At 55.9% G+C, this 94,418-nt stretch carries 90 protein-coding genes, 8 tRNA genes and 2 rRNA genes (2 of these 100 cut by a window edge); 38 read left to right on the forward strand and 62 right to left on the reverse strand.

Annotated elements, in window-relative coordinates; translation table 11 throughout:
• Positions 1 to 27: the 5' portion of a GlxA family transcriptional regulator gene (locus JYB84_RS12735; protein ID WP_207320430.1), read on the reverse strand. The gene continues 978 nt to the left of window position 1, outside the view; 27 of the gene's 1,005 nt are visible here — the first part of the coding sequence; the start codon lies at positions 25 to 27; its stop codon lies beyond the left edge, outside the window.
• Between the two features lie 108 nt (positions 28 to 135).
• Between JYB84_RS12735 and JYB84_RS12740 the strand changes: the two genes are divergently transcribed.
• On the forward strand, positions 136 to 771 hold the full coding sequence (locus tag JYB84_RS12740; protein WP_207320431.1) for a glutathione S-transferase family protein: 636 nt from the start codon (positions 136 to 138) through the stop codon (positions 769 to 771).
• Positions 772 to 821: 50 nt separating this feature from the next.
• Here JYB84_RS12740 and dnaJ read toward each other — a convergent pair whose 3' ends face one another.
• Both dnaJ and dnaK read right to left on the reverse strand, forming a co-directional pair.
• Positions 822 to 1,952 (reverse strand): molecular chaperone DnaJ, encoded by a 1,131-nt coding sequence (dnaJ, locus tag JYB84_RS12745; protein ID WP_207320432.1) that lies wholly within the window; start codon positions 1,950 to 1,952, stop codon positions 822 to 824.
• Positions 1,953 to 2,040: 88 nt separating this feature from the next.
• On the reverse strand, positions 2,041 to 3,954 hold the full coding sequence (dnaK, locus tag JYB84_RS12750) for a molecular chaperone DnaK (protein WP_207320433.1): 1,914 nt from the start codon (positions 3,952 to 3,954) through the stop codon (positions 2,041 to 2,043).
• Between the two features lie 259 nt (positions 3,955 to 4,213).
• Between dnaK and JYB84_RS12755 the strand changes: the two genes are divergently transcribed.
• Complete coding sequence (locus JYB84_RS12755) at positions 4,214 to 5,134, forward strand: DMT family transporter (protein ID WP_207320434.1); 921 nt, start codon at positions 4,214 to 4,216, stop codon at positions 5,132 to 5,134.
• Between the two features lie 126 nt (positions 5,135 to 5,260).
• Here the strand turns inward: JYB84_RS12755 and JYB84_RS12760 are convergent, their stop codons facing one another.
• The gene (locus tag JYB84_RS12760) at positions 5,261 to 5,890 is read right to left on the reverse strand and encodes a hypothetical protein (protein ID WP_207320435.1); all 630 of its coding nucleotides are present in this window, start codon (positions 5,888 to 5,890) and stop codon (positions 5,261 to 5,263) included.
• A 312-nt stretch (positions 5,891 to 6,202) separates the two neighbouring features.
• Between JYB84_RS12760 and JYB84_RS12765 the strand changes: the two genes are divergently transcribed.
• Positions 6,203 to 6,535, forward strand: a complete 333-nt coding sequence (locus JYB84_RS12765) for a hypothetical protein (protein WP_207320436.1) — start codon at positions 6,203 to 6,205, stop codon at positions 6,533 to 6,535.
• A 40-nt stretch (positions 6,536 to 6,575) separates the two neighbouring features.
• Here the strand turns inward: JYB84_RS12765 and JYB84_RS12770 are convergent, their stop codons facing one another.
• From JYB84_RS12770 to JYB84_RS12785, 4 genes are all read right to left on the reverse strand, one after another.
• Positions 6,576 to 7,841 carry a glutamate-5-semialdehyde dehydrogenase gene (locus JYB84_RS12770; RefSeq protein WP_207320437.1) on the reverse strand — a complete coding sequence of 422 codons (1,266 nt, stop codon included), beginning with the start codon at positions 7,839 to 7,841 and terminating at the stop codon, positions 6,576 to 6,578.
• Positions 7,838 to 8,962, reverse strand: coding sequence for a glutamate 5-kinase (gene proB, locus JYB84_RS12775; RefSeq protein ID WP_207320438.1), 1,125 nt, complete (start codon positions 8,960 to 8,962; stop codon positions 7,838 to 7,840). The genes JYB84_RS12770 and proB overlap by 4 nt, the downstream gene beginning before the upstream one ends.
• 196 nt (positions 8,963 to 9,158) lie before the next feature.
• Positions 9,159 to 10,448, reverse strand: a complete 1,290-nt coding sequence (locus JYB84_RS12780) for an NCS2 family permease (protein ID WP_207320439.1) — start codon at positions 10,446 to 10,448, stop codon at positions 9,159 to 9,161.
• Positions 10,449 to 11,337: 889 nt separating this feature from the next.
• Complete coding sequence (locus JYB84_RS12785; protein WP_207320440.1) at positions 11,338 to 12,858, reverse strand: M17 family metallopeptidase; 1,521 nt, start codon at positions 12,856 to 12,858, stop codon at positions 11,338 to 11,340.
• A 301-nt stretch (positions 12,859 to 13,159) separates the two neighbouring features.
• Between JYB84_RS12785 and JYB84_RS12790 the strand changes: the two genes are divergently transcribed.
• Entirely contained in the window at positions 13,160 to 14,620 is a 1,461-nt protein-coding gene (locus tag JYB84_RS12790; RefSeq protein WP_207320441.1) for an aminoacyl-histidine dipeptidase, read from the forward strand.
• A gap of 94 nt (positions 14,621 to 14,714) precedes the next feature.
• Here JYB84_RS12790 and JYB84_RS12795 read toward each other — a convergent pair whose 3' ends face one another.
• Entirely contained in the window at positions 14,715 to 15,407 is a 693-nt protein-coding gene (locus JYB84_RS12795) for an aspartate/glutamate racemase family protein (RefSeq protein ID WP_207323221.1), read from the reverse strand.
• Between the two features lie 134 nt (positions 15,408 to 15,541).
• A complete protein-coding gene (locus JYB84_RS12800) occupies positions 15,542 to 16,387 on the reverse strand; it encodes an alpha/beta hydrolase (RefSeq protein ID WP_207320442.1) in 846 nt (281 codons plus the stop codon).
• Between the two features lie 608 nt (positions 16,388 to 16,995).
• Here JYB84_RS12800 and JYB84_RS12805 point away from each other — a divergent pair.
• On the forward strand, positions 16,996 to 17,271 hold the full coding sequence (locus JYB84_RS12805; protein ID WP_207320443.1) for a hypothetical protein: 276 nt from the start codon (positions 16,996 to 16,998) through the stop codon (positions 17,269 to 17,271).
• 54 nt (positions 17,272 to 17,325) lie between these two features.
• Here JYB84_RS12805 and dinB read toward each other — a convergent pair whose 3' ends face one another.
• The 19 genes from dinB to JYB84_RS12900 all read right to left on the reverse strand — a co-directional run bounded on the left by dinB (position 17,326) and on the right by JYB84_RS12900 (position 36,473).
• Positions 17,326 to 18,390: a DNA polymerase IV gene (dinB, locus tag JYB84_RS12810; RefSeq protein WP_207320444.1), complete on the reverse strand. Its 1,065-nt coding sequence runs from the start codon at positions 18,388 to 18,390 to the stop codon at positions 17,326 to 17,328.
• A 100-nt stretch (positions 18,391 to 18,490) separates the two neighbouring features.
• Positions 18,491 to 20,494 carry a methyl-accepting chemotaxis protein gene (locus JYB84_RS12815; RefSeq protein WP_207320445.1) on the reverse strand — a complete coding sequence of 668 codons (2,004 nt, stop codon included), beginning with the start codon at positions 20,492 to 20,494 and terminating at the stop codon, positions 18,491 to 18,493.
• Between the two features lie 312 nt (positions 20,495 to 20,806).
• On the reverse strand, positions 20,807 to 21,274 hold the full coding sequence (gene bfr / locus JYB84_RS12820; protein ID WP_207320446.1) for a bacterioferritin: 468 nt from the start codon (positions 21,272 to 21,274) through the stop codon (positions 20,807 to 20,809).
• A gap of 11 nt (positions 21,275 to 21,285) precedes the next feature.
• Positions 21,286 to 21,756, reverse strand: a complete 471-nt coding sequence (gene bfr / locus JYB84_RS12825; protein ID WP_207320447.1) for a bacterioferritin — start codon at positions 21,754 to 21,756, stop codon at positions 21,286 to 21,288.
• A 180-nt stretch (positions 21,757 to 21,936) separates the two neighbouring features.
• Entirely contained in the window at positions 21,937 to 22,161 is a 225-nt protein-coding gene (gene nqrM / locus JYB84_RS12830; protein WP_207320448.1) for a (Na+)-NQR maturation NqrM, read from the reverse strand.
• 3 nt (positions 22,162 to 22,164) lie between these two features.
• Entirely contained in the window at positions 22,165 to 23,190 is a 1,026-nt protein-coding gene (locus JYB84_RS12835) for an FAD:protein FMN transferase (RefSeq protein WP_207320449.1), read from the reverse strand.
• Positions 23,191 to 23,244: 54 nt separating this feature from the next.
• A complete protein-coding gene (gene nqrF / locus JYB84_RS12840) occupies positions 23,245 to 24,477 on the reverse strand; it encodes an NADH:ubiquinone reductase (Na(+)-transporting) subunit F (protein ID WP_207320450.1) in 1,233 nt (410 codons plus the stop codon).
• A gap of 66 nt (positions 24,478 to 24,543) precedes the next feature.
• Positions 24,544 to 25,152, reverse strand: a complete 609-nt coding sequence (gene nqrE, locus JYB84_RS12845) for an NADH:ubiquinone reductase (Na(+)-transporting) subunit E (RefSeq protein WP_207320451.1) — start codon at positions 25,150 to 25,152, stop codon at positions 24,544 to 24,546.
• Positions 25,153 to 25,157: 5 nt separating this feature from the next.
• Positions 25,158 to 25,790, reverse strand: coding sequence for an NADH:ubiquinone reductase (Na(+)-transporting) subunit D (locus tag JYB84_RS12850; protein WP_207320452.1), 633 nt, complete (start codon positions 25,788 to 25,790; stop codon positions 25,158 to 25,160).
• Positions 25,790 to 26,575, reverse strand: coding sequence for a Na(+)-translocating NADH-quinone reductase subunit C (locus JYB84_RS12855; RefSeq protein ID WP_207320453.1), 786 nt, complete (start codon positions 26,573 to 26,575; stop codon positions 25,790 to 25,792). Before JYB84_RS12855 ends, JYB84_RS12850 begins: the two co-directional genes overlap by 1 nt.
• Entirely contained in the window at positions 26,568 to 27,767 is a 1,200-nt protein-coding gene (locus JYB84_RS12860) for an NADH:ubiquinone reductase (Na(+)-transporting) subunit B (protein ID WP_207320454.1), read from the reverse strand. The genes JYB84_RS12855 and JYB84_RS12860 overlap by 8 nt, the downstream gene beginning before the upstream one ends.
• A complete protein-coding gene (locus JYB84_RS12865; RefSeq protein ID WP_207320455.1) occupies positions 27,767 to 29,101 on the reverse strand; it encodes a Na(+)-translocating NADH-quinone reductase subunit A in 1,335 nt (444 codons plus the stop codon). Before JYB84_RS12865 ends, JYB84_RS12860 begins: the two co-directional genes overlap by 1 nt.
• 386 nt (positions 29,102 to 29,487) lie before the next feature.
• On the reverse strand, positions 29,488 to 31,506 hold the full coding sequence (locus JYB84_RS12870; protein ID WP_207320456.1) for a TonB-dependent receptor domain-containing protein: 2,019 nt from the start codon (positions 31,504 to 31,506) through the stop codon (positions 29,488 to 29,490).
• Between the two features lie 148 nt (positions 31,507 to 31,654).
• Positions 31,655 to 32,164, reverse strand: coding sequence for an S-ribosylhomocysteine lyase (gene luxS / locus JYB84_RS12875; RefSeq protein ID WP_207320457.1), 510 nt, complete (start codon positions 32,162 to 32,164; stop codon positions 31,655 to 31,657).
• 122 nt (positions 32,165 to 32,286) lie between these two features.
• A complete protein-coding gene (locus JYB84_RS12880; RefSeq protein ID WP_207320458.1) occupies positions 32,287 to 33,375 on the reverse strand; it encodes a TRAP transporter substrate-binding protein in 1,089 nt (362 codons plus the stop codon).
• Positions 33,376 to 33,408: 33 nt separating this feature from the next.
• Positions 33,409 to 34,779, reverse strand: coding sequence for a TRAP transporter large permease (locus JYB84_RS12885; RefSeq protein ID WP_207320459.1), 1,371 nt, complete (start codon positions 34,777 to 34,779; stop codon positions 33,409 to 33,411).
• Position 34,780: 1 nt separating this feature from the next.
• Complete coding sequence (locus JYB84_RS12890; RefSeq protein WP_207320460.1) at positions 34,781 to 35,284, reverse strand: TRAP transporter small permease subunit; 504 nt, start codon at positions 35,282 to 35,284, stop codon at positions 34,781 to 34,783.
• A gap of 141 nt (positions 35,285 to 35,425) precedes the next feature.
• Positions 35,426 to 35,728, reverse strand: a complete 303-nt coding sequence (locus tag JYB84_RS12895; protein WP_207320461.1) for a BolA family protein — start codon at positions 35,726 to 35,728, stop codon at positions 35,426 to 35,428.
• Between the two features lie 79 nt (positions 35,729 to 35,807).
• Positions 35,808 to 36,473, reverse strand: a complete 666-nt coding sequence (locus JYB84_RS12900) for an alpha-ketoglutarate-dependent dioxygenase AlkB family protein (protein WP_207320462.1) — start codon at positions 36,471 to 36,473, stop codon at positions 35,808 to 35,810.
• A 65-nt stretch (positions 36,474 to 36,538) separates the two neighbouring features.
• On the opposite strand from JYB84_RS12900, the gene JYB84_RS12905 reads away from it, so the two are divergent.
• Positions 36,539 to 37,675, forward strand: coding sequence for a methyltransferase (locus JYB84_RS12905; protein WP_207323222.1), 1,137 nt, complete (start codon positions 36,539 to 36,541; stop codon positions 37,673 to 37,675).
• A gap of 75 nt (positions 37,676 to 37,750) precedes the next feature.
• Here the strand turns inward: JYB84_RS12905 and grxB are convergent, their stop codons facing one another.
• Positions 37,751 to 38,401 carry a glutaredoxin 2 gene (gene grxB / locus JYB84_RS12910; RefSeq protein WP_207320463.1) on the reverse strand — a complete coding sequence of 217 codons (651 nt, stop codon included), beginning with the start codon at positions 38,399 to 38,401 and terminating at the stop codon, positions 37,751 to 37,753.
• A 141-nt stretch (positions 38,402 to 38,542) separates the two neighbouring features.
• Between grxB and JYB84_RS12915 the strand changes: the two genes are divergently transcribed.
• Entirely contained in the window at positions 38,543 to 38,977 is a 435-nt protein-coding gene (locus tag JYB84_RS12915; protein ID WP_207320464.1) for an ATP-dependent zinc protease family protein, read from the forward strand.
• Positions 38,977 to 39,882, forward strand: coding sequence for a 30S ribosomal protein S6--L-glutamate ligase (gene rimK, locus JYB84_RS12920; protein WP_207320465.1), 906 nt, complete (start codon positions 38,977 to 38,979; stop codon positions 39,880 to 39,882). The genes JYB84_RS12915 and rimK overlap by 1 nt, the downstream gene beginning before the upstream one ends.
• Positions 39,883 to 39,885: 3 nt before the next feature.
• On the opposite strand, the gene JYB84_RS12925 is transcribed toward rimK, so the two are convergent.
• Together JYB84_RS12925 and JYB84_RS12930 are read right to left on the reverse strand one after the other, a co-directional pair.
• On the reverse strand, positions 39,886 to 40,809 hold the full coding sequence (locus JYB84_RS12925) for a sterol desaturase family protein (protein ID WP_207320466.1): 924 nt from the start codon (positions 40,807 to 40,809) through the stop codon (positions 39,886 to 39,888).
• A 23-nt stretch (positions 40,810 to 40,832) separates the two neighbouring features.
• Positions 40,833 to 41,870 carry a DUF2804 domain-containing protein gene (locus JYB84_RS12930; RefSeq protein WP_228290772.1) on the reverse strand — a complete coding sequence of 346 codons (1,038 nt, stop codon included), beginning with the start codon at positions 41,868 to 41,870 and terminating at the stop codon, positions 40,833 to 40,835.
• 192 nt (positions 41,871 to 42,062) lie between these two features.
• Here JYB84_RS12930 and JYB84_RS12935 point away from each other — a divergent pair, with 192 nt between their 5' ends.
• From JYB84_RS12935 to JYB84_RS12950, 4 genes are all read left to right on the forward strand, one after another.
• On the forward strand, positions 42,063 to 42,641 hold the full coding sequence (locus JYB84_RS12935; RefSeq protein ID WP_207320467.1) for a YajG family lipoprotein: 579 nt from the start codon (positions 42,063 to 42,065) through the stop codon (positions 42,639 to 42,641).
• A gap of 17 nt (positions 42,642 to 42,658) precedes the next feature.
• A complete protein-coding gene (locus JYB84_RS12940; protein ID WP_207320468.1) occupies positions 42,659 to 43,240 on the forward strand; it encodes a peptidylprolyl isomerase in 582 nt (193 codons plus the stop codon).
• A gap of 90 nt (positions 43,241 to 43,330) precedes the next feature.
• Positions 43,331 to 43,657 carry a hypothetical protein gene (locus tag JYB84_RS12945; RefSeq protein WP_207320469.1) on the forward strand — a complete coding sequence of 109 codons (327 nt, stop codon included), beginning with the start codon at positions 43,331 to 43,333 and terminating at the stop codon, positions 43,655 to 43,657.
• 123 nt (positions 43,658 to 43,780) lie between these two features.
• The gene (locus tag JYB84_RS12950) at positions 43,781 to 45,190 is read left to right on the forward strand and encodes an AmpG family muropeptide MFS transporter (RefSeq protein WP_207320470.1); all 1,410 of its coding nucleotides are present in this window, start codon (positions 43,781 to 43,783) and stop codon (positions 45,188 to 45,190) included.
• Here the strand turns inward: JYB84_RS12950 and JYB84_RS12955 are convergent.
• Entirely contained in the window at positions 45,187 to 45,672 is a 486-nt protein-coding gene (locus tag JYB84_RS12955) for a YajQ family cyclic di-GMP-binding protein (protein WP_207320471.1), read from the reverse strand. The genes JYB84_RS12950 and JYB84_RS12955 overlap by 4 nt on opposite strands.
• A 157-nt stretch (positions 45,673 to 45,829) precedes the next feature.
• Between JYB84_RS12955 and JYB84_RS12960 the strand changes: the two genes are divergently transcribed.
• Positions 45,830 to 46,189: a VanZ family protein gene (locus JYB84_RS12960; RefSeq protein ID WP_207320472.1), complete on the forward strand. Its 360-nt coding sequence runs from the start codon at positions 45,830 to 45,832 to the stop codon at positions 46,187 to 46,189.
• Position 46,190: 1 nt separating this feature from the next.
• Complete coding sequence (locus tag JYB84_RS12965) at positions 46,191 to 47,117, forward strand: 2-dehydropantoate 2-reductase (RefSeq protein ID WP_228290773.1); 927 nt, start codon at positions 46,191 to 46,193, stop codon at positions 47,115 to 47,117.
• Here the strand turns inward: JYB84_RS12965 and JYB84_RS12970 are convergent.
• From JYB84_RS12970 to hemA, 9 genes are all read right to left on the reverse strand, one after another.
• Positions 47,086 to 47,331, reverse strand: coding sequence for a DUF2164 domain-containing protein (locus tag JYB84_RS12970; protein ID WP_207320473.1), 246 nt, complete (start codon positions 47,329 to 47,331; stop codon positions 47,086 to 47,088). The two genes, JYB84_RS12965 and JYB84_RS12970, sit on opposite strands and share 32 nt — an antisense overlap.
• A 91-nt stretch (positions 47,332 to 47,422) precedes the next feature.
• Positions 47,423 to 48,292, reverse strand: a complete 870-nt coding sequence (locus tag JYB84_RS12975; protein ID WP_207320474.1) for a DMT family transporter — start codon at positions 48,290 to 48,292, stop codon at positions 47,423 to 47,425.
• A gap of 86 nt (positions 48,293 to 48,378) precedes the next feature.
• The gene (gene kdsA / locus JYB84_RS12980) at positions 48,379 to 49,227 is read right to left on the reverse strand and encodes a 3-deoxy-8-phosphooctulonate synthase (RefSeq protein WP_207320475.1); all 849 of its coding nucleotides are present in this window, start codon (positions 49,225 to 49,227) and stop codon (positions 48,379 to 48,381) included.
• A gap of 161 nt (positions 49,228 to 49,388) precedes the next feature.
• Complete coding sequence (locus JYB84_RS12985) at positions 49,389 to 50,633, reverse strand: DUF819 family protein (protein ID WP_207320476.1); 1,245 nt, start codon at positions 50,631 to 50,633, stop codon at positions 49,389 to 49,391.
• 159 nt (positions 50,634 to 50,792) lie between these two features.
• Positions 50,793 to 51,581, reverse strand: coding sequence for a transglutaminase family protein (locus tag JYB84_RS12990; protein WP_207320477.1), 789 nt, complete (start codon positions 51,579 to 51,581; stop codon positions 50,793 to 50,795).
• Positions 51,578 to 51,976 carry a SirB2 family protein gene (locus JYB84_RS12995; protein WP_207320478.1) on the reverse strand — a complete coding sequence of 133 codons (399 nt, stop codon included), beginning with the start codon at positions 51,974 to 51,976 and terminating at the stop codon, positions 51,578 to 51,580. Before JYB84_RS12995 ends, JYB84_RS12990 begins: the two co-directional genes overlap by 4 nt.
• Positions 51,977 to 52,041: 65 nt before the next feature.
• Positions 52,042 to 52,893, reverse strand: a complete 852-nt coding sequence (gene prmC, locus JYB84_RS13000) for a peptide chain release factor N(5)-glutamine methyltransferase (RefSeq protein WP_207320479.1) — start codon at positions 52,891 to 52,893, stop codon at positions 52,042 to 52,044.
• 2 nt (positions 52,894 to 52,895) lie between these two features.
• Positions 52,896 to 53,987, reverse strand: coding sequence for a peptide chain release factor 1 (gene prfA / locus JYB84_RS13005; protein ID WP_207320480.1), 1,092 nt, complete (start codon positions 53,985 to 53,987; stop codon positions 52,896 to 52,898).
• A gap of 14 nt (positions 53,988 to 54,001) precedes the next feature.
• The gene (gene hemA / locus JYB84_RS13010) at positions 54,002 to 55,252 is read right to left on the reverse strand and encodes a glutamyl-tRNA reductase (RefSeq protein WP_207320481.1); all 1,251 of its coding nucleotides are present in this window, start codon (positions 55,250 to 55,252) and stop codon (positions 54,002 to 54,004) included.
• A gap of 225 nt (positions 55,253 to 55,477) precedes the next feature.
• On the opposite strand from hemA, the gene lolB reads away from it, so the two are divergent.
• The 3 genes from lolB (at position 55,478) to JYB84_RS13025 (ending at position 57,982) form a co-directional block, all read left to right on the forward strand.
• Positions 55,478 to 56,119: a lipoprotein insertase outer membrane protein LolB gene (gene lolB / locus JYB84_RS13015; RefSeq protein WP_228290774.1), complete on the forward strand. Its 642-nt coding sequence runs from the start codon at positions 55,478 to 55,480 to the stop codon at positions 56,117 to 56,119.
• Positions 56,112 to 56,966: a 4-(cytidine 5'-diphospho)-2-C-methyl-D-erythritol kinase gene (gene ispE, locus JYB84_RS13020; RefSeq protein ID WP_207320483.1), complete on the forward strand. Its 855-nt coding sequence runs from the start codon at positions 56,112 to 56,114 to the stop codon at positions 56,964 to 56,966. The genes lolB and ispE overlap by 8 nt, the downstream gene beginning before the upstream one ends.
• A 68-nt stretch (positions 56,967 to 57,034) precedes the next feature.
• Positions 57,035 to 57,982, forward strand: coding sequence for a ribose-phosphate pyrophosphokinase (locus JYB84_RS13025; protein ID WP_207320484.1), 948 nt, complete (start codon positions 57,035 to 57,037; stop codon positions 57,980 to 57,982).
• Between the two features lie 267 nt (positions 57,983 to 58,249).
• Here the strand turns inward: JYB84_RS13025 and JYB84_RS13030 are convergent.
• From JYB84_RS13030 to JYB84_RS13070, 9 genes are all read right to left on the reverse strand, one after another.
• Positions 58,250 to 58,324: transfer RNA gene (locus JYB84_RS13030), tRNA-Gln, on the reverse strand.
• Between the two features lie 45 nt (positions 58,325 to 58,369).
• Positions 58,370 to 58,446, reverse strand: a tRNA-Met gene (locus JYB84_RS13035).
• Between the two features lies 1 nt (position 58,447).
• Positions 58,448 to 58,522, reverse strand: a tRNA-Gln gene (locus tag JYB84_RS13040).
• A gap of 23 nt (positions 58,523 to 58,545) precedes the next feature.
• Positions 58,546 to 58,620 (reverse strand) — tRNA-Gln (locus JYB84_RS13045).
• 41 nt (positions 58,621 to 58,661) lie between these two features.
• Positions 58,662 to 58,746, reverse strand: a tRNA-Leu gene (locus JYB84_RS13050).
• Between the two features lie 28 nt (positions 58,747 to 58,774).
• Positions 58,775 to 58,851 (reverse strand) — tRNA-Met (locus JYB84_RS13055).
• Between the two features lie 187 nt (positions 58,852 to 59,038).
• A complete protein-coding gene (gene ychF, locus JYB84_RS13060; RefSeq protein WP_207320485.1) occupies positions 59,039 to 60,130 on the reverse strand; it encodes a redox-regulated ATPase YchF in 1,092 nt (363 codons plus the stop codon).
• Positions 60,131 to 60,189: 59 nt separating this feature from the next.
• On the reverse strand, positions 60,190 to 60,777 hold the full coding sequence (gene pth, locus JYB84_RS13065; protein ID WP_207320486.1) for an aminoacyl-tRNA hydrolase: 588 nt from the start codon (positions 60,775 to 60,777) through the stop codon (positions 60,190 to 60,192).
• A 337-nt stretch (positions 60,778 to 61,114) separates the two neighbouring features.
• A complete protein-coding gene (locus JYB84_RS13070) occupies positions 61,115 to 62,254 on the reverse strand; it encodes an FAD-dependent monooxygenase (protein WP_407696037.1) in 1,140 nt (379 codons plus the stop codon).
• 305 nt (positions 62,255 to 62,559) lie between these two features.
• On the opposite strand from JYB84_RS13070, the gene JYB84_RS13075 reads away from it, so the two are divergent.
• From JYB84_RS13075 to lnt, 6 genes are all read left to right on the forward strand, one after another.
• Positions 62,560 to 62,850 (forward strand): hypothetical protein, encoded by a 291-nt coding sequence (locus JYB84_RS13075; RefSeq protein ID WP_207320488.1) that lies wholly within the window; start codon positions 62,560 to 62,562, stop codon positions 62,848 to 62,850.
• A gap of 183 nt (positions 62,851 to 63,033) precedes the next feature.
• On the forward strand, positions 63,034 to 64,458 hold the full coding sequence (miaB, locus tag JYB84_RS13080) for a tRNA (N6-isopentenyl adenosine(37)-C2)-methylthiotransferase MiaB (RefSeq protein WP_207320489.1): 1,425 nt from the start codon (positions 63,034 to 63,036) through the stop codon (positions 64,456 to 64,458).
• Positions 64,459 to 64,646: 188 nt separating this feature from the next.
• A complete protein-coding gene (locus JYB84_RS13085) occupies positions 64,647 to 65,687 on the forward strand; it encodes a PhoH family protein (protein WP_207320490.1) in 1,041 nt (346 codons plus the stop codon).
• Positions 65,677 to 66,138 (forward strand): rRNA maturation RNase YbeY, encoded by a 462-nt coding sequence (gene ybeY, locus JYB84_RS13090; protein WP_207320491.1) that lies wholly within the window; start codon positions 65,677 to 65,679, stop codon positions 66,136 to 66,138. Before JYB84_RS13085 ends, ybeY begins: the two co-directional genes overlap by 11 nt.
• 26 nt (positions 66,139 to 66,164) lie before the next feature.
• Positions 66,165 to 67,043 carry a CNNM family magnesium/cobalt transport protein CorC gene (gene corC / locus JYB84_RS13095; protein ID WP_207320492.1) on the forward strand — a complete coding sequence of 293 codons (879 nt, stop codon included), beginning with the start codon at positions 66,165 to 66,167 and terminating at the stop codon, positions 67,041 to 67,043.
• A gap of 6 nt (positions 67,044 to 67,049) precedes the next feature.
• Positions 67,050 to 68,585 (forward strand): apolipoprotein N-acyltransferase, encoded by a 1,536-nt coding sequence (lnt, locus tag JYB84_RS13100; RefSeq protein WP_207320493.1) that lies wholly within the window; start codon positions 67,050 to 67,052, stop codon positions 68,583 to 68,585.
• Between the two features lie 77 nt (positions 68,586 to 68,662).
• Here lnt and JYB84_RS13105 read toward each other — a convergent pair whose 3' ends face one another.
• Positions 68,663 to 69,166, reverse strand: a complete 504-nt coding sequence (locus JYB84_RS13105; protein ID WP_228290776.1) for a carboxymuconolactone decarboxylase family protein — start codon at positions 69,164 to 69,166, stop codon at positions 68,663 to 68,665.
• Positions 69,167 to 69,289: 123 nt separating this feature from the next.
• Positions 69,290 to 69,790 (reverse strand): zinc ribbon-containing protein, encoded by a 501-nt coding sequence (locus JYB84_RS13110; protein WP_207320494.1) that lies wholly within the window; start codon positions 69,788 to 69,790, stop codon positions 69,290 to 69,292.
• A 119-nt stretch (positions 69,791 to 69,909) separates the two neighbouring features.
• Between JYB84_RS13110 and leuS the strand changes: the two genes are divergently transcribed.
• From leuS to lipA, 14 genes are all read left to right on the forward strand, one after another.
• A complete protein-coding gene (gene leuS, locus JYB84_RS13115) occupies positions 69,910 to 72,501 on the forward strand; it encodes a leucine--tRNA ligase (RefSeq protein ID WP_207320495.1) in 2,592 nt (863 codons plus the stop codon).
• A 58-nt stretch (positions 72,502 to 72,559) separates the two neighbouring features.
• On the forward strand, positions 72,560 to 73,048 hold the full coding sequence (locus tag JYB84_RS13120) for an LPS-assembly lipoprotein LptE (RefSeq protein WP_207320496.1): 489 nt from the start codon (positions 72,560 to 72,562) through the stop codon (positions 73,046 to 73,048).
• On the forward strand, positions 73,048 to 74,076 hold the full coding sequence (holA, locus tag JYB84_RS13125) for a DNA polymerase III subunit delta (RefSeq protein WP_207320497.1): 1,029 nt from the start codon (positions 73,048 to 73,050) through the stop codon (positions 74,074 to 74,076). Before JYB84_RS13120 ends, holA begins: the two co-directional genes overlap by 1 nt.
• A complete protein-coding gene (gene nadD, locus JYB84_RS13130; protein WP_207320498.1) occupies positions 74,073 to 74,756 on the forward strand; it encodes a nicotinate-nucleotide adenylyltransferase in 684 nt (227 codons plus the stop codon). Before holA ends, nadD begins: the two co-directional genes overlap by 4 nt.
• 81 nt (positions 74,757 to 74,837) lie before the next feature.
• Entirely contained in the window at positions 74,838 to 75,164 is a 327-nt protein-coding gene (gene rsfS, locus JYB84_RS13135; RefSeq protein ID WP_207320499.1) for a ribosome silencing factor, read from the forward strand.
• On the forward strand, positions 75,164 to 75,634 hold the full coding sequence (rlmH, locus tag JYB84_RS13140) for a 23S rRNA (pseudouridine(1915)-N(3))-methyltransferase RlmH (RefSeq protein ID WP_207320500.1): 471 nt from the start codon (positions 75,164 to 75,166) through the stop codon (positions 75,632 to 75,634). The genes rsfS and rlmH overlap by 1 nt, the downstream gene beginning before the upstream one ends.
• Before the next feature lie 23 nt (positions 75,635 to 75,657).
• Positions 75,658 to 77,535: a penicillin-binding protein 2 gene (gene mrdA, locus JYB84_RS13145; protein WP_207320501.1), complete on the forward strand. Its 1,878-nt coding sequence runs from the start codon at positions 75,658 to 75,660 to the stop codon at positions 77,533 to 77,535.
• A complete protein-coding gene (gene rodA / locus JYB84_RS13150) occupies positions 77,528 to 78,634 on the forward strand; it encodes a rod shape-determining protein RodA (RefSeq protein ID WP_207320502.1) in 1,107 nt (368 codons plus the stop codon). Before mrdA ends, rodA begins: the two co-directional genes overlap by 8 nt.
• A gap of 39 nt (positions 78,635 to 78,673) precedes the next feature.
• On the forward strand, positions 78,674 to 79,627 hold the full coding sequence (gene mltB / locus JYB84_RS13155; protein WP_207323226.1) for a lytic murein transglycosylase B: 954 nt from the start codon (positions 78,674 to 78,676) through the stop codon (positions 79,625 to 79,627).
• Positions 79,608 to 80,405 carry a septal ring lytic transglycosylase RlpA family protein gene (locus tag JYB84_RS13160; protein WP_207320503.1) on the forward strand — a complete coding sequence of 266 codons (798 nt, stop codon included), beginning with the start codon at positions 79,608 to 79,610 and terminating at the stop codon, positions 80,403 to 80,405. Before mltB ends, JYB84_RS13160 begins: the two co-directional genes overlap by 20 nt.
• 101 nt (positions 80,406 to 80,506) lie before the next feature.
• Positions 80,507 to 81,682, forward strand: a complete 1,176-nt coding sequence (locus tag JYB84_RS13165) for a serine hydrolase (protein WP_207320504.1) — start codon at positions 80,507 to 80,509, stop codon at positions 81,680 to 81,682.
• 116 nt (positions 81,683 to 81,798) lie between these two features.
• Positions 81,799 to 82,065 carry a DUF493 family protein YbeD gene (gene ybeD / locus JYB84_RS13170; protein ID WP_207320505.1) on the forward strand — a complete coding sequence of 89 codons (267 nt, stop codon included), beginning with the start codon at positions 81,799 to 81,801 and terminating at the stop codon, positions 82,063 to 82,065.
• Positions 82,066 to 82,160: 95 nt separating this feature from the next.
• Positions 82,161 to 82,811: a lipoyl(octanoyl) transferase LipB gene (gene lipB / locus JYB84_RS13175; protein ID WP_207320506.1), complete on the forward strand. Its 651-nt coding sequence runs from the start codon at positions 82,161 to 82,163 to the stop codon at positions 82,809 to 82,811.
• A gap of 1 nt (position 82,812) precedes the next feature.
• Entirely contained in the window at positions 82,813 to 83,778 is a 966-nt protein-coding gene (lipA, locus tag JYB84_RS13180; protein WP_207320507.1) for a lipoyl synthase, read from the forward strand.
• A gap of 77 nt (positions 83,779 to 83,855) precedes the next feature.
• On the opposite strand, the gene rimI is transcribed toward lipA, so the two are convergent.
• From rimI to JYB84_RS13210, 6 genes are all read right to left on the reverse strand, one after another.
• Complete coding sequence (gene rimI / locus JYB84_RS13185; protein WP_207320508.1) at positions 83,856 to 84,299, reverse strand: ribosomal protein S18-alanine N-acetyltransferase; 444 nt, start codon at positions 84,297 to 84,299, stop codon at positions 83,856 to 83,858.
• Positions 84,296 to 84,592, reverse strand: a complete 297-nt coding sequence (locus tag JYB84_RS13190) for a hypothetical protein (RefSeq protein ID WP_207320509.1) — start codon at positions 84,590 to 84,592, stop codon at positions 84,296 to 84,298. The genes rimI and JYB84_RS13190 overlap by 4 nt, the downstream gene beginning before the upstream one ends.
• Before the next feature lie 158 nt (positions 84,593 to 84,750).
• Positions 84,751 to 84,827 (reverse strand) — tRNA-Trp (locus JYB84_RS13195).
• Positions 84,828 to 85,083: 256 nt separating this feature from the next.
• The gene (gene iadA, locus JYB84_RS13200; protein ID WP_207320510.1) at positions 85,084 to 86,262 is read right to left on the reverse strand and encodes a beta-aspartyl-peptidase; all 1,179 of its coding nucleotides are present in this window, start codon (positions 86,260 to 86,262) and stop codon (positions 85,084 to 85,086) included.
• The gene (yfcC, locus tag JYB84_RS13205) at positions 86,262 to 87,713 is read right to left on the reverse strand and encodes a putative basic amino acid antiporter YfcC (RefSeq protein ID WP_207320511.1); all 1,452 of its coding nucleotides are present in this window, start codon (positions 87,711 to 87,713) and stop codon (positions 86,262 to 86,264) included. The genes iadA and yfcC overlap by 1 nt, the downstream gene beginning before the upstream one ends.
• Before the next feature lie 51 nt (positions 87,714 to 87,764).
• A complete protein-coding gene (locus JYB84_RS13210; RefSeq protein WP_207320512.1) occupies positions 87,765 to 90,362 on the reverse strand; it encodes a TonB-dependent receptor in 2,598 nt (865 codons plus the stop codon).
• A gap of 364 nt (positions 90,363 to 90,726) precedes the next feature.
• Here JYB84_RS13210 and JYB84_RS13215 point away from each other — a divergent pair, with 364 nt between their 5' ends.
• Entirely contained in the window at positions 90,727 to 92,304 is a 1,578-nt protein-coding gene (locus tag JYB84_RS13215; RefSeq protein WP_207320513.1) for a cyanophycinase, read from the forward strand.
• A 693-nt stretch (positions 92,305 to 92,997) separates the two neighbouring features.
• On the opposite strand, the gene JYB84_RS13220 is transcribed toward JYB84_RS13215, so the two are convergent.
• The 3 genes from JYB84_RS13220 to JYB84_RS13230 all read right to left on the reverse strand — a co-directional run.
• Positions 92,998 to 93,074 (reverse strand) — tRNA-Asp (locus JYB84_RS13220).
• A 23-nt stretch (positions 93,075 to 93,097) separates the two neighbouring features.
• A 5S ribosomal RNA gene (gene rrf / locus JYB84_RS13225) occupies positions 93,098 to 93,213 on the reverse strand.
• A gap of 226 nt (positions 93,214 to 93,439) precedes the next feature.
• A 23S ribosomal RNA gene (locus JYB84_RS13230) occupies positions 93,440 to 94,418 on the reverse strand; it runs 1,914 nt beyond the window's last position.

Below are 94,418 nucleotides of genomic sequence, written 5' to 3' on the forward strand. Positions count from 1 at the left end.
CATCGCCAGCAGCACTATTTTCGGCATAGGACTCTTGTCTCATTTCGCACATTTATGGGCAAATATGCCCATTATTTCCATCGACCACAAGCCTTAAGCTGGACGGCGTAAACCTCACAGCAATAAGGAGATCCCATGCTGAAACTCTACGGCAGCCCCAATACCCGTACCATTCGCGCCCTTTGGACCCTGGAAGAAACCGGTCTTTCCTATGATTATGTGCGGCTTGATTTTGAAGGCGGTGAACAGCAAAGGCCGCCGTATCTGAAGATCAATCCCAACGCCAAGGTGCCCAGCCTGGAAGTGGACGGCCAGGTGCTGCTGGAAACCAATGCCATTTGCCGCTATATCGCCGAACAGGCACCCGACGCCGGACTTATCCCGGATTCAGCCCTGGAGCGGGCGCAAATGAACCAGTGGTGTGATTTTCAGTTGTCGGAATTGGAACCGCCACCTTGGATGATAATCAAGAATCTGCGGGTCTATCCCGACGCGGTTAAGCTGGATAATCAGGCGCTGCAGGCCGCCATGAACTATGAGGCCGATCGCGCCATGGGCATACTCGCCAAGGGCATCAAGGCCAGCGGCTATGTGCTCGAAAGTGGTTTTTCACTGGCGGATATTCAGCTGGCGGTGACCCTGATGACTTATCTAAAAGCCAAGATGAGCATCAAGGAACCCAAGGTGCTGGATTATTTGAAACGTTGCTGCGATCGCCCGGCCATCGCCAAGCTGCAGGCCATGGGCGACCTGTCCCGATTCAACCTCTGATCTTCGGCATAAAAAAGCCTGGCATTGCCAGGCTTTTTTATTGGGGTTTATCAGCTGTTGAGGTCCTGGAAGAACTTCTTCACGCCATCGAAAAAGCCTTCAGCCTTTGGGCTGTGCTTTTTTGACTCCCCCGACAGTGTCGCCTCGAATTCACGCAGCAGTTCTTTCTGACGCTCGGACAGGTTCACCGGCGTTTCCATCACTACCTTGCACAGCAGATCGCCCACCGCATGGCTGCGCACCGACTTGACGCCCTTGCCACGCAGACGGAACATGCGTCCGGTTTGGGTTTCCGGCGGGATCTTCAGACTGACCTTGCCATCCAGGGTCGGCACTTCAATCTCACCGCCCAGGGCAGCCTTGGCAAAGGAAATCGGCACTTCACAGTACAGATTGTTGCCATCGCGGACGAATATCGCGTGCTCGCGCACTGTCACCTGCACGTAGAGATCCCCCGGAGGCGCACCGAATTCCCCGGCTTCACCCTCGCCGGCCAAACGGATGCGATCACCGGTATCAACACCGGCCGGGATCTTGACCGACAGTGTCTTGGTGCGCTCCATGCGGCCGTCACCGTGACACTTGCTGCAGGGATCCTTGATGATCTTGCCGCGGCCGTGACAGGTAGGACAGGGTTGCTGCACCGCAAAGAAGCCCTGGCGCATCTGCACCTGACCGGCACCGTGACAGGTGCTACAGGTGGTGGCCGAGGTGCCCTTCTTGGCACCCGAGCCGTCACAGGCGTCACAGCTGGCCAGAGTGGGGATCTTCAGCTCTTTGGTCAGACCGCGGACGGCCTCTTCCAGGGACAACTCCAGGTTGTAGCGCAGATCCGAACCACGGGCTGCCTGGCGGGCGCCACCACGACGACCACCGCCAAAGATGTCACCGAATACATCGCCGAAGATATCACCGAAATCGGCACCACCACCGAAACCACCACCGCCGCGGTTGGGATCGACACCGGCATGGCCGAATTGATCATAGGCGGCCTTCTTGTCGGCATCGGTGAGGATTTCGTAAGCTTCCTTGACCTCTTTGAAGCTGGCCTCGGCGGCCTTGTCTCCCGGGTTGCGATCCGGGTGATACTTCATCGCCAGGCGCTTGTAGGCCTTCTTGATGTCCCGTTCGCTGGCGTCACGACCGACGCCCAATACTTCGTAATAATCTCGCTTTGACATATTTCCACGCTTTCTTAACTGGCGTTGAACGAACGGGCGTTAGGGTTTCCCCGTAACGCCCGCCGGAAAGAATCAAGCTTGCGCCCGATTACTTCTTGTCGTCTTTAACCTCTTCGAACTCGGCATCGACAACATCATCGGCACCGGCAGAGCTGCCGCCCTGACCTGCGTCAGCACCTTGGTTCTGAGCCTTGGCCTGGGCAATTTCCACCAGCTTGGCTGAGGCTTCGATCAGCTCCTGGCTTGCCTTTTCGATGGCTTCCTTGTCGTTACCGCGGGTGGCGGTTTCTACTGCGGCCATGGCGGTTTCGATCTTGGCCTTGTCGTCGGCACCCAGGGCGTCACCGGCCTCGGTCACTTGCTTCCTGGTTGCGTGCACCAGACCATCGGCCTGGTTGCGGGCCTGGGCCAGCTCTTCAAACTTCTTGTCTTCGTCGGCGTGGGCTTCGGCGTCGCGCACCATTCTTTCCACTTCATCCTCGGACAGACCGGAAGAGGCCTTGATGGTGATGTTTTGTGACTTGCCGGTCTTCTTGTCCTTGGCAGACACGTGCAAGATACCATCGGCGTCGATGTCGAAGGTCACTTCAATCTGTGGCATGCCGCGCGGTGCCGGTTCAATACCGTCGAGGTTGAATTGACCCAGTGACTTGTTGGCGCTGGCCTGCTTACGCTCACCCTGCAGCACGTGAATGGTCACGGCGCTCTGGTTGTCGTCGGCAGTGGAGAACACCTGCTGAGCCTTGGTAGGAATAGTGGTGTTCTTCTCGATGAGCTTGGTCATCACGCTGCCCATGGTTTCGATACCCAGAGACAGCGGGGTTACGTCCAGCAGCAGTACGTCTTTCACGTCACCGGCCAGTACACCGGCCTGGATGGCAGCACCCACGGCCACGGCTTCATCGGGGTTCACGTCCTTGCGTGGTTCCTTACCGAAGAAGTTGGCCACGGCTTCCTGAACCTTGGGCATACGGGTTTGACCGCCCACCAGGATCACTTCGTTGATCTCTGACACCGACAGGTCGGCGTCGGCCAGGGCCACTTTCAGCGGCTCAAGCGAGCGCTGGATCAGATCTTCCACCAGGGACTCCAGCTTGGCGCGGGTCACCTTGACCACCAAGTGTTTTGGACCTGATGCATCGGCAGTGATGTACGGCAGGTTCACTTCGGTCTGGTTGGTGCTGGACAGCTCAATCTTGGCCTTTTCGGCAGCTTCTTTCAGACGCTGCATCGCCAGAGGATCCTTGCGCAGATCCATGCCCTGCTCTTTCTTGAACTCATCGGCCAGGTAGTTGATCAGACGGTTGTCGAAGTCTTCACCACCCAGATGGGTGTCACCGTTGGTGGCCAGTACTTCGAAGGTCTGGTCGCCATCGTTGTTGTCGATTTCGATGATGGAGATATCGAAGGTACCACCACCCAGGTCATACACGGCAACAATGTTGTCACCTTGCTTCTTGTCGATACCATAGGCCAGCGCCGCAGCGGTTGGCTCGTTGATGATACGCTTAACGTCCAGACCGGCGATGCGACCGGCATCCTTGGTGGCCTGACGCTGAGAGTCGTTAAAGTACGCAGGTACAGTGATAACGGCCTCGGTCACTTCCTCGCCGAGGAAGTCTTCGGCGGTTTTCTTCATCTTCTTCAGCACTTCGGCAGACACCTGTGGAGGCGCCATCTTGTTGCCGCGGCTTTCCACCCAGGCATCACCGTTGTCGGCCTGGATGATCTTGAATGGCATGATGTTCACATCGCGCTGAACTTCATCGTCCTTGTAACGACGACCGATCAGACGCTTGATGGCAAAGAAGGTGTTGGTGGGGTTAGTGATGGCCTGACGCTTGGCAGGCTGGCCAACCAGGGTTTCTTCACCGGTGTAGGCGATGATGGAGGGCGTAGTGCGATCGCCTTCGGCGTTTTCAATTACGCGCGCCTTGCCGCCATCGAGAACTGCTACACAAGAGTTGGTTGTGCCTAAGTCGATACCGATAATTTTACCCATGGGGTCCTCCGAAAAAATTTCTTACGCTAATTCGTTATCTGGTGTGGATATGGGGACGGTGTTTGGACTTTTCAAGTCCGGGGGTTTCGTCACCTGCATTTCATCCTTAACCCCTATATTGGGTCAGGAGAATGGATTACAAGGGCTGAGTGAAAAAATTTGCCTTGGCATCGAGATTAGCCAGTGTCGGCGGCGTATAATATGCGCCGCGAAGTTCTGCCGCCGCGGCAGATGCAGTCTTACCCCAGGAAATCCATCCGTGAAAAACTCCCACAAGGCCTATGGCTTTGGGCTTGGAGCCGTGTTGCTCTGGTCCACGGTCGCCACAGCGTTCAAACTGGCGCTGGCTCACTATTCTCCTTTGGAATTGCTGCTGGTTGCCAGTGTGAGTTCCATTCTGGCCCTGGGCATTATTCTCATCTGCCAGGGCAAGTTGGCATTGCTTGGTCGCCAGCTGCGTTCAAGCCCGTTTTTATACCTGCAAACCGGACTGCTCAATCCCTTTCTCTATTATCTGGTGCTGTTCAAGGCCTATGAATTGCTGCCGGCCCAGCAGGCGCTGTCGCTCAATTACACCTGGGCTGTGCTGCTGCCGTTGCTCTCGGTACCACTGCTGGGGCAAAGGCTGCGTAAATCGGATCTGAGTGCGGCGCTGCTGGCCTATGTGGGAGTCTTTATCATCGCCTGTGGCGGTAAACCTATGGCGATGGAATTTGCCGCCCCGGAAGGCGTCGCCCTGGCGCTGCTGAGTACCCTGCTCTGGTGTCTCTACTGGATAATCAATACCAAAGACCAGGGCGATCCCGTGGTCAGTCTGATGCTGAGCTTCCTGCTGGGCTTACCCTTTATTCTGCTGGGGCTTGCATATCAGGGTACGGTGCCGAGTCTGGCGCTCGATGCCCTGCTGCCGGGGGTCTATGTGGGACTGTTTGAGATGGGGGTGACCTTCGTGCTCTGGTTGCTGGCGCTGAAAAACGCTGAGCGCACCGCATCCATCAGTACCCTGGTGTTCCTGTCACCCGTGCTGTCCATGGGCGTTATCACCCTGGTGCTCGGGGAACCCATAGCGCCAGCCACTGTGTTGGGACTGGGGCTGATATTACTGGCCCTGGCGATGCAGCAATTGTGGCCAAAAGTAAAAGCAAGATTCAGTCCCAAACCCATGGCAGAGCAGATCTGAGTTCTCTGTTCATAAGCTTGGCTCAGGCGGGGCCGAGCCCAAAATGCAAAGTGGGCCCATTGGCCCACTTTCACTCAACAACCACAGGGGCAAAGGCCCGGGTTAATCAGAGCTCGCGAACTTGAATCAGAGTTCACGAACTTCCACTTCCCCCACACCCACGTTGACCTTGAGATCCCCCTCACCATCCAGCAGGGATTCAAAGTTCTGGCTCACCAAATTACGTTCCACCTGTTGCTCGCGGCCCTGGCGGGAATAGTTGACCTCACCCACACCCGAGTGCAGTTCAATCCGGCGATAGGCATGGCCATGTTCTATGCTGACCTGTCCCACTCCCACTTCCACGTCCAGATCGGCCACCAGACCTGTGATTTCCACCTGACCTACCCCCACTTCCAAACTGACTGGCGCTTGCTTGGGCAGGTATACACGCCAATGCTGTTTGATATCGTCCTGGTCATTGATGGACAACCGCAGCTGATTGCCCTTTTGCTTTACGGTCAATTCGCGGTCTTCCAGATCCACATGTTTCCAAAAGCTCAACCAGTTACCACCAGCCGCTTCGATTTGCACTTCAATGCGAATTTCATTGTCGTCGGAAGCCAGCAGCTCGGCTTCGCCAACGCCCACATCGAATACCAGGGTCTCGCCTTGATAATCATAACGCTGGGACAGCTGACGGCTGTCATCGGCCAGGGCTGAACCGGCGAAGGCTGTGGTCAATACTAAAGCAGCGGCAATCTTGGTGTGTTTCATAGTGCATTCCCTCGGAATTTGAGTCTCGGTGATTTCCTCCAACAATGCAGAAAGCGGGCCAAATCCAATAACCATTTATTTTTAAAGAATTAAACTTAAAAAAACGCACTCTAATGATGAGCAGGCTCACCAAAGTGTGGTGAATCTCACCAGAGTTTGAATGAAGGGTTCAAAGGAAGTTTGAAAATATTTGTTAACAAGTTTATAACTGGAGCAGGGTCTGAAAATAATCACCGAACCAGGGTCCCAGAGGTCAAGGGAGTGCAGATCCCACCATTCACCAGAATGGCTCACACACAAGGGAGCACGGCAATGGATAAGCCGCTTTTCTTTCTGTCGCGGGAGGCAGAAAAAAAATTCAGATTGACCGCAATGCTGATCTGCGTCTTTATCATGGTTGTGGATTATTACTTCGGCAACCTGTTCACCAACACCGCCGTGCTGCTGTATGCGGTATTCATGGTACCGGCATTACTGCTGACCCGGGCTGTGCAGGTCAGATACTTCTTCCACACCCAATCACCTATCATAGCGTTCAGGATTTTCAGTTGCATGCTGATGCTGCTGCTGTTGATCATCTGGGGTTACTCGATTCTGGATTACAACTTCAACCCACCGGTCTTCCCGGGGGACATGGTAAAGTGACCGACATAAAAAAGGCCGCTTTGCGGCCTTTTTTATCAGCTTATCCCCGACTGGTATAGTCACCGATCCCCAACCATTTATAGGTGGTCAGCGCCTCCAACCCCATGGGCCCGCGGGCATGCAGCTTCTGGGTACTGACCGCCACTTCCGCCCCCAGGCCAAACTGGCCGCCATCGGTAAAGCGGGTGCTGGCATTGACATACACGGCAGCGGAATTCACCTCATTCAGGAAATGACCTGCGGTGTGCACATTGTCTGTGAGTATGGCTTCCGAGTGACCACTGGAATAACGGCGGATATGCTCAATGGCCTCGTCCACGTCTGACACCAGTTTGATGCCAAGCGTGAGTGACAGCCATTCGGTGGCAAAACTGTCGTCATCGGCAAGCTCAGCCCCTATGCCGGCATCGCTCAGCAGGGCCCGGCTGTCCGCACAGGCCACCAATTTTACCCCCAGGGCCGCAAACTCTCGACCGATGCGCGGCAGACTCACCGCCTGTTTGCGATGCACCAGCAAGGTATCGAGGGCATTGCATACGGTCGGGCGCTGCACCTTGGCATTGATGATCACCGGCAAGGCCCGGCCCACATCCGCCTGGCTGTCGAGATACATATGGCAGATGCCAATTCCGCCCAGGATCACCGGAATGGTGGCCTGCTCGGCACACAGGCGCTGTAAGCCCTGGCCGCCACGGGGGACTATCATGTCCACGTAGCGGTCGAGCCGCAGCAAACCGTTGACCAGGGCCCGGTCGGGATTGTCGATAAGCTGCACCGCATCGGCCGGCAGGCCCTCACTTTGAAGTGCACGGCGAATGGCCCCGGCCAGCAGCAGATTGGTCTCTATGGTTTCCTTGCCGCCACGCAGGATCACCGCATTGCCGGTTTTCAGCGCCAGCACGGCAATTTCCACTGTCACATTGGGTCTGGCTTCGTAGATAACCCCTATGACGCCCAAGGGCACCCGACGTCTGGACAGTCGCAGACCGTTGTCGAGCAAACGGTTGTCCATTTCCTCGCCTATGGGGTCGGGCAGCGCCACCACTGTGGCTATGTCGGCAATGATGCCATCGAGGCGCGCTTCGTTCAGCAGCAATCTGTCTATCATGGCATCATTCAAACCGGCGGCACGGGCTGCGGTCACATCACGGCCGTTGGCGGCAAGAATATCGCTGCGGCTCACAGTCAACTCGGCGGCAATGGCCTGCAGCAGCGCCCTTTTTGCCGGAGCGCCCAGATTCGCCAGGCTGAAACTGGCGGCCCTGGCCTGCTGGCCCAGGCCCTTGAGGTATTCGGAAATCATCATATTGCCCCCGTTTCCAGTACCACCATATCGTTGCGATGGACCACGGCATCGCCATAGTCATAACCCAGAATGGCTTCTATTTCGTCAGAGTGTTTTCCGGCAATGGCCGCCAATGCTTCGGCACCGTAGCGGCACATGCCCCGCGCTATCACCCGACCACTGCTGTTGCACAGCTCCAGGGTGGCACCGCGTTCGAATTTGCCTTCCACGGCAATGATCCCCTTGGACAATAAACTGCGACCCTTGTCGCAGACGGCACTGACGGCGCCATCATCCAGCAGGATCCGACCGTGTGCCTTGGGTCCGGCGAGTATCCACTGCTTGCGGCTTTCAAGTGGACTCTCCAGCGCCAGGAAACGGGTTCCCACCGCCTCACCGCCAATCGCACCGCTGATCACGTCCTTGTGGTGACCCGAGGCAATCACCACTTCCACGCCGGCGCGCCGGGCAATGTCCGCCGCCTGCAGCTTGGTGGCCATACCGCCGGTACCCAGGCCGGAGACCGAGCCGCCCGCCAGTAAGCGCAGGCTGTCATCTATGTGCTGCACCTCGGGGATCAGCCGGGCCTCGGGGTTGTTGCGTGGATCTGCGTCGAACAGGCCCTTTTGGTCCGTCAGCAGCAGCAACAGGTCCGCATCGCACAGCAGCGCCGCCCGGGCAGACAAATTGTCGTTATCGCCCACCTTAATTTCTGCGGTGGCCACCGCATCATTTTCATTGATTATGGGCACTATTCCCTGCGCCAGCAGGGCATTGAGGGTATCGCGGGCATTGAGATAACGTTCACGGTCGTGCAGATCGGCACGGGTCAGCAGCAGCTGGCCCACGTGCAAACCATAGATGCTGAACAGCTGTGACCAGGCGAGGATCAACTGGCTCTGCCCCACTGCCGCCAATAATTGCTTATTGGCCATGGTATCCGGGAGACTCGGGTAATTGAGATGTTCGCGACCGGCGGCAATGGCACCGGATGTCACCAGTACCACTTCCACTCCGGCCTTCATCATGGCGGCCATCTGCCGCGCCAACTCCACCATGTGCGCCTTGTCGAGGCATTTGCTGCCCGAGGTCAACACGCTGGTGCCCAATTTAACCACTACCCTGCGATAACCACTTTGCATCGAATTTATCTTTTCCCAGGAGCCCTTTTCGAATATTGCACGTCCAGGGCTGATTTTTGCCGAACTTTCCTTATACCCAATCCAGTCGGGGATTAACATAGCCGCGGCGGGCTCTCATCGATTAATTCAATATCATTTGGTTATTCCATAAAAAAAGGCCACTTAATGTGGCCTTTTTCAATACCTGAGCCTTGGCTTAGCCGTAGATAAACTTCGCCAGGAACAGTGCCGCCAGCACCAGGATGCCGGCGTTGAGGTCACGGAAGCGACCACACATCAGCTTGATGGCAGCATAGGAAATAAAGCCGAAGGCAATGCCAGTGGCGATGGAGAAGGTCAGCGGCATCAGCAAACAGACCACCACCACGGGTGCGGTTTCGGTCAGGTCTTCCCATTCCACATGCACCAAGCCTGACATCATCAGGATTGCCACATAAAACAAGGTTCCTGCGGTGGCATAGGCCGGGATCATGCCCGCCAGCGGCGAGATAAACAGTGACAGCAGGAACAGAATGCCCACCACCACAGCGGTCAAACCGGTGCGGCCGCCGGCGCTGACGCCCGAGGTGCTCTCGATGTAACTGGTGGTGGTGGAGGTCCCGAGAGCAGCTCCGGCTATGGTGGCCAGGCTGTCGGCGGACAGGGCACGGTTCAGCCTTGGCAAACGGCCCTTGTCATCCAGGAAACCACCGCGATGGGCCACGGCTATCAGGGTACCCGAAGTGTCAAACAGGTCGACGAACAGGAAGGCAAACACCACCGTCAGCATGCTCACTTCCAGCACGGCCGAGAGGTCCATCTTCATAAAGGTGGGGGCAATCGAAGGTGGCGCCGACACCAGACCATGATACTGCACATCACCGAACAACAACCCCAGACCGGTAATGGCAAGTATGCTCAGGATCACCGCAGACTTCATGCCGCGGTTAACAAAAGCAATGATCAGGAAAAAGCCCAGCACAGCCATGACCGCGGGAAAAGCGGTCACATCGCCCATGGTCACCAGGGTCGCAGGGCTGGCCACCACGATACCGGCGCTCTTGAGGCCGATAAGTGCCAGAAACAGGCCAATACCCGCGGCAATCCCCAGACGCAGCGACATGGGGATGGAATTGACTATCCACTCACGAATACGCACCAGCGACAGGATAAGGAAACAGATACCGGACATGAACACGGCACCAAGGGCCGTTTCCCAGCTGTAGCCCATCTCACCCACCACCGTATAGGTGAAGAAAGCGTTGAGACCCATACCGGGCGCCAGCGCAATGGGATAATTGGCCATCAGGCCCATGACCAGACAGCCCACGGCGGCGGCCAGACAGGTGGCCACGAACACGGCGCCCTGATCCATGCCGGCACCGGCGAGGATCATGGGATTCACGAAAATAATGTAGGCCATGGTCAGGAAGGTGGTGACCCCAGCAATGACTTCCTGCTTAAGCGTGGTGTGGTTTTGTTTGAGTTTGAACAGTTTTTCTAACATGGAACCGGGTTCCTTGGTGTTTTTATGTATTTGGGTAGGGTGGCAGAAAATGGGGCGGGCGCCGATTTCACAAGCAGTTCCACAAGCTGTGTCAAAAACAGCTTTCGCCGGCAATATTCACCAGCGGCCGATTATAGGGATTTTCCCCATGGCAGGCCAGAGTAAATGCACCAGTTGAAATCACAGCAGAGGCAAGGAGTTGCTAAATTTCAGGTAAAAAAAAGCCTGCTCAGAGAGCAGGCAAAGACATGTTTCAAGCGTCCCATATGGGAAAGATAATACCGCGTGAGCGGAAAACACCTCGGTGTGTCAAAGGGGATCAACACACAACTTGAGTCTAAACACACCCAAAATGGGCGAACAAAGGTTGATGGATGATGGAACTGTTTGGGAAGGGGACAGTCCGCCCCTGGATCCTGTTAAAGGTAAGATCAGCCCTTGAAATTCATCGCGAACAAACCACCACGCAGGGTTTCGGCCTTGAACCAGGTGTTTTGCCATACAAATGTGTAGTTGCCTGAATAAGACATGGTCATACTCCAAATTAACAAAGTTGTGATACATCATTGCCCGGTTAAGTGTGGCTCGGTTCCATGGAACTGGGCGTTCTCAAATCCATTGAGACAACTTGTCACTCGATTCCCTGGAGAAGTATCCATCCTGGATAGACGGGGCAGGAAAATCGCTCTCCCCTGCCGACGAAATGCAGTATAGCAAAGTGTAGTTTTATTACAACTATTTTTGTGAAAAATTTCTTTTTGGCGTATTTTGGTAATTTAATTACACATTTTAATTGCGGGATAATTTGCAGCCTGTCACATAACTCCTGTCACAAAAAGCTAACCATCCTTTGCATTTCAGGTGGTTAGCTTGATTTGCGTGATTGTGATCACATTGTAATATAATGACACAAAGTTACCAAAGGCGCTGCCGTGGGCTTACCGTAGAGAGGATCCCCCTCGGTAGCACTGCCGGCAATGTCCAGATGTACATAGGGCAAGGGCTTGCTGGAAGACAAATCATGCTCCGCCAGACCCGAGGCCTTGAGCAAAAACGCCGCCGGGTATTGATGACCACGGGCGGTCACGGACGAAGGTGCATTATTGGAGGACAGCACATCGGCCGCGCCGGACACCTCACGTATTTTGCCAAAGTCTTCCCGCCGCAAGCGCGATACCTCCAGCGCCTCGCCATGCTCTTCGGCAATGGCCGACAATTCCTGATCCACGCCGGCCTTGTGGGCCACGGCATTGGCCACGGCCGCGGTGTAACCACCGTAAACCCGCACCACATGCCCCGTCAGGGTCGCCACGGAAAACAGTTCCGGCGCCACCGCCGTCAACGCTTTGAGCCGCAGATGGCTGAGCAAATCCGCCAGCACCAGACGCCCTTCGGCGTCGGTGTTGCCAATACGCACCCGCACACCGGCATGGCTCTGGATTATCTCATCTGTGACAAAGGCTTCTGAGCCTATGCTGTTGCGCACCAGCCCCAGCTCGGCCATGACCCGGATCCCCTTGGGCTTGAGCAATGACAAGGTCTTGAACAGACCAGCCACAGCCGCAGCACCGCCCTTGTCGCGGCTCATGCCCGCCATGGCACCGGCGATTTTCAAGTCGGCACCGCCGGTGTCATAGACCACACCCTTGCCGGCAAACAGCAGGGTACGCTGGGTGTCACCCTCGCCCAGGTATTCCAGTTTCACCACCCGGGGCTGATGACGGGCAACGGCAAACGAAGCGCGGCCCACGGCACACAGCAGCGGATAATCCCGCTCCAGCTCGTCCCTGTGCTCCACAACCTTCACTTGGATACCACTGCCCTTGAAGGCGTTGAGGCAATAATCGGCAAAGGCCGGTGCCGCCATGCGCTCGGGTTCGGTGCCACAGAGATCCCTTGCCAGGTTACGACCGGCCTCAAGGGCGTTGAGCAGCGCCGCGGTATCCGATTGCAGCAAACCTATGGCCTCGATAGCACAGGGCTCACCGCCGGCTTCGCGGGATTCAAGCGGTTGCCACAGCTCCTGACCGCAGCCGAGGGCCGCCACCTCCAGCGCTTTGGCGTAGGCGGAATTGGCCACCAGCAACAGCGGCCGTTTGGCGCCGGCATCCCGGGCGATGGCGATAGCGGTACGGGCGGCTTCGGCCACGCTGCGCACATCCTCATAGTCACCGGCTACGGCCTTGATGGGCGATATAATCAACCGACCACCGGCCAACCCGGGGGCAAACAGCAGGGTCGCGCTCTTACCGACCCGCCTGTCCACTGTGGCACCGTGACTGGCCAGCAGGGCTATCTCTTCTATCTCTATCTCCGCCAGGGATTGGCTGAGCACCAGCACCGCATCCCAGTTGGCGTCGTCAAAAATCGCTTCTTTATCTGATACATCCACAAAATTCGCCGCAAACATGACCCATCCTTTTTTTAATTTTTTCTTTGCCGCCAGCCCGGCAACGCCGGGCGAAACATGTCTGTGGCATTATTCCCTGTCGGCGCCGCAATTGCTATCCCAAGGAATTGCTATCCCAAGGAGTTGCCATCCCACAGGGACAGAGCGAAGTGGAAACCCTCGCTGCCACTCGTCCCACCAGTTGGAATATGAAACCCTTGGACGGCTTATGGTAAACTGCCGCCAAGTAAGCGGTCAGAGCCGCTTTACCAGTGCCATAACATATGTGCCGTAACATCTATGCCGTAATCGGGAGTTTTCAGTGACAACACTCAATCAGCTCTATCCCCAGCCCCTGTGGCAATGGTTCGAACAGATCTGCGCCATTCCTCACCCGTCCAAACACGAAGCCGCCCTGAGTCAGCATATTCAGACCTGGGCCAAGGACAAGGGCCTGGCCATAACAGTAGACAAGGTCGGCAACCTTATCATCCGCAAGGGTGCCACCGCCGGCATGGAAAACCGCAAGACTGTGGTGATCCAGGCGCACATCGACATGGTGCCGCAAAAGAACAACGACAAGGTGCACGACTTTACCAAGGATCCCATTGAAGCCTGGGTTGACGGTGACTGGGTCAAGGCCCGTGGTACCACGCTGGGCGCCGACAACGGTATTGGTATGGCCTCTGCCCTGGCCATCCTTGGCAGCGACGATATCCCCCACGGCCCGCTGGAAGTCTTGCTGACAGTGGACGAAGAAGCCGGTATGACAGGTGCCTTTGGTTTGGAAGCGGGACTGCTGAATGCCGAGATATTGATCAACACAGACTCTGAGCAGGAAGGTGAAATCTACATGGGCTGCGCCGGTGGCGTGGATGCCCAGCTAAGCCTGCCCATGGTGTGGGAAGCCCCCGCCGACGGTTACAGCGCCTTCAAACTGACCCTCTCGGGTCTCAAGGGCGGCCACTCCGGTGTCAACATCCATCTGGGCCGCGGCAATGCCAACAAGCTGCTGGGCCGTTTCCTGTTCGAACAGGCCGACGGTCTGCAACTGGAACTGGCGGAGTTCAACGGCGGCTCCCTGCGCAACGCCATTCCCCGCGAGGCCGGGATCAGCTTTATGCTGCCTGCCGAGCAGGTTGCCGAACTGCAATCCAAGGTCACGGCGTTTGAGGCCATGGTCAGGGCCGAGCTGGCGGTGGCCGATCCGGGCATCAGCCTGACCCTGAGCGAAATCCCCACGCCCTCCAAGGTGATGAGCGAGCAAAGCCAGAACAGCCTTATCGACCTGCTGCACGCCTGCCCCAATGGCGTCATGCGCATGAGCGATGAAGTCGAAGGCGTGACCGAGACCTCTCTCAACGTCGGCGTGATCACCACAGGCGAAGAGACCGTCGATATCCTCTGCCTTATCCGCTCCCTTATCGATTCAGGCCGCAGCCAGATTGAGGGCATGCTGATCGCCCTGTCCAACCTGGCCGGTGCAGAAATCGAAATTTCCGGCGCCTACCCCGGCTGGAAACCGGACAACAGCTCGCCGGTAATGGCCATAGTCCGCGACACCTATCAGGACATCTACCACAAGGAGCCGGTGATCATGGTGATCCACGCAGGTCTCGAGTGTGGCCTGTTCAAGCAACCTTATCCTGATATGGACATGGTCTCCATCGGCCCCACCATCCGCTTCCCACACAGCCCCGATGAAATGGTCAATGTCACCACGGTTGGCCAATACTGGGAACTGCTGCTGGCGGTTCTGAAGCGTATACCAGAAAAGGCTTAACCAATTATCTGGAAAGCGCCGATAGTCAGGTTATCGCGCAGAATAACAGACAAGAAAGCCACCCTCAGGGTGGCTTTCTTATTGGCGCCAAAAACTACGAGACAGCAAACTCCACCGCCTTGGCGGCATGGATGGCGGTGGTATCAAACAGCCTGATCTCGGTATCTGCCTGTTCCACCAAAAGACCAATCTCGGTACAGCCCAGGATAACCGCCTCGGCCCCAGCCTCTGCCAGTGACGCTATGATGCGCAGATATTCGGCCTTTGAGTCGGGCATTATCTTACCGAGGCACAACTCCCGGTAAATCACCTCATGGACCCGTTTTCTGTCTGCAGCATCAGGCACCAGCACCTCAAGGCCGAAACGCTCGCTCAATCGTCCCTTATAAAATTCCTGTTCCATGGTGAAGGCGGTACCCAACAAGCCCACTTTGTTGATGCCTTGATTCACCAGCAACTCTGCCGTGGCATCGGCAATGTGCAGCAAGGGTATAGTGATTGCTTGCTCTATCTCCGGCGCCACCTTGTGCATGGTGTTGGTGCAGATAAGCAGGCAATCGGCCCCTGCGGCTTCGACCCTTTTGGCAGCATCTGCGAGAAGCCTGGCCGTTTCCTGCCAGTCACCTGCATGTTGCAGCTTTTCAATCGGCTCGAAATCGACGCTGTAGAGGGCAATTTGCGCCGAATGCAGGCCCCCGAGGGCTTGCCTGACGCCTTGGTTAATGGCCCTGTAATACCCTTGGGTACTCTCCCAACTCATACCGCCCAACAAGCCGATTGTTTTCATCATTTCATCCTGCTATGAGTCATGCTTACTGATTGACATGCCTCGAAATCCAGTGGCATAAGTCATCCCAATTCAGCGGCTGTTTTACCATTAGGAATAGCAGACTAATCCTATTCCATGGCCAACACCATTGGCTAGAGATCCTGATAAATCCATCTAAGCCCCTTTGCCAAGCCGACCGGGAAGGTGGAGTAATGGTCGGTCCCGTCAATGACCTCGTCAATGAGCTGTAGTCCTTGATAATGCCTTGAGCGCAGACGTTGCAAAAATCTCTGATGACCATCCACCATATCGTTTCGTGAGCCGAATTCGGGGATTTCCATAGCCCCGGTCGCAATAAATACCTTTGCATTTATTGAGTTATGTTGGCTGAAATACTTTTCTTCCATCGCAAAAATCAAGTCATCCTTAAACCACAACGACGGGCTGGTTAATACATAAGCGGAGAAAAGTTCCGGTTTTGTCAGCAGCACCCAGGCACCAAAAGATCCCCCCAAAGATTGCCCGGACAATATTCGCTTATTGACATTGATACGGTATTTGTTTTCCACAAAGGTGAAAACCTCTTGCTCAATAAACTTCAAGTATTCCGGCGCCCCACCGGTTTCATACTTTACCCAACTCTTATCCTTTTCAGGTGTCAGATCCCGGACCCGGCTGAATTGTCCATCATCACCATCAGCAAAAGATATTCCGACAACTATGGCTTTATCCATAGCAGTAAAATGTGTCACGCCCGCCGCGACCTTGAAGGTATAAGGTCCGTCGTTGAGATAAAGCACGGGGTAGCGCTTCGACTCATTGGCCTTATCAAAATAATCATTGGGAAGTTTTATATAGAGATCATATTTGCGGCCTAGTACCTTGGAGTCTATGGTGTGAATTTCCGAATTTTTAATTTCAAATGTTCCAGTCGCATAAACTGCCGGGGTCAATACCGATATCAAAACGATAAAAATTAATAAAAGAATTTTGTTCATGAGTTACTCAATAAAATACACATGGTTGACTGTAGCGTTTGATTGGCTTTGGCTATTCAAACAGCAAGCTCAGTGTGTCTGGTCTACACCTCGCTGACGTCAAGCAATATTCTTTGGCCATGTACATGCACCCAGAAAGCATAAAGTGCCTGATGAATTATCTATGCCATGCCGCTGTCGGCTATGAAGTGCTCAGTGCATAGGTCGGTGCAGAGCTCGGTGCATAGGTCGGAGCAGAGCAAATGTTCAGTTATACAGACCTCCGGCCCGCAATGAAAAGTGTTTCCTCAGAATATCGCAAATAGCCAGTATATTGATCATGGACTCCCTCCTCTCTTATCCAAAATCCTTATGTAGCTTTGCATCTTATGCGGACTATTCAGCGAAGTTCAATCGTCAAGCCGATTTCCAAACTTCCCATTGATGGGAGGCATTCTCCCAATTTACCTCTTGCCCAGGATTGACTGAAGTCTTGGCTGATAGTTCGGCGCCTTATGAACTTTCGCTTTAATTTCTGTGTCATAAGACCGTCATATCTGTTATTTTTCGTGCCTGTTGCCCAGTTTCAACAGCAATGTCGGGGCAAATGTCGGATTCAAGGAGGAAATGTGAACCCAAATCGTCTGAAAGTTTTAATTGCGGCACTGCTTGGCGTCAGTTCGATATGTGCCGGTTGCAGTTCAACGGCCGTCACCCATGCCAGTTGCGATTTTGTGGTCGGCGCGGCCAGCAATGACAGAAATGTCCGCTTAAACACCAGTTCCGACAGCACACCAAGTGCCGAAGACAATCTGATTGTTGGGATTTTTAGCGTGATCACCGGTGCGATAAACCGGGCCCTGTTTGAAGACAAAGAGCGCGACGGCTGCAATACGCCACTCTAATCTCTCTATAAACCAATCTCTATAAGCCAATTTCTATAAGCCAAGAGCTGAGTCTTAAAGCGCCAAATCCAACTGGGTCAGGCGCTCACTGCACGCTTCGCTGGCCGACAGACCCACGGCTATCCCAACCAGGCGTATCCCCCGCCCTTCGGCGCGGGTCAGCGCCTGGGACAGCAGGGCCTGGTACAGCTTCACCGAGGGCTCGTCGGCACGCTGCTCTATGGTGGTCTGGCGAAAATCGCTGAACTTGAGTTTGACCACCAGCTTGTGAATACGCCGGGCACTGCCGCTGCGACCTATACGGCGATTGAGTTCGGGGATCAGTGAAGCCATTACCTGCAAGCAATCGGCTTCGCTGTGAATGTCCTTCGCCAGCGTGGTCTCTACCCCAACGGATTTCCGCTCCCTGTGGGGCGAGATGCCGCGCTCATCGCGGCCGTGGGCCCGCTCCCACAGCACAGCGCCGAATTTGCCAAAGTGTTGTGCCAGCATGGCCGGTGAACAGGCCTGCACCTGGGCACAGGTTTCCAACCCCAGGGTTTTGAGTTTTTCCTGGGTCACCTTGCCGACACCCGGGATCTTGCCAAGGGACAGGCCACTGACAAACCCGGCCACCGCCGCCGGTGTTATCACGTATTGACCGTTGGGTTTGTTGAGATCCGAGGCCACCTTGGCGAGAAACTTCACCGGTGCCACCCCGGCCGAGGCGGTTAACCCGGTTTCCGCCAGTATATCGGCCCGAATGGCCTCGGCTATCAGGGTGGCCGAGCCCTGGTGCAACTGGCAGTCGCTGACATCCAGATAGGCTTCATCCAGCGACAGGGGCTCAATAAGGTCGCTGTATCGGTCAAAGATGGCACGGATCTGCTGCGACACCTGCTTGTAGACCTCCATCCGTCCCGGCACCAGGATAAGGTCGGGACACAGGCGCATGGCGTAAGCTGTGGCCATGGCCGAACGCACACCAAAGCGGCGCGCCTCGTAATTGCAGGTACTGATCACCCCGCGGCGTTCGCTGGCACCGCCGACGGCCAGGGGCTTGTCGCGATACTCGGGAAAGTCGCGCATCTCCACCGCCGCAAAAAAGCAGTCCATGTCGATATGAATGATTTTTTTCACCAAACACCTCCATCCATCAATATACTGTATAGATAAACAGTGGTAAACAGGATGAAGGCAATAAAAAAGGCGCCCGCAGGCGCCTTTTAAATTCGGAGGCTCAGATCTTGAACTGACCTATGTTCTTGGTCAGGGCCTGGGTCAATTGCTCAAAGGCCCTCAGGGTGCCGGCCAGATCCTCACTGGCACTGTGGGAATCGTTCGACAGGGAGCGGACATTCTCCACGTTCTGGGCCACCTCTTCGGCAACCACGGCCTGCTGGCCTATGGCCACGGTAATGTCTGTGGTTTGCTGTTGCACCGACTCAATGGCCGAGGTGATGTCAAACAGGGCCTGCTCCACTTTCCTGGTCAGGTTCTCACCCACGCTCGCCTGCTCCACTCCGGCTTCCATGGCAGATTCGGCCTGCAGGGCGCCCTGTTGCAGGCTTTGGATGATGCCCTGAATATTGGCGGTAGAATCCTGGGTGCGGGATGCCAGGGTGCGCACTTCGTCCGCCACCACGGCAAAGCCGCGGCCCTGCTCACCGGCACGGGCCGCCTCAATGGCGGCATTGAGCGCCAACAGGTTGGTTTGCTCGGCGATGCCGCGGATCACGCTGAGCACCTCACCGATTTGCTCGGAACTGGCGCGCAGGGCCTTGATAACACTGGCGGCTTCGGTGACCCGGATCGACAGGGTCTGAATACCTGCGGTGGCTTCGGTCACTATCTTACGGCCATCGCGGGCCTGCTGCTGGGCCTGCTCGGCAAAGTCGCTGGTGCGCTGGGCCGTGGCCGCCATTTCCTGACTGGTGTGGGCCATTTCCGTGGCTGCCGTGGCCACCGAATCAATCTGGTGTTTCTGGGTCGAGACAGCGCCCACCGCCAGATCGCAAATCTTGCGTGCCTCTATGATGCCATCACCCACATCCCGGGTCAGGGCGCGGGTATCTATCAGCATCCGCTGCACCTTCTCGGCAAAACGGTTAAAGGCGGTGGCCATTTGCCCCAGTTCATCCTCACGCTCTATCTCGATGCGTTTGGCGAGATCGCCATCACCGCGGGCGATATCCTCCATGGCTACCAACAGCGCGCTGAGCTGGCGACGCAGGGGAATGAGCAGCAACCACACGGTCACACCCACCAGCAACATGATACCAATGGCCATCAGGCAGGCATCCCAAAAGGCGGCCCGCACCGGCGCTTCAATGGCAGAAGTGGGCAACATAAAGGCCAAATGCCATTGCTGCTGGGGATAGTCACCACCGACGGCGGTATATACCACCCGCTGCGGCTCCCCCTGATAGTCCACTTCGGCAAAGCCCTGTTTGTTTTGGCGCATCAGGCGTCCCAGAGCAGCAAAGCCCTGGTTGTCGCCGGCCAGGCCATCGATCTTGTCAATCTGCGACCCCGGAGGGAAGGCACTGTTGAAGCCGGGGAAATACACCAGCTTGCCATCGTCTGTCATCAGGAAGGCCTGGCCTTCGCCCTGATACTTGATGGGGCCCAGCAGATGCTTGCCTATGGTATCGATAAGAATGTCCATGCCACCTATACCGAGCAAATTACCCTTGTCGTCATAAACGGGGGTTTTCACCGTGGCAGAAATGGAACCGTCGTTGGCATCCACAGCCGGATCGCCCACAAACAAACCGCCCTTGTCTATGGCTTCCTGCCACCAGGGGCGCTTGTTGGTGTAATAGTTGGGATCACCGCTATAGCGGCCATTGAGATCAAAATATTCGAAGGTGTTGGCGGAGCCGAAGAACACCGATTTTATGTCGCTGTCCTTATCGGAGAAAAAGCGGAAATACTGGACTATGTCGCGATATTGGCGGTCCATATCCAGGTTGCTGCCCCGGTCCCTGTAGTTGGCAAACCAGTTGCGCAGCCCGGGTTCGGCGAAAATCGAATGGATCACCTGTCCCTTGGCGATGAAATAACTGCGGATCTCGTTGCCTTTCAGCTGCACCAGACCACTGATATCCGTGTCCACTTCCTGACGGGTGGAATCGCTGGCGCGGTTAACCAGCAAGGCGGCGACCAAAGTAAGCAGCACGGCCAGGGCCCCCACCAGGGTCAGCACCAACTGCAGGCTCAGTGAACGCTTGATATATCCCATGTTCTTATCCTATCTATTATTGTTGTCATTTCCGGCGGCGTTCCACACTGGCTACTGCCATTGCCATCCAGGGCAAATCAAAATGCCAAAGTGTGAGCCGGATCCGGAATATTCCAATCTACCAAGAAAGACGGGACCTTAACACTGGGAAATGACAGGGATTTTGCGACACGCAGATATTTACACCAAGAAACAGCAACAAGAAAACACATTCGATTACCATATCAGCACTAAATAGTGATTCACTTGCAATTGATGCACAAAAAAGCAACAAAAAGGCCAGCGAGCGCTGGCCATCGGGAACAATCAGGATCACATCTTGGACTGCAGGTAATTGTGCAGACCGACTTTGTCTATCAATCCCAGCTGTTTCTCCAACCAGTAGAGATGATCGTCTTCGGTTTCATCCAACAGCAACTCCAATAATTCGCGGCTGACATAATCCCCTTTCTGCTCGCACAGGGCGATTACCTCACGCAGGTGGGCGACCACCTTCTTCTCGTAGGCCAGATCGTTTTCCAGCATCTCTTTGACATTGGAACCTATGTGCAACTTATCGCGACTGGCGACATCCGGGGTGCCCTCCAAAAACAGGATCCGCGATACCAATTTCGCCGCGTGTTCCCGCTCATCATCGGATTCATGCTTGATACGTTCATAGAGCTCATTCAGGCCCCAATCCTCGTACATGCGGGCGTGAACAAAATACTGGTCCATGGCGGACAGCTCACCCGTGAGCAAGGCATTGAGCGCGGCAATCACTTCGGGTTGACCTTTCATCTGTTGCCTCCTTAGTCATCCATCTGGCTTTGCAGATAGTTCTGCAGGCCTGTCATGCGGATGAGATCAAACTGGGATTCCAGCCAATCCAGGTGCTCCTCCTCATCCTCGAGAATGTCCTCCAGAATGTCGCGACTGACATAATCCCGCTCCTGCTCGCAAAGGGCGATGGCCGCGCGCAGCAGGGGCAACTCCTGCTCCAGCTGATCCTTGTCGCAGGAGAGCATTTCCTGGGCATGCTCGCCGATCAGCAGCTTATCCAGCTGCTGCAGGTTTGGCAGTCCTTCGAGAAACAGAATACGTTCGATAAGCTTGTCGGCATGTTTCATGTCCTGAATCGACTTTTTGTAATCCTTGCCGTTGAGCTTTTCCAGCCCCCAGTTGCCGAACATGCGTGCGTGCAGAAAATATTGATTGATTGCGGTCAGTTCGGCGGTAAGTACCTTATTTAACTGAGCCACAACATTGGCTTGGCCTTTCATGGTGAGTGTCCCTTGGCTGAAATTTGATCCAGATCAACTATTTCAAGCTAGTACACAAGTGCCGATTTCTCAAATTTATCGTTTTATTTCAAAATTATATAGAACAAGAATAATTATTGTTCAGAATTGAATTTCGCTCCAAGCAGAAACAAAAACGGCTCCCGTGGGAGCCGTTTCAGATCAGATGATCCTGTGCTTGTTCAGCTTTTCTTCGCGTTCGGCCTTGGCGGCCTCACGGGCCTTGCGTCTGTCGCAGGGCTCATCACAATCACAGGCTTTTTCAATCCCGAGGGCGCCCAGTCCGCCGCAACTTCCCTGCACTACTTTTTTCCGGATCAGATATCCCACGGACATCAACAGGAAAAACAGCATCAACACGGCAAATGCCGCAATAAAGGTGCTCATATACTACTCCTGCTCGCCTATCAGATAGGGTTTGAAGGCATCACTGTAGAAGACCTTGAAACCCTCACCCTGCTTTTCAATCAGCATTATCGCCAGCTGCTCGCGTTTGGCAAGCTCAAGTGACGCTTCAGTACCAAGAACCATCATGGCCGTGGCGAAACCATCGGCGGTCATGCAGTCTTTGTGCATCACGGTTACCGACGCCAACTTGTGCTTGATGGGATAACCGCTGCGGGGATCGATAAGGTGCGTAAAGCGCTGGCCTTCTTCCTCATAGTAATTGCGATAGTCACCGGAGGTGGCCATGGCCATGGTACCGGGCGCTATCACCTGGGATATGGCCCTGCCCTCGCTGGTGGGCTTTTCTACCGCCACCCGCCAGGCACTGCCGTCGGCCTTGGTGCCCTTTACCGATAATTCTCCGCCTATTTCCACCAGATAGCCACTGACTCCGTAACCGTCGAGCACATGGGCAATCTTGTCGACCCCAAAGCCCTTAGCGATGGAAGACAGGTCCACATAGAGCATGGCATTGTGCTTGGACAGCCTGTTGCCTTCAATGGACAGCTGATCTATGCCAGTGCGGGCCTTGGCGGCCTCAATTTCGGCCGGAGTCGGCACATGGGTCGGGCGCTTGTCGGGACCAAAGCCCCACAGGTTCACCAGTGGCCCCAGGGTGATATCCAGGGCGCCGCCCGTTACCTGATACAGGCGCATGCCTTCGCGCACCACCTTGATGGTGTCGTCTGACACCTCTATGCTCTGCTCCAGCGGCAACTGGTTGAATTGACTGAGTTCGGACTTAGGCCTGTAGGTGGACATCTGATCGTTGACCAACTCCAGCGCGGTATCGATCTCGGCCTGCAGCTTGTCGGCCTTCGGCACCTTGGCATTGGGCACCAGCTTAATATGGTAGGTGGTTCCCATTGTGTTGCCGGCGAGTGAAATCAGCTCGGGCTCTTTGGCACAAGCTGAAATAAAAAAGGCCAGCCCGACGAGGGCCAGCCAGTTTAATAAGGTCTTTTTCATTGGGACCTGCATCTCTTTGCGATTTGTCCCCCGGCAAGCCGGGGGACACTGGCATTAACCGCCGAAGTCATCCAGCAGGATGTTTTCATCTTCGACACCGAGATCTTTGAGCATGGCGATCACGGCCGCGTTCATCATTGGAGGACCACACATGTAGAACTCACAATCTTCCGGGGCTTCGTGGTCACGCAGGTAGTTCTCGTACAATACGTTGTGGATGAAGCCGGTGTAACCGGTCCAGTTATCCTCGGGTTGAGGATCGGACAGGGCCACATGCCATACGAAGTTGTCGTTCTCGGCCGCCAGACCGTCGAAATCTTCCACGTAGAACATTTCGCGCTTGGAGCGGGCACCGTACCAGAAGCTCATCTTGCGCTTGCTCTTCAGACGCTTGAGTTGGTCGAAGATGTGCGAACGCATTGGGGCCATACCGGCACCACCACCGATGAATACCATTTCTGCATCGGTATCCTTGGCAAAGAACTCACCGAATGGACCGGAGATGGTCACCTTGTCACCGGCCTTCAGGCTCCAGATGTAAGACGACATCTTACCGCAAGGCAGACTCAGGTTACGTGGTGGTGGCGTGGCAATACGCACGTTCAGCATGATGATGCCGAATTCTTCAGGGTAGTTGGCCATGGAGTAAGCACGGATCACCGGCTCATCAACCTTGGACTCCAGCTTGAAGAAACCAAAGTGTTCCCAGTCGCCACGGTATTTCTCAGGTACGTCGAAATCGGCGTACTTGACGTGGTGAGCAGGGGCTTCAATCTGGATATAACCACCGGCACGGAAAGGCACAGACTCACCATCAGGGATGGCCAGCTTGAGTTCCTTGATGAAGGTTGCCTTGTTATCGTTGGAGATAACTTCGCATTCCCACTTCTTGATACCGAAGATCTCTTCGTCCAGCTCGATCTCCATGTCAGATTTTACGTTTACCTGACAGGACAGACGACAACCCTTACGGGCATCACCCTTGCTGATATGGTCGAGTTCGGTTGGCAGAATGTCGCCGCCACCGGACTTAACCACCACGCGGCACTGGCCACAGGAGCCACCGCCACCACAGGCAGAAGATACGAAGATACCGTTATCTGCCAGTACGCCCAGCAGCTTGCCGCCGGCACCGGTAGTGATGGCCTTCTCGGGATCATGGTTGATACCGATTGTGATGTCGCCACTGGAAACCAGCTTGGACTTGGCGAACAGGATCACCAGCACCAGGACCGTAACGATCGCGGTGAACATCCCGACGCCCAGAAAAATAATATTACTATCCATTAACTTATCCTTAGAAGGTCTAAATTAATCAGAAGATCTAAATTAATCGCCTTCTTTGAGTGTCCCTTAGAGGGACACACCAGAGAACGACATAAAGCCCAGCGCCATCAGACCGGCAGTGATAAAGGTAATACCCAGACCACGCAGACCATCGGGAACATCGGCATACTTCAGCTTTTCGCGAACGGCGGCCATCAGCACGATAGCCAGGGCCCAACCGATACCGGAACCGATACCGAATACCACGCTCTCGCCCAGCTTATAGTCACGCTCAACCATGAAGGATACGGCACCGAAAATGGCACAGTTCACAGTGATCAGCGGCAGGAAGATACCCAGGGCGTTGTACAGTGGCGGGAAGTATTTATCCAGCGCCATTTCCAGGATCTGTACCAAGGCTGCGATCACACCGATGAAGGTGATGAACTTCAGGAAGCTCAGATCCGCTTCAGGCAAACCAGCCCAGGCCAGTGCGCCGGGAGCCAGCAGGCCCTGGTAAATGATTTGGTTGGCGGGAACCGAAATGGCCAGTACCACGATAACCGCAATACCCAGACCCATGGCTGTGGTCACCTTTTTGGATACCGCCAGGAAGGTACACATACCGAGGAAGAAGGCCAGCGCCATGTTTTCAATGAAAACAGAACGAATTAACAGACTGATGTAGTGTTCCATTGACCTTATCCTTTTGCTTCAACTTGGTCAGGCTTGTAAGTGCGGATTACCCAGATCAGCGCACCGATCAGGAAGAACGCACTGGGTGGCAACAGCAACAGACCGTTTGGCTGATACCAGCCACCATCTGAGACCTTGCTGAGGATTTCCACACCAAACAGCGAACCGTTACCAAAGAGTTCACGGATAACACCAACAGACATCAGGATGGCACCATAACCCAGACCGTTACCGATACCGTCCATGAAGCTCATCATTGGCGGTGTCTTCATGGCGTAGGCTTCGGCGCGGCCCATCACGATACAGTTGGTGATGATAAGACCCACGAACACCGACAGCTGCTTGGAGATGGCATAGGCATAGGCCTGCAGCACCTGATCCACCACAATTACCAGAGAGGCAATGATGGTCATCTGTACAATGATGCGCACACTGCTAGGAATGTGGTTACGGATCATGGAGATGAACAGGTTAGAGAACGCAGTTACCGCGGTCAGCGCCAGTGTCATCACCAGGGCAGTTTCCAGCTTACTGGTTACCGCCAGGGCACTACATACACCCAGCACCTGCAGTGCAATGGGGTTGTTGTTCAGAATAGGTCCGGTGAGAACCTGTTTCAGTTCTTTGGAATCGGCCATTAGCTCAGCCCTCCGTTGCGTGCTTTTTCAATGAAAGTCGCAAAACCTTCTTTACCCAGCCAGAAATCAAGTGAGTGCTGTACACCCTTACTGGTCAGGGTCGCACCTGACAGGGCATCCACACCGTGAATGGAGGCTGCAACAGCAGGGTTCTTGGTCACGGAAATGGCCACTTTACCTTGCTCATCATACAGCTTCTTGCCATGCCACAGATGCTTCCACTTGGGGTTCTGAACTTCACCACCCAGACCTGGAGTTTCACCCTGATCGTAGTAAACCAGGCCCTTGACAGTGTTCATGTCAGGCTCAACCGCCAGGAAGGCGTACATGGTTGACCACAGACCATAGCCGTGAACCGGCAGGATCACGCTGGTCAGCTTACCGGCGTCGTCGTGTACCAGGTACACCACGGCCTGATCGGCAACGCGCTTGACCGAAGCAATGTCATTCTCGGGCACGAAAGAGGTCTTCACATCACGGGCAGCCTTCTTCTGATCGAAAGCTTCCGCATCACCTGCGATGAATTCACCAGTCTTGATATCGATCAGACGGGCTTCAACATACTTCTTATAGGTGTCGATGATCTGTGCCTTGCTGACTTTCTCGGCTTTGGCGTCGACCAGGCTGGCAGCTTCCAGAATGTACTTTTGCTTATCCAGCTGTTTGTTTTCTTCCTGGGTTGGCTTGAGCATCACCACGGCAGTGGATACGAATACCGCGCAGATCAGGCAGAGGCCAACAACGATAAACAGCGTTCTTCCGAACGAATCTTTATGACTAGCCACGGGCGATCCTCCGCTTGATATTCGCCTGAACCACGAAATGGTCGAACAGTGGTGCAAACAGGTTGGCAAACAAAATCGCCAACATCATACCTTCTGGGAATGCAGGGTTAATCACACGGATGAACACCACCATGGCGCCGATCAGGGCACCGTAGGCCCACTTGGCCTGGTTGGTGAATGACGCAGACACAGGGTCGGTCGCCATAAACATCATACCGAAGGCGAAACCACCCAGCACCAGATGCCAGTACCAAGGCATGGCAAACATGGGGTTGGTATCGGAACCGATAAGGTTCAGCAGCATGGACACAGCAATCATACCCAGCATCACACCACCGACGATGCGCCAGGAGGCGATGCGGGTGTAGATGATGACCAGACCACCGAGCAGGATAGCCAGGGTAGACACTTCACCAACAGAACCGGGAATAAAGCCATAGAAGGCATCCCACCAGCTCTGGTTGAAGGCGTAGTCCAGGGTGCCGGCAGCAGCTTGGCTCAGGGCAGTCGCGCCTGAGTAACCATCGGCCACAACCCAGGTAGTGTCACCGGACATGTTCAGCGGATAGGCGAAGAACAGGAAGGCACGACCGGCCAGGGCTGGGTTAAGGAAGTTACGTCCGGTACCACCGAACACTTCTTTGGCCAGCACCACACCGAAGGTGATACCCAGAGCCACCATCCACAGAGGGATAGTCGCGGGCAAGGTCAGGGCAAAGAGGATGGAGGTAACAAAGAAGCCTTCGTTAACTTCATGACCACGTACGGCAGCAAACAGCACTTCCCAGATACCGCCGATGGCGAAAGTCACGGCATAAATAGGCAGGAAGAAACAGGCACCATACCACATGAGTGCGGCCCAACCGGATTCAGCGGTCAGCTGAGTGCCAAACAGACCAAACAGGTCCACCTGCCACACATCCGGAGTACCGAAACCGGCCGCCAGGGCGATTTGCGCCTGCAGACCCACGTTGTACATACCAACAAACATCGCCGGGAAGGCACAGGCCCACACAGTGATCATCATACGCTTCAGATCGAGGTTATCGCGAACGTGGGTGCGGCCCTTGTTCACCTTGCCTGGCGTATAAAAGATGGTGTACGCGGCTTCAAAGAGCGCGTACCACTTCTCGTATTTACCGCCTTTTTCAAATTGCGGTTCAATACGCTCAAAAAAATCTTTCAAGCTCATTAGCCTTCCCTCTCCACGGTATCCAGGCAGCTACGCAGATAAGAACCGTAGTCATACTTGCCGGGACAAACAAAGGTACACAGTGCCAAATCTTCTTCATCCAGCTCCAGCGCACCCAAAGCAACTGCACCGTCGGTATCACCGGCCAGCAGGCTGCGCAACAACATGGTTGGCAGTATGTCCAGTGGCATGACGCGCTCGTAGTTGCCGATTGGCACCATGGCACGATCAGAACCGCCGGTGCTGGTGGTCATGTTGAACAGACGTGAAGGAGACAGGTGGCCGAGGAAGGCGCGGGTGATAGAGTACTTGTTGGCGCCGGGCAGCATCCAACCGATGAACTCTTTCTCTGTACCTTCTTCCAGCAGGCTCAGCTGCAGATGGTAGCGTCCCAGGAATGCTTGTGGACCCGAGGCAGTACGACCGTTGAGCACAGAACCGGAAATCCTGCGCACGTTACCTGGTTGCACTTCACCGGCAGCCAGCTGTTCGATGCTGGCACCCAGACGGGTACGGACCAGACGCGGCTTGGCCGCTTTTGGACCACCAATGGCAATCACACGGTTGGTGTTCAGCTCACCTGTGGTGAACAGTTGACCAATGGCGATCACGTCCTGGTAGCCAACATGCCATACGCTGCGGTGGGCAGAGGCAGGCAGAATAAAGTGGATATGAGTACCAGCCAAACCTGCAGGATGTGCACCGGCGAATTCATGTACTTCGGCGTTGGCGGCCGGAACATCGGCACCGGGTGCCTTGCAGAGGTAAACCTTTCCTTCGGTCAGCTTCGCCAGCACCTTGAGGCCGTTGGCAAAATCGTCCTTGTGCTCACGGATCACCACAACAGGGTCCGCAGCATGGGGGGTGGTATCAATGGCGGTGACAAAAATACCGGCCGGGATGGCATCCACAGCGGGTACCTTGCTGAAAGGACGGGTACGCAGTGCAGTCCACAGACCTGATTCGATCAGGTTGTCGCGAACTTGCTGCGACTCAAGCGAATCCAGTGCTGCCGCATCATACTTGGCGAAGGCGACGGCATCGTTGCCTTCGACCTCAATCACCACAGATTGCAGAACACGCTTGGCGCCCCGGTTGATTTCGAAAATAGTTCCACTGGCCAAAGCCGTATATTTCACGCCAGGATTCTTTTTGTCTTCAAAAATCACCTGACCTTTTTGAACCTTGTCGCCTACCTTGACTTTCATGGTAGGACGCAGGCCAATATACTCTTCACCCAATGTAGCTACGTGTTTAATGGCTGGGCCATCATGGATAACTTGCTCTGGTCCACCTGCTAAGGGCAGATCCAATCCTTTCTTAATTGTAATCATATCCACATGCACTACGTTTGAAGGAAAGACAATGCGCCGCGTTCCGGTTAAACAGCCGGTTTTAAACAAAACCGTTCGCCTGGAATTAGCGCTGATTTATCACAGAAATGCGATCGCAATCACGCTGGTCGCGCGCATTTTACCCCAATTGCATTGCCATCGCCACGAAAATTATAGGCGCATTTAAACGGGAAAATGTTGAAATTACACCCTTTTGCCACACTTTTCCCGCCCCTTTAACCGGTCCCCTAATCATTAAAATTTATTAATGCAAGCAACATCTTAACTTCTAATTTAACAAGCGCTTGCGGCAATCAAGATCACAAAGCCCGGCATAAACCGGGCTTTGTATGGCGGAGGGTTAAATTGTCGCAATGGGAGCTGGATCACCCTTGCCAGCGATAGCCCAAAAATACGGCAGTATCTGCCCCCGCTTGCACACCAAATGGCCCCCTTATCTGAGGCCCGTTGTCACCACTGAGGTTCTCGGCCCGCAGGAAGAACGTGTGATTGCCAAGCCGATAATCCAGATTGAGGTCGACCCGGGTTACCCCGTCGATTTCGGCATCACGCATTTCAACATATTGCCCCTGAAGGGTCAGGCTCAGATTGGCGTACCGCACACCGGCCATCAGTGTAATACTGTGCTCCGGCAACCAACCCAGCGCGCCATCCTCGCCGGCACACAGGCCAAGATTGTCCACACAAGCGTTGGCTTCGGCCCCGTTGTGGCTGAAGTCATAGTTGACTCTCAGAGGCCAATGCCAGTCACCGCTGTGCCACTGGGTATCCAGTGTCAGATGTCCGCCCCTGGCATCCACATCCTGCAGGTTAAATTGCTGCAACATCAACTCAGAGTTGCAGGCCAAAATGGTTCGGCAGTCCAGATGCCAGTTGGCAAAACTCTGCTGCCAAAGGGTGGCTTCAAGCGCAAGGTTTTCCCCCTGCCATCTGGAACTCACGCTATGGTGCCAGGACTTCTGGGGCCGCATAGCACTGTTGCCTGCGGCCGGGGCTTGCCACTCGGCGCGGCTGGCCAGGGTCAGGGACCAGTTTCCGAGACCATAGCTCAGCTGCAGCGATGGCTGCCAGCTGCTGTCCTGAAAGTCAGTGTTCACCCACTCGCCGGCTTGCAAGGCAGCAGCGTCATTTTCCAAGCCTTCGTCGCCCGGGCCTATGTTGCGCTCAATGCGGCTGTCGAGATATGCCAAGTCCAGCCCGAGGTGAACGCTCGCTAACCTGAACTCAGCCCCCAGATTTGCCGCCAATTGTCTGCCGGAATCAGCAATTGATAGGCCCGTCACAGGGGATTCGAGGTTCATTTCCCCCTGCGACCACAGCATCCCAGCCTGCCGGGGATGGTAATCGCCACTGTCCTCCTGAAACCCCAGACCGTAATGAACGCCCTCTGAGTCCGCCGGCCGACTGTCAATACGCAGGCCATAAGCCAAAAGGTCCGCATCGATTCCGCCCTGTTGACCTTCAAAAAAGTAAGGGGTCACTTGCGAGGCAAGGGCCAGCGCGTCAAGCATATCAACAGGTGTCTCCTCCCCGTCAGTCAGAGAGCGTTGTTGGCGTTCCGTTTGTTGGTAGTAAAGTCGGGTATGGGTTTGCCGCACGCCAGCAGCGCCCAATCTGTGATCCAGCAGGAATCTGTGGGCCTGCTGTTTAACCCTGTCGGCCGCCGTCGCCTGGAAAGGCTCCGGCGCCACTATTGAGGTAAACGACTTCCCCCAGGGGGAGTCAAACGCATCCCGATAACTGTACTGGTAACTGAGCTCGGTGCGCTGCCATTGGCGTGCCCCTGGCAAACTCTTGGCCGCCATTTTCATCAGCAGGCGCTTCTGTGAATCGCTCTGGGGTTCGCGGTATTGCCACTGCTGGTCATCCTGGCCTCTGGCATATTGACCAAGCAACATAAATTCCACCCCGTCACCTTGTTGGTACCAGCCGATGTCACCCTTGCCTGCATCCCGGTCACCAAGTTCCAATCCAAAGCGATTTCCAGTCTTGCTTAAGGCGCGGCTGGACAGCTGAATATCGCCCTGGTGGCAATCAGCCGCCCCATTACACAGCGCCAGGGTATCGATAAACTCCACACCCAGAGGGATTTCCAACGCAGGGGCGGTCAAGGGCGCGGCAAGCAAAGTGATGCCATCAAGGGACAGTGTCGCTGCACGGCCATGGTACAGACGAAAATCACTTTCCGGATAATCTCCGGGAACCTGGCTGATACCGGGCAGCAGATCCAGCAGGGGCGTAAGGGTACCGTAGTGGAACTGTCCCGCCACCGAGCTATCAAGCTTGATTGATTGTAAGGTATTGCTGTCGTTGGCTATGGCCAAAGACGGCAAGAGACAATAAAAAAGTAGCAGGAAAAATCGGTTCGCCGAACTTGGCTTCATTATGCTTATTCACCCGAAAAAATAGCGCTGGGCGATGGATGCGGTTAAGCGCCTCGCCGTATTAGAATTATTTGATAAAGCTAAGCTATCCCAATCGGGGCATAAAAAAAAGCGGCAATCGCCGCTTTCTTGACACTGTGTCAAAATGTCACAGCCTGTTTAAAATCTCGTCGGCAAGTTTGAGTTCGTCATTGCGGTTAACCTTGACGCCTGCGGCGATGACAGCCCTGGCGATATCCTGGGCCTGGGACAGCGAATGCATTTCATAGGTACCGCATTGATACTCATTGAGCTCGGGAATAGCCTTTTGATCCTGCACCTTGAGCACATCTTCCATGGCGGCCAGCCAAGCCTCGGCCACCCTTGTTTCCGCCGGGGCACCTATCAGGCTCATGTAGAAACCGGTACGACACCCCATGGGCGAAATATCAATGATTTCCACGCCGTTACCGTTCAGGTGATCACGCATAAAGCCGGCAAACAGGTGCTCCAGGGTATGAATGCCCCGCTCGCTTAAAATGTCCTTGTTGGGAGCACAAAAACGCAGGTCAAACACGGTAATGGTATCACCGCCGGGGGTCTTCATGGTCTTGGCCACCCGCACAGCGGGAGCATTCATACGGGTGTGATCGACGGTAAAACTGTCAAGTAACGGCATGCTGGATCTCCAATCTCTAACCTGGGTCTGTGCCCGGAACTAGCATAGCATCAAAGGCGGCCGGCCTACACGGCCCTGACCCGCCGCCCATCCTCAGAAATATTCATGTTGGCTGACGCCAATTATTGCCGCAGCCGGGTATAGGCATCCTCGGAAATGGCGTGATAGCGCCTGACGCCCTGCTCATATTCCTTGTAAGCCTTGTAAACCTTTTCCATCATGGGGTCCTGGGCCGACTGCTCGGCAATCACCTCCGCGGACACCTTACGCAGCTGTGCCATCACGTCCTCGGGGAACTGGCGCAATTGCACCCCGTGTTCATTGATCAGGGAATCCAGCGCCGCCACATGGCGCACTGTGTACTCATCAAGCATATCCTGGTTGATGGCCTTGGCGGCCCCTTTGACTATGGCCTGCAGATCATTGGGCAATGCCGCAAAGGCCTGCTGGTTAATCAGAAACTCCAGTGATGAACCCGGCTCATGCCAGCCCGGATAGTAGTAATACCTGGCGGCCTTGTGCAGGCCGAAGGCCAGATCGTTAAAGGGCCCCACCCATTCGGTAGCGTCAATGGCACCGGTTTGCAGCGCGGTATAGAGTTCCCTCCCCGGCAGGGTCACCGGCACGCCACCAACCCGTTTGAGCACTTCACCACCGAGCCCCGGCAGGCGCATTTTCAGGCCCTTAAGATCTTCCATGCTGTTGATTTCACGATTGAACCAGCCGCCCATTTGCACCCCGGTATTACCGCCCGGCAAGGGAAGTATGCCAAAGGGGGCATAAACCTCCTCCCACAATTGCTGGCCGCCGCCGTAGGTGAACCAGCCATTCATTTCCTGGGCGTTAAGACCAAAGGGAATGGAGGTGAAAAACTGCGCCGCCGGCGCCTTGCCCTTCCAGTAATAAGCAGCCGAGTGTCCCATTTGCACCGTGCCCTGACTGACGGCATCGAATACCTCGAACGCCGGCATCAGCTCCCCTGCACCGTAGACCTTGATTTTCAGTCTGCCGGCGGACATCTCCTCCACCATGGTCGCGAACCGCTCAGGCGCCATGCCAAGGCCCGGGAAATTCTTTGGCCAGGAGGTGGCCAGCTTCCATTCTATGGGTTTAATTTCAGCCTGGGCTTTGCCCGCTTGCTGTCCGTCCTGCTGATTACAGCCCAGCAGCATGGCTACCGCCAGCAATGCCGTCCCTATCCTGAATTTCATACAAACGACTCCTTTTTCATTTTGTCAGGGGACTCAGCCCTGACCATAAATCACTTCCGGCAACCAGGTGGCAAGTGCAGGCCACAGGCTGAGCACCAAGAGCAACAAGAGTTGTATGGCGACAAAGGGCACCACACCGCGATAAATCTGGGCACTGCTGACCATTTGCCCTGCCACACCCCGCAGATAAAAGAGTGCAAAGCCAAAGGGCGGGGTCAAAAACGAGGTCTGCAGGTTGATGGCGATCATTATCCCAAGCCACACGGGATCGAGCCCCATTGCCAGCAAAATCGGCGCCACCAGCGGCACCACCACAAAGGTGATCTCGATAAAGTCCAAAATGAAGCCGAGCAGGAAGATCACCAACATCACCAGAGCCATAGCACCAATCACGCCACCGGGCATATTGGAAAACAGCTGATGGATAAGCTCCTCACCGCCAAGACCGCGAAATACCAGGGAAAACACCGAGGCACCAATCAGGATCAAAAACACCATGGAGGTGATCTTGACCGTCGCCTGCATCACCTCACCCAGCACCCGCCGACACAGCTGTCCCTTGATAAGGGCAATGACCAGAGCACCACCGGCTCCAACGGATGCGGCCTCGGTGGGGGTAGCTATGCCGAACAGAATTGACCCCAACACCAAAAAAATCAGCAGCATGGGCGGCAGCAGTGCCGTCAGCACCTGACCCCATGATATGGGCTCAGCCCCGGTGGCCTCTTCTGTTTTGCCAAAGGCGTTTGGCCGCCACCAGAGCATCAATGCCGTATACAACACATACAGCAGCACCAACAGCAGCCCGGGGATCAGGGCTCCGGCAAACAGATCACCGACGGACACCGACTTGGGATTGAAGATCCCCATTTTCAGCTGTGCCTGCTGATAAGCATTGGACAGCACATCCCCCAGCAGCACCAGGGCGATGGAGGGCGGGATAATCTGCCCCAGAGTACCGGTGGCACAAATGGCACCGGCGCTGAATTCCGGGGAATAGCCGCGTTTAAGCAGGGTCGGCAGCGACATCAGCCCCATGGTAACCACTGTGGCGCCCACAATGCCGGTACTGGCCGCCAGCAACATGCCGACAAAAAACACGCTGAAGATAAGCCCACCACGCAAACGACCAAACAGCGCCGCCATGGTGGTCAGCAGCTGTTCTGCCACCCGGGACTTTTCCAGCACCACGCCCATAAACACAAACAGGGGGACCGCCATCAGTATGCCGTTGTTGAGCACCCCATAGATGCGGTTCGGCAGCAGCCCCAGCAGGCTGAGGTCAAATTCGCCAAACAGGCTGGCAATAAAGGCAAACAGCAGCGCCGTGCCCCCCAGGGTCAGGGCCACGGGGTAACCCAGCATCAGCACCAGACAAATAACAGCAAACAATGCCAGCGCCATATCAATATTCCCCCCGCTTCAGGCTGATGCCCTTGCGATACAGCTGAGCCAGTCCTTCCAGTACCAGGCTGGTGGACAGCACCAGCAGCAGGGATTTTTGCAGGTAGACATAGGCCAGACCACCGGCCTCCACCGAGGACTCGTGAATGCGCCAGGAGCCCAACACATAAGCCCAACTGAAACCGAAAATGGTCAGCGCCAGGGGGAAGAGGAACAGCAGAGCGCCGAGAAAATCAATCCAGCACTGACTGCGGGCCGAAAAACGGCGATAGAAAACATCAACCCGCACATGGGCGTCACGTTTGAGGGTAAAACCGGCGGCCAGGGTAAAAATGGCGCCGTGCAGATAAAGGGCCGTTTCCTGGATGGCGGTGGCGCCGATGCCAAATACGTAGCGCAACAGCACCACGGTCAGGGTCAACAGCAAAATAGCCAGGCTGCACCAACCCGCAAGCCGGCCACAACCTTCGGTCAGCGCCTCGGCCCATTCAATTAAGTGTTTCATTGCTCTTGTTATCCGTAAAAATCGCAACCTATTGATAACAGAAAAAACACAATGAATAAACAGCCGTTAAGCCCTGTGGATTGTCGGCTGTACATAAAAAAACCACGCATGAGCGTGGTTTGTCATATCACAGCAGCCGAATCAACCGCCGCGGCACTTGGGCGAGTCGGGAGCCGCCCCCTGGGCCTGCCATTCTTCGGGGGTATAAGTGTGCATCGCCAGCGCATGGACGCCGCCGGCCAGCTCGTCAGCCAGGGCCTGGTTAACCGCCCGGTGGCGGGCCAACAGTCGCTGACCGCTGAAATGCTCACTGACCACAATCACCTTGAAATGGGTCTCTGAATTCGGTGGCACATTGTGCATGTGGCTCTCGTTGTTCACCTCAAGATGGGTGGGCGCCAGGGCCTGGGTCAGCTTGGTTTCAATGATTTGGGCTAAAGACATTCTCTGTTCCGCAATTTGAGGCTTGGTATGTGCGCAAGGTTACTGCCGTCATTCTTACCGGTCAATCTTGCCGGCCACTCTAGCCGGTTAGTTTTGCCGGTCGTTCAGCTGATCCACTAGCAGTGCCGTGAATAGCAGTGCCGTGAAATCCCGGGGTAAGCAGCCTGAAGGTGAAGTTCAGCCGCTCGCCGACACCCTTGCATCTGGGCAGGCCGTGTTGCCAATGCTGCTGCATGGGATGATGCATCAGCAGCAGATCGCCACTGTTCAGTACCAGGCTCAGCCGCCGCCCCGTAAGCTTGTCCTTGAGCACAAACTCACGGCTGGCCCCGAGGGTGATGGAAGCTATATCACTGCCGGGCACCAGCTCGGGTTCGTCGTCGCTGTGAAAGCCCATGGCATCCTCTCCACTGCGATAGCGGTTGACCAGCACACCGTTACTGACAAAACCCAGCTCCCACTCCAGCTTGGCCCGAAGCCTCGCCGCCAGCGGCGGCCAGGGCAAGGCCTTTACCAGCAGCGAAGAATAGACATAGTCGCAGCCGGGATCGGCAAACCACACCTGCTGCCTGGGAATGGGGTGCCACTTGCCGTAGACTCTAATCGACGGACTCTCAAAGGGATACGTGCCGGCCTCGGCCCACAACGCATCCTGTCTTGTCTGGTCGAGAAATCCCGGAATATAAGTCATGGGCGGCATCTCGGCATCACCCAAGCCAAAATCCAGTTGTACGCCCTTTGACATTTACCATCGCCTCTGTGGTTGGGATCTGCGATAATCCCCGTTTTGCTCATCTGTTACTTTGCCATATGACCACCCGATTTTCAGCCGCCGGTATCGAAATGCAACTGCGCCGTTATCCTGAAACGGCCGATGCCAACCTGCAGGCCTGGGATGCCGCTGACGAGCACCTGCTGCAACACCTTAGCGAAGCAGGGGAATTGCCGAAGGGGCCAGTGATGCTGCTGAACGACAGCTTCGGCGCCCTTTGTTGTTCCCTTAAACAGCGCTGGCCCGAGACCGAGCTGCTGTTTTGCTCCGATGCCCGCACCGGCCATTTGGGAGCCCAGGCCAACCTGACTCTCAATGACCTGGCGCCGGGAAACACAGGTTTTCATGCCAGTCGTGAACTGGCCAGCTTGCCTGTACCGGGATTGGTACTCGCCAAGCTGCCAAAAAACCTGAACTTCCTGGCCGACCAGCTGCGGCAGTTGTCCGGTCTGTTACCGGCCGGCACCCGGGTGCTTATCGGTGCCAAGGCCAAATCCATCAACAAGGCGCTGCTGGAGAATATCGGCAGTCATCTGGGCCCTGCCCAGGCAAGCCTGGCGTGGAAAAAGACCCGGATCATCACCGTCGTTGCCGACGGTAAACCACGGCCACCATTGAGCATCAGCCGCTGGTCTGTTCCCGAATATGATCTCACCCTCTCCAACCTCAGCAATGTGTTTGCAGCGAGCAAGCTCGACATAGGTGCACGTCTGATGCTGGAACACATGCCGACGGACAATTTTAGGTCGGTCATCGATCTCGGTTGCGGTAACGGGGTCTTGGGTCTGCGGGCTGCACAGTTATATCCTGAGGCCCAGGTACATTTTGTCGATGAGTCCGAAATGGCCGTCGCCAGTGCCGAGGCCAACTGGAAGGCCAACGGATTCAAGGACAAGGGCCACTTCCACTGGGATGATTGCCTCAGTCACCTGGATGAGAGCATCAGCGCCGACCTCATCCTCTGCAATCCGCCCTTCCATCAGGGTGAAGCCATCACAGATCATATCGCCTGGCAGATGTTCAACGACGCCAAACGACGCCTCAAGCCCGGTGGTCTGCTGCAGGTGGTGGGCAACCGCCATTTAGGCTATCACATCAAACTCAAGCGGCTGTTTGGCAACTGCAAAACCGTCGCCAGCAATGGCAAATTTGTGATACTGCAAGCATGGCGCTGAGAACTTTAAGACGCCAATAAAAAAGGGACCCTGGCAGGTCCCTTTTTTATCGCACTGTCCCCTTACACACTCCCCTTAAAGGGCGGCATCATCGAACAGGCGAACATGGGTCAGACGCGCCACTTCGTCTATGTAGCGCCGCACTCTGTGGGGAAACTCAAGTCCTTGGACCATGGTCAGGTTGCGCAGGGTCGGGAACAGCAGTATGTCGTCGTATCCCAGGCGGTCATCCCGCTCCGATGGCAAGGCGATAAATTCAAGGTGGGACAGCAGGGGTTCCAGATTGGCGATATAGTCCCCGCTGTGGGCCAGCGCATCATCAAAGCTCATCTCAATCAGGGCACTCTTTTTCTCGGTGTAGAAATCTATGGCAGCTTGAGTGGCATATTCCGGCAGCCCCAAACGCACGGTGCGGGGATAGATAAGGCGATTGGCATAGAAACTCACGCTCCCCTGCCAGGCCTTGATGGCCTCTTCATGCTCTGCGTCAATCAGCACAGGTTCGCCATCCATAGCATCCAGATAGGCCACTATATCCAGGCTTTCGCCCATAAAGCTGCCATCGGCTTTTTGCAGAATCGGCACCATATTGGCACCGACCATGGCAACACGGGCGTCCACATCGTCATTTTGCAGAATTTCTTTTTCGACTCTCAGTCCCTTAAATCCCACCAGCATCATGGCGCGAACACAGTAAGGGCAATGTTCAAACACAAACAGCTTCATTGAGTTTCCTTGGCAAGCCTTGGGCGAATGGCCCAAAGCTTACCCGATTTTCACGCCGGGGACATAGGGGGCGAACTGATCGCGGCACTGGGCCCCATCAACTATCCTTAACAGTGCACGTTTCTTCCAACAGGATGAACCATGACAGCAGCTTCACTTCCGGTCATAGGCTGGCGTGAATGGGGCATACTTCCGGACGTGGGCAATGAAAGAGTCAAGATTAAGATAGATACCGGCGCCAAAACCTCTTGCCTGCACGCCTTTAAAATCAAGCCTTTTTACCGTGACAAGGTTAAGTGGGTTGAGATCTGGCTCCATCCGGAACAGAAATCCTCCCGCGCAGTGCGTTGTGAGTTTCCGGTCCATGACAGGCGCCTGGTCACTGACTCCGGCGGCCACAAACAGCTGAGGTATGTGATCAAAACCTGCCTGGTATTGGGCGCCCATCAGTTCGAACTGGAGCTGACGCTGAGCCGGCGCGACAACATGCGTTTTCGCATGTTGCTGGGCAGAAGAGCCCTCAATGGCCGCTTCCTGGTGGATCCGGCGGCATCCTATTTAACAGGAGTAGACTGATGCGAATTGCCATTCTATCCCGTAACAAAAACCTTTATTCCACCAGCCGCCTGGTGGAGGCAGCCCGGAAACGGGACCATGAGGTTCTGGTGATCGATCCCCTCACCTGCTACATGAACATCAATATGAAATCCCCCAGCATACATGCCAAGGGCGAGGTGTTGCCGAAGTTCGACGCCGTGATCCCGCGCATTGGTGCCTCGGTGACCTTCTACGGCACCGCCGTGCTGCGACAGTTTGAGATGATGGGGGTGCAACCCCTGAATGAATCCGTCGCCATCACCCGCTCCCGCGACAAGCTGCGTTCGTTGCAGCTTTTGTCACGTAAAAACATCGGCTTGCCGGTCACGGGCTTTGCCAGCAAGCCGGCGGACGTGCCGGATCTGCTGCAAATGGTGGGCGGCGCCCCCTGCGTCATTAAGTTGCTGGAGGGGACCCAAGGCATAGGCGTGGTGTTGGCCGAAACCCGCAAGGCGGCGGAAAGCGTGATCGAAGCCTTTATGGGCCTCAAGGCCAACATCATGGTGCAGGAATACATAGCCGAAGCCGGCGGGGCTGACATACGCTGCTTCGTGATTGGTGACAAGGTCATCGCCGCCATGAAACGCCAGGCCATCGCCGGGGAATTTCGCTCCAACCTGCATCGGGGCGGCACAGCCACCCTGGTCAAGTTGACGCCGGAGGAGCGCTCCACCGCCGTGCGGGCAGCCAAAACCATGGGATTGAACGTGGCCGGGGTTGACATACTGCGCTCCATGCACGGCCCCCTGGTGATGGAGGTGAATTCCTCACCCGGCCTCAAGGGCATAGAGGAGGCCACCGGCATAGACGTGGCCGGCAAGATCATCGGCTTTATCGAGGCCCATCAAACCCACCACAACACCAAAACCCGGGGCACCGGCTGAGTTTCAGCCCCTGTCTGCTGCAGCCGTTATCTCAGAACTGTCACCGTTTTCAGCGCCTGTGGCACTGTTCTCGGCGACTGCGGCAGCGGGCGGCGCAAACAGCAGACGCCAGCGCTGCTTCAGGCTGAGATCCGGGGCACTGGCCTCACGCAGCATGTCGCTGGCCTCACCGAAGGTAACCTTAAGCGGATTGAAGCTGTTCACCGGCTTGGTGATGCCATAGCGCACGGTTTCGACTTCAGGCTCAAAGGTGCCGAAAAACCTGTCCCAGATGATCAACACCCCGGCATAATTCTTGTCTATGTACTGGGGATTGCTGCCATGGTGCACCCTGTGGTGGGACGGGGTATTGAACAGCCACTCAAGCCAGCCCAGTTTACCCACCAGTTGGGTATGGACAAAGAACTGGAATCCCAGACTCGCCAGCACGGAAAACACCACCCAGGCGGGATCGAAACCTATGATCACCAAGGGAACCCAAAACATCCACATGCCCGCCAGCGGATACAGCATGCTCTGGCGAAAGGCGGTGGAAAAATTCATGTTTTCCGAGCTGTGATGGGCCACGTGGGCCGCCCACATCCAGCGCACCCTGTGGCTGGCGCGGTGAAACCAGTAGTAGCAAAAATCCTGGGCCAGCAATAGCAGTAAAAAGCTTTGCCAATTCATGTCGATATCAAACAAGCGCCAGCCAAAGAGCCACAGGTACAGCTTGGCGATGGCGAGCCCGGCCAGCAGATCCGCCCCCTGGTGCATACCGGCCAGGGATAAGTTGCACAGCACTTCCGGCAAGCGATAACGGGCGCTGGCCGGCAGGCGGCCGCGAACGTCCCCCAGATACCACTCCAGGGCTATAAAGAGAAAGAACACCGGCGCCAGCGCCAGCAGTAAAAATTCCGGGTGGGATACCAGAGTTTCGAGGCCCATGATTCAGGATTCCTTGCGTGTGATTACCATTTGGCGAAGTGATCTTCCGTGAGTCCGGGCACCGCCTTGAGTTGATGTTTCTTGCCCTGGGTATCGACCACCCAGCCGTCGAAATGGCCCAGATATTGACGAAAGTTGCTTTTCAGCAGCCCCAGATTGAGTTTCTCCTTGCGACAGGCTTCTGGGCGGAAACTGAGTTCCAGCTCACTGCGCTCCGACCAGATGCGCCATAAACCGTCCTCCCCGGCATGACGATCAAAGTCGAAGTGTACCGGCGACAGGTGCTGACGCACACCGTCGAGCCAGAGTACGTTTTCACTGGAGCCGGTTTCGTTGACCCCGGCCGCGAGATTGAGCCCCAAAGTGTGCTCACCGAGCCAGGCGTTAATGGACGCCCAACGCCAACTGGTTTCCCGGCGCATATAGCCCGCCGAAAAATCATATCCCGCCAGCGCCCGCCCCAGGAGTTGGGGTTCGTGATTGACACTGAGGCTGCCGCCAACTGCCAGGGCATTGTGCTTCTGGGTATAGGTCCAGCCGCTGTAGCCCGTGGGGCTGCACAGGGCCATGGGCAAACTGAGGGGCATGGGCCTGAGCTCCAGTTCGGCCCTCACCTGCCGCCCCTGGATATCCGTATCCAAAAGCACCCGCCACAGGCCCTGGTCGCGGTAAAAGCGCACCGGCCCCATGGCGCTCTCTCCCTGCCAGGGCGACTCGCCAAGCTGGTAGCTTGCCACCGGCGGCCGCAGCCACTGCTTCTGGTACAGCTTGGCGGCGCTTTTGTCATAGAGATAGCAAAAGCCGCTGCCAAGGTAGCGAATATCGGCTATCGCCAGTCCCAGCACATATCTTGGGGTATGGATGGCGACAAATTCGAATTGTTTGAAGCTGAAATGCCGTCCCAGGCGCGACACTGGTTTGTCCATCTCGTTGTGCAGTGGAAAGTCTCCACTGCCCAGGCTGCGTGGTGGCAGGTCAAAATGGCCAAAGCGCGGCTTGCCGCCCTTGCTCAGCAGACAATCCAGTTGTTCATGGGTCACCAAAGTGTGCGCTGCGGTCACAATCCTGTCGTCCTTTTACCAGGCGGTTTCAAAATCGAATGATAACTCTAACCCGTCACAAAGGTGGATTGAAGCCCCTCCAGCTACAAATGTTAAAAATATGCTGCAAAGGCTATTACTGCCCCGCGCTGGAAGCCTGAAACAAATCTGGTATCCTGATGCCAATTTATTTGCCGGCCCATAAGGATTTTCATGAAAGCCACTCTTCCCGCCCTGCTCGCTGCCGTGCTGCTTGCCGGTTGTGCAAGTCAACCTTCTTACATAGCCCTGAGTCCGGAACTGCCGGCGGTCAAATCCGTGGCAGTGGGTCAGTTACTGACCCTGAGCACGGTTGACAACCGCAAGGCCAATTTTATTGTCCGCATCAACGAAGACGGCAAGGCCGCCAGACTGGTGGCCCCGGGTGAATCGCCCCAGGCCCAGATAGAGGACTTGCTGCGCCAGGGACTGACCAAGGCCGGCTATCAATTCGGGGCCGGCTCAGACACCAGCGTTGAGTTCCAGTTGGAGCAATTGCTGACCGATGTCAACGAAGGCACCTTCGGCTTCGAAGCCAACAGCAATCTGGTGATCAGCGTGATGGCCTTTCGCCGTCCCGGCGGCGGCAATGAGCAGCAGTATTTCAGCAAACGCTACACGGCCCGCGGCACCCTCAAGGGTCCCTTCAGTGCCGACTTCGCTACCCTTGAGCTGGAGCTGAACAAGCTGATCACCAAACTCAGTGCCGACATACTCAACGACTCTGAGCTGCATCAATTTTTAACCCGCTGATAAAATAAGGAAAAGCCATGAAATGGATACTCGCACTGTGGCTGGCTGCCTCAGCCTTTGTCGCCAATGCCATCGACATTCAACCGGACACCCTGTATCCCAGGGTTGAGCTGGACACCAGCATGGGCAAGATAGTGGTGGAACTTGACCGCACCCGCGCGCCTATCACAGTGGATAATTTCCTCACCTACGTGGTGAAGGGGGAGTATGACAACACCATTTTCCACCGCATCATCCCCGATTTCGTGGTCCAGGGCGGTGGTCTGGATCTTAAGCTGGAAGAGAAAAAAGAAGACAAGCCCATAGTCAATGAATCCGGCAACGGCCTGTCCAATGCCTTCGGCACCATAGCCATGGCACGGGAAAATGAACCCCATTCGGCCACCCGCCAGTTTTATTTCAACGTCGCGGATAACACCAAGCTGGATCCGTCCAAGCGCCGCTGGGGCTATGCCGTATTCGGTGAAGTGGTGGAAGGCGCCGAGGTGCTGCAGGCCATGGCACAGGTCCCCACAGAGGACAATGCCAAGCTGGGCTGGCCCGATGTGCCGGTGACTCCTGTGGTTCTCAAGCGCGCCACTTTGCTGCCCCGCCCATAAAAATTTGGGTTAGCCAAACCTTAAAAAAATTTGAGCATAGACTCGGATTTGCTGTCTATACTGGAATTGCTACAAAAAGGAGGCGATACGATGACAGAGACATCTGCATTCATCGACAGCAAAGCGCCCCAACTGGCTCAGTATGGACGAGCATTCTTGAGTGACCAGCTTGAGTACCGCGAAATCCAGCTGTATTTATGGGATACCCTGGAGGAATGGCAACAGCTCAATCCCCAGGGCGAAGCGCAATCCGATGTGGAACGGGTGTTCTGGTATCTGATGCACAGCTTCGATCGCTGGCCCGACTGGGTGATCCGTGGCAATCAGTTTCTGCGCAGGCAGATCCAGGATTGTTGTGAATACCTCAGTATTGGTGGCCAGTTGCCATCTGGCTGTCACGGGGTTCGCCCCGGCTGATACCGCATTCACCCTGCTGTCCCCAAGACCCGCCGGCAACGGCGGGTCTTTTTCTAACAGGTACTTGGAAAACTGCTGCGGTATTCGGTTATCCTAGGCCATCATTTGCTTGCCATGGTCGCCATGTTCCCCGTTGCCCACACCTGGTCCCGCTGTCGGGATGCCCTGTCCGTCTACCGCCACAAGCGGGTGCTCGTCATGTTGTCACTGGGCTTTTCCGCCGGTTTGCCGTTGATGTTGGTGTTCTCCACCCTGTCCTTCTGGCTCAGGGAAGCGGGCATAGACAGAACCGCCATAGGGTATTTCAGCTGGATTGCCCTGGCTTACGCCTTCAAATGGCTCTGGTCACCTTTGGTGGACAGAATGCCACTGCCGCTGTTTTCCCGTTGGCTTGGGCGCCGCCGCGGCTGGATGCTGTTCTCGCAACTTATCCTGGTGTCGGCCATCGTCGGCATGTCCATGAGCGATCCCCTGACACACCTCAATCATCTGGTAATCTTTGCCCTGCTGGTGGCTTTCTCCTCGGCCACCCAGGACATAGTGATAGATGCGTTTCGTATCGAATCGGCGCCGGAAAATATGCAGGCCGCCCTCGCCGCCGCCTACCAACTGGGCTACCGCAGCGCCATGATAGTGGCCACCGCCGGCGCGCTCAGCATAGCGGCCTGGGTCTCCCCCGGAGATGACAGCTACCATTTGGCCAACTGGCAAACCGCTTATCTGGTGATGGCGGTATTGATGGGCATCGGCATTATCACCACCCTGCTGGCAAAAGAGCCGGTGACCGACACCCATCAGGCCAGCGATGAGGAGCTGGCGATGCGCGCCCGCCTGAGCGCAAACTGCAATCCCCTGATGGCGCGGGCCGGTGCCTGGCTGTACCGAGCCGTGGCCCTGCCCTTTATCGACTTTTTCCGCCGCTTCGGCTGGCATGCATTGCTGATCCTGGCACTGATTTCCTGCTACCGGATCTCCGACATAGTCATGGGGATCATGGCCAACGTGTTCTACGTCGATATGGGCTTTTCCAAGGAGGAAATCGCCTTTATCAGCAAGGTATATGGGCTGATTATGACCCTGGTGGGTTCGGCCTTTGGCGGCGTGCTGCTGGCCCGCTACGGCACCATGAAAATCCTCTTCCTGGGTGCCCTGCTGGTGGCCACCACCAATCTGCTGTTTGCCCTGCAGGCAATGGTGGGCCATAACGTGCCCCTGCTGACCTTCGCCATTTCGGTGGACAACTTCAGTGCCGGCATCGCCACGGCGGCCTTTATCGCTTACCTGTCGGGACTGACCAGCTCGGGCTACAGCGCCACCCAATACGCGCTGCTGTCATCCATTATGCTGCTGTTTCCCAAGTTTATTGCCGGCTTTTCCGGCGCCTGGGTTGATGCCTATGGCTATGTGAATTTCTTTGTCAGCGCCAGTCTTATCGGCCTGCCGGTATTGCTGCTGGTGTGGCTGGTACAAAAACACGGCCCGCAGAAGCGGGCCGGGGATGAAACTCAAGTGAGCAACCAGGACTGTGCTTAATCGCGGAAGTTGTTGAACTGAAACGGCTGGCCCAACTCGGCACCACGGGCCAGGGCCATGATGGCCTGCAAATCGTCGCGCTTCTTGCCGGTAACCCGCACCGAGTCACCCTGGATCTGCGCCTGAACCTTGACCTTGCTGTCCTTGATAAGCTTGACCAGCTTCTTGGCCACATCCTGCTCAATGCCCTGTTTGAACTTGACGTTCAGGGCGAAGGTCTTGCCTGTGTGCACTATCTTGTCTTCCACATCCATTGCCTTGGCATCCACATTGCGCTTGGCCAGCTGGCCCCGCAGTATGTCCACCATCTGCTTGCACTGGAAGTCCGACTCTGACTTGAGAATCACAACGAAGTCTTTGAAATCCACTGAATACTCGACGCCACGGAAGTCAAAACGACTGTCCATTTCACGGCGGGTGTTTTCCACGGCGTTTTTCAGCTCCACCGCATCTACTTCGGAAACGATATCAAATGAAGGCATGGCTCTCTTTACCCTGTTATTCACAAACCGGCGATAGTGTAGCCCCTGAAGGCCAAAGTGTGTAGCCGCGCAGTGCCCACTGCCATCGAATTTTCAATGACAGCGGCTGCACATTTCCCTATCATGACCGCCAGAGTCTCCCTGACGAACCGTATTTGTGAACAACAGCCAGACATTTTTCAAATGGGTCCTGCTGCTCGCCGTGCTGGTGATAAGCTACCTGGTTTTTTCCAAGCCCAACTACCCGCAAACCATCCCTAATATCGACAAGGTCGGCCATTTCGGCAGCTTTTTCCTGCTCGCCTGGCTGACCCAATTGGCGTTCAGACCCAATTGGCCGCAACTGACATTGGCACTTGGCGCCTATGCCGGCCTGATTGAAGCGGTGCAATCCCGTCTGCCCTACCGCAGCGCCTCCTGGGGCGACATGGCGGCCGATATGGCCGGCGTACTCGCCTTCTACATTTGTCTGTGGCTGTACCAGCGCTATCGCCGCGCCGCTAAGCTGGAGCAGTAACTTGGCCGATATCGCCATCCTGGGCCCGGGGGCCATCGGCCAGCTATTGGCGCACCAGCTCTGTGGCGACAAGCTGTTGCCGGACCTGCTGATTCTGATAGGCCGCGAAGCTCAGCCCCAGTGCCATTTGCAGCTGCGTTGCGCCGACAAGAAACACTCCCTCAAGCTGCCCATGTTGGCCCTCTCAGATGTCACCCCGGACGCCCTCAAGGGACTGAGACTGCTGATAGTCACCCTCAAGGCATATCAGGTAGAAGAGGCCCTGGACAGTCTGCTCGACAAACTGCCCCATAATTGCCAGCTGCTGTTGCTTCACAACGGCATGGGCCCCCATAAGGCGCTGCAGCCAAAACTTGGCGGCCGAGGGCTGCTGCTGGGCACCACCAGCCAGGGCGCCCTGCGTTTGGGCCCCTTTGAGGTTAGGCAAACAGGCACAGGCCTGACCCAATATGGCCACTTCTGTGGCCCTGAGTTGGACAACGATCTCAGGCAAAGGCTGCTCACAGTGCCTGGCAGTGAATGGTGTAATGATATCGAAACCGCCCTGTGGCACAAACTGGCGGTCAATGCCGCCATCAATCCGCTGACGGCGCTGGAGCGGGTCAATAACGGCGTGCTGGCCGAACCTCGATTCGCCGCCACCATAAGCGCGATTGTCGATGAACTGCTGCTGGTGGCCGGTGCTGAAGGCATAAGGCTGGAGCGGGAAGTGCTGCTGGAGCGTATCTACAAGGTGATTGAACTGACCGCGGCCAACTTTTCCTCCATGTACCAGGATGTGACGCAAGGGCGGCGCAGCGAGATAGATGCCATCAACGGCTTTCTGCTCACCCTGGCCGAGCGCCATGGGCTGACGCTGCCGGTCAATCAGGAATTGGTTAACCGAATCAACGCCCTTAGCCCAAAGGCAGCTCCAACTCCCAGATAGCTTCGGATACTGTCTCCAAACGCGACAGCATCATGGCCTGGGCATCCTGCAGGCCCTGGTTATAAAAATATGCACCAAACTCACGTCCGATAAAATCCAGCATAAATTCGGCATCAAACTGGCCCAGCTCCACCTCCAGCTCCCGGTCCAGATAGCTTTGCAACTTGGCCACCAGCCGCGCCTTCTGCTCTGGCGGAAACTCTATCTTTGCCATCTATTGCTCCTTGTTCATTTCGCTTATTTAAGCCCCTTGTTAATGTGCCTTGCTTAAGTCCCTTATTAAGGTCCCTTACCAATACTCCTGGTTAATTCCACATCACCAGAATCGCCGCCAGGGCGATCAGCACCAAGCCCAGCAGCTCGGCACGTTTCACCGGCTCACGCAGAAAAAAGCGCGACACCAGCATCATGAAAAACACTTCCACCTGCCCCAGGGTTTTGACATAGGGCACGGCGGTCAGCGACATGGCACTGAACCAGCCAATGGAGCCCAAACAACTGCAGGCACTGATGATTAGGGTCAGGCGCCACCTTTGCCACAGGGCCAGCAATTGATGGGGCTGGAACAGCAGCAGATAAGCCAGCAGCAACAAACACTGCAGCAGGATCACCGCCAGCAGCACCCAGGCGGCACTGTGGGGAAATGGCAGGGCCAGCGCCAGGCTCGCCTCGCGCACCCACAGGGAGGTCAGCGCAAAGCTGGTGCCGCAGGCAAGACCCAGGCCCAAGGTGCCCAGAGACAGGCTGCCGCTAACTTTATTGCTGAGCAGAAATACCGCCGCAGTGCCTATAAGTACCCCGCCCCAACCCAGCAAGCTCAGTTGGGTGCCGAAGAACAACATCCCAAGGATGGCGGCCACCAAAGCCTCACTCTTGGCAAGACCCGCACCGACCGCATAGTTTTGCAGCTTGAACAGGCGCACCATCAGCGCCGTGGCAAGAATTTGCGCCAGTGCCGCGCCGGAGACATAGCCTATGACTGCGGATGAAACCTGGGGCTGGGGCGCAGGTTGCCAAAGATAGAGGGCGGCGAGATAACAGCCCGCCAGCGGCGCGGCAAAAATAAAACGTGCCAGGGTCACGGCCACCACCCCCACCTCGCGGCTGAGCCGGCTTTGGAAGGCATTGCGCCAGGCCTGCATAAAGGCGGCCATCAGGGTGAGAAATACCCACATCAACTATTGCTCCGGTGAAAGGCTGAAAACAAAACGCCCGGCTAGGCCGGGCGTTTGAGCATATCACAGCAAGTAAAAGCCGAGACTTATTTACTGGTATCCAGAGCTGGAAAAGATTTCACCAAATCGTCCACCGCCTTCATCTGGGTCAGGTAGGCTTCCAGCTGGTGCAGCGGCAGGGCGCAGGGGCCGTCACACTTGGCATTGTCCGGATCCGGATGGGCCTCGATAAACAGTCCCGCCAGACCCAGCGCCATACCTGAGCGGGCCAGCTCGGTGGCCTGGGCACGGCGACCACCGGCGGACTCTTCACGACCGCCCGGACGCTGCAGCGCGTGGGTGGCATCGAAGATCACCGGATAACCACTCTGCTTCATCTCATCCATGCCCAGCATGTCCACCACCAGGTTGTTGTAACCAAAGCAGCTGCCGCGCTCACAGAGAATGATCTTGTCGTTACCGGCCTCGTTGAACTTCTTGATGATGTGGCGCATCTCGTGTGGCGCCAGGAACTGCGGCTTCTTGACGTTGATGATGGCGCCTGTCTTGGCCATGGCCACCACCAGATCCGTTTGCCGCGCCAGGAAGGCCGGCAGCTGGATGATGTCCACCACTTCGGCCACGGGGGCGCACTGATAGGGTTCATGCACATCGGTGATCAGCGGCAGCTTGAAGGTATCCTTGATCTCCTGGAAGATTTTCAGCCCTTCTTCCATGCCGGGACCACGGTAGGAATTGACCGATGAGCGGTTGGCCTTGTCGAAGGAGGCCTTGAACACATAGGGGATCCCCAGCTTCTGGGTCACCTCGGCATAGGTCTCGGCGATGCTCATGGCCAGATCCCGGGACTCAAGCACGTTCATGCCACCAAAGAGCACAAAGGGCTTGTCGTTGGCTATGGCAATGTTGCCCAGCTGGATAGTTTTATTACTCATCACCACCTCACAAAATTAAAACGCGGCCAGTCGTCATGGCCGCAGTGACATTCGATTGTTCGTCAACCCACCACTTGCAGGATTTGACCGCAGAGCCAAGCCTTCATAATAGATGCCTAAAGCATGGCCAAAAACAGTCAGCTGCTACAAAGCTGTCCCGCTCAACCTACTATCTGCAAAATCTGACCGCAGAGCCAGGCCATATAAGTGCCTAAAGCATAGCCAAAGACCGCCAACAACACCCCCACGGGCGCGAGCGCCGGATGGAAGGCCGCGGCTACCACGGGGGCCGATGCGGCGCCGCCGACATTGGCCTGACTGCCCACCGCCATGTAAAACAGCGGTGCGCGGATAAGCTTGGCCACCAGCAACATAAAGCCGGCATGCACCAGCATCCAGGTGATGCCCACCAGGAAGTAAATCGGGGTATCGAGCACCTTGCTGACATCCATGTGCAGGCCTATGGTGGCCACCAGCACATAAAGGAAGGCCGAAGCGACCTTGGAGGCACCGGCGGCTTCAAGATGACGCACCGGACTGAAGGACAGCGCCAAGCCTATGGTGGTCACCAACACCACCAGCCAGAAAAATTTCGAGGTCAGGCTGTAGTCTTCGGTCCAGGGGTAATTAACGGTAAACCAGGGGCCGAGGAAATCGGCCGCCAGGTGCGCCAGGCCTGTCACGCCAAAGCCCACGGCCACCATCAGCATCAGATCGCGGGTGCTGGCAATGCGGGCGTTCTCGGCATGGTATTGTTCCACCTTGGCCTTGAGGGTCTCAATGGCACGGGTGTCGGCACCGGTTTTGGCATCAATATCCTTGGCCTTGGAGGCCATAAACAGCAGCACAGCCATCCAGACGTTGGCCACCAACACGTCCACAGTCACCATCACGGAGAAAATGTTGCCGCCCACTTCGTAGACTTCCTTCATGGCCGCCTGGTTGGCGCCGCCACCAATCCAGCTGCCCGCCAGTGTGGTCATGCCACGCCAAACGGCGTCTGGCCCCTGCTCAGCGGTAAGGGACGGATCAAAGGCAGAGACCACCAGCAAGGCAATGGGACCACCTATGACTATCCCCAGGGTGCCGGTGAGGAACATGATCACCGCCTTGGGCCCCAGCCCCATGATGGCCTTGAGATCCACGCTCAGGATCAGCAGCACCAGACAGGCCGGCAGCAGGTAGCGGGAGGCCACAAAATACAGCTGGCTTTTCTCACCATCTATCACGCCAAAGGTATTGAGCAGGGATGGCAGGAAATAACACAGCAACAGTGCCGGGATGTAGCGATAAAACTTTTGCCAGAAGGGATGGGCGCTGCTGTTGGTGTAAAACACAAAACCGAGAATGGCGGCAAGTATACCGAGTCCGGTGGCATCATTGGTGACCAAGGCGGTACCTGTCATTGGGCTGTCTCCCTCGCTTATCTTTGTTGTTTTTCGTTATTTATATGAAATCTATCAGTGCAATATTTGCTGCTGTTCCTTCAGCTCTCGCAACTCTCACACAAGCACAGTTTCACCAGCTCTACTAGGGGATATTGCATGGTGCTCATATCGATAATATCAGTGCAGTATCTGCTGTTGTTCTTTAAGCTCACGCAGCTGCAACTTCACCAGTTCCACCACGGGATCGTGGGGGCTCATATCGATAAAGTGGCGCAGATCGCTGACCGCCACCTGAATGGCGCCCAGTTGCTGAGCGATAAAGGCCCGCTCGCGGTTAAGGCTGGCATCTTCCGGATACCACTGCATCAAAAGATTACAACACTCCAGCGCCGCCTCAAATTTATGGGCCACTATGGCACCGGCCTTGAGCTCGTGCAGCATGCGGCTGAGCAGTTGCTTAACCGTGGCGCCCTTCAGATAAGTGGGTTTGAACGGTGCGCTGTTGCCCAGCTCTCCGCGCACTATGGCGTGCAGGCGTTGGCGGCTGAGCAGCTCGCCGGTCAGCGGATCCAGGTACAGGGGTTGCTTGCCCTGGCGCCAAACCAGAACCGTCATGCCCGGCAGCAGCAGGGCATCCAGTTTTAGATCCAGCTGTTTGCCGAGCAACATGAGTATCACGGCCAGGCAGGTGCTGTTGCCCTGGCGCCGGTGCAGGCACAGGCTGAAGTTGGCGGCATCAAGACCGAAGTAATCGCTGTGGCAGCTGAAACCCAAATCCCGGTAAAACCAGTTCAGCAGCGCCTTGAATCTTTGGGTTTGATCCACCAGGTAGTGGCTCAGTACCGCGCCGGATAATTCGTACCATGCCCACTGGGCCTGGGCCTTGTCGCCCAGTCCCAAATGCTCAATAACAGCCAGCGGGGTTTCCGGCAGGGAAATCCCGCTATCGAGACAAAAATCACTCATGAAGCCAGCAGAATCGCTTGTTTGAAATGGGCCATCTTGGCGGCATACACCACCCAGGCCAGGGCGCCGAGAAAGGCGAAAGAGCGGAACAGTTTACCGCGATTGGATTTCATCGCCATGATGGCCAGCAGTATATAGGCCACCACCGCCATGATCTTCTCGGTCAACCAGGTGTCGACAAAGGGGTATTGTTTGATCAGCAGACACAGGGTCAGGCCCGACAGCAGCAGAAAGGTGTCTATCACATGGGGCGCCACCTTGAACAGCTTACGTTCAAGCAGGGCGGACTCGCGCATCTTCATTACAAAGCGCACCATAAAAAACAGCACGCTGACGCCAATCAGGGTCAGGTGCAGGTGCTTAACGGCAGGATACATGCTGTAAAAAGTTTCCATTGCATCTCAAGGCAGTAACCGACAAAGGCGCTAGTGTACCTTAATCGGCGATGGGATACCAAGGGCTATCGGGGCTGCCAGCGCCCCAGGGTGCAGCGGTCATTGCTGCCAAAATCCCGCACGGTGGCGACCTTGTCATAGCCAAGTTCGGTCAGGCGTTCCCGCAGTGCCAGCGCCTGGGCGTAACCGTGCTCCAGCAACAAATAACCGCCGGGACGGAGGAAGTCGCGGGCGTTGGCCGCGATATGGAACAGATCGGCAAAGCCTTCATCGGCGGCGGTCAGGGCACTGATGGGCTCAAAGCGCACATCGCCCTGGCTCAGATGTTCATCCTGCTCATCGATATAGGGTGGATTGGAGACTATCAGGTCAAAGTCTCTATCCTTGACGGCGCCGAACCAGTCGCTTTGCAGTATTTCCACCCGGGACAGGCCCAGATTTTCGCGATTGGCCATGGCAAGGGCCACCGCATCTTCGACCTTGTCCAGGGCCGTGATGCGCCAATGTGGACGCTCGGACGCCAGTGCCAGGGCAATGGCACCTGTGCCCGTGCCCAGATCCAGCACCCGGGCATTGTCCGGCAAGGTCAGATTGAGGGCGGTTTCCACCAGAATTTCCGTGTCGGGACGGGGAATAAGGGTGCTGTCATTGACCATAAAGGGCAAGGACCAGAACTCGCGCTCACCGACAATATGGGCCACGGGGCGCCCCTGAGCACGGCGCTGCACCATCTGCTCGAAGTGCTTCCACTGCTCCTGGGTCAGGGCCCGCTCGGGCCAGGCATAGAGATAACTGCGGGGTTTGCCGAGACAATACTGCATCAGGGTTTCGGCATCTATGTTGGCCGAGTCGCTGACGTTCTGCAATTGCACGAAGGCCCATTGCAGGGCCTCGCCTATGGTGGCTTGGGTGGTCAAAATCAGCCCTGCTCGTCCGCCAGTGCCGCCAGCAGATCCGCCTGATGCTCTTGCATCACGGGATCGATAAGGGCGTTAAGGTCGCCCTCCATCACCTCGCTAAGGCGATACAGGGTCAGGTTGATGCGATGATCGCTCACCCGCCCCTGGGGGAAGTTATAGGTGCGGATGCGCTCTGAGCGATCGCCGCTGCCCACCAGGTTGCGGCGGGTGGTCGCTTCGGCGCTGCGGCGCTTCTCGTCCTCGGCCGCCTGCAAACGGGCAGCCAGTACCGACAGGGCGCGGGCCTTGTTCTTGTGCTGGGAGCGCTCATCCTGACACTCCACCACAGTGCCTGTGGGCAAGTGGGTGATACGGATGGCAGAGTCTGTCTTGTTCACGTGTTGACCACCGGCACCCGAGGCGCGGAAGGTATCGATACGCAGCTCGGCCGGATTGATGGCGATGGCCTCAGCCTCTGGCACTTCGTGCAGCACGGCGACGGTACAGGCTGAGGTGTGTACCCGGCCCTGGGATTCTGTTTCCGGTACCCGCTGTACCCTGTGGCCACCGGATTCAAATTTGAGCTTGCCGTAAACACCATCACCACTGAACCTGGCAATGATTTCCTTGTAGCCACCGTGTTCGCCGTCGTTGGAACTCATGATTTCCACCTGCCAGCGATTGGCCTCGGCATAGCGGCTGTACATGCGGAACAGATCGCCGGCAAAGATAGCAGCTTCGTCACCACCGGCACCGGCGCGGATTTCCACGAAGGCGTTGGTATCATCGTTGGGATCTTTGGGCAGCAGCAGGATCTGCAGCTCGCCTTCGAGCCTTTCCAGGGTGGCACGGGCGCTTTTCAGCTCTTCCTGGGCCATTTCCCGGAGCTCGGGGTCGTCCTCTTCCAGCATGTCCTTGGCGGTGTCGAGATCGGCCTGAGCCTGTTGGAAGGCCTTGAAACCCTTGACCACTTCTTCCAGCTGGGCATATTCCCTGGACAGGGCGCGAAAACGCTCCTGATCCGAAATAACGCTGGCATCGCTGAGCAGCGCCATCACTTCTTCATTACGCTCGAGCAAGCCTTCCAGCTTGCGGATCACGGATTCCTTCATGGAGCTTTAAAACCTTAGTGTTTGTCCAAGCCAAGCGCGCTGCGAAGTTGCCCTATCTGGTTCAGATCGCCCTGACGGCTTGCCGCCGACAGCGCCTGGGTCGGGGCATGGATGAGCTTGTTGGTCAGCTTGTTGGCCAGTTCCAGCATTACCTGCGAACTGTCTGCCCCCTGCGCCAGCTTGTTGAGGGCACGCTCCACCAGCTCATCTCTTATCGCCATACTGGCATCGCGGTATTCGCGGATGCTGTCGACTGTCTCCAGGGAACGGATCCAATCCATAAACAGGAAGGACTGTTCCTGGGCTATCACTTCTGCTTGCTCGGCCGCCTCTCTGCGGGAGGCCATATTCTGTTCAATGATGCTTTGCAGGTCGTCCACAGTGTACAGGAAGGCGTCGTCCAATTCGGCGACCTCGGCTTCAATATCTCTGGGAACTGCTATATCAACCAATAACATAGGTTGATGGCGACGCTGCTTAAGCGCTTTTTCGACCATGCCCTTGCCAAGGATAGGCAGCGGGCTGGCGGTAGAGGATATCACGATATCGGCCTTGGGGAGAAAATCCGGTATCTGCGACAGGGTAATGGCGGTGGCACCGAACTCGGCGCACATGGCCTGGGCTCGCTCTATGGTGCGGTTGGCCACCACCATGGAGTCGACCCCGTTTTCCTTAAGATGACGGGCCACCAGTTCTATGGTTTCGCCGGCACCGATGAGCAGCACCTTGGTACTGCTCAGGGACGAGAAAATATGCTTGGCCATGCTGACGGCAGCGAAGGCCACAGACACGGCAGCGGCGCCGATTTCGGTTTCTGTGCGGACCTTCTTGGCCACGGAAAAAGTGCTTTGGAACAAGCGGTCCAGGGTCACGGCCACTGTACCGGCCTCTTTGGCGTTGGCGAAGGCCTGTTTCACCTGCCCCAGGATCTGTGGCTCGCCGAGCACCAGGGAGTCCAAACCACAGGCCACCCGCATCAAGTGGCGTACCGCTTCCTGGCCCTGATGATAATAGACACAGGGTGAGACTTCATCGTGCTGCAGGTTGTGGTAACTTTCAAGCCAGCGCAGCACGTCGGCCTTGTCAGCCTGATTGCAGTACAACTCGGTACGGTTGCAGGTCGACACTATCACGGCCTCGCCCGATGCTGTACAGCTGGCGAGACTGCGCATGGCGTCATGGATCTTGTCCGGTGAGAAAGCGACTTTCTCACGCAAATCCACCGTGGCCGTCTTATGGTTAATCCCGATTGCTACAAGGCTCATCTGACTCGTTCTGGTTCTGGGCGACGCATTTAATGGCGCCATTCTACTGAAATGACCGGGGTAAAAACAGAATCCTCTTAACAAAAGCGCGATGAAGGACCGATTTTTACCCTTTGGCTGCCGGTTCTGGCACGCTGCGGCCTATTTTACAGACCGCGGGCATTGGTATTATTAACAAGCCCCCGTATCATAAGAATTTATTCACTTCTGTCATAGTTGATTAATTTGAGCCGTTTCACAAAATTCACCATCGCCCTGTGTTGGGTCATGTCTTTGGCCCTGAGTGGTTGCGGCATCACACCGCCACAGGACCTGCTGCCGGTTGATGTCGACGACGCCGCCAAGGCCCGAGCCTGGGAGCTCAAGGGCAAGATAGCCGTCAAGACAGATGCCGATAATGTCAGTACCAATATCTACTGGCTGCACGGTCCCGACCGGGAAGAACTGCGCCTGACCAGCATGCTGGGCACCACAGTGCTGCTGCTGACCCAGGATACCCGGGGCGCCGAGCTGGAACTTGATGGCAAGCAATACCAGGGCCGCAGTGCGGCAGAACTGCTTGAGCGCCTGAGCGGCTGGCCCCTGCCCCTGGAAGAGTTACCCCTGTGGATCACCGGACAAAGCCATCCAGATGACAGCCTGACCCTGGATGACGCCGGCCGCCCCGAGCTGATTGAACACAAGGCCAGCGGCTGGCAAATCAGATACCAAAGCTGGCAGCAGCAAAGCGGCGCCTGGGTGCCCCGGGCCCTGAGCCTGCTCCATCCCAAGTCACGGATAAAAATCCAGATAAACCAGTGGCAGGCACTTGCATCCCCTGGCCAGGCCCGCCCCAAGACGTCTCCCAAGGAGCCTTCCCATGGCTAATGCTCCCTCACTGGCCTGGCCGGCCCCGGCCAAGCTCAACCTGTTTTTGCATATCACCGGCCGCCGCGCCGATGGTTATCACGAGTTGCAAACCCTGTTTCAATTCATCGATCACTGTGACTGGCTGGACTTTAAGCCGACCACCAAGGATGAGCTAAAGCTGCACAGCAACATGGGCCCGGTTGTTGCGGACAGCGATAACTTAATTCTCAAAGCCGCAAAATCACTCAAGCTCCATACGGGTTATCCAGGCGGCGCCGAGATCTGGCTCGATAAACGCCTGCCCATGGGCGGCGGACTGGGTGGTGGCTCTTCCGATGCCGCCACGACCCTGGTGGCCCTCAATGAACTGTGGCAAACCGGGCTCAGCAAGCAGGAGCTGATGGCGCTGGGCTTGAAACTCGGCGCGGATGTGCCTGTTTTTATTAATGGAGTGACCGCCTTTGCCGAAGGCGTGGGGGAAAAGTTGCAGGCCGTGACTGTGCCCGAGCCCTGGTATCTGGTGCTGGTGCCGGATGTGCATGTTTCAACGGCCGAAATCTTCCAACACCCTGAGCTGGTGCGTGATACGCCCAAGTTGGACCAAGGCAGTCTCCTCGCCGGCCAATGGCATAACGACTGCCAGGCGCTGGTGCAAGCCAAATACCCCCAAGTTGCCAATGCCTTGAGCTGGCTGCTAGAATATGCGCCGTCCAGAATGACCGGAACCGGTGCATGCGTGTTCGGGGAGTTCGCTACGCAGCAAGCCGCGCTCGAGGCGCTGGCCCTTAAGCCTGATAACTTGCAAGGCTTTGTTGCAAAAGGACTAAATCGTTCGCCCTTGGAGTTGAGACGCGTTCAACTCTGAATTTTCATCCATGTCGATCCGCCTGGCATGGTTATTACAATATCAAGCAAACGCCTGAGGTTCTTACAGTGCCCGACATCAAGCTCTTTGCTGGGAATGCTACCCCCAGTCTCGCAAAAAAGATTGCCGACCGTTTATTTTGCAAACTTGGAGAGGCTGAGGTAGGCCGTTTCAGCGACGGTGAAATCAGTGTCCAGATCAATGAAAACGTACGGGGAGCCGATGTCTTTATCATCCAATCCACCTGTGCGCCAACCAATGACAACCTGATGGAACTCATAGTGATGGTCGATGCCCTGCGTCGTGCCTCCGCCGGCCGTATCACCGCCGTGATCCCCTACTTCGGCTATGCCCGTCAGGATCGCCGTGTACGCAGCGCCCGTGTGCCTATCACTGCCAAAGTGGTTGCCGACTTCCTCTCCAGCGTGGGTGTTGACCGGGTACTGACCTGTGACCTGCACGCCGAGCAAATCCAGGGCTTCTTCGACGTACCGGTGGACAACGTGTTCGGCAGCCCAGTACTGCTGGAAGACATGATTGCCAAGAAACTGGACAACCCTGTAGTGGTATCTCCGGACATCGGCGGTGTGGTTCGCGCCCGCGCCGTGGCCAAGCTGCTGAACGATTCCGATCTGGCCATCATCGACAAGCGTCGCCCACAGGCCAACGTTGCCCAGGTTATGCACATCATAGGTGACGTACAAGGCCGTGACTGCATCATAGTCGACGACATGATCGACACAGGTGGCACCCTGTGCAAGGCCGCCGAAGCCCTGAAAGAGCACGGCGCCAACCGCGTATTCGCCTACGCCACTCACCCCGTGTTCTCCGGCAAGGCCGCCGAGAACATCAAGAACTCAGTTATCGACGAAGTCATAGTGACCGACACTGTGCCTTTGAGCGAAGAAATGCTGCAGGTGGGCAAGGTGACCCAGCTGACCATGTCAGCGGTACTGGCCGAAGCCATCCGCCGCGTCAGCAACGAAGAATCCATCTCCGCCATGTTCCAGCATTAATACTGGCGATAGATGATAAAACGCACCCCCAGGGGTGCGTTTTTTATTGGCTCGAAATTGGCTCTAAATCTTGTCACCCCGAATTGGGCCCACAAACCAAGCCTGCGGCCTTGGCTAAGCTCAAAGCCATACTGAAGAGGCAATGCCGTAAAAACGCTTCAGCGGCGCACCGGGGGCCTTATCGTCATACCAAGATATGACCGAGGCTATTTGCAATGGATGGATAAGGGAAAATAAAAAAGCCCGTCATTGACGGGCTTTTTTATATGGCTGGGGTACAAGGATTCGAACCTTGGAATGCCGGGATCAAAACCCGGTGCCTTACCGCTTGGCGATACCCCAATTTGGGTTTCAGACAATACGCGCTGCGCACCTTCCGAAAATATATGGTAGCTATGGCGGGACTTGAACCTGCGACCCCAGCATTATGAGTGCTGTGCTCTAACCAGCTGAGCTACATAGCCATGGCTGGGGTACAAGGATTCGAACCTTGGAATGCCGGGATCAAAACCCGGTGCCTTACCGCTTGGCGATACCCCAATAAGATTTGGAAGCGTAAAGGATGGCTGGGGTACAAGGATTCGAACCTTGGAATGCCGGGATCAAAACCCGGTGCCTTACCGCTTGGCGATACCCCACCTGCTTTATTTTCCTGAACTAAGCAGCAGCCCAGTTCAAATGGTACGGGAGGAGAGACTTGAACTCTCACACCTTGCGGCACCAGAACCTAAATCTGGCGTGTCTACCAATTTCACCACTCCCGCTTAGTCTCAAGTTTACATCATGAGAGGATGGTAGCTATGGCGGGACTTGAACCTGCGACCCCAGCATTATGAGTGCTGTGCTCTAACCAGCTGAGCTACATAGCCACTACGTTTTTACAGTCCCTCTTGGCGAGGAACGGGGCGTATTATGCTGATTCAGTTCTGGCAGGTCAACTGCTTTTTTTACTGAAAATCGCCCCCGACACGCCGTTCGTCTAATACTTCACCAAAGCGGGCAACAGTTAGGCAAATGCCAACAAATGCCGCCCACCACAGGCGCTTAGACCTTGGCTTAGACGTTAAACAGGAAGTGCATCACGTCGCCGTCTTTGACCACGTAGGTCTTGCCTTCCACCCGCAGTTTACCGGCTTCCTTGGCACCGGCCTCACCACGATAAGAGATGAAATCGTTGTAGGAAATCACCTGGGCACGGATAAAGCCACGCTCGAAGTCGGTGTGAATTTTACCGGCGGCCTGAGGCGCACTGGCACCCACTTCCACTGTCCAGGCGCGCACTTCCTTCACCCCGGCGGTGAAATAGGTCTGCAGGTTCAGCAGCTCGTAACCGGCGCGGATCACGCGATCCAGGCCAGGCTCTTCCAGGCCCAGTTCGGCCATGAACTCGTCGCGGTCTTCAGGATCCATCTCGGCCAGCTCGGATTCGATGGCGGCACACACGGGCACCACCACGGCATGTTCGGCTGCGGCAATGGCACGCACTGTATCCAGGTGCGGGTTGTTCTCGAAACCATCTTCGGCCACGTTGGCAATGTACATTGTGGGCTTGAGGGTCAGCAGGTTCAGGTAGGCCACGGCCTCCAGCTCTTCCTTCGACAGCTCCAGGGTGCGCAGCATCTTGCCTTCATCCAGCACGGGGCGCAGCTTTTCCAGCACCTCGACTTCGAACTTGGCATCCTTGTCACCGCCCTTGGCGCGTTTTTGCTGACGCAGTATGGCGCGCTCGACGCTGTCCAGATCCGCCAGGGCCAGCTCGGTGTTGATCACTTCGATATCGCCGGCAGGATCGACCTTGTTGGCCACGTGCACTATGTTGTCGTTTTCAAAGCAGCGCACCACGTGCCCAATGGCATCGGTTTCACGAATGTTGGCCAGGAACTTGTTACCCAGACCTTCACCCTTGGAGGCACCGGCCACCAGGCCGGCGATGTCGACAAACTCCATGGTGGTCGGCAACACGCGCTCGGGTTTGACTATTTCGGCCAGGGCGTCGAGACGCGGATCCGGCACAGGTACCACGCCGGTGTTGGGCTCGATGGTACAGAACGGAAAGTTGGCCGCTTCAATGCCCGCCTGAGTCAGAGCATTGAACAGCGTTGATTTACCGACGTTTGGCAGACCCACAATCCCGCATTTAAAACCCATAATAAAACCCTTTCTCTCTCTGATCCGGGACAAATCCCGGTACTGTTAATACTGTAAATTTATTCGGCCTTGAAGCTGTGCAATCTGTGCATCGCCTTGAGCATGTCCTGCTTGAACAGCACCTCGGTTGAGCGCACGGCTTCGTCTATGGCGGCGTTAATCTTTTCCTGCTCGGCGGCAGGTGCCTTGCCGAGCACATAGCCGCTGACCTTGGTCTTGTCGCCCGGATGACCTATGCCTATCCGCAGGCGATAAAAATTCTTGTTGTTAGCCAGGCGGGCAATGATGTCCTTGAGGCCATTGTGGCCACCGTGACCACCGCCCAGCTTAAACTTGGCCACCCCGGGATCCATGTCCAGCTCATCGTGGGCCACCAGTATTTCTTCCGGTTCAATCCGGAAGAAATTGGCCAGGGCCGCCACGGATTTGCCGCTGAGGTTCATAAAGGTGCTGGGGATCAGCAAGCGTACATCCTTGCCACACAGCATGGCCCTGGCAGTGAGCCCAAAGTATTTGCTGTCGGGCACCAGGTTCACACCCGCGATTCTCGCCAGTTCCTCGACATACCAGGCCCCGGCATTGTGACGGGTCTGGGCGTATTCGGCGCCCGGATTGGCCAGGCCGACGATCAGTTTAATCTCACTCATCTGCTGCAATCTTAATTGCCCAGCATCGGCAAAGCCGCCACCGGGAATGGAAAACGGCGCATTTTATACCCAAAGACAGTGTCTATTCCAGCGTTAAGGACCAGACTGCTTCACCACACACAAAGGAAAACGGTCAATTTCAGATACCCAAAGCCCGGGTTCATACCAGTATTTAGGATTTGAGGACATAAACCACCCTCCGGGAAAACGGCCAATCTCAGATACCCAAAGCCCCATTGCATACCAGTCTTTAGGATTTGAGTATGTAAACTGCCCTCAAGGAAAACGGCCAATTTCAGATCCCCAAAGGCCAGCTTAATTCCCCCAACCGGAGGTCTCAGCCCAATCCCAGGGCGTATTTGAGCACCCGTCGCTTGAGGGGACCGTCGATATTAGCCAGGCGCAGGGCCGCGTTGCGGGCCAGTTTCAGTGGCAACAGGTCATTGCTGAAACCGGCATAAAAGCTGTCCATGGCGGTCATCATGATTTGGTTATCGCGGTATCGGCGCTGCTGATATTCGCCCAGCACGGCGTCGCTATACCAAGAGTCGCCCTCTTTTTGGGCCTCGCTCACCACGGCCAGCAGGGCTTCGACATCCTTGAACCCCAGGTTTACCCCCTGCCCCGCCAACGGATTGATGGTATGGGCGGCATCCCCCAAGAGCACCAGATTCGGCCTGTAGTATCTCTGGGCATGGCGCCGGGTCAGGGCGAAGTGGCCCTTGTCCAGCACCTCAAATTCGGGATCGAGCCGCGATGGGAAGTGGGTACGGATTTGCTGCGCCAGGGCGCTGTTGGACAGCTGTGACAACTGACGGATGCGCGCCGGGCTGTCGTACCACACCAAAGAGGCGTGCTTGCCCGGCAGCGGCAACAGGGAGCGGGGGCCTGCCGGAGTGAACTGCTGCCAGGTCACATCCTGCTGCCCGGTTTCGGTGGCAATATTGATCAGCATGGCCCATTGGTCATAATCCCAGGCCGTGATGCCAATGGCGGCAAAGTCGCGCACCCTGGAATTGGCGCCATCGGCACCGACGAGCAGCTTGGTGTGCAATACAGTGCCATCTTCGAGCACCACCTCTATACCGTCGGCATTTCTGCTAAAGCGCTCCACCTTGGTGGGCAACCTCAGGCTGAGATTGTCGAACTCAGCCATGGCCTGCCACAAGCCGAGCTGCACCACGCGGTTTTCCACTATGTGGCCAAGGTGAGTCTGCTGTAACTGACTGGCATGAAAACGGGTGATAAAGCCCTCCATTTCCCAGGTTTCCAGTCCCAGATAGGGGGCGGTGCGCATGGCCTTGATATGCTCCCAGGCGCCGAGACGTGACAGCAAGGTTTCCGACGCCAGGCTCAGGGCCGACACCCGCACATCCAAAGCTTGCTGCGGGTCGAACTGCGCCAGAGGTTGATTCTCTATGACGGTCACGGCCAGGCCCAGTTTGGCCAGGCCTATGGCCGTCGCCGCTCCCACCATGCCGGCACCTATGATCACCACGTCCTGGATCACCACGTCCTGCTGCACGCTATCTGTTGCGGTCGTTGTCGCTGTCACTGTCACTGTCCCTTCACCCGGTCTGCTGCTGTAACTACTGCTTGTAAATATTTTTTGTAAATAAAGAGTGGGCAAAGGTCTGCAAATGTGTCCAAAAGCGGGTTTGGTCATAACCCCTTACATTCGGCCACATTTCCTTTGCCAAGGCCTTCCTATACTGGCGATGTCCAATAAAAAGACGGGGCCCATGGTCCACCAAACATCATCAAGGAAGAGCGAGGTTCAACATGAATATCCTGTTACCCCTGACACTGCTGGCGGGCATAAGCGGCCAGGCAATGGCTGCACCCGAAATGGAAACCCTGACGGTCACCTACCGCAGTCCGCTGGATTATGCCCTATATCAACAGACCACGGAAACCATAAGCTTTTTCCGCCTTGAGCTGGCGCAGGATATTCTCGCCCAATCCAGGGCCAGCAGCCGGGCCATGGCGAGCCATTATCTTTCTCACAATGGTGTTGCTGACACTCGCCTATACCCGTCCCAATCGGATTGGCTTACCGCCCGGCGAAATTGAACTGTGAGTATTACAGGCTGACAAGCCCTTGAGTCTTGACAGCTTTTGCCTGCCAAGGTCGACGGGACCAGCCCCCGGCAGGATCATAATTCATACTATTTACCCCCTGCGCCTAGCCATGACCGGGCGCAGGGGGTAAAATGTCGCGCTATTTTTCCCATGGGTTCCTAGAGCGACGCACCGATGAGTAAGAAACTCCATATCAAAACCTGGGGCTGTCAGATGAACGAATACGATTCATCCAAGATGGCCGATCTGCTTGGCGAATATCAGGGCTACACCTTGACCGAAGAGGCCGAGGAGGCAGATATTCTGCTGCTCAATACCTGTTCCATTCGCGAAAAAGCGCAGGAGAAGGTGTTTCACCAATTGGGTCGCTGGAAGACCCTGAAGGACAAGAACCCCAACCTGATTATCGGTGTCGGCGGTTGCGTTGCCTCCCAGGAAGGCAAGGCCATCAAGGACAGGGCCCAATGTGTGGATATAGTCTTCGGTCCCCAGACCCTGCACCGCCTGCCCGACATGATTGAACAGGTCCGCAATGGCGACAAGGCGGTAATCGACATCTCCTTCCCCGAGATTGAAAAGTTCGATCGCCTGCCCGAGCCCCGCGCCGAAGGCCCCACCGCTTTCGTATCCATCATGGAAGGTTGCAGCAAGTACTGCTCTTTCTGCGTGGTGCCTTACACCCGCGGCGAGGAAGTGAGTCGCCCCATGGACGACATCATCCTTGAAATCGCCCAACTGGCGGAGCAAGGGGTGCGTGAAGTCAACCTGCTGGGTCAGAACGTTAACGCCTATCGCGGTGCCAAGCATGACGGCGAGATTTGCAGCTTTGCCGAACTGCTGCGCTACGTCGCCGCCATCGACGGTATCGACCGCCTGCGCTTCACCACCAGCCATCCGATTGAATTCACCCAGGACATCATAGATGTCTACGAGGACACCCCTGAGCTGGTGAGCTTCCTGCACCTGCCGGTGCAATCGGGTTCGGATCGCATCCTCACCGCCATGAAGCGCGGCCACATGGCCATTGAATACAAGTCCATCATCCGCCGCCTGCGCAAGGCCCGTCCGGACATTCAGATTAGCTCGGACTTCATCATAGGTTTCCCCGGTGAAACCCAGGATGACTTCAACGACACCATGAAGTTGATTGAGGATGTGGCCTTCGACCACAGCTTCAGCTTTATCTACAGCGCCCGTCCCGGCACCCCGGCAGCGGATCTGCCGGACGATGTCGATATGGAAGAGAAAAAACAGCGTCTGGCACAGCTGCAGGACAAGATCACCAACCAAGCCATGCGCTACAGCCGCCAGATGCTGGGCACTGTGCAGCGCATCCTGGTGGAAGGCCCTTCGGTGAAGAACCCCATGGAACTGCGTGGCCGCACCGAAAACAACCGGGTGGTAAATTTCGAAGGCCAACCCAAGCACATAGGCAGCTTTGTCGATGTGGAAATCGTTGATGTCTACACCAACTCCCTGCGCGGCAAGTTTATCCGCGGTGAGGATGAAATGGATCTGCGCCGCAGCCTGCGTCCGGAAGACATACTGGCCAAGCGCCAGCAGGACGATGCCCTGGGCGTAAGCAAGTTTATCCCTTGATAAAGCAATAGCCACATAGGGTGGGACCTCATCCCGCACCCAAGTCAAATCCCAGGGCGGCCCAAGGCCGCCCTTTGCTTAACATGGCGCTTTGCATGGCCGGGGCAAAAAGCGGTATATTTGGCATAGACCCGCATTGCCACCCGAGGTGGTCGCGAACACAACCTTATCAAGAGCCGGAGCAATATTTGGCCAGTAAACTCACTACCATGAATCTCTATCTGGAGCCGGCAGACAGCCGCCGTTTGGCATCCCTCTGTGGCCCCTTTGACGATAACCTCAAGCAACTCGAGCGCCGCATCGGCGTGGAGATAAGCTACCGCAACAACCACTTCCAGATTGTTGGCCTGCCGCGCAACTGTCTGACCGCCAACAATCTGCTCAAGTCCTTGTATGTGGAAACCGCGCCGGTCAAGGGCAGCACTCCGGATCTCGAACCGGAAAAGGTGCACATCGCCATCCAGGAAGCCATAGCCCTGGAAGCCGAAGATAACTCGGACGAGGCCCGGGAACACTACATCAAGACCCGCCGCGGCGTGGTCAAGCCGCGCAATCCCAACCAGACCCAGTACGTGGCCAACATAGTGCGCCACGATATTACCTTCGGCATAGGCCCGGCCGGTACCGGCAAGACCTATCTGGCGGTGGCCGCCGCCGTGGATGCGTTGGAGCGTCAGGAAGTGCGCCGCATACTGCTGACCCGCCCTGCGGTGGAAGCCGGTGAGAAGCTCGGCTTCCTGCCCGGCGATTTGAGTCAGAAGGTCGACCCCTATCTGCGGCCCCTGTACGATGCCCTGTTTGAAATGCTCGGTTTTGAAAAGGTGGAGCGCCTGATTGAGCGCAGCGTGATTGAGATTGCCCCCCTCGCCTATATGCGCGGTCGCACCCTCAACGATGCCTTTGTGATCCTCGATGAAAGCCAAAACACCACGGTGGAGCAGATGAAGATGTTCCTGACCCGTATCGGCTTTAATTCCAAGGCGGTTATCACAGGTGACATCACCCAGGTGGACTTGCCCCGCAGCCAAAAATCCGGCCTGCGCCACGCCATCGAAGTGCTGGGCGATGTGGACGAAATCAGTTTCAACTTCTTCCAATCCAAGGACGTGGTGCGTCATCCCGTGGTGGCCCGCATTGTTGAGGCCTACGAAGAACACGAGCAGAAAATGCAGGCCATCAAGGACCGCAAGGACAATCTGCTAACGGAGCCCGGTCAAAATGAGTCTTGAGTTGGAATTGGATCTGCAAAACGCCTGCACCAGCACGCAAGTTCCGAGCGAAGCCCAGTTTGAACTCTGGGTTCGCACCGCGCTCGGCAACACACTGCCACAGGCCGAACTGACCATTCGTTTGGTGGACAGTGACGAGAGCCGCAGCCTTAATCACAGCTACCGTGGCAAGGACAAACCCACCAATGTGTTGTCTTTTCCGTTCGAAGCACCGCCGGGTGTGGAACTGCCACTGCTTGGCGATCTTGTCATTTGCGCCGAGGTCGTCGAGAATGAGGCGGCTGAACAACACAAAACCTTGGAAGCCCATTGGGCTCACATGGTTGTACATGGTTGCCTGCATCTGCTAGGTTATGACCATATTGAAGACGCCGAGGCCGAAGAAATGGAAGCACTGGAAACAGAGCTGCTTCAGGGCCTTGGCTTTGCTGACCCTTACCAGGAGCTATAATCGGCCCAGTAGCCGAAGAAAACACTATGAGTGACGATATCCCCCCGAGTACCAACGCCCACAAGAAAGGTTGGCTGGAACGTTTCAGCCAGTTGTTCCAGGGCGAACCTCAAAATCGCGATGAATTGGTGGAAGTGATCCACGATGCCGAGCAACGTGATCTCATCACCGAAGATACCCGCGAGATGATTAAAGGTGTTTTAGAGGTATCCGATCTGCGAGTGCGGGACATTATGATCCCCAGATCCCAGATTGTGGCCCTGAAGGTCGACAGCACAGTGGAAGAGCTGCTGGCGACTGTAATCAGTTCGGCCCACTCCCGTTTCCCCGTGGTCAACGAAGACAAGGACCACGTCGAAGGCATATTGCTGGCCAAAGATTTGCTGCAATACGGCTTCAACAACAGCGAAGTGCCCTTCTCCCTCGACAAGGTGATCCGCCCCGCCGTGGTGGTTCCCGAGAGCAAGCGGGTTGATGTGCTGCTGAAAGAATTCCGCTCCCAGCGTTACCATATGGCCATAGTGGTCGATGAGTACGGTGGCGTTTCCGGTCTGGTCACCATTGAAGACATATTGGAAGAAATTGTCGGCGAGATTGAAGACGAGTTTGACCATGACAGCGTCGAAGAGACCGAAATTCGCAAGGTCGGCAATACCGTCTATCTGGTGAAGGCTTTGACCCCCATCGAAGATTTCAATGACGAATTCGGCACCCATTTCAGTGACGAGGAATTCGACACAGTAGGTGGTATGGTTGCCCACGCCTTTGGGCATCTGCCGGAGCGCAATGAAAGAGTGGTGATCAACGGCATCGAATTCAAGGTGATCAATGCCGACACCCGCCGTCTTATTCAGTTGCGGGTCAAACTGCCCGATCCCCAGCAAGCCGAAGTCACGGAAAGTTAATTCCAATTGAGTCCCTTAGTTGACACCGTCCGCCAATCGCGGATACGCCTGCCCCTCGCCTTCCTGGCGGGGGCCAGTACCGCCCTCGCCTTTGCCCCCTATGGTCTGTGGCCTTTTTATCCCCTGGCCTTGGTCTTTTGCCTCTGGTTAGGCCGGCAGCTTGGACCCGCCGCCGCCTTCCGCCACTGGCTGAGCTTCGGCTTTGGTGCCTTTGTTTTTGGCATCAGCTGGGTGCATGTGAGCATAGACAGGTATGGCGGCTTGCCACTGCCGGTGTCCCTGGGGCTGATGGCCCTGCTGGCCTTCTACCTGGCGCTGTATCCTGCCCTGGTGGGAGCCGCCTTTGCCAAACTGAAATCCGGCCGCTCTTACTTTGACCTCGTGGGCTTGTTTCCGGCGCTGTGGATGCTGGCCGAGCTTGGCCGCGGCTCCGTTATGACAGGATTTCCCTGGCTGCTCGCCGGTTACAGCCAGACAGATGGCCCGCTGGCCCCCCTTGCCAGCGTGATTGGGGTAGAGGGACTTAGCCTGCTGCTGATGATGTGCGTCGGTGCCCTGCTGCTGTTTGTTGAAGGTAAACGTCTGCCACTGCTGCTTCTGCTGCCGCTGCTGGCGCTGGCAACCTGGGCAGCCCAGGCCTTCAGCCCACTCCAGTCCCGGGAGGAAAGCGTCAAGGTGCTCTTGGTACAGGGCAATATTCCCCAGAGCATGAAATGGCGGAAAGAAACCTTGTGGCCCTCTCTGCTCAAGCACCTGGACATGACCCGGCCAAATTTTGACGTTGATATTGTGGTCTGGCCCGAAGCCGCGGTGCCTATTTGGGAAAATGTGGTGAGCGATTTTCTCGACAATGCCAACCGCGCCGCCAATCTGACAGACACGGCGATTATCACGGGCATCATCAGCCATCCGGAGCAAGAGTTTTACAACTCGCTGATAGTGCTGGGTAATCATTTCAACAAACAGCAGGATGCCCCGGATTACCAAATCGGTGACGGCAACGATTACCGCAAACATCACCTGCTGCCCATAGGGGAATTTGTGCCCTTTGAAGATCTGTTGCGGCCCCTGGCACCTTTGTTCAACCTGCCGATGTCGTCCTTCAACCGCGGTGACTTTATTCAGCCCAATCTGCAGGCCGTGGGGTATCGCCTGGCGCCGGCCATCTGTTACGAAATCGCTTTCCCCGAGCAGCTCAGGGCCAACTTCAGCGAACAAACGGACTTGCTGCTGACAGTCTCCAACGACGCCTGGTTCGGTGAGTCCAATGGCCCGCTGCAACACATGGAGATCGCCAGAATGCGCGCCATTGAACTGGGACGGCCATTGCTGCGGGCCACCAATAATGGCGTCACCGCCGTGGTGGATGAACATGGCAAAATGGTGAAGCAGTTGCCCCAATTTGAGGCTGCTGTGCTCAAGGCGGACGTGCCCCTGGTCAAGGGACAAACCCTGTTTGCCCGTTTTGGTCACGCTCCGGTGCTCGCCCTGATGTCGCTGCTGTTGTTAGCGGGAATTGGGCTGAGTTATCGACGCCGTTGAAACAAATAAGCAGTAAAAAAGACGCCTCCGGGCGTCTTTTTTACTTTCATGGTTCATCACCGTGATAACGCCAGGCCTTATACAGGCACCTCGGGGGTAAAGTGAAAACTGGCGGCAATACGGTTCCAGGCATTGATGGTGGCTATGGTGGCGGACAGGTCAACTATCTCCTTGTCGCTGAACTGGGCGCGCACCTTGGCTATATCCTCGGCGGTTACCGGGCCCGTGATCAGCTTGGTCAGTGCCTCGGTCCAATGCAGCGCCGCACGCTCCCGTGCTGAAAATACCTGGCTCTCACGCCAGGCGCTGAGCAGATCCAGCCTGTGCTGGGCTTCGCCAAGTTGGCGCGCCTCCTCGGCATGCATCCGCATACAAAAGGCACAACCGTTAAGCTGCGACGCCCTGAGCTTGACGAGTTCCACCAGCTTGGGGTCAAACGTTTTGGCGGCCGACTCGCCAAGGCTTATCAAGGCCCGCGGCAATTCGGGTTGTTGCTGGTATACCTGCATCCGTGGCAGCCATTCGCCGTGTAATTTTGCCTCTACGGCCACAGTGGTATCAAATTGAGTGTCTTGCATCATGTGCTCCTTTCGTTATGACTGAGCACATACTGCCAAGGCAAAAGGCTGGAAAATTGTATTTTTGCGACATCCAGGGCGCCGAAAGACGCCCTGTGCCGTTAGTCCGGGCCAAGGTGCTGAGGATTAGGGCGTCAGGGCCTCACGGATGAACTCATCGTTGTCACATTCAGGGCAGTCGGGGATCACCGACGGGAAATTAATGTCCATGCCGTGGCCACAGCTGGTGCAAACCAACCTGCCCTGACTGATAATTTCGCCGCTCTGGTAGTAGCCGTGGTGTTTGAAATCCTGGGCCAGTTCATGCCATTCCACCTGGCTGCGGTCGGTAATTTCACCGAGCCAGTGCCAAAGGGTATTTTCCAGGGCGATCACCGAGGGACTGTGGCTCAAGGATTCTGCGTTGTGCTCCTGCAGGAAGGCCGCTATGTCCCGTTTGAGGAACTCCAGCACCAGCTCGGCTTCCTTGTCGCTTATCTCGTCGCGCAATTGGCTGAAGGCATCCCCCGCGGTGAGTTGCTGATAAAGATGCTTGGCATTCAGGTCCGGATTTTCCGCGAATCGCCGTTTCAGATCGTCAATCAATATCTGATACTGTGCCAGTAGTTGCGAACTTCTGTTGCTCATGCTCAATACTCCTTCAAGGGAACCTTTTTAATGCAGCTCTTCTGGTTTATTCTATGCAGATCCCGCGGCGCGGACTAAGCGCATGATCAAATAATAGGCGGCATTGCCGGAAAAAGTTGATGCAAGAGCAATATAATCCCTCAGAAATCGAGGCCTTGGTGCAAAAGCACTGGGCCGAAAACAAAACCTTTGAAGTCACTGAAGACCCGAATAAAGAGAAGTTCTACTGCCTCTCCATGTTCCCTTACCCTTCAGGCCGACTGCATATGGGTCACGTGCGCAACTACACCATAGGTGACGTGGTTGCCCGCTTCCAGCGTCTGCAGGGTAAAAACGTACTCCAGCCCATCGGTTGGGACGCCTTCGGTCTGCCTGCCGAAAACGCCGCCATCAAGAATGCCACCGCCCCGGCCCCATGGACCTATGAAAACATAGACTACATGAAGAACCAGCTGAAAATGCTGGGTTTTGGCTACGACTGGAGCCGTGAAATCGCCACCTGTACCCCTGAGTATTACCGCTGGGAACAATGGTTCTTCACCAAGCTGTACGAAAAAGGCCTGGTGTACAAGAAGACCGCCGCGGTGAACTGGTGCCCGAACGATCAAACGGTACTGGCCAACGAGCAGGTGCAGGACGGTTGCTGCTGGCGCTGCGACACTCCGGTGGAGCAAAAAGAAATTCCCCAGTGGTTTATCAAGATCACCGCCTATGCCGAAGAGCTGCTCAATGACATAGACACGCTGGAAGGCTGGCCCGAGCAGGTCAAGACCATGCAGCGCAACTGGATTGGCCGCTCCGAAGGCGTGGAAATGACCTTCAAGGTCGCCGATTCCGACGACAGTTTCGATATCTACACCACCCGCCCCGACACAGTCATGGGCGTGACCTATGTGGCCATAGCCGCCGGTCACCCGCTGGCCGAAAAAGCCGCCCTGAACAATCCTGAGCTGGCCGCCTTCGTGGACGAGTGCAAGCACAGCGGCACCTCAGAGGCCGAGTTGGCCACCATGGAGAAGAAGGGCGTGGCCACCGGCCTGTACGCCATTCACCCACTGACCGGTGACAAGGTGCCCGTGTGGGCCGCCAACTTCGTACTGATGAATTACGGCACCGGCGCCGTGATGTCGGTTCCGGGCCACGATCAGCGCGACTATGAATTTGCCAAAAAATACGGCCTCGACATCAAGGCGGTGATCAAACCCCTTGAAGGTGAACTGGATATATCCGAAGCCGCCTATACCGAGAAGGGTGTGCTGTTCAACTCGGGCGACTCATTCCCAGAGCTGGATGGTCTGGACTTCGACGCCGCCTTCAATGCCATCGCGACCAAGCTGGCCGCCGAAGGTAAAGGCAAGCGTCAGGTTAACTTCCGCCTGCGCGACTGGGGCGTAAGCCGTCAGCGTTACTGGGGCGCCCCTATCCCCATGGTCACCCTGGAAGACGGCACTGTGATGCCAACTCCTGCAGAACAACTGCCGGTGATCCTGCCCGAAGACGTGGTCATGGATGGCGTGCAGAGCCCCATCAAGGCAGACAAGGAATGGGCCAAGACCAGCGTTAACGGCCAAGCCGCGCTGCGGGAAACAGACACCTTTGACACCTTTATGGAGTCGTCCTGGTACTACGCCCGCTATTGCTCGCCCAAGGCCAATGAAATGCTGGATCCCGCCAAGGCCAACTACTGGCTGCCGGTGGATCAGTACATAGGCGGTATCGAACACGCCTGTATGCACCTCTTGTATTTCCGCTTCTTCCACAAGCTGCTGCGCGATGCCGGCCTGGTGAACTCCAACGAGCCCGCCAAGCGCCTGCTGACCCAGGGCATGGTGCTGGCCGATGCCTTCTACTACAACAACGATAAGGGTGCCCGCGTCTGGGTATCGCCTCTGGACGTGACAGTAGTGGAGAAGGACGACAAGGGCCGGATCACCAAGGCCGTGGACAACGAAGGCCATGAGCTGGTGTACACCGGCATGAGCAAGATGTCCAAGTCCAAGAACAACGGTATCGATCCCCAGGTAATGGTGGAAAAATACGGCGCCGACACTGTGCGTCTGTTCATGATGTTCGCCTCGCCACCGGAGCTGACCCTGGAGTGGCAGGAGTCCGGCGTTGAGGGTGCCCACCGCTTTATCAAGCGCCTGTGGAAGCTGGCCAGCGAGTACGTGGCCTCACCCGCTACCGAAGCCCTGGACGTGGCGAGCCTCAGTGCCGATCAAAAAGCCCTGCGCCGCGAACTGCACAAAACCATAGCCAAGGTAGGTGACGACATTGGTCGCCGTCAGATGTTCAACACCGCCGTTGCCGCCGTGATGGAACTGATGAACCACCTGCAAAAGGCACCGCTTGAATCGGCTCAGGACAAGGCGCTGATGAACGAAGCCCTGTCCGCCGTGGTACGCCTGCTGTACCCCATAGCCCCGCACGTGTGTTTCAACCTGTGGCAGGCGCTCGGCAACAGCACTGACATCGAGGACGCCGGTTGGCCTGTGGCCGATGACAGCGCCCTGGTGGAAGACAGCAAGCTGGTGGTGGTACAGGTGAACGGCAAGGTACGCGCCAAGCTGACCGTTGCTGCCGATGCCACCAAGGAGCAGGTAGAAGCCCTGGGCCTGGCCGAAGATGCGGTGCGCAAGCACACCGACGGCCTGACTGTTCGCAAGGTTATCTATGTGCCGGGCAAACTGCTGAACATAGTTGCCAACTGATAGCCCCCGTGAAAACCCGCCCCTGGCGGGTTTTCCTTCTGCATCCAAGGATAAATCCATGACCCGAGTCTTTACCCTTGTCATCCTGTCCCTGAGCCTGTTGCTCGCAGGTTGTGGCTTCAAGCTGCAGGGCAGTTACTCCATGCCCGCCGAACTCAACACCCTCAGCGTCGACAGCGGTGATGAATACAGTGAGCTGACCCGTTTGGTGAAGGAGCGCTTGCGTCTGTCCGGGGTCAAGTTGGTGGCAAGCAGCGAGCAGATCCCGGCCGTCAGGTTACTGAAAGACTCGCTGTCCCGCACCACGCTGTCGCTGTATCCCACCGGCAACGTGGCCGAGTACGAACTGATTTACCATGTGGATTTCGCCGTGCGCATGCCGGGTAAAGAGGCCCAGCCTTTCAGCGTCGAGATCCGCCGCGACTACCTCGACGACCCCCGCACCGCCCTGGCCAAGAGCCGCGAGATGGAGATGCTGCTGCGGGAAATGCGCCTGCAGGCCGCCGACAGTCTGATCCAGACCCTGGCCACCACAGAGATCCGTTGATGCGGGTTTATCCTGATCAACTGCATCGCCATCTGGGCCAATTGGCCCAGTGCTATCTGCTGTTTGGCGACGATCCCTGGTTGCAGGAACACTGCAAGGATCAGCTGCTGGCCGCCGCCCGCCAGCAGGGCTTCGAGGAGCGGGTACAATTGGAGCAGGATAACAGCTTCAATTGGCAGGATCTGGCCAACGAATGGCAGGCCATGAGCCTGTTCGCCAGCCGCCGCATCATAGAGCTGTACCTGCCCCAGGCCAAACCCGGCAGCGAAGGCAGCGCCATGCTGCTGAGCCTGCTGCAAGCTCCCAATCCCGATATTTTACTGCTGCTGCGCGGCCCCAAACTGGCGGCGGAGCAGACCAACAGCAAATGGTTCAAGGCCCTCGACAGTGCCGGCATTTACCTGCCCTGCCTGACACCGGAAGGGCCACAATTTCAGCGCTGGCTTGACGGCCGGACCCAGGCCCACAGACTGAGTCTGTCTCCGGATGCCCGCACCCTGCTGCTAAGCCTGTACGAAGGCAATTTGCTGGCAGCGGATCAGGCCATGCAGCTACTGGCGTTGCTGAGCCCGGGACGGCGCATTGAGGCTGCCGAGCTGGAGCAGTACTTTGACGATCAATCCCGCTTCACCGTGTTTCAGCTGGGCGATGCCCTGCTTGGCAATCAACAGGCCCGGGTGCAGCACATGCTGGCCCAGCTGAAGGCCGAAGGCACGGCCCTGCCGATTGTGCTCTGGGCCCTGTTCCGGGAACTGACCACACTGGTGGCATTGCAGGGGGCGCGCCAACGCCGCGAACCATTGCAGCCGCTGTGGAGCAAGTATCGGATCTGGGATAAACGCCAGCCCCTGTATGAGGCCAGCCTCAAGCGCCTGGATCTTACCCAGCTGGAAGCTATGCTGGCCATGGCCGGGGCCATTGAGCTGAAACTCAAGCAACGGGGAGAAGAGGACTGGACCGGGATCAGCCACCTGTGCCTGCTGTTTGACCCCGCCGCCCACGCGGCCCTTGGACACCTGGGTCTATGAGCCAGCAGCAAATACTCAATAATCAGAGAGTCCGTCCCCCAATCCGCCACATAGGCCTGCTGGGTGGCACCTTCGATCCCCCGCACCACGGCCATCTGCTGCCGCTGATGGAAATTCTGGCCCAGCTGCCACTGGACGCCATCTGGTTGCTGCCAAACCATATTCCGCCCCACAAGGCAGGCACCCACGCCAGTGCAGGTCAGCGCCTGGACATGGTGTCTTTGCTGTGCGGTGACAATACCCGGCTCAGTCCCTGCGCCATCGAGTTGGAGCGCGCCAGCCCCAGCTACACAGTCGATACCCTGGAGCGCCTGCGCCACAAGCACCCGGATTGCCGCTTTTACTTCATCATGGGCATGGACTCCTTTCTGAACCTGCCCCAATGGCACCGCTGGCAGTCGCTGTTTGACCTCTGTCACCTGATCCTGTGCGAGCGCCCCGGCTGGCAGCTCGATGAAGCCCAGCCCATGATGGCGCAGCTGCAGGCCCGGGGCCAAAAGGCCGAAGCCGGCTTGCCACAGGCAGACTGCGGCGCGGTTATCGAAGTGCCCATCACAGAGCAGCCCTGGTCCTCCACCGAGATCCGCGCCGCGCTCCGGCATGGTGAACTGCCGGATGGTGCCATGCCCAAGGCGGTTGGCGACTATATCCACCAGCACAGGCTCTACCGCCACCGCTGATCCGCCCCAAGCCGGAGTGTATTCCCGCCCCCAAGGCTGCTATACTGGCGCGCTGTTTTTTAAACTCATGAGGTATTAGGCGTGCAGAGCGCAGAACTGAAGCAATTTGTGGTCGATAAAATCGATGATTTGAAGGCCCGTGACGTAGTGGTACTCGACGTCAGTAAGCAATCCAATATCACGGATTTCATGGTGATTTGTTCCGGCACCTCCAAGACCCATGTCCGCGCCATCGCCGAAAACCTGATCACCGAAGCCAAACAGGCCGGTCTCAACATTCTGGGCAGCGAAGGTCGCGATGCCAGCGAATGGGTTCTGGTGGATCTGGGTGATGTGATACTGCACGTAATGCAGGATCAAACCCGCGACTTCTACCAGCTGGAAAAGCTCTGGCAAGAACACGCCTGATGAAGCTGCAACTGGTTGCCGTGGGAACCAAGATGCCGGACTGGGTCAGTCGCGGTTTCGAGGAATACCAAAGGCGTTTCCCGCGGGACATGGCCCTGGAGCTGGTGGAAATTCCCGCCGGCAAAAGGGGCAAGAATGCCGACATAGCCAGGATACTGCAAAAGGAAGGCGAGGCCATGCTGGCAGCCATTCCCAAGGGCAACCATATAGTCTCCCTGGATCTGCCCGGTAAAAACTGGACCACGCCAGAGCTTGCCAGGGAGCTTTCCAGATGGCAACTTGATGGCCGGGACGTCAGCCTGCTGATAGGCGGCCCCGAAGGACTGTCACCGGAGTGCAAACAGGCCGCAGGCCAGAGTTGGTGCCTGTCGGCGCTGACCCTACCCCACCCTCTGGTGCGGGTGGTGGTCGCCGAGAGCCTGTATCGCGCCTGGAGTATCAATAACAACCACCCCTATCACAGGGAATAAGTCAGAGTTCAGGAGCCCCGCGAGTGTCCCCCAGAAAGCGGATAACCATGCACGATCACGCCGCCGAGGCGTCACTGTTCAAACGTCGCGCCCTGTTCACTTTCTGCTGTGTGGTGGTGCTGCTGAGCGTATTGGTGGCCAACCTGCATCATTTGCAGGTCACCTCCTTCAGTGACTACGCCACGCGCTCCAACGAGAACCGCATCCGCGTGGTGCCGGTAGCGCCGAGCCGCGGCCTTATCTATGACCGCAACGGTGTGCTGCTGGCGGAAAACCAACCCTTCTATTCCCTGGAGCTGATCCCGGAAAAGGTGAAAGACATCCCGGCCGTACTGGATGAACTGCAGGGTCTCATATCTCTGTCGGAAGAAGAGCGGGACACCTTCCTCGAGGCGCTCAAATTCCACCGCCGCTTCAAGCCACTCACCCTGAAGAATCGCCTTACAGAGGAAGAAGTGGCCATCTTCAGCGTCAATCAGCACAGATTTCCCGGCATTCAGGTGGAGGCCGGTCTCAAACGGCACTACCCCCACGCTGAACTGCTGACCCATGTGCTTGGCCATGTGGGCAAGATCAACACCAAGGATCGTCAGGCACTGGAACGCAGCGATCAATGGCAAAACTACGCCGCCACCAAGGACATGGGCAAGCAAGGTGTCGAGAAATTTTACGAAAGCCTGCTCCATGGCGCCCCCGGCCACCTGGAAGAAGAAGTCAACAACCGCGGCCGCACCATACGGGTGCTCAAGCAGGTGCCCCCGGAACCCGGCCAGGATATTTACCTGACCCTGGATATAGGGCTGCAAAAGAAAGCCATGGAGCTGCTGGCGGGCAAACGCGGCTCCATAGTTGCCATCGACCCCAGTGACGGTGGCGTACTGGCCATGGTGTCGAGCCCCAGCTATGACCCCAATCCCTTTGTATACGGCATCAGCGGTAAGGCCTACAGCGACCTGCTCAATGACAGATCCCGCCCCCTGATCAACCGCGCCACCCAGGGTCTGTATTCACCGGCCTCCACCATCAAGCCACACATGGCACTGCTGGGCCTGGAGCTCAACGCCATCAGTGAAAAGACCCGTGTATGGGATCCCGGCTTCTGGCAAATTCCCGGCGTGGAACGTAAATACCGCGACTGGAAGAAGTGGGGACACGGCTGGGTCGATGTCTACCACGCCATCACTGAATCCTGCGACATATTCTTCTACGATCTGGTGTACAAAATTGGGGTCGATGAAGTGTCGAGCTTTATGGAGCAATTCGGCTTCGGCCAGAGCAGCGGCATTGATCTGTTTGAAGAGTCTGCCGGCATCATGCCTTCCAAAGACTGGAAGCGGATGCGCTATAACCAGCCATGGTACATAGGCGACACCATTTCTGTGGGTATAGGCCAGGGGTACTGGACCACCACCCCCTTGCAGCTGGCCAATGCCGCCACCATCATGGCCAATCACGGCAAACGCTTCACGCCTCACTTGCTCAAGTCCATCAAGGACAGTACTGCGCTTATCAACAATCCGGTGGATGAACAGCCCCCCATAGCACTGCGCAATGCCCGCAACTGGGACATTATAAACGAAGCCATGCGCCAGACGGCCATGAAATCGCGCTTTGCCGATGCCCCCTACACGGCGGCGATGAAAACCGGCACGGCCCAGGTGTACAGCGTGGCCCAAGATGAAAAATACGATGCCGCCAAGGTCGAAGAGCACCTGCGCGACAACGCTCTGGTTGTGGCCTACGCACCATTTGAGCACCCCAAAATCGTGCTCGCCATAGTGATGGAAAACGCCGGTTGGGGTGGCCAGAACGCCGGTCCCGTGGCCCGGGCCATGCTGGATGAATTCATGCTCAGGGACAAATGGGAATTAAAACCAAGCGAGAAGGTAAGTCATGAATAGCCAACATGGTCGCAAAAACATCTGGTTGCGCCTGCATATAGACCTGCCACTGCTGCTGGGACTGCTGGCGCTGATGGGGTTTGGCCTGGTGGTGATCTACTCCGCCAGCGGTGAAGACATGGGCATGATGGAGCGGCAATTAGTGCGCATGGGGCTGTCGCTGTTCATCATGCTGGTGGCGGCGCAGATCAATCCCGAGGTGTATCGCCGTTGGGCCCTGCCCATCTATATCGCAGGGGTGATTCTATTGCTGGGGGTGGCCTTTTTCGGTGAAATCAACAAGGGGGCCCGCCGCTGGCTCAATCTGGGTTTTATGGAATTTCAGCCCTCGGAGCTGATAAAACTTGCTTTCCCCATCACCATGGCCTGGTTTATCAGTAAATTTCCGCTGCCGCCGAAAAAGCGCTATCTGGCAGCGGCCGGGGTGATTTTGCTTATCCCCACCCTGCTTATCGCCAAACAGCCGGACCTTGGCACCTCCATTCTGGTGGCGGCCTCGGGGATCTTCGTGCTGTTCCTGTCCGGGATGAGCTGGTACATAGTGCTGGGATTTGTCGCTGCCGTGCTGATGTTCCTGCCCATACTCTGGTACTTCCTGATGCACGATTACCAGCGTGCCCGGGTGATGATGCTGCTGGATCCCGAATCCGATCCGCTGGGTAAGGGCTACCATATTATTCAGTCCAAGATAGCTATAGGCTCCGGCGGCATCTGGGGTAAGGGTTGGCTGCACGGCACCCAGTCACAGCTGGAGTTTTTGCCCGAGCGCCACACCGATTTCATCTTTGCCGTGATAGGCGAGGAATTCGGTCTTATCGGCTCGCTGTTTCTGCTCTGCATGTATCTCTATGTTATAGGTCGGGGTCTGGTCATTGCCTCCCGGGCCCAAACCAGTTTTGCCCGCTTGCTGGCCGGTTCCATTACCCTGACCTTCTTCGTATATGTGTTTGTGAACATAGGCATGGTGTCGGGCATATTGCCGGTAGTGGGAGTGCCGCTGCCGCTTATCAGCTATGGTGGTACCTCCATGCTGACATTGATGGTGGGATTTGGCATTCTAATGAGCATCCACACCCACAGACGTTTTGTCGACCGATAGGAAACAACGACTTTGATAAGCCGTTCCAGTGCAGTATTGATGGCCATGCTGGCCATATCCCCTATGGGTGCCGCGGCCGATATCCCGGCACCTTTACGCGAAGCCTTTATTGAAGCCCAGCAACAGCAGGGCTTCAGCAAAGCCGACACCGAGGCCTTCCTGGCCAAGGCCCAATTCAATCAGGCGGTACTGGATGCCATTTCCCGCCCCTGGGAGGCCAAACCCTGGGATCAGTATTATCCGATTTTCCTGACCGAAAAACGGCTCCAGGCGGGGCTGGATTTTTGGCGTGACCATGATGCCAGTATTGCCAGGGCTGCCCACGAGTACGGAGTCGAGCCACAGATCATCGTCGCCATCATTGGCATTGAAACCTTCTATGGTCAAAACATGGGTAAGTACCCTGTGCTCGATGCCCTCTATACCCTGGGTTTCCATTACCCGCCGCGGGCCGACTTTTTTCGCAGCGAACTGGCCGCTCTGCAGACCCTGGTGAAGGAAGAGCAACTGGATCTCGACCAGCTCAAGGGTTCCTACGCCGGCGCCATGGGTTATGGTCAATTTATCCCCTCAAGTTATCGCAATTTTGCCGTGGACTTCAGCCGGGATGGCAAACGGGATCTGCTCGGCAACGCCGATGACGCCATCGGCAGCGTGGCCAACTACTTTCATCTCCATGGCTGGCGCGCCGGTGAGCCGGTGGCGCTGAAACTTAAACATAAGGGCAAGCCCAAGCTAGCCCCTTGGGCGGGCGAAACCCTGTCGCTGTCCGCCGCCGATATTCTCAGCCCGTCCCTGGCACTGGCCCAGGCGAGGGATTTGGATGTGTCGCGCAAGGCCATGCTGGTTCAACTGGAGCAGGCCAGCGAAGATGAATATTGGCTGGGATTGGAAAATTTCTACGTGATCACCCGCTACAATCGCAGCCCGCTGTACGCCATGGCGGTATATCAATTCAGTGAGCGCCTCAAAGATGCCCGCCTTCAAGGTTAAACTGCTGCTGGTTTTGCTGCTGTTGCTGCAGGCCTGTTCCTCTCCGCCGCCCAAGGGCCGTTACAGCATGAGCCAGGATGAGGCCCCCAAGAACCCACCTGATGTCAGTCAAATCGAGGATGCCCATCCGCGGTACGAACCCTACAGCGCCCAGGGTAACAAGCCCTATACAGTGCTGGGAAAGTATTATCAGGTGCTGCCAAGTGGCGAGAATTTTCGCCAAAGTGGTATCGCTTCCTGGTACGGGCAAAAATTCCATGGCCACCTCACCTCCAACGGTGAAACCTACGACATGTATACCATGACGGCGGCCCACAAGACGTTGCCCATCCCCAGCTATGTCAGGGTCTTCAATCTGGACAATCAAAAACAAATAATTGTCAGGGTCAATGACAGGGGGCCGTTCCACGAGGGGCGTATTATCGATTTGTCCTATGCCGCCGCCCATAAACTCGGGGTGCTGCAAACGGGGACCGCCCGGGTTCAGATTGAAACCATCTACTTTCCGCCGCCAAGTACATTGCCACTTGCAGAATTGGCTGACAATCAAAGCTATTTTGTCCAGCTGCTGGCCTCGGCAGACAAGGCCAAACTGGAGCGGCTGGGACAGGAATTGCAGCGGAAATACCAGCTCAATTTCCGCCTGGTCCAGGTGCAGCAACTGTACCGCCTGCAGCTCGGCCCCATAGGCCAGCAAAGGTTGGCCAATCAGGTGCTGAAAACCGTGCAGACAGAGGGATATCCCAGCGGCTACCTGGTCACAGAGCCTAAAAGCTAATCCATTAAGGAACCTTCACGAAAATTGTCTGTCGATTAGTGATACACTGTGGCAATTTACGTCCCTTTAACTAAAACAACCGAGTACGTGTGTAGTTAACGATGAAATTACTTGAACGCTTCACCCCAAAATCGCTGCTTCTTATTGGCCTGGTGTCCGTCTCCGCCCATGCAGCCCCTCCCATGGTGGTACCGGACGCACCTACCGTGGCCGCCAAGGCTTTTGTGCTGATGGACTACTACACGGGCCAGGTTATCGCCGAAAGCAACGCCTATGAGAGCCTGAACCCCGCCAGTCTGACCAAGATGATGACCAGTTATGTGATAGGTCAGGAGATCAAGGCCGGCAATATCAGCCCCCAGGACGATGTGACCGTGACCCAGAACGCCTGGTCGAAGAATTTCCCAGACTCCTCCAAGATGTTTATTGAGGTGGGCAAGACCGTCAAGGTTGAAGATCTCAATCGCGGTATCATCATCCAGTCCGGCAACGACGCCTGTGTTGCCATGGCCGAGCATATTGCCGGGACCGAAGGCGCCTTCGTTGACCTGATGAACTCCTGGGCCAAACAGCTGGGCATGCGCGACAGCTACTTTGAAAACTCCCACGGTCTGGATTCAGAAAACCACAAGACCACAGCCTATGACATGGCATTGCTCGGTGCAGCGCTTATCCGTGATGTCCCCGAGGAGTACAAGGTTTATTCCGAAAAATATTTCACTTTTAACGGTATCAAACAGTACAACCGCAACGGTCTGCTGTGGGACAACAGCCTGAATGTGGACGGTATCAAGACAGGTCACACCTCGGGCGCCGGTTACAACTTGGTGGCATCGGCCACTCAGGATGGCATGCGTCTGATTTCAGTGGTTATGGGTACAGCCAGTGAAGCCGCCCGCAAGGCCGAAAGCAAAAAGCTGCTCAACTACGGTTTCCGCTTCTTCGAAACCATCAGCCCCTACAAGGCGGGCGACACCTTCGTTACCCAGAAAATCTGGTACGGCGATCGTGAAACCGTCAGCCTGGGTTTGGCTACCGACACTCCTATTACCATCAGCCGCGGCAAGGGCAAAGATCTGCAGGCCAATTTCGAGCTGACCAAGGAGCTGAGCGCACCTTTGGCCAAGGGCGAAACCGTAGGTCGGATCTTCTTCCAACTGGATGGCAAGGACATAGCCCAATTCCCGCTGGTTACCCTGGAAGAAGTCAATGAAGGCAGCTGGTTCAGCAAGCTGATGGATTACTTCAAGCAACTTATTGCCGGCTGGCTCGGCTAAGCGCTTGAAATTAAATGCCACCTCCGGGTGGCATTTTTTTTGCCCATCGCCGCCCTTGATTCGGTTATAATAGCCGCCATATTAAGCTTGAGTTTTTCAGCCAGAGTAGTAAATCCATGTTAAATACCACCTTTGACCAATACCTGGAATTCCCCTGCAGCTTTCCGTTCAAGGTTGTCGGCGATGCCAGCGACACCCTGGCCGAGCGTGTGGTTGCTGTTGTGCAACAGCATGCCCCGGGTGATTACAGCCCCAGCAGCAAGATGTCCAGCAAGGGCAGCTACCTGTCGGTCACTGTGCGGGTAAAGGTCACCAGCAAAGAGCACATTGAAACCCTTTATATTGCCTTGGCAGAGGTAGAAGGCGTACGCCGGGTACTGTAAAACCCCAGTCCTGACAGGACAGAGCTGTTCAGTGTTACATTTGCCCGGTCACGGCGTATAATAGCGCCACCATCCACTGAGGGGAGACGTTGCCCTTGCAAGCCAAAACTCTGCATATCAGACACTTGGGAAGCCAAGACTACGAATCGGTCTGGCACGCCATGCAACAATATACAGACAACCGCAACGGCGACAGCCAGGATGAACTCTGGTTGGTTGAACACCCACCGGTTTTCACTCAGGGTCAGGCCGGAAAGGCCGAACACATACTCAATCCCGGTGATATCCCGGTGATCCAGGTCGACCGTGGGGGTCAAGTGACCTATCACGGCCCCGGTCAATTGGTGGCTTATCCCCTGCTCGACATCAAACGCCTCAAAATCGGTGTGCGCCAACTGGTGACCAGCATAGAGCAAAGCATAGTGGATATGCTGGCCCGTTATGAAGTAAAGGCCTATGCCAAGGCAGATGCGCCCGGCGTGTACGTGGACGAGCGCAAGGTCGCCTCACTGGGCCTTAGGATCCGCAAGGGTTGCTCCTTCCACGGCCTGGCACTCAATGTCGACATGGACATTTCCCCCTTCCGACGCATCAATCCCTGCGGCTATGCCGGCCTGGAAATGGTGCAGTGTAAACAGCTTGGCGGGCCTCAGACAGTCACTGAAGCCGGCGAGCAACTTATCGAAACCTTTAGCCAGCTTCTGGGCTATGAGCACCTGGTTCACCACCAAGGATTAGCAGAATAAAATGAACAGACCCGAAAGATTGCAGCCGGGCGTCAAACTGCGTGACGCCGATAAAGTTTCCCGCATTCCGGTAAAAGTTGTGCCTTCCGAGCGTGACACCATGCTGCGCAAGCCCGATTGGCTGCGGGTGAAACTGCCTGCCTCCAATCACCGTATTCTGGAAATCAAACAGGCGATGCGCAGCAATGGTCTGCATTCCGTGTGTGAAGAGGCTTCTTGCCCCAACCTCTCCGAATGCTTTAACCACGGTACTGCGACCTTTATGATCCTGGGCGCCATCTGTACCCGTCGCTGCCCCTTCTGCGACGTGGCACACGGTCGTCCGCTCAAGCCCGATGCCGAAGAGCCGGTGAAACTGGCCAAAACCATACGTGACATGAAGCTCAAGTACGTGGTGATCACTTCGGTGGATCGCGACGATCTGCGCGATGGCGGTGCCCAGCACTTTGCCGACTGTATCCGTGAAATCCGCAAGCTGAATCCGCATATCAAGATTGAGATCCTGGTACCGGACTTCCGTGGCCGCATTGACGCAGCGCTGGATATCCTGGCCACCGAGCCGCCTGATGTGTTCAACCACAACCTGGAAACCGCACCGGCCCATTACCGCAAGGCCCGTCCCGGCGCCAGCTACCAATGGTCTTTGGATCTGCTCAAGCGCTTTAAAGAGCGCCACCCCCACATTCCGACCAAATCTGGTCTGATGATGGGGCTGGGTGAGTCCAATGAAGAAATCGTTCAGGTACTCAAGGATCTGCGTGAGCACAAGGTTGAAATGTTGACCCTGGGCCAATACCTTCAGCCATCCAAGTTCCACCTGCCGGTGGAGCGCTATGTCAGCCCACAAGAGTTTGATGAGCTAAAGGTAATAGCTGAAGAACTCGGCTTTACCCATGCCGCCTGCGGCCCCCTGGTACGCTCAAGCTACCATGCCGATCTTCAGGCCCAAGGTAAAGAAGTGAAGTAAAAACAAAGAAGTAAAGTAAGACTTCGAGACAATAAAAACGGCGCCTTGGCGCCGTTTTTATTTCCAGCCAGCCGCGTTCAAGCGAGTGGCAAATTCATCAGCACGGCGTCTTCCCGGCCATCAGCCGCCGGATAGTAGCCCTTACGCCGTCCTGTCTCGACAAACCCATGGCGTTGATACAGCTCCAGCGCAGTCTGATTACCCGAGCGAACCTCCAGCATGATAACGCTTGCCTGATTATCCTGGGCATCGGCAATCAGGGCATCAAGCAATCTGGCCCCAATACCCTGCCCCTGATGGCTCGGCAGTACGCAGATATCCAGCAGGCTCACCTCATCCACTATCTGTTGCACTATGGCAAATCCCAGCAGCCCTTCTGTGTCTTGATAACCATAGACCCGATACAAGGGACCAAAGCAATCTGCCAGTGCCTGCTCGCTCCAGGGGTGGCTGTGGGCCTGGGCTTCGATAACTGCCATCTCAGCCACGCTGTCCGGCTGCAGCATAATGATATCGCTCATTGACCAACTCCCATCAGCAAACGCCACAGTGCCCTTTTCCCTTGGCTGCCCTGGCGCAATTGCGCCACCTTGGGGCTGCTGCCAAGCAATTTGCCATCCTGAAACCAGTCAAGGCCAGCAACCGTCTCCCGCACCTCAATAGGGCCGGCAACACCAGGATAACGAGACAAAGAATCAATGGCTTGCTGCCAGGCTTCCGGCAAGGGTGACAGGGCCGCAATCGGTTCAGATGGCGCATCGGCACGTCGCCAACGCCGAATGCCCATGGCATCGAGAAAGTCGGATTGTTGCATCAAAGGTTCATCACCGGCATCAGTGCAAATATGACTACAGTGTACCCTGTTTAGTCCCGGTGCGAAAACGATAGGTAAATCAGGCCACAAGACACGGGAGCAAAATGTCAGGAACAGAAAAGCGAAAGGCCGTTCATAATGAACGGCCTTTCTTAATATGGCAGGGGTGGCAGGACTCGAACCCGCAACCGTCGGTTTTGGAGACCGCTGTTCTACCAATTGGAACTACACCCCTGTTGACGGAGGGCATTATGCAGAATGCCCCCCCAAAGGTAAAGTACTTTTTCATGAAAAACGGCTGGTTGCAGCCTTTTTAGCCACCAGCATTTTGAGCATGCCCTCAAGAGCTGAAACCTGAGCAAAATCGAGGTAACACCCTTGTAAGAGATGCAAAAAACCGGCGCATAAGTTCATCCGGCGCCACTTTTTAACCCGTAAAATGTTGCCTCCGGGTCGTAAAAGGGCTGCGGCTCATACCAACACCACTTGGGTCAGAGCCCCACCGGCTCGAAAGTCCCCCGTACCAGGGCCTTTCCCCCTGCAACCATACGTTTTCCACGGCACCAGACGCTGTCGGGACAAAAGCTGCGGTCCAATAATACCAGATCCGCATCCGCCCCTTCCGCGATGACCCCTTTTGGCTCCAATCCGAGAGTTCGGGCGGCGTTGGTACTGGTCATGGCCAGCGCATCTTCAAGATTGATGCCGGCAGCGACAAGTTCTCGGAACACCCGCGCCAAGCTGCCAACGCGACCCACCTCAAGACCTGCCAGTCGACCTTGTTCATCAAAAACCGGTAGGCTGGCATTACCATCGGAACTCAGGGTAATCTGCGACACTGAGACTCCGGATTCCAAGGCGTAACGTACCGCCGCCACGGCGGGAACTTCATCATTTGGCAATGCCGGCGTGTTTTCCGATGCCGTAATGTCAATTACACCACCTGCCCTGGCAAATACTACGCCCTGTTCAAGCAGCGCCGTTGAGCGGTTGATGTGAGTCGGATAAAACTGCCCGAGCGGAATATCGGTCTCTTTGGCTACTTGGTGCAGCAGCGCAAGTCCTTCGGTGCCATCACCCACATGCACAAACACCTTTCCGCCCTTGCCGCTTAACATCCCCCCCACCCGTGCCTGACTGGCGACCCTTGCGAGTTCTGCCACCGAAAGCTGGGAGCCTCGATGATCGGCAATGGCAATCTCACCAATACCTATCACCTTACCAATCAACATCAAATCCCGGGTGATATCGCCGGTCAGTGTCTTGACCGGGTACTCGTATGAGCCAGTGTAGATATAAGTGCTTAATCCTTCGTTATCCAATGCATACGCCTTGGCAAGCAGGTCTTCCAGGCTGCGACTGACAGCGTCGGTGCCCAGTGCACCGATAACAGTAGTCACCCCCGCGAGGGTAGCTTCGGTCAGTTGCATTTCCGGCGTCCGGGTGTGAAAGCCACCTTCACCGCCACCACCACTGATGTGTACCAAGGGGTCGACCAAACCCGGGACCAGGCATTGGCCGGCGGCGTCGATTACTTCCAGTTTCATCCCCGAAAGTGACAAAGCCCCCGGTTCTGTCAAGGCAAGAACTTGTTTTCCGCCCAGCAGCACATCTTTCACCCCTTGAGGTTTTGGGCTGTACAAGGTGGCATTTTTAATCAAAGTCAACATCAGCTATATCCTGTGTATACGGCAACACCAATGGCGGCGCAGGCCAGAGTCATCAATATAAGTTGCAAGCGCCAAATCAACCCGAGCCATTGGGCGAACGAAATCTTTACCACCCCCAGGCATCCCATCAGGGCTGCGGAGGTGGGGATCATCAGATTGGTGAGGCCATCCCCGAACTGAAAACAAAGCACTGCCAATTGCCGACTGACACCGGCCAGATCAGCCAGCGGCGACATCAGTGGCATGGTCAGGGCCGCCTGACCTGAACCTGAAGAAACAAACAAGTTAAACACCGATTGAAACAAAAACATCAACTGGGCGGACAACCAATCTGGCATGCCACTGATTGCATCGCCGGCGCTATATAACAGGGTATTGAGTACCGACGGACTGCCTGGCTCATCGCCGCCGAGCATAATTACCAAACCTTTGGCGAAACCGACGATAAGGGCCGCAGGCAGCAAATCTGCCGCACCACGCTGAAACGCACTGGAAACCTGATTAACCTTCATTCGGCCGCTGGCCACCAGTACCAAACCAACTGCCAGGGCCATGGCAAAAAACTGACTGGCGATCTGGCCAATATAGTAGCTGCGAGCGACAACCCCCCAAATCACCCACACCAAAGAGCATAACAGTATCAGCAACACCGTCAGATCCGTGCGTGATAGCGGGCCGGCCGCGATTTCCGCAGGGTGCTGCCCCTTGTGTTCGGGGACATCGGCCAATTCCTTATTGGCATTATATTGCATCCCATGGCGTGTTTTATTTGCAAATTGCCAGGTATACAACATGGCCGCCAGGGTAAAGAGAACCCAACACAGCGCCCGCAGACCGGCACCTGACATCAGTGGCACGCCGGCAAGCCCCTGAGCTATGGCAACACTGAAGGGATTCATCCAAGACGTGGCAAAGCCTATTTGAGTCGCGCCATAGGTCACCAGTACAACCACCGCCGGGTGGTATCCCAGGGTTTGAAACAGGGGCAGCAACAGCAGACAGAAAGCGATGGCCTCTTCGCTCATGCCATAAACTGCGCCACTTAAGGAAAATACCAGAAACAGCACAGGTAACAGGATGCCGTCGCGCCCTTCCAGGACCACGACCAAGCGGGTCAGCGCCCTGTGGATGGCACCGCTGCCGAGCAGCACCCCAAAAGCCCCGCCGACGATCAGGATAAAGGCCACAACCCCTACCGCCGAACCCTCGCGGTCCCCCGAGGTCAGGCCATCAAATGCGGCGTTGAGCAGCCCCGGCTCTCCGGATGCACTGAACAGGGCCCGTCCCGTTCCCTGCTCGCTGTAATGACTGAAGTTTTCCAGCCTGAGCCCCTGCTCTTCTATGCCACTGAACTGTCCTTCAGGTATGACAAACGTCAGACCCCATGCCAGCAACATCATCCCCAAAAGTATGATGAAAGCATCCGGCATCTCTCGTTTTAATGAAGACATATAGTCCCCCTAATGAGTAAAAGGCCGGGGCAAGCCCGGCCTGGGAGTGCATCAGAAACGCAGGTTATAACGCAGGTTCCAGCGTTGGCCGAGCCAGTCATGGGCTGAACTGGCATAGCCATTGGTGGGTGACGAGGCATAAGGCGGCTCCTCGTCTGTCAGGTTGCGCACCGACAGCAGCAAACTGTGGTTTTCCATCAAGGTCACACCAACACTGGCACTGAACGTCAGCCAGCTGTCCACTGTATCGTTGTCGAATTTAAAATCGCCATCCCCCATGGCTGATATGTAATGGGCACTGAGACTGGCGGTCCAATCCCCAAAACTCCAATCTGTCCCGGCATCCAGCACCCGTTCAGGGCGGGCGATTTCATTGGCTCCGGCAAGACGGCCGAGCAGGTCTTCCACCTCGGCATCGGGCGTTACCCGACGCTCAAAACTGAATGTTTCTGTGCCGCTCACATAGAATTGGAATTCACCTGCACCGGCAGTATCAACACGGTAATTCATGCGATAGTCCAGGCCATCCGTGGTCTGGCTGCCAACGTTGAAATACCCGGTACGCAGAAAGCTGATATCACCGGCGCCGTCGACAACACAGCCGAAATCACCGTTTAATTCAGCCACTGTACCCACCACAGGCGCACTGCCATCGACACAGGCCTTCAGGGTGGTAGATGCATCTATATCCACAATGTCCCGGTGATCATAACGCCAGTAATCTATGGTTAATTGCCAGGCATCGGTGAGATTCCAAGAGATACCGGCATTAAAGGCTTCGGACTTTTCCGCGTCCAGCCCCTGGTTGCCAATGGTTTCCTGATCAAACTCCAGCTCACCATCCAGGGCGCCGTTTTCACCGCACAAGGCGTTGAATGGTTCCCCCAAGCCACAGTTAACGTATTGGCTGCCCAACGAAGTGCCGGCCCCCAATTGGGACAAGGATGGCGCCCGAAATCCGGTGCTCCAGGAAGCCCGCAACACCAGATCGTCTGTGGCTTTATAACGCAGTGACACCTTGGGATTCACATCACCGCCGAAATCACTGTAATGGTCGTAGCGCAACGCCGCGATCAGATCCAGACGCTCAAACAGTGGCAGATTGAACTCTCCATACAACGCATACTGGGTACGGTCCGCTGCCGCATCACTGGCACCCAGTCCAATCACCTCATCCATGACGGCCGACGGTGCCGGGTTATCGGCAATCTCCTCTCGGCGCAGCTCGCCACCGAAAACCGCACTGACCACTCCGCTTCCCATCTCAAATAAATCGCCGCTGAGATTGCCATCAAGTGACATCACTTCTGAATCGCCGCGGCGCACCGCGGGATCGCGTAATGCAGCTATCGCATTGGCACTGTTGTCCTGTCCCAGGTTAAAAGGATTAAATTCACCTTCAGCAATGGCAGCACTCAATACGCTGCGATTCATATATCCGGCAACATGGGTTATTTCATTGGTGGATTTGCCATAGCTGGCGGCAGTTTCCCATCCCCAATCTCCCCAGTCACCACGAAGGCCGGCAAGAACCCGGAAACTCTCGGTGTCATATTCCTGAACCCTGCGCTCCGGCATCCGGGTACGCACACGAATGTTGTCGGTATCATCACCATCAAGGCCATTGATTTCGCGAACATAGTCAGGAACAAGAACCGAATCGCCGGGCACGGTTACCGTGTAACCGGCAGGGGCTTCATAAGCATGACCGGTATTTTTTTGGTACATGGCTTCGGTGAAAAAAGCCATGTCATTGTCGATCTGCCAGACATGATTCAGGGTGGCACCGATATTGTCAAAATCCGGCTGAATGGCACGCTGAATCACATAGTCATAATTACAGGCTTCACCGCCCCACCGGGTATCGTCCCCACACCATTCTTCAGCGTAATAATTGCCGTCCACCACCATTTCTGTGTAGGAGGTGTAAGTCACATTCACCGGCCTGTCGCTATTGAATATCTCATTGCGCTTGGCAAAGTCGATCACCAAGGTAGTGTTACTGTTGTCGGATTGAAAACCGCCAACATAGGTAACGCCCACGCGGCTGGCATCATGATCACTGGTGTCATTGCCGTATTGGACCGAGACCTCATGACCCACAAAATCTTTCCGCAGAATGAAGTTGATAACCCCGGCAATAGCATCTGAACCATAGATGGACGATGCACCGTCCGTCAGCACATCAATTCGTTCAATGGCAGCCATGGGAATGGCATTGACGTTCACAAAAGAATCCGAGCCATTGGAGAAGGAGTCGACGGCAACGCGGCGACCATTGACCAGCACCAAAGTAGCGCTGGATCCCAAACCGCGCAAACTGACACCCGATGCCCCGGCCGGAGCCCCATCAGCCCCCCCGACACCGCCGGTTTCGGTAAAGGTACCGGCACTGGCGGCTTGGGGTAAATCTTTCAAAAACTCGGCAATGGTCTCATAGCCGCGTTTAACCAGCTCGTCCTTGTCAAAGGTTTGCAAAGGGTTGGCGCCCTCCATATCCACACCTTTGAGTCGTGAACCGGTTACCTGGATTTTTTCGAATTTGGACTCGGCCTCAGCGGCAGATGCCTCGGTAGCATTTGCCATGGCAAGTTGAACGGTCGAGAAGGCAAGGCCGGTGATGGCGCAGCCGAATACTGAAACTTTCATTAAGAAGCTCCCAAAGTAAGCAGATAAATTTATCATGCGCGCGCCAAGGCCACCGGACGTGGTCAATACGTGACACAGGAATGTGTGTTCCCGGTGCTGGTGCGCAGCAATGTTTAAAATTGATGTGGTGTGGGGAGCCTTTGGACAACAGCAGGACATCCCACCGAACACTCAAGGGTTCAGTGGTTTATTCGTCCCACCATTCGGACAGATACCATGTACGGTAATGGTATCTTTCAAGAGAAACAGATGCCGGAAACATATCCACCAATGTGAAATCAATGTTATTGACCGGTAAACAAGCTAGCCGGTATAGTAATGGCGAGTCAATACGTGACACACAATATTTTTTTCGAGTGTGTCCATGAAATTTATAAACTACATACTATTCAGTTCCTTGGTTGTATTAAGCAACCAGATGTCTGCAGCAGAGACCCCAGATCAGGTTCAGGCCCCCTTACCTCAATTACAACTGATGTTGGCAGGCGGCGGTCTGACGGTGTGCAGTTCAATGAACCAGGCGCACTGTAAACCCGGGACGGTATTTGCCCCATGGGCAAAAACCAGCCACCGCTATGAAATCTCGCATCAAAGCCTGGCTCGGCTTATTCAACAAGCCGCCATACGCGATCTTGAGGCCTCAACACGACAAGAATTATTATTGCGCTTATCAAGCCAGGCACCCACAGTGCTGTCTCAAAAGGCACTGCTTGAACTAATTGATGGTTTAACGGAGTCACTTGAGGATAAGGCTTATTATGCATTGCTTGATACCCTGGAGCAGCGTCAGCGCACCGAGTCCGGTGAACTGGTCCGTGAACAGGTACAACTAGATGCCGGTAGAGATAGCCATGGCAGCGATATTTTTCGGGACTTTGTAAGCCAGTCGGCCAAAAACAGTGGCCAAAAAACACCTCGCATAGCCGTAGTCACGGCTTCAGCAAGAGATCCTTTTGAAGCCGCCGAATTTTACGTGCAAACCCTCAGTCAGGCCGGAGCCGATGTCATATGGCTACCCATTGATGGCGCTTGGCAACAAGCTACACAAGCACGACGCTGCGACATACTCAATCTCCTTGGCTCACAGCACAATGGATACTTTGACCGGATGAGGGTTTATCCGAAACTGACTGAACAACAAACAGCAGTCTGTCACGAGCCTGGCTCGCTTTATTCTGAACTGGAGGCAATTGATGGTCTCTTCCTCTCCGGTGGCGATCAAACTTTAACCCTGGCGGCTTGGCTTAATGCTGATGGCACGCCCAGCCAGGCGCTGTCGATCCTGCGCAGCCGATTTAATGCCGGTAACCTTGTGGTCGGAGGAACAAGCGCAGGTACTGCCGTCATGGCCTCACGTGCCATGATAACCGGCGGCACCAGTATGGGAGCAATACGCTATGGTATTTCCTCACAAGCGCCTGTCAGCGAGCGCTGTGAAAGTCGGTCATGCCAGCACAAGTTTCCAGCCGAAACCTTGACCTTCCGCTCTGCAGGAGGATTGGGGTTATATCCGTTTGGAATAGTCGACACCCATTTCAGCGAACGTCAGCGACAACTCAGATTGGTACTGTTACAGGATGCCAGCCGTAGCGGACTGGCATTAGGTGTAGATGAAAACACAGCGCTTTGGCTGAGTAATGACGGCCACTATGGTGAAATCATCGGGGCTGCTGGAGTATGGTTTTCAGAGCCACAGGGAAAAGCCGGAACGATTTGGCAGCACAGGATCCACTACCTGCCGGCACAGAGCAAATTGCACCTGACCGAACTAAAGCTGATTGAGGTTGATGTGCCTGTCTGGACCTCCGGAAAGTGCCCAAATAGCGCAACCAATAGCACTGGTTGGTTGATATCTCCCAAGTACGAGTTGAATACAGATAAACATACGACCTGTGACAGCCGTGGCTATTACCGTTCGCTGCTGCTCAATACAAGCGGATGAATAGCGGCAGTGGTTTGGTTTTACCGGACCAGCTTAGGGGCTCTGGTTTTTAGGAATACTTGGCTTTCTGGATTCTGGGCCTTAACAACCTGCCTTGGTAATGATGACTCTGTGCCGAGGCGGCTATGCTGCAATTGGTTTTAATCGGGTACGCAGCAAGACTCATTAAACCGAGAACGCTCTAGACTGGCGGGGCTTTTCGTTTAATGGGCGGGAGAATGTCGCGTTAGCGATATGCTCACGGTTGAATAGCGTTCCGGACGGTTTCAGCATTCCCTACATCCATGATGGTCAGCGCGGGGCTTTACTAGAGCTGGGGCGGATTTATCCAGGGCCCATAACGAAAAAACCTCTGCAGTTCTTTTACAAGAATGCAGAGGCTTTCGTCTTAATGTTGGCAGAACGGATGAAATCAATGGTCCGGCATTACGGCGGGCGGCCAAAAGTGCGCAGCACTTTCAGGAGCGCTAAATACAAAAAGCCCCGCTGTTTCAGCGAGCACGCCCAGTGGAGGCTCTGTGTAAGTTGGCGGGCGAGAGTAGTTATTACTACATGCTCACGGCTGAATAGCGTTCCAGACGAATTCAGCATTCCCTATATCCATGCTGGTCAGCGCAGAGCTGGGGCAGATTTTTCCGCGACGTCATAACGAAAAAAGCCTCTGCATTGCTGCAGAGGCTTTCGTCTTTATGTTGGCGGAGCGGACGGGACTCGAACCCGCGACCCCCGGCGTGACAGGCCGGTATTCTAACCAACTGAACTACCGCTCCTTTGGGCTAGGCCCAAATTAGGCGTCTGGCGATGACCTACTCTCACATGGGGAGACCCCACACTACCATCGGCGCGATTGCGTTTCACTTCTGAGTTCGGAATGGGATCAGGTGGGACCACAATGCTATTGTCACCAGACATAAAATTGTATGGAACAAATTTTAAACGCGCTTTAGCGCGGCTCGTCAGGGTCAAATACAAGGATGTATTTGATAAATTCATTCCTGAATCTGGAAAGCTGCTGCTCTTACGAGCTTGAGTCTCGACTTCAATCAAGTACTGGATATTCTTCGTACGACCTCCAGGGAAGGAGGAAGTGCTGGAAAATGTCTGGAACATTTTCAGTAAAACCCATCTGGGTTGTATGGTTAAGCCTCTCGAGTCATTAGTATCAGTTAGCTCAACGCCTCACAACGCTTACACACCTGACCTATCAACGTCCTGGTCTCGAACGGCTCTTATGTGGACTCTAGGTCCAAGGGATGACTCATCTTGGGGCTCGCTTCCCGCTTAGATGCTTTCAGCGGTTATCGATTCCGAACGTAGCTACCGGGCAATGCCATTGGCATGACAACCCGAACACCAGCGGTTCGTTCACTCCGGTCCTCTCGTACTAGGAGCAACTCCCCTCAATCATCCAACGCCCACGGCAGATAGGGACCGAACTGTCTCACGACGTTCTGAACCCAGCTCGCGTACCACTTTAAATGGCGAACAGCCATACCCTTGGGACCGACTTCAGCCCCAGGATGTGATGAGCCGACATCGAGGTGCCAAACACCGCCGTCGATATGAACTCTTGGGCGGTATCAGCCTGTTATCCCCGGAGTACCTTTTATCCGTTGAGCGATGGCCCTTCCATTCAGAACCACCGGATCACTATGACCTACTTTCGTACCTGCTCGACGTGTCTGTCTCGCAGTTAAGCTGGCTTATGCCATTACACTAACCGTACGATGTCCGACCGTACTTAGCCAACCTTCGTGCTCCTCCGTTACTCTTTGGGAGGAGACCGCCCCAGTCAAACTACCCACCAGGCACTGTCCCTAACCCCGATTAGGGGCCCAGGTTAGAACATCAACACTACAAGGGTGGTATTTCAAGGACGACTCCACGAGAACTGGCGTTCCCGCTTCAAAGTCTCCCACCTATCCTACACATGTAGGGTCAATGTTCAGTGCCAAGCTATAGTAAAGGTTCACGGGGTCTTTCCGTCTAGCCGCGGGTATACGGCATCTTCACCGCAATTTCAACTTCACTGAGTCTCGGCTGGAGACAGCGTGGCCATCATTACGCCATTCGTGCAGGTCGGAACTTACCCGACAAGGAATTTCGCTACCTTA

It is taken from the genome of Shewanella cyperi (assembly GCF_017354985.1).
Classification (GTDB): Bacteria; Pseudomonadota; Gammaproteobacteria; order Enterobacterales; family Shewanellaceae; genus Shewanella; species Shewanella cyperi.

Bases quoted from the DNA above. Each gene is read 5' to 3' on its own strand.
- JYB84_RS12740 (WP_207320431.1), top strand. From the start codon at position 136: ATGCTGAAACTCTACGGCAGCCCCAATACCCGTACCATTCGCGCCCTT.
- dnaJ (WP_207320432.1), bottom strand. From the start codon at position 1,952: ATGTCAAAGCGAGATTATTACGAAGTATTGGGCGTCGGTCGTGACGCC.
- dnaK (WP_207320433.1), bottom strand. From the start codon at position 3,954: ATGGGTAAAATTATCGGTATCGACTTAGGCACAACCAACTCTTGTGTA.
- JYB84_RS12760 (WP_207320435.1), bottom strand. From the start codon at position 5,890: ATGAAACACACCAAGATTGCCGCTGCTTTAGTATTGACCACAGCCTTC.
- JYB84_RS12765 (WP_207320436.1), top strand. From the start codon at position 6,203: ATGGATAAGCCGCTTTTCTTTCTGTCGCGGGAGGCAGAAAAAAAATTC.
- JYB84_RS12770 (WP_207320437.1), bottom strand. From the start codon at position 7,841: ATGATGATTTCCGAATACCTCAAGGGCCTGGGCCAGCAGGCCAGGGCC.
- proB (WP_207320438.1), bottom strand. From the start codon at position 8,962: ATGCAAAGTGGTTATCGCAGGGTAGTGGTTAAATTGGGCACCAGCGTG.
- JYB84_RS12780 (WP_207320439.1), bottom strand. From the start codon at position 10,448: ATGTTAGAAAAACTGTTCAAACTCAAACAAAACCACACCACGCTTAAG.
- JYB84_RS12785 (WP_207320440.1), bottom strand. From the start codon at position 12,858: ATGTTTGCGGCGAATTTTGTGGATGTATCAGATAAAGAAGCGATTTTT.
- JYB84_RS12795 (WP_207323221.1), bottom strand. From the start codon at position 15,407: ATGAAAACAATCGGCTTGTTGGGCGGTATGAGTTGGGAGAGTACCCAA.
- JYB84_RS12800 (WP_207320442.1), bottom strand. From the start codon at position 16,387: ATGAACAAAATTCTTTTATTAATTTTTATCGTTTTGATATCGGTATTG.
- JYB84_RS12815 (WP_207320445.1), bottom strand. From the start codon at position 20,494: ATGGGATATATCAAGCGTTCACTGAGCCTGCAGTTGGTGCTGACCCTG.
- bfr (WP_207320446.1), bottom strand. From the start codon at position 21,274: ATGAAAGGTCAACCCGAAGTGATTGCCGCGCTCAATGCCTTGCTCACG.
- bfr (WP_207320447.1), bottom strand. From the start codon at position 21,756: ATGAAAGGCCAAGCCAATGTTGTGGCTCAGTTAAATAAGGTACTTACC.
- nqrM (WP_207320448.1), bottom strand. From the start codon at position 22,161: ATGAGCACCTTTATTGCGGCATTTGCCGTGTTGATGCTGTTTTTCCTG.
- JYB84_RS12835 (WP_207320449.1), bottom strand. From the start codon at position 23,190: ATGAAAAAGACCTTATTAAACTGGCTGGCCCTCGTCGGGCTGGCCTTT.
- nqrF (WP_207320450.1), bottom strand. From the start codon at position 24,477: ATGGATAGTAATATTATTTTTCTGGGCGTCGGGATGTTCACCGCGATC.
- nqrE (WP_207320451.1), bottom strand. From the start codon at position 25,152: ATGGAACACTACATCAGTCTGTTAATTCGTTCTGTTTTCATTGAAAAC.
- JYB84_RS12850 (WP_207320452.1), bottom strand. From the start codon at position 25,790: ATGGCCGATTCCAAAGAACTGAAACAGGTTCTCACCGGACCTATTCTG.
- JYB84_RS12860 (WP_207320454.1), bottom strand. From the start codon at position 27,767: ATGAGCTTGAAAGATTTTTTTGAGCGTATTGAACCGCAATTTGAAAAA.
- JYB84_RS12865 (WP_207320455.1), bottom strand. From the start codon at position 29,101: ATGATTACAATTAAGAAAGGATTGGATCTGCCCTTAGCAGGTGGACCA.
- JYB84_RS12870 (WP_207320456.1), bottom strand. From the start codon at position 31,506: ATGAAGCCAAGTTCGGCGAACCGATTTTTCCTGCTACTTTTTTATTGT.
- luxS (WP_207320457.1), bottom strand. From the start codon at position 32,164: ATGCCGTTACTTGACAGTTTTACCGTCGATCACACCCGTATGAATGCT.
- JYB84_RS12880 (WP_207320458.1), bottom strand. From the start codon at position 33,375: ATGAAATTCAGGATAGGGACGGCATTGCTGGCGGTAGCCATGCTGCTG.
- JYB84_RS12885 (WP_207320459.1), bottom strand. From the start codon at position 34,779: ATGGCGCTGGCATTGTTTGCTGTTATTTGTCTGGTGCTGATGCTGGGT.
- JYB84_RS12890 (WP_207320460.1), bottom strand. From the start codon at position 35,284: ATGAAACACTTAATTGAATGGGCCGAGGCGCTGACCGAAGGTTGTGGC.
- JYB84_RS12895 (WP_207320461.1), bottom strand. From the start codon at position 35,728: ATGTCTTTAGCCCAAATCATTGAAACCAAGCTGACCCAGGCCCTGGCG.
- JYB84_RS12900 (WP_207320462.1), bottom strand. From the start codon at position 36,473: ATGTCAAAGGGCGTACAACTGGATTTTGGCTTGGGTGATGCCGAGATG.
- JYB84_RS12905 (WP_207323222.1), top strand. From the start codon at position 36,539: ATGACCACCCGATTTTCAGCCGCCGGTATCGAAATGCAACTGCGCCGT.
- grxB (WP_207320463.1), bottom strand. From the start codon at position 38,401: ATGAAGCTGTTTGTGTTTGAACATTGCCCTTACTGTGTTCGCGCCATG.
- JYB84_RS12915 (WP_207320464.1), top strand. From the start codon at position 38,543: ATGACAGCAGCTTCACTTCCGGTCATAGGCTGGCGTGAATGGGGCATA.
- rimK (WP_207320465.1), top strand. From the start codon at position 38,977: ATGCGAATTGCCATTCTATCCCGTAACAAAAACCTTTATTCCACCAGC.
- JYB84_RS12925 (WP_207320466.1), bottom strand. From the start codon at position 40,809: ATGGGCCTCGAAACTCTGGTATCCCACCCGGAATTTTTACTGCTGGCG.
- JYB84_RS12935 (WP_207320467.1), top strand. From the start codon at position 42,063: ATGAAAGCCACTCTTCCCGCCCTGCTCGCTGCCGTGCTGCTTGCCGGT.
- JYB84_RS12940 (WP_207320468.1), top strand. From the start codon at position 42,659: ATGAAATGGATACTCGCACTGTGGCTGGCTGCCTCAGCCTTTGTCGCC.
- JYB84_RS12945 (WP_207320469.1), top strand. From the start codon at position 43,331: ATGACAGAGACATCTGCATTCATCGACAGCAAAGCGCCCCAACTGGCT.
- JYB84_RS12950 (WP_207320470.1), top strand. From the start codon at position 43,781: ATGTTCCCCGTTGCCCACACCTGGTCCCGCTGTCGGGATGCCCTGTCC.
- JYB84_RS12955 (WP_207320471.1), bottom strand. From the start codon at position 45,672: ATGCCTTCATTTGATATCGTTTCCGAAGTAGATGCGGTGGAGCTGAAA.
- JYB84_RS12970 (WP_207320473.1), bottom strand. From the start codon at position 47,331: ATGGCAAAGATAGAGTTTCCGCCAGAGCAGAAGGCGCGGCTGGTGGCC.
- JYB84_RS12975 (WP_207320474.1), bottom strand. From the start codon at position 48,292: ATGTGGGTATTTCTCACCCTGATGGCCGCCTTTATGCAGGCCTGGCGC.
- kdsA (WP_207320475.1), bottom strand. From the start codon at position 49,227: ATGAGTAATAAAACTATCCAGCTGGGCAACATTGCCATAGCCAACGAC.
- JYB84_RS12985 (WP_207320476.1), bottom strand. From the start codon at position 50,633: ATGACAGGTACCGCCTTGGTCACCAATGATGCCACCGGACTCGGTATA.
- JYB84_RS12990 (WP_207320477.1), bottom strand. From the start codon at position 51,581: ATGAGTGATTTTTGTCTCGATAGCGGGATTTCCCTGCCGGAAACCCCG.
- JYB84_RS12995 (WP_207320478.1), bottom strand. From the start codon at position 51,976: ATGGAAACTTTTTACAGCATGTATCCTGCCGTTAAGCACCTGCACCTG.
- prfA (WP_207320480.1), bottom strand. From the start codon at position 53,987: ATGAAGGAATCCGTGATCCGCAAGCTGGAAGGCTTGCTCGAGCGTAAT.
- hemA (WP_207320481.1), bottom strand. From the start codon at position 55,252: ATGAGCCTTGTAGCAATCGGGATTAACCATAAGACGGCCACGGTGGAT.
- ispE (WP_207320483.1), top strand. From the start codon at position 56,112: ATGGCTAATGCTCCCTCACTGGCCTGGCCGGCCCCGGCCAAGCTCAAC.
- ychF (WP_207320485.1), bottom strand. From the start codon at position 60,130: ATGGGTTTTAAATGCGGGATTGTGGGTCTGCCAAACGTCGGTAAATCA.
- pth (WP_207320486.1), bottom strand. From the start codon at position 60,777: ATGAGTGAGATTAAACTGATCGTCGGCCTGGCCAATCCGGGCGCCGAA.
- JYB84_RS13070 (WP_407696037.1), bottom strand. From the start codon at position 62,254: ATGGTGGGAGCGGCGACGGCCATAGGCCTGGCCAAACTGGGCCTGGCC.
- JYB84_RS13075 (WP_207320488.1), top strand. From the start codon at position 62,560: ATGAATATCCTGTTACCCCTGACACTGCTGGCGGGCATAAGCGGCCAG.
- miaB (WP_207320489.1), top strand. From the start codon at position 63,034: ATGAGTAAGAAACTCCATATCAAAACCTGGGGCTGTCAGATGAACGAA.
- ybeY (WP_207320491.1), top strand. From the start codon at position 65,677: ATGAGTCTTGAGTTGGAATTGGATCTGCAAAACGCCTGCACCAGCACG.
- corC (WP_207320492.1), top strand. From the start codon at position 66,165: ATGAGTGACGATATCCCCCCGAGTACCAACGCCCACAAGAAAGGTTGG.
- JYB84_RS13105 (WP_228290776.1), bottom strand. From the start codon at position 69,166: ATGATGCAAGACACTCAATTTGATACCACTGTGGCCGTAGAGGCAAAA.
- JYB84_RS13110 (WP_207320494.1), bottom strand. From the start codon at position 69,790: ATGAGCAACAGAAGTTCGCAACTACTGGCACAGTATCAGATATTGATT.
- leuS (WP_207320495.1), top strand. From the start codon at position 69,910: ATGCAAGAGCAATATAATCCCTCAGAAATCGAGGCCTTGGTGCAAAAG.
- JYB84_RS13120 (WP_207320496.1), top strand. From the start codon at position 72,560: ATGACCCGAGTCTTTACCCTTGTCATCCTGTCCCTGAGCCTGTTGCTC.
- holA (WP_207320497.1), top strand. From the start codon at position 73,048: ATGCGGGTTTATCCTGATCAACTGCATCGCCATCTGGGCCAATTGGCC.
- nadD (WP_207320498.1), top strand. From the start codon at position 74,073: ATGAGCCAGCAGCAAATACTCAATAATCAGAGAGTCCGTCCCCCAATC.
- rlmH (WP_207320500.1), top strand. From the start codon at position 75,164: ATGAAGCTGCAACTGGTTGCCGTGGGAACCAAGATGCCGGACTGGGTC.
- rodA (WP_207320502.1), top strand. From the start codon at position 77,528: ATGAATAGCCAACATGGTCGCAAAAACATCTGGTTGCGCCTGCATATA.
- mltB (WP_207323226.1), top strand. From the start codon at position 78,674: ATGGCCATGCTGGCCATATCCCCTATGGGTGCCGCGGCCGATATCCCG.
- JYB84_RS13160 (WP_207320503.1), top strand. From the start codon at position 79,608: ATGCCCGCCTTCAAGGTTAAACTGCTGCTGGTTTTGCTGCTGTTGCTG.
- JYB84_RS13165 (WP_207320504.1), top strand. From the start codon at position 80,507: ATGAAATTACTTGAACGCTTCACCCCAAAATCGCTGCTTCTTATTGGC.
- ybeD (WP_207320505.1), top strand. From the start codon at position 81,799: ATGTTAAATACCACCTTTGACCAATACCTGGAATTCCCCTGCAGCTTT.
- lipA (WP_207320507.1), top strand. From the start codon at position 82,813: ATGAACAGACCCGAAAGATTGCAGCCGGGCGTCAAACTGCGTGACGCC.
- rimI (WP_207320508.1), bottom strand. From the start codon at position 84,299: ATGAGCGATATCATTATGCTGCAGCCGGACAGCGTGGCTGAGATGGCA.
- JYB84_RS13190 (WP_207320509.1), bottom strand. From the start codon at position 84,592: ATGCAACAATCCGACTTTCTCGATGCCATGGGCATTCGGCGTTGGCGA.
- iadA (WP_207320510.1), bottom strand. From the start codon at position 86,262: ATGTTGACTTTGATTAAAAATGCCACCTTGTACAGCCCAAAACCTCAA.
- yfcC (WP_207320511.1), bottom strand. From the start codon at position 87,713: ATGTCTTCATTAAAACGAGAGATGCCGGATGCTTTCATCATACTTTTG.
- JYB84_RS13210 (WP_207320512.1), bottom strand. From the start codon at position 90,362: ATGAAAGTTTCAGTATTCGGCTGCGCCATCACCGGCCTTGCCTTCTCG.
- JYB84_RS13215 (WP_207320513.1), top strand. From the start codon at position 90,727: ATGAAATTTATAAACTACATACTATTCAGTTCCTTGGTTGTATTAAGC.